The sequence below is a fragment of the Streptomyces sp. AM25 genome (assembly GCF_058146165.1).
The window spans coordinates 1-113,122 of sequence record NZ_JBKIWN010000019.1 but is presented as its reverse complement, the minus strand read 5'-3'; the positions used below and the strand labels follow the sequence as shown (position 1 = coordinate 113,122).

The following is a 113,122-nucleotide window of genomic DNA, read 5'->3' as shown; positions in this document are numbered from 1 at the left end:
CATGCCGTAGTCGTCGCCGATGCACTTGCGCGCCCCGGCGCCGAACCCCAGGAAGGCGCCGCGCGGCAGGGTGGCGGCCCGGTCGTCCAGCCAGCGGTCCGGGTCGAAGTCCAGGGGACGGGCGTACGCCCCGGTGCGGCGGTGCACGGTGGTGGGGGCGATGACGACCGTGGTGTCCGGGGGCAGCCGCCGCCCGGCCAGTTCGGTCTCCGCCGAGGTGACCCGGGTGAACAGCCAGCCGGGCGGATGGAGCCGGACCGTCTCGTGGACGACGCGTGCGGCGAAGGGGAGCCGGGCGATGTCGTCCCGGCGGGCGGGCCGCCCGCCGAGGACGGCGTCGGCCTCGGCCTGGAGCCTGCGTTCCTGCTCCGGGTGGCCGGAGAGCAGCTGGAGGGCCCAGGTGAGGGTGGCGGCGACGGTCTCGGTCCCGGCGGCCAGCACGGTCACGACCTGGTCGTGGATCTCGGCGTCGGTCAGTACGCCGCCGTCCTCGTCCCGGGAGGAGAAGAGCACGGACAGCAGGTCGCCCTGGCCGGCCCCGTCGCGCCGGTAGGCGGCGACGATCGCCTCGACGGTGTCGTGCAGGTGCCGCAGCGCCCGCCGGTGGCGCAGGTTGGAGGGGAGCGGCAGGCGGCGCACGGCCGGCGGCATGAACATCTGGCGGAAGAACCCGCTGAAGGCCGTCTCGAAGGACTGCCGGATCTCCTCGACCACGGCCTCGTCCACGTGCGCGGCGAAGAGGGTGCGGGTCACCGTGCGCAGCGCGAGGGCGTACAGCACGGGGTAGGCGTCGATGACCTCGCTGTCCCCCCAGGAGGCGGCGAGCGCGGCCGTCTCGTGCTCCATCACCGCCGCGTACGCCTTCAACTGGTCGTGGTGGAATGCCGGTTGCATGAGCCGCCGCTGCCTGCGGTGGTCCCGGTGCGGGCAGGTGGCCACGCCGTTGCCCGCCATGGCCCGGGCCCGGTCGTAGTAGGCGCCGCCCTTGTCGAAGGTGCGGTCGTCGGTCAGGACGTGCCGCAGGAGCTCGGGGTGGCAGGGCACGTAGGCCCGTTCCCGGCCGAGCCTGATCTCCACCAGGTCGCCGTGGGCCGGGAGGGAGGCGAGGAAGGCGGTGGGGTCGCGCAGCAGCGGCCACATGTGGCCGAGGCCGGGGAGCGCGCCGGGGGCGGTGCCGGTGGTGAAGGTGCTCATGACGCCTCCTGCTGTCGCGGGGTCACGGGGCTGCTTGCCGGTGCCGGTAACGTGCGCAGTGGGCCGACCAGTCGAGGTTCGCGCGCATCCAGGCCTTCATGCCGTCGGTGAACGCGGTCAGGGCCGTCAGATCCCGCCCGGTGAGCCCCGGCCAGCTGCTGCACATGCGCTGCAGTTCCCGCTCGTGCGCATGGAAGGCGTGGACGTCGGCGGCCACTTTGCCGTAGACGCGGTTCACCGCCTCCTGCACAGTGAGCCCGAACTGGCGCTGCAGCACGAGCACTCCGTTGACGCTCTCGCGGAGGTGCAGCTCCTTCTCCAGCGAGACCACGTCGTTCACCCACACCACGACGTCGGTGGCCCTGGTGAACATGCCGCGCAGCTGATCGGTCTCGTGCAGCAGCGGGGGTATCTCCCTTCCGGTGGCGAATTCGAGGAGGTCGAGGCAGGAGGTCACGGACCCGGAGGCGCGGCGCAGTTGGACGTATTCGCGGAGTGCGGGGGTGCGCCGGTGCCGCCGGTAGAGGGCCTCGTAGCGGAAGGCCGAGAGGAAGTGCATGGTGTGGGTGAGGAACCGCATGCGCCACCACCGGCTCTGGGTGCGGGCGATGCGCTGCCAGACGTGCGCCAGGTGCCGGACGAGCGGCGGTCCGTCGGGGACGGGGCCGGGCTCCGGGACGAGCGTGCCGAGCAGCCGCGAGGCGACGCCGGCGTCGGCCGTCCCGTCGGGGTCGTGGAGGTCGTCGACGAGGAAGAGCCAGGCGAACCAGCCGGCCAGGGGCGCCGCCCGGTCCTCGCGCAGTCCGGGGTAGGCGCGGACGATGAGTTCCCCGGCGCGCGTGGCCGACAGGCGGTCGCGCTCGGCGGGTCCGTCGGCCCACGCCATGACCGCGTCGTCGAGTTCGCGGATGCGGGCGGGGGCCGGGGCGCAGGCGGGCAGCCGGTAGAGGACGTGGCCTGCGGGAGGGAAGGTCTTCACGGGGAAGGCCGTCGTGGGGGAGGTCTTCATTCCGCCGTCTTCCCGGTGCGGGCACGGGCGGGCCGCAGGGCCGGGCCCAGGAGGACGGCGGGGGACGCCGTCAGATGCTGGACGTCGAGGAAGCGCCGGTACAGGTCCGGGTCGTCCGGGATGCGGCGCAGTAGCCGGTGCAGGATCCGGCGGGCGAGGGCGGCCGGGAGCGGGCTGCGGCCCGGCCGCCAGCCCAGGTCCAGGCTCGCCGCCATCAGCCAGGGCAGGGTGAGCGTCCGGCTCGCCCGCCGCTGGAAGCGGCGGCAGGCGCGGGGGAGCGCGGCGGTGTCGTCGAGCGTCCGGCCGAGGAGGACGGCCTGCTGCGCGGCGACGGTCATGCCGTGCCCGTAGAGCGGGTTGAGCGAGCAGAGCGCGTCGCCGAGCACGACCAGACCGGCGGGCCGGTGGCGCAGCCGGTCGTAGCGGTGCCACTCGCTGCCGAGCCCGGCGTAGCGGTAGGCGGGGCCGAGCGGTTCGGCGGTTCCGGTGATCTGGTGGACGTACGGGTTCGCGAGGGCGGCCGCGTAGGCGGCGAAGCCGTCGGGGTCGGTGGGGGCCGTCCGGCCGTCGGCCCCCAGCAGGCAGACGAGCCAGCGGCCGTCCTCGATGGCGACCACGGCCCCGCCGCGGTCGGTGCCGGGCGCGAGGGTGGCCTGCAGGGAGGCCTGCCAGGTGTGGTCGGCGGAGGTGTCGCGCTTGTAGAGGCGGGAGACGTACGACAACCTGCCGTCGACGCAGCGGACTTCGGGCGCGCCGAACCCGGCCTCGGTCAGCCAGTCGGGCAGCCGCGAGTGCCGCCCGGCGGCGATGACGACGAGGTCGGCGGGGAGCGTGCCGTGCCCCTCGGTCCGTACGCCGGCCACCTGTTCATGGCGGGCGTCGAGGGCGACTCCCGTGACCCGGGTGCCGTCGAGCAGGGTCACCGCCCGGTCCTCCAGCACGCGCCGGCGGATGCAGGCTTCGAGGAGCGGACGGCTGAAGGTCTGCAGGACGAGCCCGGTCGGCACCCGGGGCGACCAGCCCGTCGGATACAGCATCGGGAACCGGCCGAAGTCCGAGACGGGGGCGCCTCTGTCGGTCAACTCGTCCTGCAGGCCCGGGAAGAGGTCTTCGAGGATGTGCGCGCCGCGGGCCAGCAGCGCGTGGGGATGACGGCTCTGCGGGGTGCCTCTGCGCTGACCCGGATCCGGCCCCAGGGTGTCCTGCTCGACGATCGTCACTCCGGCACACCGTTCGGCCAGCACCCGGGCCGTGACGAGCCCCGCGTACCCGCCCCCGACAACCACCGCACGTACGTCCACGAGCCGCCCTTCCGCGCCGGTCCGCGCCGGTTCCGCTCAGTGCGTACCAGGGAACCGGCCCGGCGACGGCGCGTTCAACTGCCCCCGGGGGGCGCGCTGTTGGGCACGGGGCGTACGAAGAGCGTCAGGGAGCACAACAGGACGGCGACGGCCAGGCACGTCCAGCCGATCAGATGCGCCAGTGTCGCCGCCGCTCCGCCGGGGGAGAGGCGGAGCCCGAAGGCCGCGATCAGGCACAGCGGGAAGGAGGCCATGGCCGCGCCCCATCTCCTGTCGCGGGCCAGGGCCCAGGTGCCCCAGAGGCTCAGCAGGCCGAGGAGTCCGAAGACGAGGACGAGGACGACCGCGAGGACGAATCCGTAATAGACGGAGCCCACGGCCAGGCAGCCGAACAGGGATGTCGAGACGCACCCCGTGAGCGCTGCACGGCGCAGCCGGTTGTGCCGGGCAAGGATCCTGTTGCCCAGCCACCAGGAGAGTGCGGCCGGGAAGACACCGATCGTGGAGGCGAGGACCACCTGGCCGGCGGGCAGGCCGGACGGCAGGGTCACGGCGAGCGGGAAGAGCAGGGGCGGAAGTGCCGTCAGCAGCTCCGGTGGTGTGGGGCGTCGCGCCATGGTCTGCATTCTCCCTTCCGGACCGGGCGGAAAGCCCCGGCAGGGCCCGCTGTCGCGGTTCCTGCCGGGGCCGGGAATCACTCGGCGTGGCTCCCGTCGTCACAGAACATCGGGACGGTGGGGGTGCCGCCGGGAAGGCCGGACGGCATCGCCTTGAGGCTCCACGGATTTCCTCCGTTGCCCCGGAGCTCGGTTCCGCACGACCCGTAGCCGGTGTGGTGGTCGTCGCCGGGCGGCACGTTGGAGAACGACTTGAAGTCGCCGCGCTGTACGGGCCCGCTCGTCGGACGGCCGGTCTCGTCGACCATGTGACCGTCGAGATAGAGGTACAGGTTGGGCATGTAGCTCTGGTACACGATCCCCGTCGTCGGATTGTCGTCGATGTTCGCAGCGGCCGTGGACTTGACGGTTCCGCCCACGCAGAAGCCCATGCTGACCTCCTGCCAGATCGGGGGCGCCATGTTGAACAGCGAGCCCTGGGGCGTACCGGCGATGTCGATGTCCGGCTTGCGGAAGAACAGGCTGTAGATGTCGCCTGCCGTGTCCGCGACGTCGGCCGGGATCTTCCGCTGGTCGGCCAGGCTCTTCAGCTTGTTCATCCAGGCGCTGACGTCGGCGTCGGTGCTGGGCGCCTCGTCGAGCGGGCGGTAACCGATGCTGCCGCCGCTGATGTATTTCGTCGTCACGCACGTGCCGCTGGAGTCGATGCCGGTCGGCTTTTGGGCCGAACGGTAGGCCTGTCCGGGGGTGACGCCGGTCACCAGCGGGTTCTCCACGTGGGTCGTCTGTCCGGTGACGTTGCCGTCCTTGGCGTCGAACGACAGGTCGGGCAGGGTGACGCCGAGGGAGCCGTAGTCCTTGACCGTCGCCTGGATGAAGTTGCGGGCGAACGGGGCGATCTCGGTGTTGCCGGTCCGGCTCGAGTCCGTCACCTCCTCGGACCCCGGGATGATCCTGCCGTCCGGGCCGACGATGTACGACGTGTCGATGTGCGTCTTGATCTTGTAGGAGCGGTCGTCGTCGAAGGTGTGCTCGTCGATCGTCGCCGGCGGCGCGGGGATCGCGAATCCCAGCCAGTCGGCCTCGGAGGGGTGGTGGTTCGGATCCGTCCCGGCCGCCTCGACGTCGGCCTGCCATGACTTCGTCGTGGACGCGATGCCGGGGCCGACACAGAGGTCGTCGAACTCGCCGTCCGGGCAGACCTTGTAGTGGTCCAGGCCGATCATCCCGCCGTGGCCGTCGAAGCCCGAACCGCCGTCGATGCGCGAGTGCGCCCAGTCGTAGATGGTCTGACGCGTCCGCATAGGCGTCTTCATCAGCCAGGGGGTGTCGGTGTCCAGGTTCTGGTTGCTCTCGAAGATCGCCGCCGCGTCGAAGGTGTGGTGCTCGTACGTCCCCTCCACCGGCACGAACGCGAGCGCGTCGTAGGCCACGTCCAGTTCACCGGAGGTGGAGTCGCCGGTGACGTTGGAGAGGGAGACCTTGGCGTTGGAGCCCAGTTGGAAGTAGCCGATGGTCAGCCAGTCGTTGTTGGCCCTGGACTGGTCGACGACCCGCTCGCGGACCTTGCCGTCCTTGGTCGTGATCTCGTAGTGGGCGCTCTTCGTGGTGTGCGAGGGATAGGGGATGAACGCCTGCACCTTGTAGACGTGATCGCCCAGATGCGGCGTCCAGGTGCCGTTGGTCGTCAGGTAGTTGTCCCAGTCGTTGGGCTGACGGGCGTGGGAGAACCAGTAGTGGCCGCCGAAGCCGCCGCCGATCTGGTGGAGGTCCTCCTTGGCCTCGTAGCTGCCCTTGTCGTCCTTGCGGAACTCCCAGGAGAACGATCCGTTGCTGCTCCAGCCGCGGGACCCGCAGCGGTTCTGCGGCGCGTCGTCGGGCTCGTCGTCGACGAGCACGGTGCCGCCGGGCAGCGAAGCGGTGTCGCAGGGGCCGTTCTTCGGGTGGGCGTCACCCGGCTCGCCCCGCACGGTCTTGTACGTGAGGTACTCGTTGCCGCATTCCCTGACCGGCCCGTTGGGGGCCGTCGGCTTGGTGCCGCAGTTCTTCCACGTGACGTCGTGGTTGAACCAGTGCTGGTTGTAGCAGGCGACGGTGTGGCAGACCGGCGGGCTGAACGGGTTGCAGCCGTTGGTGTCGTCGCAGAACGTCGTGCCCGGCGGCTTGATCGCGTCGGTGCGCATCGAGGCGTTGGTCCACCAGGCCGCGGAGAACCCGTGTGTGTTGCCCTTGTTCATGTTGCCGTTGTCGTCGTACGAGTGCCCGGTGTCGATGGGGTAGGCGCCCCAGCCCATCACCTTCTCCTCGTAGGACCAGTTCTGCGGGTGGGCGGCGTCCGCGTAGTGGTTGTAGTCCAGGAACGCACCGCGGTCCACGGGGTACTTGGGGTTGGACGGGTTGTTGGCCCAGCCCAGCCCCCAGGCGTTCGGCAGATCCGGGTTGCTGCCACGGACGTTGAGGCCCCCGTTGTAGTCCCAGACGGCGGCGAACCAGTTCTCCGGTCGGGACGGATCGTCGTCGTTCAGCTTGATCTGGGTGCCGGCGGTGTGCAGTTCGTTCCACTTGTCCTGCAGGATCCGCACCGAGTAGGCGATGCCGGTCGCGTAGTCCAGGGCGACGGCCCGCTGCTGGTCCGGGGGCAGGAGCACCTCGTGCTCCTTGGGGTGCCCGGCGATGCGCATGCCGTCGGTGGCCTGGCCGATGCCGTAACCGCAGTCGGCCTTGTCCCAGTTGATCTTCCAGATGAGCTTGGGGTCATACCCCGTCTGTCCGGGGTAGATGGCGGTGCCGTAGAAGTTGCCGATCAGCGGATTGCCGTACTCGCCCGGCTCGGCGTGCGAGGTCGCCTGCCACAGGTTGGACTCCTGGGTCAGGATGCCCAGCATGACCTGGGCCGGAATCCGGCCGTTGGGGCCGGTGACGAGCCCGTGCGGCGGGAACATGCCCTGCGGCGACCAGGCCGGCAGGCCCGAGTGGTGCCAGTCCGCGGGCCGGCCGATGTGGTCGGAGGTGAGCAGCCCCCGCACGGCCATGTCGGCCGCCCACTCCACCTGGGCCGGCGTGGGCTGGAGGACCTGGGTGTGCACGTCGTTGCGCGGCACCGAGCAGTAACGGTCCTCGTCCACCGGGTCGGTGGACGGGTCGCCCGGGTCGGCGGCCTTGGCCCCGGACGCCGCGAGCGCCTTCTTGACGGTGCTCTTCCCGCCCGCGATGAACGGGAGCAGCGGCGAGGGCCTTCCGCCGGTGTCGGCCTGGGCCGGGGTCTGCCGGGTGGGGACGGTGAAGGCCACCGGCTTCTCGGTGCGGGTGGCCGTCGCCTTGATCTCGACGGGCTCGGCGGCCGAGGTCCTGGCCCGCTGCAGCGGTGAGGCCACCTTGTCCGCGAGGTGCTGCGGGGTGGCCTGGGAGACGGCCAGTTCACCGTTGGTCGACAGCTCCGCCTGGGCGGGTGCCTCGGTGATGCGGCGCATCGTCGCGGGCAGGTCGGCGTGCGCCGTGGTCCGGCCGGTCACGAAGACCTTTCCGCCCGCGCCCTGCGCCAGGCCGACCTGGCCCAGCTTGCCCTCGGCCAGGGACTTGACGGTGCGGCCCCGGAGCTGCCGGACGCCGACGGTGCCGCCCTTGGCGGGTTCCAGGAAGGCGACGTTGCCGTCGGCGTCCGGGCGCAGCCGCACGGCGGTGCCGTGCGTGGTGGCCACCACGTCGGCCTTCCCGGCCGGGCCGACCTTGATCAGGTGCGGCCCGGCGGCGGCTATGACGTCCTTGCCGACGGGGACGGCGGACGTCGCCTGCCCGTCGACCGTGCCCGTGGAGACGACCTTTCCGGCGGCGGCGTCGACGGTCTGGAGCCGGGTCTGCTCGCTCTTGCCGTCGGCGTCGGCCTGCGTGACCACTGCCGTCTCGCCGGCGCCGCAGCCGGGGTCGAAGTAGGCCAGGCTCGCGTTGAGCGGCAGCTTGGTCACCTTCCCCGACTGCAGGTCCACGACCGCGGTGAAGGCGCCCCGGTCGAAGAGGTCGCCGCGGTTGGTGAACGCCCTCGGGGCGTAGACCACCACGGCCCGCTCGCCCGAGCCGGTCACACAGGCGTTGCCGATCCACTGGTCGGTCTCCAGGCCCGGCTCCGACAGCGTGGCGACCGTCCGCCAGGTGTACCCGGCGGCGGCATCGGCGACCAGCACATGGAAGCCGGTCGCGTCCCCGGCCGTCGTCCAGGCACGGTCGGACGACTTCTTCCAGTTCTTGCCGAGGAGGTCGCCCCGTTTCGCGGGGGCGACGGTGTCGGGGGAGGCGGGCGGGGGCGTCGGGGCCGGGTCGGCTTGCGCTGGAGCGCCCTGCAACAGCCCGGCGAACGTGGCCAGGACTGCGGCAGCGACCACGGGGACCCGTGCTCTTCTGCGAGGTCTCAAGGGGTGATCTCCGATGAGTAGGTGATGGACGGTGGCCGCGCCCCGAAGGGGCGCGGGGAACTGCGCGAGCAACCAAGAGCGACCTGCACCCGAACGCCTACGTCCGGGAGTTGACCTCACGCGCTGTGCGCACAACCGCATCCAGGGCCTTCCGGCTGCCCGCCAGGGCGACCTGGTTCTCCTGCACATACCGCTGCTGCACCCGCACCTCCGCGTCGTGCCACACCTCGGCCACCTTGGTGGCGTCCCGGCACGCGAGATCGGCAAGCGCCGTCGAAATCTCCAGCGGAGACACCCCCTTGGGGTCCGGACGGAAGCGCGGGTCGTCGTTGGCGTCCATGGGCGCCGCGTACGTCAGGCTCTTCTCCCGCATGCAGGCGGACCACTTGCCGAACGCGTCCTTCACCCGGGGGTCGTTCTGCGACTCCCCGTACGACGTGTTGGTCAGCTTCTGCACGAGGGGCGAGACGCCGTGGGTCGCGCTGCCCAGGGTCCGGCGGGCCTCGCCGAAGCAGCCGCCGGGCGGCAGCTTGCGACCGGCCAGCGTGCCGTTCCTGACCTCCGGGCTCGCCTGGTCCAGCAGGCCGGTGGGCAGGTCCGTGCCGCCCAGGGCGACCTGGGTGTCGACGGACGGGGAGGGCCGGGCGGACTGGGCGCGCACGGCGGCGTCGTAGCGGGCCACTTGCGCGGCCTCGGGCTGGTAGCCGCGCCGCGCGGTGAGTCCGGGGTCGTGGATGCCGTAGCGCCAGTCGAGCAGGTTCTTGGGCCCGATCGGCGGCAGGTCGGGCTCCGGGCCCCACTCGATCCCGAGCCGCTTCATGCACTGCCGGACGAGCGTGGTCTCGGCGGTGGCGATGCTCTTGTCCTGTTCCCGGGTCGGCCGGTATGCGAGCAGCGGCAGGGTCCAGGTGGAGGGGTCGCCACCGGCACGCGTACCGGGGGAGGAGGGGGCGGCGGGCGAGACCGGTACGGCTGCCCTGCCCTGCGAACACCCTGCGAGTGCAAGGGCGAAGAGGGTCAGAGCGGCCGCTGTCCGGCGGGCGTTTCGGCGGACACTTCGCATGCGTATTACCAGCAGTGCTCGAAATTGACGGACCGGTTGTTGTTCCGGGTGTTGCCGGACAGGTTGCTGCCGCTACGGCTGGAAATGTGGTCCATGGGACCCCGATAACCGGCGCTGTAATAGACGTTGGCGCAGTAGCCGTCGTACCAGTTGTAGGCAGAAGCAGAGTTGTTGGCGACCTGCTGCCCGCCCCCGTCTCCGGTGTCGCCGCAGAAAGTGAGCGGCGGGGCGGTGTGGCCGACGCCGAAGTCGAGGGACTTGAGGTCGTAGACGGGGTGGCCGACGTTCACCCACGCACCCTTGAAATCGGCGTGGTAGAAGAAGCGGAAACGGAACTCGTCGGAACTCGGTGCGCACCGCTCCATCGACTGGATGCTGTCGGCATTGTTCGAGTCCACCGCGACGGACGGGTCTCCCTCGGCGTACGCGGGGTTCGCGAGGGAAAGCGCGGCTGCGGCCACGGCACCGGTGAGGGCGGCGGCGAAGCGCGCGCGGCGCTTGAGGGACATGGTGTTCACAAGGATTTCCTTTCGGCGGGTGGCACTTCGGGGCCGGAGGCCGTTCGCACGCTAATTCCGGTACCGGCGGTTACGGGCGTCCCGGGCGTCCCTGAGGCACCCCGGGACCGGCCGGGAGGGGCCGGGGCCGACCCACAGGCCCTCGGGCGGCGTTGACGGGGCCGCGGACGGGACGTCACCAGCAGGGGCGGAAGTTGACCGACCGGTTGTTGTTCCTGGTGCCGGTCAGGTTGGCGCCGCTGCGGCTGAAGATCGTGTCCTGGGCGCCCCGGTAGCCGTGGTTGTAGTACACGGTGCCGCAGAAGGCGTTGTACCAGTTGTAGGCGGAGGCGGCGGCGTTCGCGACGTCCTTGTCCGCCCCGTTGCCCGTGCCGTCGCAGAAGTGCAGGGCGGGGTAGGAGCCGTCGCCCTGGCCGATGGCCTTGAGGTCGTAAACGGGGTGGCCGACGTTCACCCACGCGCCCTTGAAGTCGGAGTTGTAGTAGAAGCGGAAGCGGAACTCCTCCGAATGCTCGGCGCACTTCTCCATCGACAGCACGGTGTCGTTGTTGTTCGAGGCCGACTCTCCCGTCGGATCGCCCTCGGCGTGGGCGGGCGCGGCGAAGGACAGTGCCGCGGCAGCGACGGCGCCGACTAGAGTGGATGCAATACGCATGCGGTGAGGGGCGGTTATGGGCATTTCCATGAGGACGGTTCCTTTCACGAGCGAAGGTCACCGCACGCTAAACCTGCCGTGAAAGGGATTTCGCATCCCATGCGCCCCCGGGGCATCCCTGGGACCTCCCGGGCCGCCCGTTGCATACTCGTCACGCTTCAGCAGGGCGAAGGCGAGAGGGCAAGGGGGGTGCGCCGCATGCGCGGTGCAGAACGGATCAAGGGCGGGAAACGGAGCACCGGCGAGGGCCCGGCTCCGCGGGACCGGCTCCTGGAGGAGATGCGGAGGATCAAGGCGGCGTCGAACCTCAGTTACGGGCGGCTCGCGGAGAGGACGAACTACAGCAGCTCGTCCTGGGAACGGTTCCTCAACGGCAAGCAGCTGCCGACCGAGGTCGCGGTCGAGCAGCTCGCCGCCGTCGCGGGGGAGGACCCCGCCGCCTTGCGGGCACTCTGGGAACGCGCCACGGCGGAGTCCGGCCCGTCCCCTTCCCCGGAGGGGCCGGAGCCCGCGAACCGGCTGCGCCCGCCGGGCCGTTGGCGGAATCGTCTGCTGACCCTGGGGTGCCTGGCCGTGGGCGCGGCGGCCGGCAGCGTCGCCACGCTGGTCCTCGCGGACGGTGCCGGCGGGCACGCCCCGACGGCGCCCGCCCCGGCCGCGGGCGCCGTCAAGGTGCGGTGCACGGGCGACCGGTGCCTGTCCCAGGAACCGCAGGCGATGGACTGCCACTGGGACGGCGAGACCGTCCGCCAGACATGGCTGCGCGGACTCCAGATCCAACTGCGCTACAGCGCGGCCTGCCACGCGGTCTGGGGACGCATCGAGAACGGGACCGCCGGCGACGGCGTGGAGATCAAGGACAAGCGTGGCCGGAACGAGGAGGCCCGGATCAGGGTGGGCACCGACACCTATACCCGGATGCTGGCCGTGGACTCCGACGCCCCGCCGGAGTCGGTGACCGTCTGCGGAATCATCCCCAGCGAACACCAGGAGGAGTGCTCGCCGGTGGCCACGCCCGCTCCGTGACCGGGCGTGCAACTGCGCGAGTGTATGGACTGTTGAACATTCCGGCAAGACGTGCGGAGTCGGAACTAGGGCAACTTGTCGGAGAATTACTCGGCTATTGAATGAAAGTTCGGAACGCCTCTAGGGTCCCGTCCACGGCCGGCCGATCAAGCGGACCGGCCCATCGGCAACAGGAGGAAGTTCCCATGGAAAACCTGTTTGACCTTGATGTGGAAGAAATCGTCGCTCCGTCCTTCGAGGAGACGGGCGCGGCGGACGCCCTCGGCTTCGTCACGCACGGCGGTCCGATCACCGGTCGCATCTGCAACCCGGAGACGGGCTGCATCTGTTAGTCGATGACCGAGGCGCCGGCGGGGCCCCGACCCCGTCGGCGCCTGATCGGACCGTGGGCGGAGGAAAGGGCGTTGACGGTGCACCAGGCAAGACCCGGCGACGGCAGGAGCCCGGCCCCCGCTCCCGCGGCATTCGGCTGCGCCGACCTCGTCCTGCTCCGCGCAGCGGTACGGCCGCCGGAGCCGCAAGCCGCCGGCCCGGCACCCACGGACCTCGTCGTCCTCGAACAGGCCGCCGCCGACGCCCTTTTGCGGGAGGCTGTCGCCCTCTCCAGCCCCTCCCTCTCGGCCGTCCTCGACACCGTCGCCGAGGGCCGGATCCCGCGGGCCAAGGAGGTGCGCCGCGCCGCCCGCGCGGTCACGCGCTACCGGCTGCGGATGAGCGGCCGCGCCACCCCCTTCGGCCTGCTCGCGGGCGTCGGCACTGCCGGCTTCGCCCCCGATCCCGCCGCCCGCTGGGGCACCGGTCACACCAAACACGTACGGGCGGACATGGGGTGGGTGTCCGGCGTCGTCGACCGCCTGGAGCGCGACCCCGCCGTCCTGGCCCGGCTCCGCGTCACCGCGAACGACCTGTGCACGGTCCGCGGCGACCGGCTCGTCCTCCCCTTCGTCCCCAGGGCGGAGCAGGGGCAGCCCCTCCAGGAAGTGACGGTGCGGCACACGGAGGCCGTGCGCCGCACGTTCGAACTCGCCGCAGCCCCGCTGGCCTGGACCGAGTTGCTGACGCTCCTGCGCGACGCCTACCCCGACGCGCCCGTCGCGGCGGTGGAGCGCATGCCCGCGGAACTCGTCCACCGCGGCATGCTGCTCACGGAGCTCCGCCCGCCGCTGGACGGAACCGATCCCCTCGACCACGTCCTCGGCCTGCTCGCCGGCCACGAGGACACGCTGCCCGCCGACAGCCGCCGCATCGTCGCCGAACTCGCCGCGGTCCGGCGCGACCTGACCGGCTACGCGGCCCTGCCCCCGGGACAGGGCCGGGCGGAGTTGACCGCCTTGACCGCGCGCATGCAGCAACTCCAGCCGGGCGAGCGCACGGTGCAGGTGGACCTCGCCCTGGACGTCGGCATATGCCTGCCCGAGTCCGTACGGGCCGAAGCGGAAAGCGCCGCCCGGACGCTGGCCGCGCTGGCCGCCGGCCGCCCCGGCCCCCACCCGATGCGCGCCTTCCACGCGGACTTCCTGGAGCGGTACGGCACGGACCGGGCCGTGCCCCTGCTCGAACTCCTCGACCCCGAACGGGGCCTGGGCCTTCCGGCCGGCTACGGGCCGGGGCCGGCGACCGGTCCCGCCCACGAGGAGGGAACGACCACGTCGCGCGACCGGCTGCTGCTCGCCCTCGCCCAGGAGACGACGATGGCGGGCGAGCGCGAACTCGTCCTGGACGACGAGCTGCTGACCGCCCTGAGCGCCACGGAAGCCGATGACGGGCCGCCCCCGTCCTTCGACCTCCTCGCCGAGCTGCTGGCCGACTCCGTCGACGCCATGGCGGCCGGCGACTTCCGCCTGGTCGTCGGCGGCGTGTCCGCGGTCGCCGGAGCGGTCGCCGGCCGCTTCGGGCACCTCCTGGGCGACGCCGCCAAGGGCATCGGCGACGTCGTACGCTCCGTCCCGACCCGCAACCCGGAGGCGATACGCGCCCAGTTGACCTTCCGGACCCGTACGGGCAAGGCCGCGAACGTCTCCACCGTCCCGCAGTGGCTCGACCACACCATCAGCGTCTCCGCGTTCACCGACCGGTCCGCACCGCACACCCTCGCCCTCGCCGACCTGGCCGTCGTCGCCGGTCCCCGGCGGCTCGCGCTCGTGTCGGCATCCCTGGGCCGCGAGGTCGTCCCCACCCTGCCCAGCATGCTCCTGCCGCGCGGCAACGCCCCCGACCTCGCCCGTTTCCTGGAGGAGATCGCCCGCAGCGGGGACGGCGCGTGGCCGGCCTGGGACTGGGGCGCCGCGGAGGCCCTGCCCTGCCTCCCGCGCGTCCGGCACGGCCGGACCGTCCTCGCCGCGGCCCGCTGGCGCCCCGCCGACCCCGCCCTGCACGCCCCCGCCACCGAACCGGGGGAATGGCGGCGCCGCTTCGCCCGCTGGCGCACGAGGGCGGGGGTGCCCCGGCACGTCGCCTCCGTGTTCGCCGACCATCGCATCCCCCTCGACCTGGACGACCCCGCACACCTGGAACTCCTGCGCAACGAATGGCAGCGCCGCCCGGGCGCGTACCTCCAGGAGCCGCCCGCCGGGGGCGCGTACGGCAACGGCTGGGCCGGGGGCCGGTCCACCGAGATCGCCTTCCCCCTCGTACGGACCACCGCCGGCACGGCCCCGCCCCCCGCCTTCGGCCCGGCCCGCGCGAGCACCGTGCACGGCCCCGGTTCGCGGTGGCTGTACGCCAAGCTGTACTGCTCGCCGGAGCGCCAGGACGCCCTGCTCGCACGGGAGGTGCCGGAGCTGCTGGAGCGGATGCCCGAGGGCGTCGACCGCTGGTTCTTCCTGCGCTACCGCGACCCCGCGCCGCACCTGCGGCTCCGCTTCCACGGTGCGGAGCTGCTGCCGCAGTTGGGGCAGTGGCACCGGGAGCTCCGGCGACAGGGCCTGTGCGGCCGCCTGGTCATCGACGGCTACGAGCCCGAATGGGAGCGCTACGGCGGGCCCGAGGCCATGGCCGCCGCGGAGGCGGCCTTCGAGGCGGACAGCCGTGCCTGCCTGGAACAGCTGGACCTCATTCGCGCCAGTACTTTGACCTTGGACCCGCGAGTCCTGGCGGCAGCAAACTATGTAGACGTCCTGCACCGTTTCCACGCCGAGTCGGGTGGCAGCAGAGGGGAGGCGGCTCTCCGACTCCTCGACGGCGAAGGCCCCGAGGGACACCGCGCCGCCCCCATGGCCCTCCGGCGCGAGGCCCGCCGGATCATCGCCCCGGACGGCGACTGGCACGAACTCGCCCGGCTGCCCGGCGGAGCGGAACTGCTGCGCATCTGGGACCGCCGCGGTCCCGCCGTCGCCGCCTACGGGGCGCGGCTGCGCGAGCTCGGCAACGCGGCGTGGGGCAGCGAGGCGACGACGGTCGCGGCGCTGCTGCACATGCACCACAACCGCCTGGCGGGCACGGTGCGCAAGGCCGAGGAGGAGTCGCTCGCCCTGGCGCGTACGGCCGTACGTGCCCACTTCGACCGGGAACGGGCACGATCGTGAACCCACAACAGCGTGCGGCAGCAGCCCTGAGCGCGGACATCGCCCAACGGCTGGCGGACCCCGACAAGGTGTGCCGACTCCTGCCGGAACCACCGGACTCCGCGCACGCCCTGACCCTGAGCGACGGCCTGCCGGGCATCGCCCTGCTCCACCTGGAGGCCGGTGATGCCGGCACCGCTCACCGCTGGCTGAGCGAGGCCGTGGCCTGCGCCCGCACCGCCTCGGGCGACGTGGCCCCGGGCCTCTACCGGGGCGTCCCCGCACTGTCGTTCGCCCTCACCCGGGCGGCCCTGATCGCCGGCCGGCCGCTGAAGGCCGCCGACCGGCTCGCCGACCAGGTCGGGACGTTCGCCCGCGCACTCGCGGCCTGGGAACGGGGGCGCCGCCCGCAGGATGGCGTGTGCGTGACGATCGGCACGTACGACGTCATCTCCGGCCTGACAGGCCTGGGCGCCCACCTCCTCGACGACCCCGACCGCAGCGCGGACGCGCTCGCCGAGGTCCTGACCACGCTCACCGGCCTGACCGAACCACTGCACATCGACGGCTGCGTCCTGCCCGGCTGGTGGACCGCCCAACTCCGCAACGGCCTCGCCCCGGCCACAGCGGAGACGGGGCACGCCAACGTGGGCCTGGCCCATGGGGTTCCCGGCCCGCTCGCCCTGCTGGCCCTGGCGCGGGAGGCGGGGGTGACCGTCGCCGGACAGGACGGGGCGATCCGGGCCATGGCCCAATGGCTCATGGACATCCGGCAGTTCACCGACGGCGAGGGCCCGTGGTGGCCCCGCACGATGGTGCTCGGCCCCGACGGCGACGTCGTCGCGAGGAACACGACGCCCGGCAGGCCGTCGTGGTGCTACGGGACGGCCGGCATCGCGCGGTCCCTGTACCTGGCGGGACGCGCATTGGACGTCCCCGAGTGGCGCGACACGGCCGTGACCGCCTTGCGCGCTGCGCTGACGGACGCCCGGCGCGCCCACGAGTCCAGTGCGCCCGGCCGTCTGGAGGACGCGGGCCTGTGCCACGGCTGGAGCGGCCTGCTCCAGGCCACGTGGCGCATGGCGACGGACACGGACGACCCGGCCCTGCGCGCGGCCCTGCCCTGGCTGGCCGACCGCATCCTGGAACTGGCGGCGCCGGACACCCCGTTCGGCCTCGTCCCGCCGGCCCCGCACGGCACCCTCACCAGCGACCCGGCGGGTTTCCTGACGGGTGCGGCGGGGGTGGCACTGGCCTTGCACACCTTTGCCACGGATGCGGCGCCGGGGACGGGGTGGGACCGGGGGTTGTTGTTGGCGTAGGTACGGGGCGGGGCCGGCGATGGGGACTACTCGGACTCCGCGCCTTCTTCGGGGAGGATGAACCCCCGAACCACCGCGGGCCGTCCACTCTTGCCTTGTGCCGCCTCGGCCTGAGCCGTACGCATCGCTCGCACGAGCGCCTCGTACCTGGGGTCGATCCACTCGGTCACGTCGTACCTCCCGTGCCCGGCAGCGTACGGCGTTCAGGCTTCGCCGGTCAGCTGCCCGGCTTCTTGGGGATGGGCTGGATGGCGCACTCGGGGAAGTTGACCTGAACGACTGCTGAGCCGGACACTGACCGTGTCCTCTGCACCGAGCCGCAGCGGATGACCGTCCCCGAACTCCATGACGATGTCGTCACGGCCGTCGGGTTGCCGTTCCGTCCGAATGGTCTTCACCCGCCGGGGGTGTCCGTTGAGGATGACGAGGTCCCCGTTTTCGACCATGTAGGCGAGCAAGAGCATCAATTACACCTTTCCCATGCCGTTGTCAGGACTGCCCAGACCGATTTGCCGACACCGCACCGCCGGCTCACACCCCAGCGGTCCGCCAAGACGTTCACCAGGAGGAGCCCGCGTCCTCCTTCGCCCTGCTGGCCGTGCGGATTCGGCCAGCGCTCGGAGTCGGCGTCGTCAACCGCGATCCGCACACTGTCGCCTTCGTGGCGGAAGCTGGTTTCGATCTCACGCCCCGGCGAGGTACGGGCATGCCTCACCGCGTTCGTGAGCAGTTCGGAAAGCACCAGGAGCGCTGCGTCTTCCAGGTGCAGCAGCTGCCAGGCCGCCAGGACCTTGCGAAGCTCGGCTCTCGCCTCGCCGACGCACCGGGGGTTGCGTGTCCAACGCCGCTTCACCTCCCGCTCGTTCGCCGCTCCCGACAAGGTCTCCATGCCGATCAGCATCGCGAGGAGCGGTTCGCCGGACGACATCAGCGTGAGGACCCACCGTGGGTAACATCCGTGGGTACGCCGCCCCGACGTGTTTCCGTCTCTCACCGGAGCGTTGTTCATGCCCAAGTACGAGCCTCCTGCGGGTCTCTCTCCGCATCTGCTCAACAGCCAGGAGATGATCGACGCCTGCAGGGCACGCGACTTCGGCACGATCTTCCGGCTGGCCAAGCGTGCCGGCGTCTATCCCGCGCTCATTGCCCGCCGCTGTGAGATGACGCCCAGCCGGGCTACCGAGATCCTCAAGGGACAACGCGAAGTCGAGAACCTTCGAGTCGTCGAGCGCATCGCCGACGGGCTGCGCATCCCGGGCCGCATGCTGGGACTGGCGCAGCGGGAGTGGGAGCCGGACGAGGGCGTTGCCCCCTCGGTACCGGCATCCCCGAGCGTGATGTCGCTGTCGGCAGACGCATCCCCCGACAGCCTCCGGGCGTCGTGGGCGGACGGCGAGCTCCCCGAGCCCGAGTTCGTCGTGGGCCTGATCGAGAGCCAGCTGCCCCAGCATTACGAAGGCGCCAACTACTTCGGCACTCCGTACAGCCTCCCTCCTGTCATTCGGCATGTGCAGACGATCTCCCGTCTGCTGGAGTCGTCGACAGGCTCACCGCGTCGAGCGCTGCTGAGTACAGGCAGCAGGGTGGCGGAATTCTTGGGCTGGTTGCATCAGGATCGCGGTGACTTCCGGTCCGCGGAGTACTGGTCGGACCGCTCGATGGAATGGGCTCAGGAAGTGGGCGACGGCCCCTTGCAGGCCTACATCCTCTTCCGCAAGAGCAATCAGGCGACTGCCCGTGCCAGCGGCAACAGGGCCGTTGGGCTCGCGCGGGCTGCACAGCGCATCCCTGCACTCGGGCCACGGCTCACCGCGCTGGCAGCGCAGCAGGAAGCCCAGGGACACGCACTGCTGCGCAACCCGAGGGCTGCCCTCGCCAAGTTCGACGAAGCTCGTTCGCTCGCCGCCGAGCCGGATACGGCGGTTGGCACAGTCGATATTTCGTATTGCACACCGACGTACATCGAGATCCAGCGAGCCAACTGCTGGATCGACCTCGGACAGCCTCATCGAGCTGTCGAACTCCTCCAGGCCCAATTGGCAGCTCTCGCGCCTGTCTACCGCAACGACCGCAGTGTCTACCTCGCCCGATTGGCCCGCGCCCACGTGCGTGCAGGGGACATCGAACCGGGCGCGGAAGCCGCGATGACAGCACTCGCGATCGTCGTGCACACGCGCTCGGCCCGCACCGTGGCGGAGCTTTCGTTGTTGGCGACGGCCGTCGAAAGCCGACGGTCCGTGCCCGTCGTCGCGACGTTCTTCGAAAGGTTCGATTCAGTCAGGGATCAACTGGCGGCGTGACGGGAGCGGAGTCGATGCGCAAAGCTGTGATCATGGATGATCTGATCACGCAAGCCACTTCCGGTGACGAGCGCGAGCGCGGCCCGGCCGTCGCGGTCCTTCCTGTCGGCAGCTTCGAGCAGCACGGCGATCACCTGCCACTGGTCACGGACACTGCCATCGCCTGCCTGATCGCCCGCCGTCTTGCCGACGACCACGGCCTGTTCCTGCTGCCACCCATCACGATCTCCTGCTCGCACGAGCACGCCCCGATGCACGGAACGGTGAGCATCGGTGCCGGAACCCTGTACGCGATGGTCCATGACATATGGCGCTCACTCGAAGCCTCCGGAGTTCCCGGGCTCCTTGTCGTCAACGGACATGGCGGCAACTACGTCTTGCAGAACGTCGTCCAGGAGATCAACGTCAGCGGCCCGCGCGTAGCCCTTTTCCCGGTCAGCCACGACCGTGCGAAGGCCCGCGAGGACGCAAAGTTGCAGAGCAGCGGAGCGGAGGACATGCACGGTGGTGAATTCGAAGTGTCGCTGCTGCTGCATGGCGCCCCGCACTTGGTGCGCGATGGAATCGACCAGGACGACCACTCGGCTCCCGTACGCCCGCACTTGCTGACTGTGGGCATGGCGGGCTACACGACCAACGGCGTCATCGGACGTCCGTCGCTCGCTACGGCAGCCAAGGGCAAGGCCCTTCTGGACAGCTTCTCGGATTCGGCGCGAGCCCATCTGGACGTACTTGCTGCAGGCCGATGACGTGGCAGGAAAATCCGGTGCTGCCCACGCGGCGGCATCCCGGCCTGGTGACCAAGCCTGACAAGACGTTGCGTACAGTCACAGATGTGATGAAGGGAAAGAACCGATGGCCCAAGCCCGACCCGGACAGCGGGGTCGAGGACGTGACGCTGCTCATCATGGAATGGCTCGGCGAACAGGGCGTCGCGCCCATGCTCCGGGTCGACGTCGAGCGCATGCGTGAGGGCCGGCGGGCGTGGACCTTCGTCGCGAGTGGTGGGCCGTTGCCCTGCACGATCCGGATCGACGGGGCCACGGCCGGTGCGTGCATGGACGCGGCAGTGCACGCCATGCGAGAGGCCGGGCTGGACGTCCCCTTCTGACGCGCCCCGACACATCCGCCCAAGGAATCCCCGCTCCCGCCCCCGCGTTGCACTGAACGTGACCACTCCCGCCCCTCCAGTCCCCGCCCCCATCCCCCTCTCCGTCCTCGACCGTTCGCACACCCGGCAGGGCCACCCGCCGGGCGAGGCACTCCGCGACACCGTGGAGTTCGCCCAGCGGGCCGAGGAGCTGGGGTACCGGCGCTTCTGGGTGGCCGAGCACCACAGCGTGCCGGGTGTGGCCGGGGCCGCGCCCACCGTGCTCGTGGCGGCCGTGGCCGCGGCGACGCGGCGGATCCGGGTCGGGACGGGCGGGGTGATGCTGCCCAATCACCGGCCACTGGTGGTCGCGGAGCAGTTCGGCGTGCTCGGGTCGCTGTTCCCCGGGCGCATCGACATGGGGCTCGGGCGGTCCGTGGGGTTCACGGACGGGATCCGGCGGGCGCTGGGCACGGAGAAGGAGGCGATGGCCGGTTTCGGTGCGCAACTGGCCGAGCTGGCCGAGTGGTTCACCGCAGGTGCGCGCGCGTACCCGCAGGTGCACGCCCACCTGGCCGAGGGGCTGCGCGTGCCGGCGTTCATCCTGGCCAACGACGCGGGCGCGGAGGTCGCGGCGGCGGCCGGAGCCGCGCTCGTCATCGGAGGCCTGAAGGGCGAGGACGGTATGCGCGCCGCGATCGCCCGGTACCGGGCGGCCTTCCGGCCGTCCCCCTGGTGGCAGGAGCCGTACGTCGTGGTCGCCGCGAACGTGGCCGTCGCCGCCACGGCCGACGAGGCGCGGCGGCTGCTGGTCCCGGAGGCGTGGGCGCTGGCCCGTTCCCGCACGCACGGAGTCTTCCCGCCGCTGCGGCCCGCCGAGGAGATCGAGGCGCTGTCGATGACGGACCGGGAGCGCGAGTACTACGAGGCCGGCCTGCGCGGGCACATCCACGGTACGGAGGAGCAGGTCGCGGCCGACCTGACGGCGCTGGTCGCACGCACGGATGCGGACGAGGTGCTGGTGACGACGGGCTCGTACGACCGGGCCGCGCTGCTGGACTCGTACGAGCGCTTGGCCCGGCTCACCGGGGCGGCAGGACGCGCGTGACGACGGATTCCACCAGCCGGTCCAGGTCGGCCTCGGGGATCATGTCGGGCAGCGTGAGGTGCTCCAGGAGCACGCCCGTCATGGCGAGGTAGAGGACGAGGAAGCTGTCCTCGTCCCCGGGGAGCCCGGCGTCGAAATGGAAGCGCGCGGACTCGTCGTAGGCGCCGCGTATGGCGCGGTCGAGCTCGACCCGGAGGGCGGGGCGGCGCGTGGCTTCGAGGCGGAGCTCCAGCATGGCCAGATAGCCGGTCCGCTCCGCGGACACGCGCTGCACCAGCCACCGCATGAGCTCGGTGACCAGCTCGCGCGAGGGCTCGGGCCGCATGGCCCGGTCGACCTGTACGGGGTCGGGGGACATCCGCACGTGGATGTGGCCGGCGGTCTGCGTCAGCAGATCGTCCCGGTCGGTGAAGTAGTTGGAGGCCGTGCCGACCGGCACACCGGCCTGGGCGTCGACGGCGCGGAAGGTGAGTCCGCGCGCGCCCTCGCGCGCGAGCACCTCTATGGCGGCGTCGATGAGGGCTGTCCTGCGCTCCGGATTCCTGGCCACGAGTGCCTCCTCGCCTTCTCGGACTCTCGGAAAAATCTGCTTGCTCAACCACTACAGATGAAGCACTATAGATGAAGTGGTTGGTTGTCGGGAGGCACTCGACGACGACCCAACGGGAGGGGACCGTTTTGCGCAAGCTCACCTACTTCGTCGCCTGCACGATCGACGGCTTCATCGGCGACCCGGGCGGCGACGCGTCGTCCATGTACAAGTACGCCACCGAGGAGTTCCTGGAGTACCTCAAGACGGAGTACCCGGAGACCGTCTCGGCCGAGGGCCGCAAGATTCTCGGCTTCGGCGACGTGGAGAACCGGCACTTCGACACGGTTGTCCAGGGCCGGGCCAGCTACCAGTTGGCGCTGGACGCCGGCATCACCAGCCCGTACGCGCAGATGCGCGAGTACGTCGCCTCGCGCTCCCTCACGGAATCGCCCGACCCGAACGTGGAGCTGATATCCGACGACCTGGTGGGCAGGATCCGCGAACTCAAGGCGGAGGAGAGCGGGTTGGGCGTCTGGCTCTGCGGGGGATCGCAGCTGGCGGGCGAGCTGCTGGACGAGGTCGACGAGCTGGTCATCAAGACGTACCCGCAGGTGTACGGATCCGGCATGCCGATGTTCGGCTCGGGCTTCGCGGTCACCGAGTTCACGCTGGGCTCGGTGCGGGTGTTCGAGAACGGTGTGGTGGTCAGGACGTACAGCCGCGTGCGGTGACGGGCCCCCGAGGGGTGCCCGTCACCGCCGTCCCCGCTCCGTTCAGCAGTGGCCGGTGCCGTAGCAGAAGGCCGCCCACTTCACGGCGCCGTCCGGCCCGTACACCACCAGGTTCCCGTCGGCCTGGAGCTTCACCGTCGACCCGGCCACGGGCGCGATGCCGCCCTCGCGGTTGTTGAGGTTGAGCGCCCAGTGCGCAGTGCCGCTGCCGTCGTAGACGACGAGGTTGCCGTCGCTCTGGAAGTCCAGGTGGGCCCCACTGATGTTGGCCTGGCCGCTCCACCAGTCCCTGCGCGGGCCGTTGAGGTGCAGCTGCCCGTTCTTCTGCAGCGTCAGAGTGGTGCCGCCCGCGGTGACGGACGAACCGGCGTTCATCGTGAAGCCGGGCTTGAGGACGACGTCGCCGTTCCCCTGCGAACCGCCGACGGCCCGGTAGATGTTGACCGCCTCGTCACGGAAGGAGGCGGCTGCCGCCTGGTTCAGGCGGGAGCCGGAGTACGAGCCGATGTCGTACAGGCCACCGCCGTTGCGGAAGGCATCGGCATCGTAGACGCCACCGCCGGACGCGCCGCCGGAAAGCTCGCTGTCGCCGTCGCAGGAGCTCTGCAGCAGGATCTGCGGAGGGTTGTCCGGTCCCCAGTGGGCGGGCTGCTCGCACACGTGGAGCTGGTTGACGTCGCCGGGGATCCCGGCAAAGGCGACGTTGGACGGCAGCGCCGCGTTGAAGGCGATGCCGGCGGACCCGACGACGTCCTGCACGTGCTTGCCGTTCTGGGGGTTGACGGCGATGAACGCGGTGTCGTCGCCCTGCTGGTCGTTCTCGGGAGTGATAGCGGCCCCGCGCCAGGTGAACCAGCCGTAAGGGGCGTGCTCGCCGCTCGCGTCGCTGTACCAGCCGGGAGCAAAGCGGTAGTTGGCGTTCGGGTCGATGTCGCCGTCGTCGGAGAGCGTCTTCATGCAGTGGCGGGCGGTGGCGAGGGTGTCGTGATTGTCGGACACGACGACGGTGGCGGTGCACAGGCCTATGTAGCCGGGGCCGCTGTCCCAGTTGAGGCGCCCGGTGAAGGAGCGGACGCTCTCGCGGAGGTCGGCGGCACCGCTGCGGAGGGCGCTCCGCCCCTTTGCGGCGGTGGCTGCGGCTGTCGGCGCGGTGCCGGCGATCTTGACGGACTTGCCGTCCTCGGCGGCATGTCTCTCCGATGAAGGTCTCTCCGAACTGGGCTTGCTCTCGGCCTTCTTGTCGAGGGTGGGAGCGTAGATCTTGTCGTGTGCGTGCTTCTCCCAGTACGAACGGATCTGCGCGTCGGACCGGGCGGCGGACACGTATCCGTCGTGACCGGGGGAGGGGCTGGGGGTGGGGGCCGGCGCCGCCAGGGCGGCCGTCGGCACCAGCAGGCTGCCGGCGACGGCGGCTGCCATGGCCGCGGCGCGGAGCGTGGGTCGTGTGAGGTGCTTGCTGTTCATCAGGCATCCGTCTCCGTGAGGGGCTGGGATGCCGGGATGGTGGCGGGTGCCGTTCAACAGACGGTCGACGCCGTGTCGTTCGCCAGGGCTGCGCCCCGGCCGCCATGCTGTGAGCCACCTTCGCCACCCCTGGTGACCTGCGGCGAAGATGCATTCGACGGCAGGGGAGCACGGGGCGGTCGCCAGGCGTTCGCAAGGGCGCGCCAGGATTCGCCATCCCCGTGACCTGCAGGAATCCGGGACAGCACGGGGGTCCGCGGCGTAGGCAGTTGCTACAGTGACGGGCGTCGCCGACCTGCGGATGACCGTACGTCGGGCAGGGGAACTCCGCGGGTTCCGTGGACTCTGCGAGGCCTGCGGACCGGCCGGCGAGGGCAGTCTCTCGCGCGGCGCACGAAAGACCCGGCTCCGTTGGCCCCCGGAGCCAGGTCCGTCACGCGCGAGGCATCGCGTGGGCCCGGCCGACTACCCGGCGGCCGGGCCCACTTGGCAAGCAGACCGACCGATCGTCCGAAACCACGTCAGCGGCACGCCGTCAGCGCACCAGCTGATCGCAACACCGCGCGATGGCGGCAACCACGTTCAGAAGTGCAGCCGAAAGCGTCATCCACTCGCGAAGCGGGTGCCGCCTTCGGTGTTTCCTTCTGCCCTTCGGCCTCACCATCAGCTCGGCTCCTCACTCTTGCGGTTCCCGGTACGTGTCCCGGGGCCCTGCACCGGACGGGCAGGGCGCCCTGTGAGAGGTAGGGCCGTTGCTGCCCGTAGCGTAGCCGCCACGGAGCGGTGAAGGCTCGACGTCAAGGAATTCCTTGCCATCGGGGGTGAGTTGGGGGATGATGCCGCGCTTCGCCGGGCGGCCTGCCCGCCCACCGCCGCCCTGGCGAAGGGCTCTTGATGGCCTCGGCCGCTGCTGGGATGATCACCCCACTTGCACCACGCGACCCATCGGCCACACTCCCAGGGAGAACCGTTGACCCCCCAATACGACGAGATTGCCGCGCACTACCGCGAGGTCGACCGTGTCGTGGGCCCCTATCGCGAAACCGTGGAGATCCCCTCGCTGTTGCACGCCATCGGCCGGCTGAACGGTGCCTCGGTCCTCGACCTCGGCTGTGGCGTGGGGCCGTTCACCCGCGTGTTACGCAGAGAGGGAGCAGTCGAGGTGCTCGGCGTGGACGCCTCGGCCGCGATGATCGAGCTCGCGCGACGTACGGAGCAGCAGGAGCGACTCGGCGTGCGCTACGAGGTGCACGACATCACCGACCTGCCGGTGCTGGGTGCCTTCGATGTCGTCACTGCGGCCCTCGTCCTGCATTACGCGGACAGCCGCAGCGTCCTGGAACGTATGTGCCGCAGCGCCTACGCCAACCTCGCGCCCCGGGGGCGCCTGCTCGCCATTGTGGGAAACCCCGGTCTGCAGCCGGAGGTATCGCAGCCCAACGGATTCGTCCTGCACCGCCCCGACCGGCTGCGCGACGGGGACCCGTACACCATCTCGATCCCCACCACGCCGCCGACTTCGCTGGACGTCCACTACTGGAGCTGCGCGGCGTACGAGGACGCCCTGAAGAACTGCGGCTTCACCGACGTGTCCTGGGAGCCGATGCGAGGGCTGCCGGCGGACACCGAACCGGTGGGCCTCCTGTTCAGTGCGCGGCGCCCGGGGGAGGGTGAGGACGACCGCCGGGCGGCGGTGGCGGCCGTGGGCGGGGCGCGGTCGGTGTAAGGGGGCTGCTGTCCCGGAGCGGAGCTTGCCCCTGCCCGATCCGCCGGAACGGTCCGGCGGATCGGGCAGGGTGCTGTCCGGGGGATCGGCACCTCATGGCGTCGGGTGGCGCGATGTGGCGCCGCCTGGCCTCACCTGGCGCCACCTGGTGTCATCCGGCATCAGCCCGCACTCCTCAAGTGCCTGGGTGTACATGGCGCCACGGCGGTTCAGGCCCCTCCTCACTCATGGCGCCATAAAGCTTGCATGTGGCGCCATTGTGATGCCATCATGCTCGTCATGGACCTCACGTCGTATGTCGACACCCTGCGCCGCGAGCTGGCGGTGGCCGCCGAAGCCGGCGGGGACGATGCCCGCGAGCTGGCCGAGCGGCTGACCGCTCCGCTGGAGTCGGCGACGCGTCTGACCATGCTCAACGTGCTCTCCGCCGCGATGGACGAGATCACCCGTGAACTCGCCCCCGGCTCGGTCGATGTACGGCTGCGCGGACTGGACCCCGACTTCGTCGTCACACCGCCGCTCGCCGACACCGGGCCCGCAGAAGCAGTGACCGTGCCCGTCGAGCCGCCCGCGGACGGCGAGGAGGGTGGCACCGCCCGCGTCAATCTGCGCCTGCCGGCCCACCTCAAGTCCCGCGTCGAGGACGCTGCGAACCGCGAGGGTCTGTCGGTCAACGCCTGGCTGGTACGCGCCGTATCGGCCGCAGCCGGGAGCGGTGCCCGCCCGCGTGCGACGCAGCCGGCCCGCACCGTCGGACAGAGCTTCACGGGCTGGGTGCGCTGACAGCACTCCGCCCGCACGACTTCACCCGCAACCCACACCACGTCCCCGACGCCGGGGGCGAGCATGAGACCCAAGAGGACGGGACCGCCATGCCTTCTTACGCCACCCCCGAACCGATCTCGGCCACCGCCTTCGTGTACGCAGGCTCCATCCGGTTCACCGCCGGTGACAGCCCCGAGACGGTCGTCGAGGCGCGGCCCCGCGACCCGAAGAAGGACCTGGACGTACGGGCGGCCGAGCAGACCGAGATCACGTACGCCGGCGGCGTCCTGACCATCAAGACGCCCAAGCAGCGCCACATCGTCGGCCGCTCCGGCGTCGTCGACGTGACGGTCGAACTGCCCACCGGCTCGCGCATCGACACCACCGGTGCCTGGGTCCAGGTCCTCGGCGAGGGCCGCCTCGGCGCCGTCCGCGTCAAGACCTCCTCCGGCGACGTCCGCCTCGACACCACCGGCCCGCTCCAGTTGACGGCGTCGCACGGTTCGATCAGCGTCGACCGGGCCGACGGCATGACCGAGATCACCACCAGCACCGGCAGCCTGCGCGTCGGCGCCATCAACGGGCCGGCCGTTCTGAAGAACTCGCACGGCACCACGACCGTCGGCATCGTGACCGGCGACTTGCGGGTGAGCAACGCCAACGGTGACATCGACATCGCGTGCGCCGAGGGCCCGGTCACCGCCACCACCGCCCACGGCACCCTGCGCGTCGCCGAAGTCGCCCGCGGCACCGTCCAGCTGGAGACCTCCTACGGCGCCATCGACATCGGCATCCGCGAAGGCACCGCCGCCTGGCTCGACGCCAAAGCCGACAACGGGCAGGTGCGCAACGCCCTCACCGCCTCCGACACCCCGGAGCAGACGGAGGAAACCGTCCAGGTCCGTGCCCGCACGCGCTACGGCAACATCGACATCCGCCGCGCCAAGCCCTGACCGCCGCCTCTCCGCAGGCCCCTCAAGTCCTCGAACCGCTGGACCCCATGCACGTCTCTGTCATGCTCACGCCAGTAAAGGAAATCCGATGAGTGAAACGGTTCCCACCCCGCACGGTCTTCCGATGGAGCGCAATGCGGGCCCCTTCGACCCGCCCCGCGAAATCACCCGGCTGCGCGAGACCCGCCCGGTCAGCCCCCTGGTCTTCCCCGACGGCCACGCGGGCTGGCTCGTCACCGGATACGAGGCGGTGCGCCAGCTCCTGGCCGACACCCGGTTCAGCTCCCGCCAGGACATCGGCATTCTCCACGTGCCGTACGAGACCCCCGGCATGCCCACTCCCACCGAACCGTCCCCGCAGATACCGGGCATGTTCGTCGCCATGGACCCGCCGGACCACACCCGGCTGCGGCGCAAGCTCATCGGCGCCTTCACCGTCAAACGCATGAAGCAGCTCGAAGAGCACATCGTCGAGATCGCCGAGCGGCAACTGGACGAGATGGCGCGCCTTGCCCAGCCGGTCGATCTCGTCAAGGAGTTCGCGCTGCCGGTGCCCTCACTGGTGATCTGCGAAATGCTCGGCGTCCCCTACGCGGACCGGGAGAACTTCCAGGTCAACTCCGCCAAGTTCCTGGTCAAGGAACAGTCGCTGGAGGAAAAGGTGGCCGCGTACGGTGCACTGACCACGTACCTGGCTGAACTGGTCACGCGCAAACGCGCCGAACCCGGCGAGGACATCCTGTCCGACCTGGCCCGCCAGGACGACCTCACCATCGAGGAACTGGTCGGCATCGCCTTCCTGCTGCTGCTTGCGGGCCACGAGACCACCGCCAACATGCTGGCACTGGGCACCTTCGCGCTCCTGGAGCACCCCGAGCAACTGGCCGAACTGCGCGCCGATCCCGAGCTGCTGCCCGATGCGGTCGAGGAACTCATGCGCTACCTGTCCGTCGGCGACATCTTCTATCGCTACGCCGCGGAGGACATCGAGCTCGGCGGTGAAACGATCACCAAGGGATCGACCGTCGTCGTCTCGCTGCTGGCCGCCAACCGCGACCCCCGGCGCTTCGACAACCCCGACACCCTGGACGTCCACCGCAACGCCCGCGGTCACTTGTCCTTCGGCCACGGCATCCACCAATGCCTCGGCCAGCAACTGGCCCGAATCGAGATGCGCGCCGGTTTCGCCGGCCTGGTGCGCCGCTTCCCGACCCTCGAACTCGCCGTTCCCGCCGACGAGGTGAAACTCAAGACGGACATGAACATCTACGGCGTCCACGAACTGCCGGTCACCTGGACGGAATCAGCCGAATAGAGACGGGATCGGCGGGGTAGAAGCGTCGGCCGGGCGCGTCACCTGCTGCGGCGCCTGCACGAGCGAAACAGGGGGAGCGGCCTCTTCTCGGACAGAGGCCGCTCCATCGGTGTGTTTGGTGCCGGGGCGGTCAGCCGCCCCACCGGCCTTCGCCCCCTCCCGCAGGGCCCGTTCGTTCCGCACGAGTACACCTCCCCGTCAGTTCCGTATGCCACGCTCACCGCGCCCTGCAGTTGAACACTTGGTGCCCGTCGCCGATCCCTTGCGTCATATCCCCGTCCGACTCCCCGCAGTGCCCCGACTCGATGTGTATACAGTCGCCATTCGGCCCCGTGGAATGCCAACTCCGTGCCCGGAGACGCCCGTTCAAGCTCCCGGAAACAGTTGACTTCGTTCGCCGGTATCACTCAGCATCGGGCGGCGCGTTGGCTGCGGCCCTGTCGCGCCGCTTCGCGGTCGGCGTGCTGCATGTCACACCCATGACGGAAGCTCGGCGATGAGACACTGTCGATCAATCGAACAACTGAACCAATCGGGGGTAGAACGTTGAAGGTGACGATTTCGCCGCGCTTCTCCGAAGTCGACGTACTCGGCCATGTCACCAACTCCGCAGTGCCGGTCTGGTTCGAGCATGGACGGTTGCCGATTTTCCGGCTGTTCAGCAAGGAACCGAACATGCGTGACCTCGCGCTCATTCTGCGCCGGTACGAGATCGATTTCACCCGGCAGATCTTCGCGTCGGACGACGTCGTCGTCGAGACGAAGGTCACGAAGATCGGGAACACCTCGATCACCATCGAGCAGACGGCCACGCAGAACGGCGCCGAAGTCGCCCACGGCACCTGCGTCATGGTCCATTTCGATTACGAACGGGAAGCCACCGCAAGCATCCCGGACCATCTGCGGGCCGAACTGACCGCGCTGTAGCACCAGTACCGATTTGCCTGCCGAGATCTGCCCAGATCTGCCCAGATTGGATGATTGCCATGAGTGTGCCGCGCGACCGGCTGGTCGGCCTCGATTCGCCCGAGTTCCTCGACAACTTCCGGCGTAATATCGACGAGTTCGACAGTGCCCGGCTGCCGCAGGAGCCGCTCTCCAAGGAGAGCCTGCAGAAGCTGGTCGACCTGGGCCTCTACCTGCCGGCCATCCCCCGCGAGTACGGCGGCCGGGAGAGCCACCGGGAGATGTGCGAGATCATCGAGATCATGTCCGAGCGCAATCTGCCGATGGGCATGTACACCATGATCGTGACCGTCCTCTTCCTCCGCAACGTGGCGTCCGGCGGTGACGACGTGCTGAAGAAGGAGGTCTTCGACGACTTCCTCCACAATCCCGTCATCGGCGGTCTCGCCTTCACCGAGCCGAGCAGCGGCTCGAACCTCGCGCGTATGCAGACCACTTACCACGACGACGGTGACGTGTACCGGGTCACCGGCATCAAACACTGGCAGGCGTTCAGCGAGCAGGCGGACTGGTGGATCGTCTGCGCCAAGCACCCGGAGCGCAAGGAGTTCGCCTACTTCGCGCACAAGCGGTCGGACGGCGGGTTCGTGACCACCGAGGTCTACGACAGCCTGGGGCTGAAGAACCTCGGATACGGACTGAACACCCTCGACCTGCGCGTGCCCCGCCACTACCGGCTCACCAAGACCCGGGAGAGCCTGGGCGACGCCGCCGAGATCCTGTGCGGGTCCCGGTTCAGCAAGGCCGCCATGGGCAGCGGATTCCTGCGTCGGCTGAGCACGGAGGCGCTGCGTCACGTCAGCACGAGGGCGATAGGCGACGGCACGCTGCACGACATCGACTACGTGCGGTACAAGGTCGACCGCATCCGGCAGAACTACGTCGTGTGCAATGCGCTGTACCGGCAGCTGATGCTGGCGGAGGATTACTACACGGACCTGGAGCACAGCATGTTCGCCTCGCTGGCGACCAAGGTGCTGGCCTCCGAGCTCATGCTGGAATCGGCCATCGACTACCAGCAGTTGTGCGGCGGCGAGGGATACCGCACGGACGCGCCGGACAACATCGCCGCCTACGCCCTCCTCGACGCCCGCGTCTACACCGTCTTCGACGGGACGAACGACCTGCTGTGCCAGCACCTGGCCAACCTCTTCCTGCGCGAGTTCCGGCAGTCCGGGCTCCGTTCGCCGCTCGAGTTCATCGGCCGGTTCGGCTACCTGGAGGACGCGTTCTTCCACATCACCGACATCAACCTCAGCCACCTCATCGACGCGCCGTCCCAGGACAAGACCGTGATTCTGGGCCGCATCCTGTCCCGGGTGTACGGAATCGGCATGCTGGAGAAGGCGTCCCGGTCGACTGCGCCCAACACGCGGCTCGCCGTGGACGAGGCCGATTTCCCGAAGGCCGTCGCGGTGCTGAAGAACGAGATCATCTCCCTGGTCAACGAATACGAGTTGGCGGGCCGGCTCGCCGGCGCTCAGCACCATGCCAAGGTCGGCGTGCGCTAGTGGCCGGCGGGAACAATATCGGGAACAAGAACCTCGGGAACAAGAACCTCAAGGTTTCGCTGATCGTGCTGGTGTTCGTCACCATCTACGGATCGGGATTCGTGGGCGGCCGGTACGGCCTGCCCTATGCGGAACCTCTCTACTATCTGGCGATCCGGTTCGGCGCGACCGCAGTCATCCTGTTCGCCCTCGTCATGTGCTTGCGGGTCAAGTGGCCGCGCTCCGGCTATGTCCACCTCGTCATCAGCGGCATCCTGCTGCAGGGCATCTTCTCCGTCGGCGTGTTCTACGCGCTCTACCACGGTATGACCCCCGCGGTCTCGGCACTGATCATCGCGCTGCAGCCCATTCTGGTATGGCTGATGGTCTCCGTCGTGACCGCGAGAAAGGTCCGGCTGCTGTCGGTACTGGCCCTGATCGGCGGAGTGGTCGGCGTCGCCATCACGGTCTACCGGGGCCTGGAGTCGTCGTCCGGGCTCACCCCGACCAATATCGCCTTCGGCTTCCTCGGCCTGCTGGGGCTGTCCACCGGGCAGTTCTACTTCCAGATGAAGAGCCCCGGCGCACACCCGCTTGTCAACGGATTCGTCCAGTCCGGCTCGTCGGCCGTCGTCATGCTCGTCGGCGCGCTGATCTTCGAAAAGGGCGTCATCCGGTGGACGCCGCAATTTCTGCTGTCCGAACTGTGGATGTCGGTCGGGGTGTCGATCGGTGCGCTCAGCCTGCTGTTCATCCTGATGCGTTCGGAGAGCGCGGACCGGGTCGCGTCGTACTTCTACGGCGTACCGATCGCCGCGGGTCTGATCGCCTGGCCCGTACTGGGCCAGCGCCCGACGGTGTCGGAGATCGTCGGGTTCACGGTCATCGTGATCTCGATCATCGTCTTCAACCGGAGCAGCAGGCCGGCCGCCGCGGAGCAGGCTTCCGCGGCGGTGCCGGCCGACAACTCCGTGCCGGCGGCGGACGGTTCCTGAACGGGTCCGGCCGGGCCCTCGCCCCGGAGGGGGCGGGGCCCGGTCGGGCGAAGCCGAGCGACGATTCAGGGCGCGCCTGGGTCGTCCCGTTCCTCCTTGTGGCGACGGGACGTCCGGCGGAGAACCGCCCGGCGCTGTGCCAGGCGGGCCGCCAACCCGATGACGAGGGCCGCCACCACGTCCGCCACCACCTCGCGCGAGCCGGACAACTGCCCGTGGAGCACGGTCGCGACGACGACCGACGAGACGACCGCGCACCAGAAGTACGGCGTCCCGTTCTCCTTCGTCTGCTGCGCACGCACCAAGGCGTCGTCGTCCACGACCGGCACACGGATCGACAATCCGAAACACCCCTGGCTAGCTGCTCGTTCGGAAAACACCGAAGGCCTGGATCGGCGAATGCCCCGGGCCTTGCCCGCAGAAACCCTTATCGGACGACGATAACTAGCCCTTCTGCCGGTCACCGACCATGGCCGAAGACGATCTGTCGCTGCGTGATCAACTACTGGCACGCTACATCCACATGACGATTGCTTATGTTTTCGGCGGAATGCACAACGAGGGGTCGTCCGCCGGCCCGATGTACGAGCAGTACACCGTTGCCCGCACCACGTACCGCCAGGTCGAGGAGTGGACCGGATACGACCCGGACCAGCTGCTGGGCCGCAGCGAGCCGCCGTTAGGCGCGCCCTCCCGCCGGGTGAAAGCCATTCAGCAGGCGGCGCAGGCGCTCGCCGTGTACGACGTGCTGACCGAGCACGGGGCGCGCCCCTCGGTGACGGGCGGGCTCAGCCTGGGGGCGCAGGTCGCCGCCTGCATCGCGGGGGCCGTGAGCCGCGAGGCCCTATTCACGCTGTTCGCGCGATCGTGGGACGAGCCGCTGAGACCCGGGGGAGAGGCCGCGAGCAGAGCGCAGGGCGTGGCCTTCGTCGGGATCCCGGTCGGGGAGAACCCGGACGGCGATGCCTACGCACCGGAACGGGTCGGCGGCTCGCACCGCGGGGTCGACCTCGGGCCCGTGGGTGACGGCACGATGAGATGCGTCATGTTCTCGGGATACCTGGACCAACTGGACCGGCTCGCCGAGTCGTTGCCGCCCGGACACCAGGTCGCCAAGATCTCACCGGAACTGCCCGCGACGCATTCGCCGATCCAGCAGCACATCAGCGATGCGATGGCGGCCGAGATCGCAGGTATGGATTTCGCCGATCCGAAGATCCCCGTCTGCTCCTGCCTGGAGACGCGCACGCTCACGACGGCCGACGACATTCGGGACCTCTTCCTGCGGATCACCACGACCGGCGTGAGCGTCCCGAAGATGCTCGACGGACTGATGACGCACGAGCCCGGGCTGGCCGTGGTGCTGGGCCCCTCGCAGTTCAACCGGTATCTGCGCTCGCGGGTGCCGGTGGCGCACGTCGAGAGGCCGGGGCAGATGGACGCCGTGCTGGAGGCGGTGGGCGCGGTGGCGGCGGCGTAGCGGCGGGGCAGCCCTGGCCGTTGACGACGCCATGGATTGGAGGGGGCGGGTGAGGGCTCACACAGCCGGCTTGATCGACAGGGCGTGCCGGAACACGTTCCGGGGGTCCCAATGAGCCTTCACCTGACGCAGCTTGGCGTAGTTGCCCTTGTAGTAGAGGGCGTGCCAGGGCACGTCCGACGTGTTCCAGGCCGGGTCTGCCAGGTCGGTGTCCGGGTAGTTGATGTACGAGCCGTCGCTGACGGCGTCGTCCGGGACCGGGACGCCGCCCGTGTCCGCGTAGACGTCGCGGTAGAGGGCGCGGACCCAGGCGAGGTTCGCGGCGTCCTCGGACGCGTCGGTCCAGATGGACTGGAAGACGGCCTTCATGACGGAGTCGCGCTGGGCGACGGCTGTGGCGTCCGGCCGTACCGCCCCGACCTGGCCGCCGTAGCCGACGATGAGCATGCCGCCGGGAATGTGTGCGGAGTCGGTCAGACGGCGGTGGACGGCGGCCAGTTGGCGGTCGGTGAAGGAGCGGCGGAGATAAGCCGCCTTGATCTTGTAGCGGCGGCTGAAGACGTTCCCCGGTTCACCGGTGCCGGGCCAGGTCAGGGCGTGGAGCCAGGGAATCGTGCGGCGGCTGTCGGAGGTGGGCTCGACTCCGGTGCCCGTGGTCACGGCGGAGACGAAGTCCGTGAGGAGGCGTTCCGCGTCGGGGAGGGCGGCCTCCATCTGCACGACCATGGAGAAGAAGCCGGTGCTGCGGTGCATGGGCAGGAGGATCGGGTAGAGACCGGTGTGCGGCGAGCCCGGCGCGCTGTGGTGCTCGAGCCAGGTGCCGAAGTTGCGCAGGATCGCGGTGAAGGCCTTTTCGGTCATCCGTTCGTCCCAGGCCCAGCTCACCACGCACTCCCGCATCTGCTGCGGCGCGGGCGGCAGCAGCAGGGACGGGTCCGTACCGGAGGTGCCCGGTGAACGGAGCCAGTAGCGGGTGACGATCCCGAAGTTGCCGCCGCCTCCGCCGGTATGGGCCCACCAGAGGTCGCGGTGGGGGTCGTCGGGCTCGCGGGTGGCGACGACGCGGGCGGTGCCGTCGCGGTCGACGACCACGACCTCGACGCCGTGGAGATGGTCGACCACGGAGCCGTAGCGGCGCGAGAGAGGCCCGTAGCCGCCGCCCGCGAAGTGGCCGCCCGCACCCACCTCCGGGCACCCGCCGGCCGGGATCGTCACGCCCCAGCCCTTGAACAGGGTGCGGTAGACGTGGCCGAGGGTGGCACCCGGCTGGACGGAGAAGGCGCGGTGCCGGGGGTCGTAACCGACCGCATCCATGGGCGAGAGGTCGAGCAGCATCCGCAGGGCCGGGTCGGCGGTGAAATTCTCGAAGCAGTGCCCGCCGCTGCGGGCAGCGATACGGCGCCCGGACCGGACGGCGTCCTGCACCGCGCGGACGACCTGCTCCGTCGAGCCGCAGACACGGATCTCGTCGGGGTGACCGGCGAAGCGGAAGTTGTTGCCGCGCAGGAGACTCTCGTAGCGGCGGTCGCCGGGCCGTACGGTCACCGGCCCGAGGGCCGGCGATGCCGAAGGATCCGGCTCCAGCGCCATGGCTCCTCCGGCGGACCCAGCCAGCCCGGCCGCCGCCCCACCGACCGCTACCGCACCGGCTCTCGCCAGGAGTTGGCGTCGGCCCAGCCCGTCGTCGTGGCTCACCTGTCGTGTCATCCGAGTCCGTCTCCCTCGCTCCGGCATTCGTGCGGCTCCCACACGCTAGAGCCGCACTCCGTCCGGCGGATCGTCCGAGAGGAGGGCGAACCGGTCTGATTTCCCTAGGGGTTGACGGGAGGGCGGCGTCCGGATGCCTGGGGACGGGCTCGAATGACCTTTCAACTTCCCTAGAAGAAGCCGAGCTTCTTCGCCGAGTACGAGACGAGGAGGTTCTTCGTCTGCTGATAGTGATCCAGCATCATCTTGTGCCCCTCCCTCCCGATCCCCGACTGCTTGTACCCGCCGAACGCGGCGTGAGCCGGATATGCGTGGAAGCAGTTGGTCCACACGCGCCCCGCCTGGATGGCGCGGCCTGCGCGGTAGGCCGTGGTGCCGTTGCGGGTCCAGACGCCGGCGCCGAGGCCGTAGAGGGTGTCGTTGGCGGTGGTGATCGCGTCGTCGAAGTCGGTGAAGGACGTGACGGCCACGACCGGGCCGAAGATCTCCTCCTGGAAGATGCGCATGCGGTTGGTGCCCTCGAAGATCGTGGGCTGGACGTAGTAGCCGCCCTTGAGTTCGCCGCCGAGGTCGGCGCGGGTGCCGCCGGTGAGGATGCGGGCGCCCTCCTGTTTGCCGATGTCGAGGTAGGAGAGGACCTTCTCCAGCTGGTCGTTGGAGGCCTGGGCGCCGATCATCGTGGCGGTGTCGAGGGGGTGGCCGGGGACGATGGCCTCGGTGCGGCTGATGGCCGCCTCCATGAACGAGGCGTAGTGGCCGCGCTGGATCAGGGCGCGGGAGGGGCAGGTGCACACCTCGCCCTGGTTGAGGGCGAACATGGTGAAGCCCTCGAGGGCCTTGTCGAGGAAGTCGTCGTCGGCGGCCGAGACGTCGTCGAAGAAGATGTTCGGGCTCTTGCCGCCGAGTTCGAGGGTGACGGGCTTCAGGTTCTCCGAGGCGTACTGCATGATCAGGCGGCCCGTCGTGGTCTCGCCGGTGAAGGCGATCTTGGCTACGCGCGGGCTGGAGGCCAGCGGTTTGCCCGCTTCCACGCCGAAGCCGTTGACGATGTTCACCACGCCGGGCGGCAGGAGGTCCGCGACCAGGTCCAGCCAGACGTGGATCGATGCGGGGGTCTGTTCCGCCGGCTTGAGGACCACCGCGTTGCCGGCCGCCAGGGCCGGGGCCAGTTTCCACGTCGCCATCAGGATCGGGAAGTTCCACGGGATGATCTGGGCCACCACGCCCAGCGGCTCGTGGAAGTGGTACGCGACCGTGTCCTCGTCCAGCTCGGACAGGGTGCCCTCCTGGGCCCGTATCGCGCCCGCGAAGTAGCGGAAGTGGTCGACGGCGAGCGGGATGTCGGCGGCGAGGGCCTCGCGGACGGGCTTGCCGTTCTCCCAGGACTCGGCTACCGCGAGCAGCTCCAGGTTCTGTTCCATGCGGTCGGCGATGCGGCTCAGCACCGCGGCCCGTTCGGCCGGGGAGGTGCGGGCCCAGCCGGGGGCCGCGGCGTGGGCGGCGTCCAGGGCGGCCTCGACGTCCTCCGCCGTGCCGCGGGCGATCTCGGTGAACGGCTGCCCGTTCACCGGGGTCGGGTTCTCGAAGTACCGTCCCTGCTTGGGCGGTACGTACGCGCCGCCGATCCAGTGGTCGTAGCGCGAGCGGTACGAGACGATCGCGTCAGGGGAGCCGGGGCTCGCATAGCGGGTCATGGGACGCCCTCCGGTTGGCGGTTGCCGGTCGACTGTGCGCCCAGGACGCTAGCGCCGGACAGGTTGCGCGAACGTTGCCCGCAGCAGGCGCGCCCGTACCGCGACCGAGCGGCGGTGCGCCGCGCTCTCCGGGAGCGCGGCCAGCAGCCGCTCCCACACCTCCAGGTCGTCCTCGCCCCAGGGGCTGTCCGCCCACGACTGCAGCGCGCCCGCGTCCCCGCTGCCCAGGACCGCGCGCCGCAGCCGGTCCTCCAGCAGGCGGCGCAGCCTGCTCACGCCCGGCGCCTCGGACAGGGGGAGGAGCGGGCCGTCGTAGTGGTCGAGTGCCGTGCGGAGGTCGCCGGTTGCGAGATGACGTTCCACGCGGGACGCGTCCGTTTCCACCGGGGCGGACAGGCGGTACGGGCGCGAGCCCAGCAGCGGGCCCACCAGGCGCCGCAGCCGGGAGAGTTCGGCGCGCAGCGTCACCGGCGGCACCGCGCGTTCGCAGCCGTAGAGTCCGGCCGCCAGGCCGTCACCGGTGAGGCCCTCGGGGTGGGCCGCCAGCAGCACCAGGATCTCGCTGTGCCGGCGGCCCAGCCGTAACCGGCGGCCCGCCCCGGCCAGTAGCGCCTCGTCCCTGCCGAGCGCCGACAGCGACCAGCCGCCGGCCGCGCCGCCGCGGTCGGCGGCCAGCTGGGCCTCGGCCGCGCGGGCCGTCGCGCGGACCAGGGCCAGGCAGTGCGGGGCGGCGAGCCGGTCGCCGCCGGTGATGTCGACGGCGCCCAGCAGCCGTCCGGTGTGCGGGTCGTGGACGGGCGCGGCGGCGCACGTCCACGGCTGCACCAGCCGGTTGTAGTGCTCGGCGGCGACGATCTGCACCGCGTGGCCCAGGGCGAGGGCGGTGCCCGGCGCGTTGGTGCCGGCGTGCCGCTCGTCCCAGCGGGCGCCCGCGACGAAGTTCATGCGCTCGGCCCGGCCGCGCAGCCCGGGGTGGCCCTCGACCCACAGCATGCGGCCCGCCGCGTCGCAGACCGCCAGCAGGTGCGTCCCGTCGTCGGCCAGGGAGCCGAGCAGCTCGCGGAAGAGCGGCATCGCCCGGGCCAGGGGATGCGCCCGGCGGTAGCCCTCCAGCTCGGGGCCGGACAGTTCGACGGGGGCCAGGAATTCGGGAGCCGGCAGGGCGGCCGCCGAGCGCCGCCAGGACGCGGCCACCAACTCCGCATGGGTGCTGGCCACGAGGAACCTCCTCGAAGGTCGTGGTGCGGGACCGGTGCGGGACGGGGCCGTACGGGGTACACCCGGGACAGGCAGGGGATTGCAGTGAGCACGTCACACGAGACCACGCGCGACGGCACTGCACCACTCCGCGCGGCCCTGCCCACTCGTACCCCCCGACCCCGCTCCGGAACTCCCCGGACCCCAGGAACGGATAGAAGCATGTCCTCCAACACGTCCTCCACCATGTTCTCCAAGGTGCTCGCCGACATAGCCGAACGGACCCTCGCCGCCTACGTCACCACGTTCCTCGGCCTGCTCATCGCCGACGGATCGAACCTCGTCAGCGTCTCCGCCATCAAGGCCGCCGCCATCGCCGCGATTCCCGCCGCCCTCTCCGTGATCAAGGGGGCGATCGGGAGCCGGTTCGGGGACAAGGACAGTGCGGCCTGGCTGCCGCGACGGTTCCAGCGGGGCGCGGTGTAGCGGCGAAGCGGAATCCCTTCCTTCACACGGGGTGTGTGCGTTTCGCCCGCGCACACCCCCTCGCACACGTTCCCGGCGCGGCCCGCCGCGCGGAAGACTCTCCCTTGCGAGTCCCACTTGGCGCGACGGGACCGGGCCCCGGTCCATCCCCCCGAGCCGGTGGCCCGCCGCCCCGTACCGCCGGGCGGACGGTACGGGGCGGGGCCATGCACCCGGGTGCAGTACGCACCCCGCCGTCGCTCCGCCCGGAGCGGGTGCAACGATGTGCGGGTCATGAAAAGTGGGCAGCAGGCGGGACAAGTGCCGCGAGCGTTGCGAGCCGCCGTGTTCGCAGCGGTCTGCGTGCTGCTCGCCGCCCTGGGCCACGCCGTCATGTCCGGGACCACGGTCCCGTGGTGGGCCGTCGCCGTCGCACTGACCGGAACGGGCAGCTGTGCCTGGTTCCTGGCGGGGCGCGAACGCGGGCCGCTGCTCATCACGCTCGCCACGGTGGGCGCGCAGACTGGTCTGCACTCCTTCTTCACCGTTGCGCAGAGCGTCGCGCAGAGGCCGGCGACGGGCCCGTCCATGCCCGCTCCGGTCACGGAGCACCTCACCTGCGGCGGCCTTCCCCCGGCGCCCATGCCCATGGATCACATGGGCATGAGCCACATGGGCATGGACCACATGTCCATGGGCGCCGGCCACGGCGCCCTCGGCATGTGGTCCGCGCACGTCCTGGTCGCCGTCGTCTGCGGCATCTGGCTCTCCGGCGGCGAGCAGGCCGCCTTCCGCCTCGGCCGCACCATCGGCGCACGGCTGTGCGCCCCGCTGCTCCTCCTCTTCCAGGACGTACCGGCCCGCTCCGGCCCGCCGCGCATCCGCGCCGACCGGTCGCGTGCCGCACAGCGGCTGCGCCGGCTGCTGTACGCCCATGTCATCGCCACGCGTGGTCCGCCGGCCGCCCGTGTCGCCTTCTGCTGACCGCTGACGGCGACCCACCCGGCCGAACACGTCACCGGGCTGCCCGCTCCACACCACCGGGCGCCCGGAATCCAGGAAGGACCCGGGGCGATGACCCCTGCCCGAACAACCCTGTCAGCCGATGTCCACCCGTCAGCCGATGTCCAGCCGCCTGGCCAGCACCTTGAGCCGCAGCGCCCGTTCGCCCCAGCGGCGGCACTCGGCGCACCCGCGCAGGTGCGCGTCGAGCGCCGCGCCGGTCGTTCCCGGCGGCAGCTCCTCGCGGTCGATGCGGGCGGATATGGCGGTACGGGCCTCACTGCAGTGCACCCGGCCATCGTCGCAGGAGGCCGCCGTGCGTGACGACGAGACGGTGACCGCCTGGGCGCTCGCCGCCCGCAGCGGCGACGCCGATTCCGTGGAGCGCTTCATCCGCGCGACGCAGAGCGACGTGCGGCGGTACGTGGCCCGGCTGAGCAACGATCCGCAGGGCGCGGACGACCTCGTGCAGGAGACGTACCTGCGGGCCCTGCGCTCGCTGGCCCGTTTCGAGGGCCGCTCCTCCGCCCGCACCTGGCTGCTGTCCATCGCCCGCCGCACGGTCGTGGACCGGCTGCGCTTCCAGGCGGCGCGGCCGCGGCTGTCCGACACCGACGACTGGCTGTCGGCCGCCGAGCGGGTGCAGTCCGCCGGGCTGCCGGGCTTCGACGAGGGCGTGGCCCTCTCGCAGCTGCTCGACCGGCTGCCCTACGAGCGCCGTGAGGCGTTCGTCCTGACCCAGCTGCTCGGACTGCCGTACGCCGAGGCCGCGGTGGTCGCGGGCTGCCCGGTCGGCACCGTGCGCTCCCGCGTCGCGCGGGCCCGCGAGTCGCTGATCGGCCAGCTGGAGACGGCCGAACGCGATGTGCCGGTGCGCGTACCGGCCATGGCGGGGTAGGCGGCGACGCGTACGAAGGGGGCCACGGGCGCTGTCGCCCGTGGCCCCCTTGCGCAGGTGCCGGGTCAGTTTCCCGGCCGGACGACCACCGCCTCGGCCCGCACCTCGCCGCTCTCGCGAAAGCGCAGGACGAACGGGAGGCGGTCGCCGACGCGCAGGCTCGGCGGCCCGGACACCATCACGTCCAGCTCGTGCGGGGACATCTCCAGTGTGCCGTTCGCCGGGACCGTCGCGGAGCGCACCATCTGCATCGTTCCGGCGCCGTTCTTCACGACCGTGCGGCTGAGCATCGCGCCGCGGGCCGAGGGGACGTCGATGCCGACGAGCTCGTCGTCGATGTCCCCGGCGTTGCGCAGCCGGAAGAAGGCCGCGGTGTCGTCCGTGCCGAACGGGACCAGGACGCGCGCGTCCTCGACCGTCACCGAGGTCGGGCGGCCCGCTGCGCCGGAGGCCGTCCAGGCGGTCAGCCCGCCGAGGGCGACCGCGCACGCGGCGACGGGCACGAGGGCCGCGCGGGCGGTGCGGATGAGCGAGTCCTTGATCACCATCACGAGTCCTTCACCATGGGACGCCGGGACCGTCCCGAACGGGCCGGCACCGGCTGCCACGTGCGCAGCCGCAGGCTGTTGCCGACCACCAGCAGGGAGCTGACCGACATCGCGGCCGCGGCGACCATCGGGCTCAGCAGGCCGACCGCGGCGAGCGGCACGGTCACCAGGTTGTAGCCGAACGCCCAGGCCAGGTTGGCCCGTACGGTCACCGAGGTGCGGCGGGCCAGGCGCACCGCGTCCGCCAGGACGCCCATGTCCTCGCGGACGAGGGTGACGTCGGCGGCGCCGATGGCCGCGTCCGTGCCGCCGCCCATCGCGATGCCGAGGTCGGCGCCCGCGAGGGCGGCGGTGTCGTTGACGCCGTCGCCGATGACCGCGACCCGGTGGCCCTTCGCGCGCAGCGCGTGCACGAGTTCGGCCTTGTCCTCGGGGGTGGCCCGCGCGTGGACCTCCGTGATGCCGAGCTCGGCCGCGACGGCGCGGGCCGCGGCCTCGCTGTCGCCCGTGGCCAGCACGGGGCGCAGGCCGAGCCGCTTGAGGTGGTCGACGGCGCGGTAGCTGCCGGCCCGTACGGTGTCGCCGAGGGCGATGACGGCTTCGGCGGTGCCGTTCACTGTGACGACGACGGCCGTGTGGCCGTCCTGTTCGGCGGTGCGGAGCGCTGCCGCGAGGCGTTCGGGTAGTTGCTGCCGTTGTGATTCCGCCGGACCCTTGGCGTCGGGGGAATTCACCGGGGCTTCGCCCCGGCCCCCGTCTCCGGCCTCGATGGTCTCCGGCCTCCTCACCTCCACCCGCCTCCCCTCCACCGTCGCGCTCACGCCCACGCCCGCCGTCGCCGTGAAGTCCGTTGCCCGCGGCAGCCCCTCGGCCCCCGCGTGCGCGTGGATCGCTCGCCCCACCGGGTGCTCCGACCCCGACTCGGCCGCCGCCGCGAGGCGTACCGCCTCCTCGGTGCCGAGGCCGTCGGGGCGGGGGGTCACCGTCGTCACGGTCATCGAGCCCGTCGTCAGCGTGCCCGTCTTGTCCAGGACGACCGTGTCCACGCGCCGCAGGCCCTCCAGGGCCTGCGGGCCGCGGACCAGGATGCCCAGGCCCGCGCCGCGGCCGGTCGCCGCCAGCAGGGCGGTGGGGGTGGCCAGGCCCAGGGCGCACGGGCAGGCGACCACCAGGACCGCGACCGCCGCGGTGACCGCCGCCTGCGGGGACGCGCCCGCGCCGAGCCAGAAGCCGAGGACGGTGACGGCGACGGCGAGGACCGCCGGGACGAAGACGCCCGCGACCGCGTCCGCCAGCCGCTGCACCTTCGCCTTGCCGGCCTGCGCGTCCTCCACCAGCCGGGCGATCCGGGCCAGTTGGGTGTCCGCGCCGACCGCTTCGGCCCGTACCTCCAGCAGCCCGCCGGAGTTGACCGCACCGCCCACCACGGACGCGCCCGGAGCGGCCTCCACGGGGACGCTCTCGCCCGTGACGAGGGACAGGTCCAGCGCCGAACTGCCCGCGACGACCGTGCCGTCGGTCGCCACGCGCTCCCCGGGCCGTACGACGAAGAGGTCGCCGACCCGCAACTCGGCGATCGGGACGCGGCGTTCGGTGCCGTCCGCCGCCCGGACGGTCACGTCCTTGGCGGCGAGGGAGGCCAGTGCCCGCAGCGCCGAGCCCGTGCTGCGGCGGGCCCTGGCCTCCAGCAGCCGGCCGGTCAGGACGAACAGCGGGACGCCGACCACCGCCTCCAGGTACACGTCCGCCGTACCGCCCGCCATCGAGGGCACCAGCGTGAACGGCATCCGCATGTCCGGGTTCCCGGCGCCGCCGAGGAACAGGGCGTACGCCGACCAGGAGTACGAGGCCAGCACGCCCAGCGAGACCAGCGTGTCCATCGTCGCGGCCGAGTGCCGCAGCCCGCGCAGCGCCCGCTCGTGGAACGGCCACGCGCCCCACGCCGCGACCGGCGTCGCCAGCGCGAAGCACAGCCACTGCCAGTTGCGGAACTGCAGCGCGGGAACCATGGACAGCACGAGCACCGGCACGGACAGCAGGGCCGTGAGCAGCAGCCGGGTGAGGGCCGTGGCACCGGGCCCGTCGTCGTCGGGTGCGACGGGCCGCTCGGGTTCGGGCAGCGCGGCCGTGAAGCCCGCGCCCTCCACCACCGCCATCAGCTCGGCCGGCGTCACCGACGCAGGGTGGCTGACGCGGGCGCGGCTCGTGGCCAGGTTGACGGTGGCGCTCACGCCGTCCAGGCGGCCGAGCTTCTTCTCGACGCGGGCCACGCACGCGGCGCAGGTCATGCCGCCGACGATCAGCTCGGTCTCGGTGGCCGCGGACGTTGTCGCGGTGCTGGTCATCAGTGGCCCATCCCCGGCATGCCGTCCATGCCCCCGCCGCCGCTGCCGCCGGATCCGGAACCCGGGCCGCCGCCGGTGCGGTGCATGCCGGGGGAGACGGGCCCGGCCGCGGAGCCGGCGGCGTACGCGACGCCGAAGAGCGCGGTCAGGAGCAGGGCGAAGCCGATCAGTGCTGCGTACGGACTGAGGGGGTGACGTGCGGTCATCGAGGCATCGTGGCACGGCCCGGCGCGCGATCCGGGCCTTGCGCCCGTTGCACGGCACGTGAGGATTGTCCCTTTCGCGGCCGGGAACCAACGGCCCCGCCCGGCCGACTACCTGGAGATCGGAGGGCGTTCCGGAAGCCGCCCGGGAACCTCCTGCAACCCTCCGGGAACTCGAACCCCCGTCCGTACGACTTCTCAGGGGTCCACGACTTCCTGAGGAGACCCCCGCCGTGCCGCCGTCCGAACCCGTGCACCTTTCCGGTTCCGCGTACAAGCGCGATCCCTACCCGCTGTACGCGCGGCTGCGCGAGGAGGGGCCGATCCACCGGGTGCTGTTCCCCAGCGGCGTCACCGCCTGGCTGGTCACCGGCCACGCAGCCGCCCAGAGCACCCTCGCCGATCCCCGGCTCGGCAAGAACCACGCGCGCGGCAACGACCGGTGGCGCGCCCGCGCCTCGATCATGCCCGAGCCGCAGCACTCCCAGCTCCAGGTGCACCTCCTGCACCAGGACCCGCCGAAGCACACCGCCATGCGCCGGCTGATCACCGACGCCTTCGCGCCGCGCCGCGTCGAGGAACTGCGGCCGCGCTTCCAGGAGATGGCGGATGCGCTCGTGGACGCGATGCCGGCCGGTGCCGACGCCGTCGACCTGGTGCAGTGCTTCGCCGCCCGGTACCCCTTCCAGGTCCTCGCCGAGACCATCGGGCTGCCCCCGCACCTCGCCGCCCGGTTCCGCCGCGAATGGGGCGGCGTCGTCGCGCCCGTCGGCCCGGAGGACCCCCGGCGCCCCGCCTACGAGGAGCTGCTGCGCGGGCTCCAGGGCTATATCGCCGACGTGGTGGCCGACCGGCGCGAACACCCCGGCGACGGCCTGCTCGGCCGGCTGGTCGCCGCGCGCGACGCGGGCGAACTGTCGCAGGAGGAGCTGGACTCCATGATCTTCCAGCTGCTGGTGGCCGGGCAGGAGCCCGTCACCAACCAGATCACCACCGCGCTCGTGTCGCTGTTCCGCCACCCGGAGGCCATGGAACGGCTGCGCGCCGAGCCGGAGCTGATGTCGGCCGCCGTCGAGGAACTGATGCGTCTGGACAGCGCGTTCGAGCTCACCACCTGGCGCTTCCTCGCCGAGGACGCCGAACTGCACGGCACGCGGGTGCCCGCCGGGGACTCGGTGATCGTCTCCCTCTGCGCCGCCAACCGCGACCCCGAACGCTTCCCCGACCCCGACACGCTCGACCTCGACCGGCAGCAGGGGCCGCACCTCGGCTTCGGGCACGGCATCCACTTCTGCCCCGGCGCGGCCCTCGCCCGCATCGAACTCCAGGTCGCCCTCGGCACCTTGATCCGGCGGCTGCCGGGGATGCGGCTCGCCGTTCCGGAGGAGAAGCTGTCCTGGATCCCGGCCGTCCTCGGCCGGGGCACCGCCGCGCTGCCCGTGACCTTCGGGGGCGTGTGCCCCCGCTCGCGTGGGTGACCCCGGCATGACCTCCGTCGAGGCCGCGATTCTCGGCCTGCTCCTGCCGTACCACCGGACCGCCGGCCCGGCGTCCTCCGATCCGCAGGACCACCCGGAACAGCTCGATCAGATACGCGCGTTCACCGAACGCGGCGAGCCCGTGCTGTTCACCCTCCCCGGCTTCCCGTGCAAGTCCCCCAACCCCGAGAAGGTCCTCGGCCGCCTTCCGGACGAGGGCGAGCGGCTCTCGCTCACCTTCCTGGACGGGCTCTGCGCACGGATCGGCGAGCTCTACGCGCCCGGGGCGCGGATGGTCGTCTGCTCGGACGGGCACATCTTCGCGGACCAGATCAAGGTGTCCGACGCGGACATCGACGCCTACGGGGACGAACTGCGCGCCCTGATCCGGCGGGAGGGGCTGCAGCACCTGGAGACCTTCGACCTCCGGCAGGTCCACGGGGACCTGCCGCACGAGGAGAAGCGCCGCCTGGTGACGGAGGCGTACGCGCCCTCGCTGGACGAACTGCGGGCGCAGACGCGGACGGACGAGGAGACCGCGCGGCTGTACCGCGGCATCACGCGCTTCCTGGTCGAGGACACGCCCGCGGGATACGCGGGCAGCCGGTCCGCGCTGCAGCGCGAGTGCAGGGCGCGGGCGTACGAGGTGATCGCCCGGAGCCGGGCGTGGGGCGATCTGATCGCCGACCACTTTCCGCGGTCGGTGCGGCTGTCGATCCATCCGCAGCCGATGGGGGCGGGGAAGTTCGGGATCCGGTTGCTGGAGTGCGCCGATGTGTGGGCCACTCCGTGGCATTCGACGGTGGTGCTCGGGCCTGCGGCCCGGCTGATGCGGCGGGTCGATGCCGAGGAGGCCGGCCGGCTGGTGTGGCGGGACGGGCGGCCCAGCCATTACGTGGTGGGGTAGGAGGGCGGGGGCCCCGGCCCCCCTCACACCCCCGCCGCCACCGCCGCCCGGTGGTCGAACGCGATCAACGGATCCCCCGTCAACGGGTGTTCCACCACCGCCGCCCGCACCCCGAACACCTCCGCCAGGAGTTCCGCCGTCAGGACGTCCCGCGGCGTCCCCGACGCCACCACCGCGCCCCCGTGCAGCACGTGCAGCCGGTCGCACACCGACGCCGCCGCGTTGAGGTCGTGCAGGGCGAGCAGCGTCGTGCGGCGCTGCTCCCGGAGCAGGGTCAGGAGCTCCACCTGGTGGCGCACGTCCAGGTGGTTCGTCGGCTCGTCCAGGACCAGGACCTGCGGGTCCTGGGCCAGGGCCCGGGCCAGCAGGACGCGTTGGCGTTCGCCGCCGGACAGGGCCGAGAAGCGGCGGCGGCCGGCGCCGCTCATGCCGACCCGGGCCAGGGCGGTCGCCACCGTGTCGGTGTCGGTGCGGTCCTCGCCGGAGAAGGCGCGCTTGTAGGGGATGCGGCCCATGGCCACGACCTCGTGGACCGACAGTTCGAAGTCGGTTCCGCGCTCCTGCGGCAGCGCCGCCACCCGGCGGGCGGACTCGACGGCCGTCAGGGTGCGTACGTCCGTGCCGCCCACCAGCACCCGGCCGGCCTGCGGGCGCAGATGGCGGTAGACGGTGCGCAGGACCGTCGACTTGCCGCTGCCGTTGGGGCCGATGAGGCCGGCGATCTCGCCCTCCTCGGCGACGATGTGCACACCCGAGACCACCGTCCGGCCGGACAGGGCCACTTCCAGGTCTTCGACGGAGATCCTCATGCCGCTCAGCCCCGTTCCAGGCGTCGGTCCAGCAGATACAGCAGCGTCGGCGCGCCGATCAGCGCGGTGACCACGCCCACCGGCAGCTCCTGGTCGGGCAGGGCGGTCCGGGCGATCAGGTCGACGACCGTCAGCAGGACGGCGCCGAAGAGGGCCGAGACCGGGAGCAGCCGGCGGTGGTCGCCGCCCACCACCATCCGGCAGGCGTGCGGGACCATCAGTCCCACGAAGCCGATCGCCCCGGAGACCGAGACGAGCACGCCCGTCAGCACGCTTGTCACGACGAAGAGTTCGCGGCGCAGCCGGGTGACGTCCACGCCGAGGCTGGCCGCCGTCTCGTCGCCCATCAGCAGGGCGTTGAGCGCCCGGGCGCGGGCCAGCAGGGCGGCAAGTCCCAGCAGGACGGCCGCCGTCGGGGCGGCGAGCGTCGCCCACTGGGCCCCGCCGAGGGAGCCCATCAGCCAGAACAGCACGCCGTGCGTCTGCTGTTCGTCGCCGGCCTGGAGCACCAGGTAGTGGGTGAAACCGGACAGGAACTGCCCGATCCCCACCCCTGCGAGCACCAGCCGCAGCGGCCGGAAGCCGCCTCCGCGCCGGGCGAACGCCCACACCAGCGCGAAGGAGGCGAGCGCCCCGGCGAACGCGGCCGAGGACAGGCCCAGTCCGAGCGCGCCGCCCGCGCCCGCCCCCAGCACGATCGCCGAGACGGCGCCCAGCGACGCGCCGCTGGAGATGCCCAACAGGTACGGGTCCGCGAGCGGGTTGCGGACCAGGGCCTGGACGGCCGTGCCGACCAGGCCGAGGCCCGCGCCCACCACGGCCGCCAGCAGGGCGCGCGGCACCCGCAGCCGCCACACGATGAGGTCCTGCGTGCCCGGCGCCGGGGCCTGCCCGGTCAGGCCGCGCTCCACGGCCGACCACACCTCGCCGGGCGGTACCCGGGTGGAGCCCAGGCACACCGAGGCGGTCAGCGCCGCCAGCAGGACGGCGCCGAGCGCGACGCCGACCCAGCCGGCCCGTACCCCCGCCCCCCGCTCGCGCCCCTCCGCGGCGGCCGGGGCCACGGCCGCCAACTACTTGACCTTTTCCGGGTACAGGGTGTGCGCGATCTCCTGGACGGTGTCCGCGCTGCGCACCCCGCCGATGGTGGTGCGCTCGGACCCGATGCGCAGGAAGTGCCCCTCCTGCACGGCCTTGAGGCCCTTGGTGGCCGGGAAGGACTTCAGGAACTCGGCGGCCTCGTCGAAGGCCTTCTTGTTGGCCCCCTCGCTGCCGCGGTTGCGCACGGCCAGCTGGATCCAGTCGGGGTTCTTGGCGACGACGTCCTCCCAGCCGACGGGCTTGAAGTCGCCGTCGCAGCCGTCGAAGACGTTGCGGGCGCCGGCCTGGGTGATCACGGCGTTGGCGACCTGCCGGTTGCAGACGGCCATCGGCTGCTTGGTGCCGGCGTCGTAGTCGAAGAGGAAGTACGTGGGCCGCTTGTCCTGCGGGACGTCCTTGAGCGCGTCCTGCACCGCGCCGGTCTTCTTCCGCATGGACGCGACCAGTTCGGCGGCGCGCGCCGAGGTGCCGGTGACCTTGCCGAGCTCCTCGATGTCGGACTCGACGCCCGACAGGTCGGTGCGCGGGGACTTGTTCATGGCCGCGCACGCCGAGGACTTCAGGAAGACGTGCTTGATGCCCGCTGCCTTGAACTCGTCGGCGGTCGGGGCGTTGCCCATCTTCCCCATGTTCTTCATGGAGGAGAAGGAGTCGAGGTAGAGGTCCGCGCCCGAACCCAGCAGCTTCTCCTTGGGTATGACGGTCTTGCCGAGCACCGGGACCTTCGCCGCCTGCCCCTCGTACTGATGCGGCATGGCGCCGTTGCCGGGCGGGAAGCCCGTACCGACGGCCTTGTCGCCCGCGCCCAGCCACATCAGCAGTTCCAGGCCGGAGGCGTTGCTGGTGACGATGCGCTTCGGCGCTTCGTCGAACGTGGTCTCCGCACCCATGCAGTCGGTCACGCTCACCGGGAATCCGGCTGCGGCGGACGCGCCCGCGTCGTCCTTCTTCTCCGACGTGCCGCCGCCACCGCCGCAGGCCGTCGCCGACAGGGCCACCGCGGCCACCAGACCGCTCCACGCACGAGCGCGCATCAGAAAACTCTCCAGGGTTCGACAGGTTCGACAGGTTCCACGTACACACGGGCCCGCCGGAGCGGGCCCGGATCAGGTAGTCGGACGGAACGCCCGGCCGGTTCCCGGGCGTCGTGAAGAAATGCGGCATACGCTGGGCGGCATGGCGGAGCAGCTGAAGGAGATGCCCACCGACTGGCAGCGTGCCCTCGCGATCGTCGCGCACCCCGACGACCTCGAGTACGGGGCCTCCGCCGCCGTCGCCACCTGGACCGACGCCGGGCGTTCGTGCGCCTACGTGCTGGCCTCCTCCGGCGAGGCCGGCATCGACACCCTCGCCCCCGCCGAGGCCGCCCCGCTGCGCGAGCGCGAACAGCGGGCGAGCGCCGCGGCGGTCGGGGTGCGGAGCGTGGAGTTCCTCGGCCACCCCGACGGGGTCATCGAGTACGGCACCGCGCTGCGCCGGGACTTCGCCGCCGCCGTCCGGCGCCACCGCCCCGACCTCGTCCTCACCCTCAACCACCACGACACCTGGGGCGGCACTTCCTGGAACACCCCCGACCACCGCAACGTCGGCCGGGCCGCACTGGACGCCGTCGCCGACGCCGGCAACCGGTGGATCTTCCCCGGCCTCGCCGAGCAGGGCCTCCAGCCGTGGAACGGGGTGCGCTACGTGGCCGTGGCGGGCTCCCCGCAGCCGACCCACGCGGTCGACGCGAGCGCGGGGCTGGAGCGCGCCGTGCAGTCCCTGCTCTGCCACCGCACCTACATCGAGGCGCTGACCGAGGACGAACCGGAGGGCTACTGCCGGTCCTTCCTGGAGAGCGGCATGGCCCGCGCCGCCGAGCGGTTCGGCGGCCGCCCCGCCGTGGCGTTCGAACTGTTCACGCTCTGACCTCCGCCGAAGCGCGTTCCATCACCAGCACGGCCACGTCGTCCTGCAGCCGCCCGCCGGTGTGCGCGACGAGGTCGGCGCGCAGCCGGGCCAGGAGTTCGGCGGTCGGCAGGGCGGCCCAGGCGCCGAGCCGCTCGGTGAGCGGGTAGAAGGCGCCGTCCGGCGCCCGCGCCTCGGTCACCCCGTCGGTGCAGGCCAGCAGCCGGGCCGTCGGCGGCAGCGTCACGCGCTGGGCCGTGCGGGGCGCCGTCACCAGGTGCCCGAGCCCCAGCGGCAGGCCCGGGTCCACGGGCTCCAGTTCGCGCACGCCGCCGTCCGGGCCGAGGAGGAACGGGGCCAGGTGCCCGCAGTCGACGAGCACCAGGTGGATCCGGTCGTCCGCCCCGGCCGGGGCGGGCTCCTCCGCGCCGAGGACCAGGGCCGTCACGAACTCCTCCGACGCCCGCATCCGCACCTCCTCCGGCCGGATGCGGGCGTCCGGCTGCGACCTCGCCTGGTACTCGGCCGACCGGTGGTAGCGCTGGAGCCCCTGCTCCATCGCCTTCACGCCGCTGACCAGGTCCTGCCGGTGGTACGCCGCCTCCCGGAAGGCGGTGAGCACCGCGGCCCCCGCGCCCAGGGTGCCCAGCCCCTTGCCGCGGACGTCGCCGATGAGCACCCGGGTGCCGTACGGGGTGTCGACGACCTCGTAGATGTCGCCCCCGATCAGCGCCTCCCGCTGCGAGGACACGTAGAAGCCGTCCACCAGCACGCCGTGCGTGCGCAGCGGAAGCGGCCGCAGCAGGGCCCGTTGGGCTGCCTCGCCGGTGGCCCGCACGCGGTCCAGCAGCGCCTCCTCGTCCCGCCGCAGCCGGGACACGGCGACGGCCGCGCCGACCATGAGGACGTTGCCGAGGACCGCCCCGATGCGGTCGACCAGGGTCACCTCGGGCGGCAGCAGCACCCCGTGGAGGGTCACCATCAGGACGAAGTCGACTGCCCCCACGAACAGCGTCTGGGGGTACGTGCACAGCACCGCCGCCAGCACCGGTGCCAGGGCTGCGTAGACGTCCAGCCGCAGGGCCGCACGGGTCGCCAGGTCCAGCCAGACGACGGCGGTGAGATAGGCCAGGACCAGCGCGAAGGGCAGGCTGCGCGACAGCGAGCGCACCGGGGCAGACCTCCGCGGAACAGGGACGGGCCGACCCGCCCAGCCTTCCACGGGCGGTCCGCCCCGGCCACCGGTCAGATCTTGCGGTAGGCGCGGGCGTCGCCGGCCGCCGCGAGGACGGCGGCGAGGTCGCCGCCCGCCGACGCGGTGACCACGGCCGCCACCGCGCCCTCGACGAAGGGGGCGTCCGCGATGCGCACGCCCGCGGCCGCGATCCCGCTCTCGGCCAGCAGGGCCTTGACGGTGAGGACCGCGCTGCCCATGTCGCACACCGCCACCACGCCCGCGCCCTCGTCGGCGGTGCGCACCGCCTGCCGGACCAGCTCGGCGCTGGTGCCGACGGAGCCGTCGGGCAGCCCGCCGGCCGTCGCCACCGGGGCCGGGTCGCCCGTGCCCACCAGGGCCCGGGCGAGGGCGGCCGTCGCGGCGGCCACGTCACGGCTGTGCGAGACGAGGACGGTGCCGACGCGCCCGGCGGGCGGCTGCTCCGCTTCCCCGGGCTGCTGTTCCTCGGCGACGGGGACCTCCGCCGCGCACAGCTCCGGGTCCGTGGCCTCGTACAGCGAGGTGAGCAGCAGGGCTGAGGAGGCGGCGCCCGGGTCCAGGTGACCGATGCTGCGCTCGCCCAGGTAGCTGGCGCGTCCGCGCCGTGCCTGCAGGGGGACGGTCGCCTCGGCGCCGTCGCGGGCCGCCCGGGCGGCGGCGTCGAGGGCGGCCGTGGTGCCGGCGCCCCGGTCCAGCGCCCCGGTGTAGGCGTCGACGGCCGGCTGCAGGGCGTCGACCATGGTCTTGTCGCCGGGCGCGGAGTCCCCGAGCCGCCGCACGCTGGCCACGGCCGCGGTCAGCGCCCGGCCGAGGGCCTCCGGTGCGACGACGGGGTCCTCGCCGAGGACCTTGCCCATGCGGCGCAGCACCGTTCCGTAGAGCGGTCCGGAGGCGCCGCCGACGGTGTTGGTGAGGTGCACACCGGCCGCGGTGAGCAGGGCCCCGGGGGTGGCCGGCGGTTCGGCGGCGAGGGCCTGGAGGGCGGAGGTGAAGCCGCGCTTGAGGTTGACGCCGTGGTCGGCGTCGCCGATGGCGGCGTCGAGCTCGGTGAGGCGGGTGGATTCGGCGGTGATGACGCGGGTGGCGCGGTCGAGGAACCGGCGGAAGAAGGCCAGGTCGAGCGTGACGGTCATGGGGGTCAGGGTAGGGGGTCGGTTTTCCGCGGGCTTCGCCCCCGGACCCCTCACGCCCTCAGCCGCAGCCCGTCCGCCACGATCACGTCCGCCGTCACCAGCGCCTGCTCCGCCACCACCCGCGTCATGAAGACGAACGGCGGGATCACCGGCGGCACCGGCAGCCCGTCCGGGGAGAACGTCACGCACAGCACGCCCTCCAGGCAGCCGCTGAAGCGCGTGAGGTAGAGCGTCACATGGCCGGTGAGGTCCAGTTTCCCGGCGGTCAGGGCGAATTCGGGGCTTTCCTTGTCCCGTGTGGTCATGCGGTAGTCGGTCAGCGAGGCGGCGCCCATCGTCAGGACCATGGCCGTCACCGGGCCGTCCGCCGTGGGAACTTGCTCGATGCCGGCGAAGGCGAAGCCGTGCGGCGCGAAGCGTGATGTGGTGACGGACGCCGGTACCGCGGCCGCCCGGACGGCGGCCCGCGGTGCGGCCTCGGCGCGGCCCGTGCCGGTCGGGAACAGCGCGGCCACGAGCACGACGGGCAGCAGGATCGCCAGGGCCCTGGGCGCGCCCTCCGGCGGAGCCGCCGGCGTCCAGCCGAAGCCCATCGCGCTGCCCGCGATGCCCAGCAGCATGCCGACCAGGAAGCCGCCGAGGTTCGTCGCGGCGAACGAAAGCACCGACAGGATCAGCGCGTTGACGCTGACGTAGTGCCGGGCCGACGGCAGCCACCACAGGAACTGGCCCGCGGCGATCAGCGCCAGCCCGATCCCGATCGCGGCCAGGCCGCCCAGCCCCAGGCTCACCAGCACGGTCAGCGGCGACAGCGGAACCACCAGCAGTTCCGTCCCGCCGAGCATCAGCAGCAGCCCGGCCCAGAAGGGCCGGGTCCGCCGCCAGGACCGGAACGCGGCGCGGGCGTCCGGCCTCAGAAGCACTGCTTGCCGTCCAGGCCGACCGAGAGCCGCAGGCCCTTGAGGCGGAAGTTGCCGCCGGTCGCCGACCAGGCGTGCGAGCGCACCCCGGCCACGGTGATGTCCCCGGCCTGCAGGCCGAACTTCCCCGGTTCGCCCTTGACGTCCCGCACTTGGTCGAGGGTCGAGGCGTCGCGGCCGATCTGCGCGGTCCCGAAGCGGGCGTCGCCGACGAGGTCCTCGCCGTCGATGACGAGGCTGCTCGCCGTCACCTCCCCGGCGTCGCCGCCCGCGCTGAGCCGGAAGGTGACCTTGCCCAGCGGAGTGTCCACGGACGCCGACTGGCAGATGTCGCTCAGCGTCGCGTCCCCGATGCCCAGCAGGGCGACCGGGTGTCCCTTGCCGTCCACGGCCCGGTCCGTCTGGACGTACGAGGCCAGGCCCTTGCTCGTCAGCTTCCCGGAGGAGACCTGGAAGTTGGTGCCCGAGACCGCGAACGAGGCGGCGAGGGCGCCCTGCGCCATCACCACGCCCATCGCCGCCACCGCGGCCAGGGCGGGGACGGCGGCAACGGCGGTCTTCTTCCAGGCCGTTCGGCCCTCGGGCAGACGTCGGTCGGATCCGCTCACTGCTTCCTCCCGCAGGGAGTGAGTGGTGGGGCTCTCTGAGATACTGCGGACGTCCGGTGCTCGGGAGACTAGGGCCGAATTTGAATAATAGTCAACAGCGCGGTACGGGCCGTTCCCGTTCGCGGCGTGCCGAACTCATCGCCATCGGGCGGAAGTTGTTCGCCGACACGTCCTACGACGCCCTGTCGATGGACGACATCGCCCGGCACGCGGGCGTCGCCAAGGGCCTGATCTACTACTACTTCAAGAACAAGCGCGGCTACTACCTGGCGATCATCGAGGACTCGGTCGCCGAGCTCGTGGTGCGGGCGGCGTCCACCCGCGACCTGCCGCCCGCCGAGCGCGTGCAGCGCACGGTGGACGGGTACCTGCGCTACGCCCAGCACCACCAGGCGGCCTACCGGGCGATCGTCACGGGCGGCGTCGGCTTCGACGCCGAGGTGCTCGCGCTGCGCGAGGGCGTCCGCGAGCAGCTGGTGCTCGCCATCGCCCGCGGCGCCTGGGGGCGCAGCGACGTCCCCCTCGTCGCCCGCACCGCGCTGATCGGCTGGCTCGCCGGCGTCGAGGGCGTCACCCTGGACTGGCTGAACCACCAGGGGCTGCCGCGCGACGTGGTGTGCTCGCTGCTGGTGCGGGGGCTGGGGGACACGCTGCGGATGATCGAGGACTACGCGCCGGAGTGCCCGGCGCCGGCCCGGAGCGGACCGTGAGGGCGCCGGGGGTGCCGGTGCGCCGGGTCAGGTGATGGACCGGACCAGTTCGCCGTCCGACGTGTCGCCGCTCAGCTCCCAGAAGAACGTGCCGCCCAGGCCCTGTTGGTCCTTGTAGGCCATCTTCCCCGCGATCGTCGACGGGGTGTCGTAGCTCCACCAGTCGCTGCCGCAGGAGGCGTAGGCGGTGCCGGCGACCGTGCCGTTGGCCGGGCACTTGGTCTTGAGGACCTTGTAGTCCTCGATGCCCTGCTCGTAGGTGCCCGCGGCGGGGCCCGTCGCCGTGCCGCCCGGAGCTGACTGTGTGACTCCGGTCCAGCCGCGGCCGTAGAAGCCGATGCCGAGCAGGAGCTTGTTCGCGGGCACGCCCAGGGACTTGAGCTTCTGGATGGCGGCGTCGCTGTGGAAGCCGGGCTTGGGTATGCCGTCGTAGGAGGTCAGCGGCGAGTGCGGGGCCGTGGGGCCCTTGGCGTCCCAGGCGCCGAAGTAGTCGTACGTCATGGGGTTGTACCAGTCGACGTAGCGGGCGGCCCCCGCGTAGTCCGCGGCCTCCAGCTTGCCGCCCGGCGAGCCGTCCGCGGTGATGGCCGCGGTCACCAGGCTGCTGCCGCCGAACCGGGCGCGCAGCGCGGCCATCAGGTTGCGGAAGGCGTCGCTCCCGCCGGCGTCACAGGTCAGGCCGCAGGCGTTGGGGTACTCCCAGTCGATGTCGATGCCGTCGAACACCCCGGCCCAGCGCGGGTCGTTGACGAGGTTGTAACAGGAGTCGGCGAAGGCCGCCGGGTCCTTGGCGGCGTCGGCGAAGCCGCCGGACCAGGTCCAGCCGCCGAAGGACCACAGCACCTTCAGGCCCGGGTGCAGCTGCTTGAGCTTGCGCAGCTGGTTGAAGCTGCCGCGCAGCGCGCCGGCGTCCCAGGTGTCGGCCTTGCCGTCGACGCTGCCCGCCGCGTCGTAGGCCTTGTCGTAGTCGGCGTAGGCGTCGCCGATGGCGCACTTGCCGCCCGTGACGTTGCCGAAGGCGTAGTTGATGTGGGTCAGCTTGCTCGCGGAGCCGGACGTCTCGATGTTCTTGACGTGGTAATTGCGGCCGTAGACGCCCCAGTCGGTGAAGTAGCCGACGACCTTGTGCCCGGCGCCCGTGTCGCCGGAACCGGAGTCGTCGGCACCGGCCGGGGCTGCGGTGAGGGCGGTGACGAGCAGGGCCGCGACGGCGGTCATGGCGGCCGCGGGTCCGTACGGTCGGTGCATGGGTTCTCCTCGGTGGGTGGGGAGATCAAGCGTTGGGGAACCGTAGAAGGACTAGACCAGTTGGGTCAATGGTTCGGACCAAGTCGGATGAAAACGAGGGAGACCCCTGAGGAAACTTCGTCACGATCCGTCAACCAGTGACGCAGAGCCCCTGATCGGGCATACTCCGAATCGCCACAGCCGCAGGTCACGCCTAGTCCGAGACCCGGCCACGTGATCGTCGACTGGGCACCCACGGTGACGGCGCCACCACCCTTGCGCGCCGGTCGCCGCAGCGCCCTGACAGGGAGGAGAGCGCCCCCATGACCGACCACGGCCCACAGCCGGTGGAGCGTCAGCTGCCCACCGAGGAGGCCCGCGATCTGATCGCCCTCGTGCGCGAGCTCGTCCAGCGGGAGATCAGGCCCCGCGCCGCCGAGGAGGAGGATGCCGGGCAGTTCCCCCGCGAGGTCTTCCGGCTGCTCTCCGGCTCGGGACTGCTCGCCCTGCCGTACGCCGAGGAGTTCGGCGGCGGCGCCCAGCCGTACGAGGTCTACCTGCAGGTCCTGGAGGAACTCGCGGGCGCCCGGCTCACCGTGGGCCTCGGCGTCAGCGTGCACACGCTCGCCTGCCACGCCCTCGCCGGGTACGGCACCAAGGAGCAGCAGGCGGAGCACCTGCCCGCCATGCTGGGCGGCGGACTGCTCGGCGCGTACTGCCTCTCCGAGCCGTCCTCCGGCTCGGACGCGGCCTCCCTGCGCACCCGCGCCACCCGCGACGGCGACACCTGGACCCTCGAGGGCACCAAGGCGTGGATCACCCACGGCGGCATCGCGGACTTCTACACCGTCCTCGCCCGCACAGGCGGTGAAGGCGCCCACGGCATCACGGCGTTCCTCGTGCCGGGCGACGCCCCCGGCCTCACCGCGGCGGCGCCCGAGCGCAAGATGGGGATGAAGGGCTCACCCACGGCGCAGCTGCACTTCGACGGGGTGCGGATCCCCGACGCACGCCGCATCGGCGACGAGGGCCAGGGCTTCGCCATCGCCCTCTCCGCGCTCGACTCCGGGCGGCTGGGCATCGCCGCCTGCGCCATCGGCGTGGCCCAGGCGGCCCTGGACGAGGCCCTGGCCTTCGTCGAGGAGCGCCGGCAGTTCGGGCGGCCGCTCGCCGACTTCCAGGGCCTGCGCTTCATACTCGCCGACATGGCCACGCAGATCGAGGCGGGCCGCGCCCTCTATCTGGCCGCGGCGCGACTGCGGGACCAGGGGCTGCCGTTCTCCAAACAGGCCGCCATGGCGAAGCTGTTCTGCACCGACGCCGGGATGCAGGTCACCACGGATGCGGTGCAGTTGATGGGCGGTTACGGGTACACCGCGGACTTTCCGGCGGAGCGGTACATGCGGGAGGCCAAGGTTCTGCAGATCGTCGAGGGCACCAATCAGATTCAGCGGATGGTGGTTGCGCGGCATCTGGCCGGGCCGGAGTCGCGGTAGTTGCGCGCCCCGTGACGCGCCCGCAGCCGAGGTCCCCGGGGCTTCGCCCCGGAACCCTGGGGCAGTGCGTCAACTGCAGGCCGACGATGGCCGGCCCGCAGTTCCCCGCGCCCCTTACGGGGCGCGGGAGTTGGGGTGCGGGAGTCGGCCTAGTGCACCCGTACCGGCCTGGAGCCCGGGCCGCCGATGTGGGAGAAGGGCTGGGTGCGCCAGTCCAGACTCTCCGGGAGCGTCAGCAGGAGCGCGGTGTCGAGGCCCTGGGCCTCCGCCACGTCGTCCGCCGGGGCGGCCCCGTCCGCGCTGCTGCCCGAGCCCGGGCAGACCGTGAGCCCGAACGGGTTCCACGGGGACGGGCACAGGGCGTGCTCGGGAAGCGCCTCCTCGTCGGCGAGCAGCGCGATCGGCCGGGCGCAGGCCGGGCAGACCACCCGGAACATCTCGGTGATCTCGTAGCCCTCGTACAGGCCGCCGTCGCTCTCGTGATCGGTGCGTTCCAGGCTGGGCATAGTCTTTCTCCCCCTCAGCTGTCCGGCCGGACCCCGTCTCGGCCACAGCAAGCACTTCCCTCGCGGTGAGGGCGGTAATCGCTCCGGCCGGGAGGACACGGGTGCATGCCTGTGGCGTTCATCACATACTTTGTGCGCCAGAGGTGCAGTCGACTGTGCCGGGCGCGCGCGGACCCAGTAGGTTGATCCGCGTGGAGGAGTTGGACAGAGAGATCGTGGAACTGCTCGTCAAGGACGGGCGGATGAGTTACACCGACCTGGGCAAGGCCACCGGCCTGTCCACTTCGGCGGTGCACCAGCGCGTACGGCGCCTCGAACAGCGCGGCGTGATCCGCGGCTATGCGGCCGTGGTCGACCCCGAGGCGGTCGGGCTGCCGCTCACCGCGTTCATCTCGGTGAAACCCTTCGACCCCAGCGCTCCCGACGACATCGCGGACCGGCTGGCCGAGATCCCCGAGATCGAGGCCTGCCACAGCGTGGCCGGGGACGAGAACTACATCCTCAAGGTGCGGGTGGCGACCCCGCTGGAACTGGAGCACCTGCTGGCCCGCATCCGGTCGCTGGCCGGCGTCTCCACGCGGACGACCATCGTCCTGTCGACTCCTTACGAGGCACGGCCGCCGCGGGTCGGATAGCAGGCCCGGGGCAGAATGACCCCCATGAGCCAGCCCACTGAACCGCTCCGTACCGTCCTGCTGCGCAACGGCACCGTGCACAGCCCTGCCGACCCGTTCGCGACGGCGATGGTGGTGGAGCACGGGAGCGTGGCCTGGGTCGGTTCCGAAGGGGCCGCCGACTCCTTCGCCGACGGGGTGGACGAGGTCGTCGACCTCGACGGCGCGCTTGTCACGCCCGCGTTCACCGATGCGCACGTGCACACCACCGCCACCGGCCTCGCGCTCACCGGTCTCGACCTCACCGGCGCCCGCACCCTCGGCGAGGCCCTCGACCGGGTACGGGCGCACGCCGCTGCGCGCCCCGCGGACCGGGTGCTGCTCGGGCACGGGTGGGACGCCAGCCGCTGGCCCGAGCAGCGGCCCCCGTCCCGGCGGGAGCTCGACGAGGCGACCGGCGGGCGTCCCCTCTATCTGACCCGCGCCGACGTCCACTCCGCCGTCGTCACCACGGCCCTGCTCGATCTCGTCCCGCAGGTCGCCGCCGGCGACGGCGCACCGCTCACCGGTGACGACCACCACGCCGTGCGCGCCGCCGCGCTCGGCAGCATCGGTGCCGCACAGCGCACCGAGCTGCAGCGCGCCGCGCTGGCCCACGCGGCCTCGCTCGGCATCGGCTCCGTCCACGAGTGCGCCGGGCCGCAGATCTCCAGCGCCGATGACCTCACCGGGCTGCTGCGGCTGGCGGCCGAGGAGCCCGGCCCGCGGGTCACCGGCTACTGGGCCGAGGCCCTCGCCTCCGCCGCGGACGCGGAGCGGATCCGGGAGCTCGGCGCGGCCGGCGCCGCCGGCGACCTTTTCGTCGACGGCTCGCTCGGCTCGCACACCGCCTGCCTGCACGCGCCCTACGCCGACGCCCCCGCCCCCGGCCACACCGGCACCGCGCACCTGGACGCCGCGGCCGTCGCCGCGCACGTCGCCGCCTGCACCGAGGCCGGCATCCAGGCGGGTTTCCACGCCATCGGCGACGCCGCGCTCACCGCCGTCGTCGAGGGCGTGCGGGCCGCCGCCGAGAAGGTCGGCCTCGCCGCCGTCCGCGCCGCCCGGCACCGCGTCGAGCACGCCGAGATGCTCACCCCCGAACACATCGCCGCCTTCGCCGAGTTCGCCCTCACCGCCTCCGTGCAGCCGGCCTTCGACGCCGCGTGGGGCGGCGAGGACGGCATGTACGCGCAGCGCCTGGGCCGCGAGCGGGCCCGCACGCTCAACCCGTACGCCGCGCTGCTGCGCGCCGGGGTGCCCCTGGCGCTCGGCTCCGACAGCCCCGTCACCCCGCTCGACCCGTGGGGCACCGTCCGGGCCGCCGCCTTCCACCGCACCCCCGGGCACCGCGTCTCGGTCCGGGCGGCCTTCACGGCGCACACCCGCGGCGGCTGGCGGGCGATCGGCCGCGACGACGCGGGCGTGCTGGTGCCGGGCGCGCCCGCCGACTATGCGGTGTGGGAGACGGGCGAGCTGCTGGTGCAGGTCCCGGACACCCGGGTGGCCAACTGGTCCACCGACCCGCGCTCGGGCACGCCCGGCCTGCCGGACCTCACTCCGGGCGCCCCGCTGCCCGGGTGTCTGCGCACGGTCGTCGGCGGCCGGACCGTCCACCGGGCCTCCGCGCGCCCGAACGAGTGACGCAGAGATCATCACGTACCGCCGAACGACGTGCCGTCGGCCTGTCGCGCCGACGGCCCATCTGCCGTACTGACCTGCTGATTTGAGGTAGCCACGCAGGTCGCGAGGGTGTTGACACGGTGCGGGCGGCGGCCGGTAGGTTCTGCCGAGTCCACCACAGGACGTCCGGTCCGGCAGATCTCCGCGCAGTCGTCGACCGTCCGCTGGGCCATGGGGCGGGATGCCGGTCAGGCAGCCCGCCACTGGGAGCCAGGTCCAGCGTGCGGGGGCGAGGGATGGTTCCGCCCGTCCGGCAGGTGCGACCCGGGTGGGGCCCGGACGTTCAGTAGACAACGGCTCTCGGCCGCCGCAGCCAGCGGGTGCCCGGGCCGGCCCGAAGGACGCCGGGCCCCCATTCAGCGGCTTCGGGTACGGTCGGCTTCTGCACCCCGAAGCTGTCAGGAAGGCGCGACCGTGCCCCCGGGCCCCGAAATCTCTCCCGAAGCCGCGGTGACCGACGCCGCACCGGCACCGGACACGGCGGCCCCGGCACGCCCCCGCCGTGCCGTGCGCCTGGCCCGGCTCGTCCGCCGCGAGGTCCCCCGCACGGCCCTCGCGGCCGCCGCCGGACTGGCCCTGGCCGTGGCCTTCCCGCCGTACGACGTGTGGCCGCTGTCCGTCGTCGCCGTCGCGGCGCTCGCCCTGCTCACCCGGGGGCGCACGGCCCGCCAGGGGGCGTGGACGGGCTTCGCCTTCGCCTTCCCCTTCTTCTTCTGCCTGCTGCGCTGGCTGCACGTCGTCGGCTACGACGCCGTGACGGGCCTGTCGCTGGTCGAGGCGCTCTTCGTCGCCGCGCTCGGCGCCGGGCTCGCGCTGACCTCGCGGCTGCCCGCCTGGCCGCTGTGGGGCGCCTGCCTGTGGATCGCGCAGGAGTGGGCCCGGGACCGGGTGCCGTTCGGCGGCTTCCCCTGGGGCCGGCTCGCCTTCGCCAACACCGGTTCGCCCTTCACGCCCCTGGCGGCGCTCGGCGGGGCGCCCCTGGTGACCTTCGCGGTCGCCCTCGCGGGCGGGCTGCTGGCGTACGCCGCGGCGGCGCTCTGGCGGGCGCGCGGCGCGGGGCGGCGGCTGCGGGCCCTGCTGCCCGCCGTGGAGGCCGCCGCCCTGGCGGTGGCCGTCGGCGTCGCGGGGTACGCCGTGCCGGTGCCCACGAAGGCCGACGACACGGTGAACGTCGCCATCGTGCAGGGCAACGTGGAGAAGCCCGGCATGGACTTCCTCGGCCGCCCGCTGATGGTCCTCGACAACCACGTCTCCGCCACGCTGCGGCTGGCCGACGACATCAGGGCCGGGAAGGTGAAGAAGCCCGACCTGGTCATCTGGCCGGAGAACTCCTCGGACCTGGACCCCTTCCAGTACCAGGAGGCGTACGACCGCATCGACTCGGCCGTACGGGCGGTCGGCGTGCCCGTCCTCGTCGGCGCCCTCGTCGACCACCCGGGCAAACCGGGCTACATCGACAACAAGGGCATCGTCTGGGACCCGCAGACCGGCCCCGGGGCCTCGTACGCCAAGCAGCACCCGGTGCCGTTCGGCGAGTACGTGCCGTTCCGGGCCGAGCTCAGCAAGGTCATCACCCGGCTCCAGCGGGTGCCCCGCGACTTCTACCCCGGCGACCACACGGGCGTGATGCAGGTCGGCCCGGCCCGGCTCGGGGACGTCATCTGCTTCGAGGTCGCCTACGACGAGATCGTGCACGACACCGTCACGGCCGGCGCCCGGGCGCTCGTCGTCCAGACCAACAACGCCACCTACGGCCGCACCGGCCAGCCCGAGCAGCAGCTGGCGATGTCCCGGCTGCGGGCCGTCGAGCACGGCCGGGCCGTGGTGACCGCCGCGACCAGCGGCATCAGCGCCGTCGTGTCCCCCGACGGCCGAGTGCTGCAGCGCAGCAGGGAGTTCACGCAGGACGTGATCAGCGCGCGCATCCCGCTGCGCGACGGCACGACCGTCGCGGACCGCGTGGGTGCGGCCCCCGAATGGGCGCTCGCTATGGTGGGCCTTCTGTCCTGCGCGGCCGCGGTCCTGATCGGCCGGCGAGGACGACCGGAACAGAAGGGGCAAGAGTGAACGACGGTGGTCAGCGGCGATACGGTCCGCTCGGCACGACCTTGGTGATCATCCCGACCTACAACGAGGCGGAGAACATCAAGCCCATCGTCGCCCGGGTGCGGTCGGCCGTACCGGAGGCGCACGTCCTCGTCGCCGACGACAACAGCCCGGACGGCACGGGGAAGATAGCCGACGAGCTGGCGGCCGACGACGACCACGTCAAGGTGCTGCACCGCAAGGGCAAGGAGGGGCTCGGCGCCGCCTACCTGGCGGGCTTCCGCTGGGGCCTGGAGCACGGCTACGGCGTGCTGGTGGAGATGGACGCCGACGGCTCGCACCAGCCGGAGGAGCTGCCCCGGCTGCTCACCGCCCTCAAGGGCGCGGACCTGGTGCTCGGCTCGCGCTGGGTGCCGGGCGGCCGGGTCGTCAACTGGCCCAGGTCCCGCGAGTTCCTCTCCCGCGGCGGCTCCACCTACTCGCGACTGCTCCTGGACGTGCCGCTGCGCGACGTCACCGGCGGCTACCGCGCCTTCCGCCGCGAGACGCTGGAGGGCCTCGGCATGGAGGAGGTGGCCTCCCAGGGCTACTGCTTCCAGGTCGACCTGGCCTGGCGTGCGGTCAAGGCCGGCTTCCACGTGGTGGAGGTGCCCATCACCTTCGTCGAACGGGAGCTGGGGGACAGCAAGATGAGCCGCGACATCGTCGCGGAGGCCCTGTGGCGGGTGACGTCCTGGGGCATCGGCTCCCGGGCCGCCAAGGTCGGAAAGGCGCTGGGCCGGGGCTGACCGGCAACAGCAGAAGGAGGGGCGGGCACCGCGACGGTGCCCGCCCCTCGGCGTTGCCGGACCGGCAGGCCGAAACCCGGTGCCGGGCGGTGCGTCGGGCCCCGTCGCGTTTCGGCCAATGAACTGCGGGAACCCGCCGGAGTGCGCCATTCCCCGCGGGAGCACCGGTGACAGCCGCTGCGTCGGGCTGACACATTGGGTCAAGTGTCAACCAGTATCAGCCGATGAACGGGAGACGACCGTTGACCACCTCGCCCAGCAACCCGCTCTACACGTCGACGTTCTCCAGCGCACCGACCGGTGACCCCGCTGCCGTCCTGATCGACCTCATGCTCGGCCACATCTACTCCGGCGCGCTGCGCACCGTCGTCGAGCTCGGCGTCGCCGACTGCCTGGCCGACGGCCCGCTCACGCCCGAGGAGATCGCCGGACGCACCGGCACCCACGCGCCGTCCCTGCGGCGGGTGTTGCGGCTGCTCGCCAGCCGCGGGGTGTTCGGCGAGGACGAGAAGGGGGCCTTCGGGCTCACCCCCGCCGCGGAGTTGCTGCGCGTCGACGCGCCCGTCTCCCAGCACGACGGCACGCTGCTGCTCACCAACGAGCTCTTCCGGCGCTCGGTCGCCGGGATGCCGGAGGCCGTGCGCACCGGGGTGCCGGCCTTCGAAGCGGCCTACGGAATGCCGCTGTTCGCCTACCTGGCCACGCAGCCGGAGCTGCAGAAGCTCTTCGACCGCGGCATGTCCTCCTTCTCCGGTCCGCTGGACGACATCGTGACCGCGGCCTACGGGTTCCCCGCCGAGGGCACCGTCATCGACGTCGGCGGCGGCCGCGGCGGGCTGCTGCGGGCCGTGCTGCAGCACAACCCCGGTCTGTCCGGCGTGCTGTTCGACCAGGAGCAGACGGTCCGCGAGCACATCCTCGACGTGCCCGAACTCGCGGGCCGCTGGCGCACCGAGCCCGGCGACTTCTTCGCGAAGCTGCCCGGGGGCGGTGACGTCTACCTGCTGAAGAACATCCTCCACGACTGGAGCGACGAGGACTCCGTCCGCATCCTGCGCGGCCTGCGCGAAGTGATGCGGCCCGGCGGCCGGCTGCTGGTGGTGGAGGCGGTGCTCCCCGCCGGGAACGAGCCGCACTACGGCAAGGCGGCGGACATCATCATGCTGTCGACGCTGTGGGGCAAGGAGCGCACCGAGTCCGAATTCGCGGCGCTCCTGCGGGAGTCGGGGTTCGGGCTGGTGCGCGTCGTCCCGACTGCCTCCTGGCAGTCGATCGTGGAGGCGGAGGCGGTCTGACGGGGCCTGGTCCGTCGGGCGCGGCCTTGCCATCCCGCGGCAACCCCGTTACGGGCAAAGGGCGTTCTGGGCCTCGCCCAGAACGTCCAGCACCTCGCGGGCGGCAGCCCGCACCGCCGTGGCGCCGACCGCCCGCTGTGGTTCGAACGCGGCGCGGACCGTTTCCCCGAGCAACTCCCCCTGACGCTCCGGCGGCAGCGTCCCGGCCGTGAAGAAGAACCCGATCAGCACGGAGTCGATCGCGTACACCTGCTCCTCCAGCCGCTCCGCAGGCACCAGCAGCCCGTGCCGGCTCTGCGCGCGGACGATGTCCGCGAGCGTCGTGCGGATCCGCAACTCCTCTGCCAGCGGCACCCCGGTCGGTGCGGTGGTGAGCAGCGCGCCCAGCACCTCGTCGTCCCCGGCGTGGATCGCCCGCACGATCGGCTGCCGGAGCCGCTGCAGGTACACGTACTGCAGCAGCCGGTGCGGGAGGACGCCCGCCGGGTCCTCCTCGATCCGGGCGGCCACGTCGGCGAGCATCGCCGCGAACTCGCGCCGCAGGAGCGTCGTGAAGAGCTCCTCCTTGGTCTTCCAGTGCAGGTACAGGGTGCCCTTGCCGACCTGGGCCCGGCGGGCCACGTCGTCGACGGTGACCCGCTTGTAGCCCCAGCGCAGCAGCAGCTCGCGGGCCGCCCCCAGAATGCGCTCGGCGCGCTCGTCGTCCATGGGTCCGGGATGCTAGCCGAAAACCGCCGCACCGGACCTGTATGACTGAATTTCAAACTTGGTCACGCAGTATTGCGCGGTGTTACGGTCGCCGATATGACGCCACAGACGCCCCCCTCGTCCCTCTCGTCTCACACTTCACGCCGTCCCCGTGCCCTGATCGTCGGCTCCGGCATCTCCGGCCTCACCACGGCCCTCGCCCTGCACCGGGCGGGCTGGGACGCGCTGATCGTCGAACGCGCACCGAAGCGTCGCACCGGCGGCTACTTCGTCCGCTTCAACGGACCGGGCTACCGGGCGGCCGAACGCCTGGGCATCGCCGGGCAGTTACCCGACCGGCGCCATCCCCGCGGGCGCGTGCTCGAGGTGGACCACCGGGGCCGCCTCTCCCGCGGGCTGTCCTTCCCGGAGTCCATGGGCGGCACCCCCCTGCTCCTCCTGCTCCGCAGCGACCTGGAGCGGGTGCTGTACGAGCAGGTGCACGGCCGCGTGGAGATCCGCTACGGTGCGAGCCCGGTGCGCATCACCCAGGACCGGGACCGGGTGACGGCCGTGTTCGGCGACGGCACCGAGGAGAGCGCCGACCTCCTCGTCGGGGCCGACGGCATCCATTCCACCGTCCGTTCCCTGGCGTTCGGGCCCGAGGATCTCTACCGCAAGGACTTCGGCCACGTCGTCGCGGCCTGTGTGATGGACCGGGCCGTCCCGGGGCTGAAGGACGGCGACTGCATGATCGCCACCGATGCCGGCCGCGCCGCCTGGATCACCAGTTACGTGGACCACCCGCCGGTGGCCTTCTTCGTCTACCGCACCCCCTGGCCCGCCGCCGAGGTCCGCAAGCCGCCCGCCGACGCGCTGCGCGCCGCTTTCGCCGGGTTCGGCGGGCGCATCGTGCCGCCGATGCTGGCGGCGATGGACGGCGCGGAGTCCACCGCCTTCGACCAGGTCGGCCAGATCCACATCAACCGCTGGAGCCAGGGGCGGGTGGTGCTGGTCGGCGACTCCGCGTGGTGCATGACGCTCCACTCGGGCCAGGGCTCCGGCATGGGCATCGCGGGCGGCGAGCTGCTCGCCCGCAAGCTGGCCGAGCACCCCGGGGACATCGCCGTCGCCCTCGGCGCGTGGGAGCAGGAGCTGCGCCCGGAGATCGCGAAGCACCAGAAGACGGCGCTGTACATGCAGCACTACTTCATGCCGGCCAACACCGTCGGCAAACTGGCCCGCGACGCCTTCGTCAGGGTCGCCTCCAGCCCCGGCACCCGGGCGGTGGGCCGGCTCCTGGGCGGTCTGCTGCGGCCGCAGGGTGCGGCGGCTCCGTTCCGCCGCGGCCCAGGCACACTTGAGGCATGACGTTCGGAGCACAGCAGCAGTCCGCCGGCACCCCAGCAGGCCGTCCGCCCCGGCGCGGCGGGGCTCGCAGGTTCGTCCCGCTGGGGGTGGCCGCCTGGGCGGTCCTGGAGATCTGGCTGCTGACGCTCGTGGCCGGGGCGGCGGGCGGGGTCACCGTCGCCGCCCTGCTGGCCGCGGGCGTGGTGGCGGGTGCGTACGTGATCAAGCGCGCGGGGCGGCGCGCCTGGCAGCGGCTGGCCCGCTCGATGCAGCAGCCCCAGGAGCCGTCTCCCGCGGGCCGGGACGAGGAGGGCGGCGGGAACGCCCTGACGATGCTGGGCGGGCTGCTGCTGATGGTGCCGGGCCTGATCTCCGACGCGGCGGGGCTGCTGTGCCTCTTCCCGCCGACCCGCAACCTGCTCCGCAAGAGCTTCGAGCGCCGGCTGAACCGCACCCCGGCGCCGGGTTCGCTCGGCGACGCCTTCCGGCAGGCGCGCATGCACCAGCCGGACGGCAAGGTCGTCCAGGGCGAGGTCATCCGGGACGACGAGCCCCCGGCGCCGCGTTACGACGACCCCCAGCTGCCGCGCTGACCGGAGACGGACAAGGGCCCGGGCCGCTGCGAACGCAGCGGCCCGGGCCCTCGGTTCGGGTCTGTACCCGCCGCCGTCAGGCGGACTTGCGGGTGTCCCGCGGATGCACCGCGATGTTCATGGCGCCGGAGCGCAGGACCGCCAGCCGCTCGGCCAGCACCTCCTCGAGCTCCTCGCGGGTGCGTCGCTCCATGAGCATGTCCCAGTGCGTACGTGCGGGCTTGCCCTTCTTCTCCTCGGGACCGTCCCCGTCCACCAGGAGTGCCACGGCGCCGCACGCCTTGCACTCCCACTCCGGCGGAATCTCCGCCTCCACCGAGAACGGCATCTCGAATCGATGGCCGTTCGGGCATGCGTACTCCACCGCCTGGCGCGGGGCCAGATCGATGCCGCGGTCGGTCTCGTAGCTGGTAACCACAAGTCGCGTGCCGCGGAGAGCTCGCTCACTCATGAATCGTGCCTCCCGGGCTTGTCGCCCACAGGACAGGTGTCGCTGTCGTCGTCATCCGGTCAACGTCCGGTCGGCGGTGAAGATTCCCCGTTGAGGGACATGCGTCGCCCGTCGTGCCGCCCCTTTTGTACCCACCACCGCCCGGTTTGTCACATCAGGCACCAGATGTCACCCTGTGATTCTGGTGCTTCAACGCGCAGTAACGGTCCGTCCGGTGGATCAAAGGCGTACACTACCGGTTCGCATTTCCGGCTCCTGCACCAGGGCCCCTGTTCCGGACGCCATGGGCTCGCTGCGCACCGCCGGGCGCGGGGTGAACGCCCGCAGGAAGAACTGCGAGAGCGGTCCGATTCCGGCCGCGAACAGCACCGTGCCCACGCCGACCGTGCCGCCGAGCACGTACCCCGCCGCCAGCACCACGATCTCGATGCAGGTGCGCACCAGCCGCACCGAACGACCCGTCCTGCGGTGCAGCCCGGTCATCAGCCCGTCGCGCGGGCCCGGGCCGAAACGGGGTGCGATGTAGAGACCGGTCGCCAGCGCGCACAGGACGACCGAGAACAGCAGCAGCGGCACCCGCACCCACAGCGACCCGGGCGCGGGCACCAGGCTCAGCGTGGCGTCCATGACCAGGCCGATCAGCAGCACGTTGGAGACCGTGCCCAGCCCCGGCCGCTGCCGCAGCGGGATCCACAGCAGCAGCACGGCGACCCCGACGAGGATCGTGGCCGTGCCGACCGTCAGGCCCGAGTGCCGGGCGATCCCCTGGTTGAGCACGTCCCACGGCGCCAGCCCCAGCCCCGCCCGCAGCTGCAGCGCACAGCTGATCCCGTACAGCACGAGCCCGCCGTACAGCTGGACGACACGGCGGGCGAGGTGCGACCCCCCTGATGCGGACACGGAGTCCTCCTTGACAGTGGTGCAAGTGGCCTGAGACGTGACAGTCTGTGGACTGGGTCAAGACAAGATCCATGGCCAATCCCGGAAAGGTGGACCGGAAAGATGAGTCAGTGGACTTCTTCGGTGGGAGCGCCGCAGTTGGCGCGCCTCCTCGGTTCGCAGCACTCCCGCAACGGCACCGTGACCCCGCTGGGCGGCCGCCGCGCGCCCGCCTACCGGTCCCTCGCGGACGGCATCCGGCTGCTGGTCTTCGAGGGCCGCGTGCCCGTCGCCGCCCGGCTGCCCGCCGAGCGGGAGCTGGCCGCCGCCCTCTCCGTCAGCCGCACCACCGTCGCCGCCGCCTACGAGGCCCTGCGCGGCGAGGGGTTCCTGGAGTCCCGGCGCGGCGCGGGCAGCTGGACCGCCGTGCCCGCGGGGAACCCGCTGCCCACCCGGGGCCTGGACCCGCTGCCGCCGGAGGCCGCCGGCTCGGTGATCGACCTGGGCTGCGCCGCCCTCACCGCCCCCGAGCCCTGGCTGACCCGCGCCTTCCAGGGCGCCCTCGGCGAACTCCCGCCCTACGCCCACACGCACGGCGACTACCCGGCGGGCCTGCCCGCGCTGCGCCAGGCCCTGGCCGACCGCTACACCGCCCGCGGGATCCCCACCATGCCCGAGCAGATCATGGTCACCACCGGGGCCATGGGCGCCGTCGCCGCCATCTGCAGGCTGCTGGCCGGGCGCGGCGAGCGGGTCGCCGTCGAGTCGCCCTCCTACGCCAACGTCCTCCAGCTGATGCGCGAGGCCGGCGCCCGGCTGGTACCCGTGGCCATGGCCGACCGGCTCGCCGGCTGGGACCTGGCGGCCTGGCGCCAGGTGCTGCGGGACGCCGCCCCGCGCATGGCCTACGTCATCGCCGACTTCCACAACCCCACCGGCGCCCTCGCCCCCGAGGAGCAGCGCCGCGAGCTCGTCGAGGCGGCGCGGGCCGCGGGCACCGTGCTGATCGCCGACGAGACCATGTCGGACCTGGTGCTCGACGAGGACGTGGAACTGCCGCGCCCGGTCTGCGCCTTCGACCCCGCCGGCAGCTCCGTCATCACCGTCGGCTCGGCCAGCAAGTCCTTCTGGGCCGGCCTGCGCATCGGCTGGGTGCGGGCCGCGCCCGACGTCATCCGCAGCCTCGTCGCCGCCCGCGCCTGGGCCGACCTGGCCACCCCCGTGCTCGACCAGCTCGCCGTCACCTGGCTGCTCAACACCGAGGGCTGGGAGGAGTCCATCGCCATACGGCGCTCCACCACCCGCGAGAACCGCGACGCGCTCGTCGCGGCGCTCGAGCGGCACCTGCCCGACTGGGAGTACACCGTCCCGCACGGCGGCCTGACCCTGTGGGCGCGCACCGGCGGGCTCTCCGGCTCGCGGATCGCCGAGGCGGGGGAGCGGCTCGGGGTGCGCGTGCCCTCCGGGCCGCGGTTCGGGGTCGACGGGGCCTTCGAGGGCTACGTGCGCCTGCCGTTCACCGTCAACGGCGCGGTCGCGGAGGAGGCGGCCACCCGGCTGGCCGAGGCCGCGCACCTGGTGGCCAGCGGCGCGACCGCGGCGGCCGAGACGCCGCGGACCTACGTGGCCTGATCCGCCGGCTCGGCCTGCTCCGCCGGGTGCGCCGCGAACAGCGGCTCCGGCAGCAGGCCGAGCACCGCCTGCCGCTCGGCCTCGCCGGCGTCCTCGTCGTACGGGTCCGGCGTGGCCGGCACCTGCAGGCGGTGCACGGGACCGGCGCCCAGCCGCGCGTAACCCCGGCCCGGCGGCACGTCGTTGACGGTCGTGGAGTGCGCGGAAGTGCCGAGCGCCGCGAGCACCTGCTCGGGGGTGACCGCGCCGAGCAGCACCCGGGCGAGGGCCTGGGCGCGCACCTGGGCGTCCAGCAGCCCCTCGGCGTCGAGCTGTTCGCCGATCGCGACGGTCACGTTCGCGACCCGGCCGTTGAACAGCGGCACCTGCAGCAGCGTCTGCGGGTCGGGGCGCCCCTGGGCGGCGGCGAGGCGGCTCAGCGCCGCGGGCCGGTCGACGACGATCCACAGCGGGCGGCGGGCGTCCTCCGGCACCGGACGCCCCTGCTGCCGTGCCGAGTTGACGGCCATGAGCCGCCGCTCCGTCTCGTGCCCCGCCCACTCCAGCACGGCGAGGGCCCCGGTGAGCGAGGACTCCACGGCCAGCACCCCGTGGCGCCCGGCGAGCGCCGCGTACTCCCCGGTGCCGCCGCCGTCCAGGATCACCGCGTCGCCGTGCGGGAGCGCCTGGAGCAGGACCGAGCGCAGCAGGGTGGTGACGCCCGCACCCGGCCGGCCCAGCGCCAGCAGGTGCGGTTCGGCGGAGCGCGGGCCCGTGCGCCACACCACGGGCGAGGCGTCGTACAGCTCGTCGCCGTCGGCCACCGGCAGGGTGCGCTGGACCGCCGCGGGGTCGGTGAGGCCCAGCACGGTCTCCCCGGGGGCGGTCACGAAGCGCTGGGCGCGGACGCCCGTGGGCAGCGGGGGCAGCACGGTGAGGCACAGCCGGTTGGCGGACTCGTCCCAGTCGAAGCCGTACTCCCGGTCCCGTCCGGCCTTGAGGTGCAGCAGCTGCTCGATCCGGGTGCGGGACGCGTTCTCGCCGTCGGTGAACCAGCCCGGGTAGCGCAGCTGCAGCGCGGCCAGCCGCCCCCGGTCGTCGAAGACGTACTCGTCGAACGCCTTCCGCCAGCTGCCCCCGTGCTCGTACAGCGGCCTCGGGTCCTGCGGGTCGGACAGGTACGGCACCAGGGCCTCGTACAGCGCCTGCAGCCGTGCCGTCTCCGCCGGCTCGGGCTCCTGCGTCCGCTGCGTCCGCCGGGCGCGGCCGGTCCAGGCGCCGGCCGCCAGCAGCGAGACCGTGGCCAACGGCGGCCCGTAGGGCACCAGCGCCACGATGGCCAGGCAGGAGGCCACCAGGAGCACCGCCGAGCCGCGCCGCTCCCGTGGGGTCCGCGCCCACCGCCGCCGCCCGGAGACGGCCAGCGCCTGCAGACCGCGGGTGATGACGATCAGCGGGTGGAAGACGTCCCGGGCGCTCTCGGCGACCGTCTGTACGAACTCCCGGCCCTGCGGCAGCCGGGGGCCCCGGTGCACGGTGCGCGGAAGTCCTCGCCGGCCCACGTCGGTCTCCTGACGGGCGCCGCTAGAACTTGATCCCGCCCAGCAGACTCGCCAGGCTGGCACCGCCGGCCTTGATGCTCGGGGCGATTCCAGTACTGGCGAGGTAGAAGCCGAACAGGGAGCAGATGATCAGGTGCGAAGCCTTGAGCCCGTCCTTGCGGAAGAACAGGAACACCACGACACCGAGCAGGACGACGCCGGAGATGGAGAGGATCATGGTTATCTCCTGGGTGCTGGGGGACGGTCACCATGAGCTCCTCCAGCTTCACAGAATGTGTCAGCACGGCAACCGTTGGTAACCCGAGCGGAGGACCGCACATCATGACCGGACCGACCCCCGAGTCGACCGAACCCGCCCACGACCCCGAGGTGCTCCAGCTCGCGGCCAAGGTCTTCGACCTGGCCCGGCACGGTGACACCGCCACCCTCGCCGCCTACGTGGACGCAGGCGTGCCGGTCAACCTCACCAACGACCGCGGTGATTCGCTCGTCATGCTGGCCGCGTACCACGGGCACGCGGACGCGGTGACCGCGCTCCTGGAGCGCGGTGCGGATCCGGACAAGGCGAACGACCGGGGGCAGACGCCCTTGGCCGGCGCCGTTTTCAAGGGGGAGGAGGAGGTTGTGCGCATTCTGATGGCGCACGGTGCCGATCCGTCGGCCGGGTCGCCTTCCGCTGTGGAGGCGGCGCAGGTTTTCGGCAAGCAGGAGCTCTTGGAGCTGTTCCGCGGCGGTCGGTGAGCTGCGGGTTGTTTTTGGCTGGTCGCGCCCACGCGGCGGAGCCGCAAATCGAAACAGCCCCGCGCCCCTTCGGGGCGCGAAGCCCCCGCGGGCGCGGATCACGGGCCGGGGCGGATCCTCGCCCTGCCCGCGCCGTCGCTGATGCGGATCAGGATCGCCACCATCAGCCAGTTGGCCACCAGTGATGAGCCGCTCTTCGCCAGGAAGGGCAGGGCCTTGCCCGTCAGGGGGATCAGGCCCATCACGCCGCCCGCCACCACGAAGACCTGCAGGGCCAGTGCGCCCGCGAGACCGACCGCCAGCAGCTTGCCGAACGGGTCGCGCGAGCGCAGGGCCACGCTCAGGCCGCGCTGGGCCATCAGCGCGTACAGCGTGAGCACCACCATCACCCCGGCCAGGCCGAGCTCCTCGCCCACCGTGGTGAGGATGAAGTCGCTGCGGCCCGCGAAGCCGATCAGCTCCGGGTGGCCCTGGCCCAGGCCGGTGCCCGTGACGCCGCCGCTGCCGAAGCCGAACAGCGCGTTCGCCAGCTGGGTGGAGACCGTGCTGCCCGGCTTGTACGCGTCGAAGGGGTGCTGCCACGCCAGGATGCGGCCCTTGACGTGCGGCTCCATCGAGCCCACGACCACCGCGCCGACCGAGGCCATCAGCACGCCGACGATCACCCAGCTGCCGCGCTCGGTGGCCGCGTAGAGCATCACCACGAACAGGCCGAAGAAGATCAGCGAGGTGCCCAGGTCCCGTTCGATGATCAGGACGAACAGGCTCAGCAGCCACACGGCCAGGATGGGGCCCAGCTGGCGGCCCGGGGGCAGCCGGACGCCGAGGACCTTCCGGCCGGTGAGCGCCAGGGCGTCGCGGTGGATGACCAGATAGCCGGCGAAGAAGACCGCGATCATGGTCTTGACGAACTCGCCGGGCTGGAAGGACAGCGGGCCCAGGAAGATCCAGCGCTTGGCGCCGTAGGTGTCGCCGGGGAAGAAGGCCGGCGCCATCAGCAGCACCAGGGCGACGGCCATCATCAGGTAGATGTAGCGCTGCAGCCAGCGGTGGTCCTTCAGCAGCACCAGCACGGCGACGCAGACCGCCACCCCTATGACCGTCCACATCAGCTGGCCGGAGGCGGTCGGGGCGGAGTTGTACCGTTCCTTGTAGGAGTAGTCCAGCCGGTAGAGCAGCACCAGCCCGAGCCCGGACAGCAGCACGGCCAGCGGCAGGATCAGCGGGTCCGCGTACGGCGCCCAGCGGCGCACCGCCAGGTGCGGCACCAGGGCCAGGCACACCATGCTGGCCGCGAATCCGGCGAGCCCGCCGGGGACGCTGCCGGTGGTCGACAGGCCCGTGTACGCGTAGCCGCCGACGCAGATCACGACGCCGAAGACGAGCATGACCGCCTCGTGGCGGCGCCACTTGGCCGAGGCCGCGCGTGCCTCGGCGGGCACGCCGCTCCCGCCGTCGCTCTCGACTCGTACGGTTTCCACGGTCACACCGTCCATGATCCTCGGGGTCGGCTGAAGAAATCCTGAGGTTCCTGAAGCCGTCTTCAGGAACCGGGGTCCGGAGGCAGCGGGAAACGGGCCACCAGCCGGGCGCCGGGAGCGCCCGCGGCCGCCTCCAGCTCCCCGCCGTGCGCCCGCGCGATGCCGCGGGCGATGGCGAGGCCCAGGCCGCTGCCCCCGCGCTCCCGGTCGCGCGCGGCGTCCAGCCGCACGAAGCGCTCGAAGACCCGCTCCCGCTCCGCCGCCGGGATGCCGGCACCGTCGTCGGCCACCTCCAGCACCGCCTCCCGCGCCCGCTCGTCCAGGGACGCGCGCACGGTCACCCGGGACGCGGCGTGCCGCAGCGCATTGTCGACGAGGTTGGCCAGCATGCGCTCCAGCTGCCCCGGGCGTCCGCGCATCGGCACGGGCACGTCGGCGGTGACGGTCAAGGGTACGCGGGGTGCCGGCCGGCGGGCCGCCTCCTCCGCGGCCAGCAGCGCCAGATCCACCGGTTCGCCCGGGCCCGGCGCCCGCGCGTCGAGCCCGGCCAGGAGCAGCAGGTCGGCGGCGATCGTCTGCAGCCGCACGGTGTCCGCCAGGGCCGCCTGCACCGACTCGGCGGACGGGCCACCGGGCGTGGCGAGTGCCACTTCCAGCTGCGAGTGCACCGCCGCCACCGGGTTGCGCAGCTCGTGCGAGGCGTCGGCGACGAACTGCCGCTGCCGGCCGACCGCCTGCTCCAGCCGGTCCAGGGTGGCGTTGACGGTACGGGCCAGCAGCGCCACCTCGTCGCCGCCCGCCGGCTCCGGCACCCTGCGGTCCAGCTCACGGGCGCTGACCGCGGCCAGTTCGGTGCGGATGGCCGTCACCGGGCGCAGGGCCAGGCTCGTCACGGCCCAGGCGATGGCCGCCGCGAGGGCGATCAGCGGCGGGGCCCCGGCGACCAGGCCCACGGCGATGGTGTGCGCGGCGTCGTCCACGTCGCTGAGCACGGTCAGGGCGTAGACGTACCGCTCCCCGCCCGGCGGGGTCGCGCGGACCACCACGACGGCGCCGCGCTGCCCGCCCACGGCCGGGGTGCAGCACAGCACGCGGTCGGCGCTGTCCGCGCCGGCGGCCGGGCGGATCGGCGCGACGGCGCGGGCCAGCGGGTCGGCGGAGGGGCGGCTGGTGGCGACGACCCTGCCCTGCGGGTCGAGCACGAGGACCACGTCGACCCCGGAGCGGGGCGCGGGCAGCAGGGCGGGCAGTTCGCCGGAGTCGGCCAGGGAGGCGATCTCGCGGGCGGCCAGCTCGGTGCGGCTGTTGGCGTTGTCCAGCAGGTTGGTCCGCAGGACCGTGTAGAGCCAGGCGCCGCCCGCGGCCAGCAGCAGCGTCATGGCGAGCGCGGCCGCGGCGGCCGCCCGGCCGCGGACCGTGCGGGGGAGGAGGCGGGCCACGGGCTCAGCCGCCGTCGGGCGACAGCCGGTAGCCCGTGCCGTGGACGGTCAGGATGGAGCGGCGTCCGAAGGGGGCGTCGATCTTCCGGCGCAACGAGGAGACGTAGACCTCGACGATGTTCGGGTCGGTCTCGGCGGGGGAGTCCCACACCTCGTCGAGGATGTCCCGCTTGGCCACGGCCCGGCCGGCGTTCTCCAGCAGGCAGCGCAGCACGGACAGTTCACGGGCGGTCAGCTCGACGTCCGTCCCGCCGCGCCGGCAGCGCCGCGCGGCGGGGTCCAGCACCAGGTCCCCGGCGCGCAGTTCGCCGTGGGCGCCGGTGCCGCGGCGGCGGCCCAGGGCGCGCAGCCGGGCCAGCAGCACCACGAAGGAGAACGGCTTGGTCAGATAGTCGTCGGCCCCCGCGTCGAGCCCGGCCGCCTCGTCGTACTCGCCGTCCTTCGCGGTGAGCATCAGCACCGGCGTCCACTGGTCGAGCCGCCGCAGCCGGGCGCAGATCTCGTAGCCGTCCAGGCCCGGCAGCATCACGTCCAGCACGATCACGTCGTACGCGCCGGAGAGTGCGGCCTCCAGCCCGCGCCGGCCGTCGTGGACGGCCTCCACCCAGTGCCCTTCGGAGGTCAGCCCACGGCGGAGCGAATCGGCGAGCCCCGTCTCGTCCTCGACTATCAGTATGCGCACGTCCCCCAGCCTCACATATCCGGCATGGCGCCCTTCCGGCGTGGGTGCTGCGTGACGATGCGTGACGTCGCGCACACTCGGTGGTGGCGGCCGTAACCGGCCGACATCGCGTCGAGTTGACGCGGCGGAACACGCGCATCGGAACACGCAGGACGGAGCAGTGGTCTCAGCCATGAGCAAACGCCAGAAGGGTCGTCGGCACCGCCGGGTCAACCGCACCCCGCGCCCGGTCGGCGCGTCCCGCCCGTACGCCCCGCGGCCGGAGGCCCGGCCCGAGCCCCCGCGGGTGCTCCCCGGCCTCGGCCGCCACGAGGCCCGCACCTGGGACGGCCTGCAGGCCTGCGGGGACGGGGGAGCCTCCGTCGGCGAACTGTGCGCGTCCGTGGGCTACCAGACGCGCACGATCGTCAAGCACGTGCAGGGCCTGGCCGGTCACGGCCTGGCGGAGCTGCGCGGCGACCGCTGGTACGCCACGGCCGGGGCGCAGCCGGCCGGCCGCTGAGGAGCGCCGGGCCGGGGGGAATTCCGCACGCCCCCGGCCCGGGGCCCGCCTCGGGACCGGTTCACAGCAGCCGCCAGGGCGCGAACGCACTGCGCGCGCCCTCCAGGGCGGGGGCCAGCTCCGGGTGGTGGCGCAGCAGGACGTCGCCCAGCGAGGTGCGGTCGATCCACTCCAGGCCCTCGGCCGTGTAGATCTCCGGCCGGTAGCAGGCGGTGAAGAAGCGGTCGCTCTTCAGCCGCCGCGCCGTCATCAGCGCGAGCATCCGGAACGCCGTGTCGCTGAACGCGAAGCCCCGCGGCCGGGGTTCCGCGTACAGGCCGACCATGGTGTCGACCCGCTCCAGCCGGCCGCCGTAGACCTCGCGCAGCTCGCCGGCCAGGGCCGCGTCCCCGCCCGTGAGCTCGTCGAAGCTGCGCACCGGCGGCCGGTGCAGCGCCGCGCGGAGGGCGGTGTAGCGGGGGACGCCGCGCTCGCGGTCGCGCAGCACGTCGACCGTGCCGAGGTCGATGCGCTCCCCGGAGACGCGCACCAGCTCCCGCAGGCAGTCGGGGTGGTTGTGCAGGACGACGTCGCCCGCGTGCATGGTGCCGAAGGAGTAGAGCAGGTCGGCCGTGCCCCAGCGGTCGACGGCCTTGCGGGTGGCCAGCGCCTGGAGCGGTTCGAAGTCCGTGCGCTCGACGAGGTCGCCCGTCAGGTGCGAGCGGATCTCGTACTCGTCCCGGATCATCGGGTGCATCCGGTGGGCGGCGACGGACTCCTCCGTCACCGCGAACGGGGCCGTGTGGTGCCGGGTGGGCGAGCCGGGGATGCCGAACAGCGTCTCGCCCCGGCCGAAGCGCCGCACCCGGCGGCGCAGCCGGGCGGGGAGCACCCCGTACCAGTCGAGGTGCATCGCGGCCCGGGTCACCGGCCGGTCGACGACGGCCGGCATCCACTCCACCGTGTGGATCTTGGCCATGACGGCGGTGACGACCAGCCGCGCCGTCTGGAAGAGGCGCTCGTCGTCCCAGGTGGGGCGGGCGGAGGCGATCCGGTCGCAGACCGCGTTGTGCTCCTTGGCGAAGAGCGTGTGCAGCAGGGACAGGCCGACCCAGTAGTCCTCGGCGAAGCCCGTGCGGTCGATGCCGGACAGGCCCGCCCGCTCCTCGTCCGGCAGCCTGCCGTCCACGAGGGCGAGCTTGCCGCCCTCGCCGGTGCGCAGCGCCCGGCACTGCTCCTCGCTCGACCCGTAGATCTGCGAGCCGTCCCACCAGTGGGTCACCGTGTTCGCGTAGGCGGGCGGCAGGGCCGCGCCGGCGGGGCCCGCCGGGTCGGGCAGGGTGCGGCGCAGCAGCATGGGGCACTGCGGCCAGTCGTCGTCGGCGGCGAGGGGGACGTCCAGCGGCGGGGCGGAGGGGTGGCCGCCGTGGTGGAACCAGCCGTGCTGCTGGAACTGGATCCAGGCCGCGGCCAGCAGGTTGAGCATCGGGGCCGGGCGGAAGCCGGCGGTGCGGGCCAGGAGCCGTCTGCTCACCTCGCGCGGGCTCGGCGAGAACAGGCCGTCGTCCTCGGGCTCGGGGAAGGCCTGCGGCAGTGCGCAGTTGCGGTCGAAGCGGGTGCCCGCGCGGCCCATGGCGGCGTCGGAGGGGCAGGAGCCCGACCCGTCGTAGCCGCGGTGGGGCAGCAGTTCGCGGGCCGGCTCCGGGGGCCGCGTGCCGCCGTGGGCGTCGTACAGGCTGTGGGCGCGCAGCAGTTGCCGTCGGCGGCGCAGCTCCAGGAGGGCCAGGGGGAGGGGCAGGGCGTGCCATTCGCGGCGCGGGCGGGGTGCCGGGGTCATCGGTCGCTCTCCAGGACGGGCGGGGGGACGGTGCGGGCCGGGGCCCGGTGGGCGCGGTAGCCGATCCGCAGCCGGGTGGTGTCGAAGGTGTGCGGCAGCGGCTGCCGGTGCGTCAACCGCACGCCCGCGACGGCCAGTTCGCCGTCGCGCAGGAACTCCGCGACGAAGCCGGTGGCCAGCAGCAGCCCCAGCTCCATGCCGCTGCACCGGGCCTCGCCGCGGCTGAAGGGGCTGACGGCCCAGTCCCGTTCGGCCGTGCCGTCCATCCACTTCTCGGGCGCGAACCGGTGCGCGTAGTCGAGCCGTTCGCTGTCGCGGGCGTGGAAGGCGGCGGGCACCAGGACGTTCATCCCGCCCGGCGCGACCGCCGCCCGCCAGCGGGTCTCGGCCGTGGTGCGGCGCAGCAGGCTGGGCACGGGCGCCCACAGCCGGGCCGCGTCCTGGATGCAGGCGCGCACGTACGGCATGGCCTGGAAGCCGGCCACCGTGCGCAGGCCGTGCCGCCGGTCGGCGTCGGCGACCTCGGCCGCGGCGCGCGTGTGGTGCTGCGGGTGCGTGGCGAGCAGCGCCAGCGTCTGCACGACGGCGCTGTGCACCACGGCCAGGGCCATGAACCACTGGGTGAGCTGGCTCTCGGGTGCGGTCTCGGGGCCGCGGGGTGCGCTGCGGAACAGCCCGGTCAGGCTGCGCGGGTCGGCGTCGCACAGGTAGCGGGACTGGCGCCGCATCATCGCCCGCCGGGTCCTGCGGGCCCGGCCCGTCCGCCAGCGCCGGGCGCCCATCCAGTTGGCCTCGGCGAGCAGTTCGCCCAGGAGGCGGGAGAACTCCGCGTCGTCGGCGGCGGCTTCGCCGAGGAAGCAGCGGCGCCCGATCCGCTCGAAGCGCTCGCGCACCACGTCGGCCGTCAGCCCGGCCTCCGCCTCCGGTCCCAGCAGGGCGCGGGCCTCCTCGCCGACGACCCGCAGGAAGTGGCCCGCCAGCCGGTGCACGTCGCAACCGGCGTCCAGCACCGCGTCGTTGAAGGCGCGGCGGGCCGTGCGCTGCCGGCCGTGCGAGGCGACCAGGGCATCGGGCTGCACGGCCGCGAAGCCGCTCACCTTCTCCCAGGTGTCCACCGCGTAGACCTCCACCGGCCCGGAGAGCACCTGCCGGGCGTCCTCGGCGTCCAGCACGAGCAGGGTGGGGCCGCAGGTGCCGTGCACCAGGACCGGCCCGCGGCCGTGTCTGCGGCGCAGCCCGCGCATGGCCTCCAGCCGGCGCCGCCCCGGGTCGAGCCGGGCCACCAGCCGGGCCATCCGGGGGCGGCAGCGGAAGACGCCCCCGAGGTAGTCGGGGAGGAAGTACACGAGGGCCAGCCGCAGATTCTCGCCGGCCGAGGCGACGGGCAGCCCGTCCTCCCGGCCCGCGCCGCCGCGGGCGTCGTTCGCCGTGCTCATGCGGCGCTCCTCCCGAGGTGCGGCAGCTGGATGCGCGGCGGGCCGTCGGGCCCGGAGTCCCGGGCGGGCGGGGCGAGTTCGGCGGGGCGGGACGGCAACGGCTCGTCGGCGGTTGCGCGTACGGACGTCATGCCTCGTACCTCTTGGTGTGGGGGGCCGGTCGGGAGAGGGGAGCATTGCCACTTCCCGCCGGGCGAAGCCACGGCAGCCGAAGATCACCTGAGTATTCATCCGCGCGGGTGAACAGCCCCTGGCGGGCGCGGCGTTGCGGAACCGGGGGCTCTACCTTCGCCGCATGCCTGACATGGATGAGATGATCCGACGTATCCGCCGGGACATGAACGTGCAACTCCGCAAGCGGGCGGACCGGGCGCTCGAGGACGGGGCCGGATGGCCCGAGACCGGGGACGGCGCCCCGGCGGGCGGCGCGGATCCGGAGCGGGAGCCGCACGGCGGGCGCCCCCCGGCGCCCACCGCCTGACCCGGATGCGCGGGCCCCGCCGTCCGGGGCTGTGGACGGCGGGGCATTCTGCGGGGAAGGGGTCTGGGGTATGAGGGGACGGTCAGCGCCGCTGCCTGGTGCTGCCCAGGCCCGCCAGGGCCAGGGCCGTCAGGCATGCCACGGCTCCGACGATGACGTTGCTGACGACGGCACGGGTGGCGAAGGCGTGGCCCGCCACCACGAAGGGGGCGACGATCGCCCACACGCCGATGGCCAGCGCGGCCCAGCTCATGGAGTGCGTGCGCTCGTACGCGGGGCCGATGCCTACCAGACAGGCAAAGGCGACACCGGTGATCAGGTTGGTGATGGTGAGGGTGGTGGAGGCGTTGAAGCCCATAATCCACGGTGAAGCGGCCAGATAGACGCCACAGAGAACGGCCAGGGCCTCGACGGCCTGGGCGGCGGGGGTTCCCGTCGTCTCCTCGGAGTGGGCGCGGAGCGCCATGATGTCCGGGTGCTGGTCGATCCGGGGCGACGCAGGAGCGGTCACGTCGGCCACCTTCTTTCGAAGTCAATACGGACCTGCTTGCATTTTAACCCAATTCCCCCTGAATTCACCTGAATGGGGGCATGGAATCCGGGTGGGACCGGGCCAACGCTCATGGGACGTTCGCCGGGCGGAAAGATCCACGTGGTCCGCACCACGCGCGCAGGGCCGACAACAGCCGTATGCGGGTCGCCATCGTCACCGAATCGTTTCCGCCCGACGTCAACGGGGTCGCCCACTGCGCCTGGCAGACCGCCCGGCACCTGCGGCGCCGCGGGCACGAACCGCTCGTCGTGACCCCGGCCGGCCCCGCCGCCCCCGGGAACGGCGACGGGGACGCGGACGGCGCGCCCTGCCCGGTCGTCCGGGTGCCCTCGCTGCCGCTGCCCGGCTATCCGCAGGTCCGGGTCGCCCTGCCGGGCCGCCGCCTGGCCGGCGTGCTGGCCGAGCACCGCCCCGACGTCGTCCACCTCGCGAGCCCCTTCGTGCTCGGGGCGCGCGGCATGGCCGCCGCCGCCCGGCTCGGCGTGCCGGCCGTCGCCGTCTACCAGACCGACCTCGGCGGCTACGCCCGCACCTACCTGGGCACCGGCGAAGGCGTCGCCTGGCGCCGCATCAGGGCCGTGCACCGCGCCGCCGACCGCACCCTCGCCCCGTCCACCGCCGCCGCCCGCGACCTGATCGGCCACGGCGTCCCGCGGGTCTGGCTGTGGCCGCGCGGGGTGGACTCCGAGCGCTTCCACCCCGCGCACCGCGACCTGGAGCTGCGGCGCGCCCTCGCCCCCGGCGGGGAGCTGATCGTCGGCTACGTCGGCCGCCTCGCGCCCGAGAAGCGGGTGGAGTTGCTCGCCCCGGTCTGCGCGCTGCCCGGCGTGCGCGTGGTCGTCGTGGGGGACGGCCCGCATGCGGCCCGGCTGCGGGCCGCCCTGCCCGGGGCACGCTTCCTCGGCACCCGCACCGGCCGCGAACTCGCCCGCATCTTCGCCTCGCTCGACGTCTTCGTGCACCCCGGCCCGCAGGAGACGTTCTGCCAGACCGTCCAGGAGGCGCAGGCCAGCGGCGTCCCCGTGGTCGCCCCCGCGGCCGGCGGCCCCCTGGACCTGGTCGAGCACCTGCGCACCGGACTCCTGGTCCGCCCGCACGACGCGGAGGCGCTGCGCGAGGCGGTCCTCGCCCTGGAGTCCGGGCGCCGCCGCCGTGCGGAGTACGGGCTCGCCGGCCGCCGCTCGGTGCTGGGCCGCACCTGGACGGTGGTGGGGGACCTGCTGGTGCGGCACTACGCCGACGTGCTGGCCGAACGGGCCGGCCGCCCGGCGGTGGAGCGGGCGGGCTGACCGGCCGCCACAATGGCCGCATGACAGGACGCTGGGAGTTCTGGATCGACCGCGGCGGCACCTTCACGGACGTGGTGGCCCGGCGCCCCGACGGCCGGCTCGTCACCCGCAAACTGCTCTCCCACGACCCCGCCCGCCACTGTGACGCGGCCGTCGCCGGCATCCGGCAGACCCTGGGCCTGGGCCCGGACGACCCCGTCCCCGCCGACCGGATCGCGGTCGTCAAGATGGGCACCACCGTCGCCACCAACGCCCTGCTGGAGCGCAAGGGCACCCCGACCGTACTGGTCGTCACCGAGGGCTTCCGCGACGCGCTGCGCATCGCCTACCAGAACCGCCCGCGCCTGTTCGACCGCCGCATCGTGCTGCCCGAGGCGCTCTACGGCCGGGTCGTGGAGATCCCCGAACGGGTCGGCGCGCACGGCGAGGTGATCCGCCCGCTCGACCCGGACGCCGCCGCCGACGCCCTGCGCGCCGCCCGCCGCGACGGCTACGCGAGCGCCGCCGTCGTCCTGATGCACGGCTACCGGCACACCGCGCACGAGCAGCAGGTCGCCGCGGCGGCCCGCGCGGCCGGCTTCTCCCAGGTGAGCTGTTCGCACGAGGTCAGCCCGCTGATGAAGCTCGTACCGCGCGGGGACACCACCGTCGTCGACGCCTACCTCTCGCCGATCCTGCGCCGCTACGTCGACGACGTGGCCCGCGAACTGCCCGGCGTCCGGCTGATGTTCATGCAGTCGAACGGAGGGCTGCGCGAGGCGCTGCACTTCCGCGGCAAGGACGCCGTGCTGTCCGGCCCCGCGGGCGGCGTGGTCGGCATGGCCCGCACCTCCGGCGAGGCCGGGTACGACCGGGTGATCGGCTTCGACATGGGCGGCACGTCGACCGATGTCGCGCACTACGCGGGCGAGTTCGAGCGGGCCTTCGGCACCGAGGTCGCCGGGGTGCGCATGCGCGCGCCCATGATGAACATCCACACCGTCGCCGCCGGCGGCGGATCGCTGCTGCACTTCGACGGGCGGCGCTACCGCGTCGGCCCGGACTCCGCAGGCGCCGACCCCGGCCCCGCCTGCTACCGCCGCGGCGGCCCGCTCACCCTCACCGACGCCAACGTGATGCTCGGCCGCATCCAGCCCGGCCGCTTCCCGGCCGTCTTCGGCCCGCACGGCGACCAGCCGATCGACGCCGACGTCGTCCGTACGCACTTCGCGGAGCTGGCCCGGGAGATCACCGACGCGACCGGCGACCGGCGCGGGCCCGAGGAGGTCGCGGCGGGCTTCCTCGACATCGCCGTGCTCAACATGGCCAACGCCGTCAAGAAGATCTCCGTGCAGCGCGGCCGCGACATCACCCGCTACGCGCTCACCGGCTTCGGCGGCGCGGGCGGCCAGCACGCCTGCGCCGTCGCCGACGCGCTAGGCATCGCCACCGTGATCGTGCCGCCCCTCGCGGGCGTGCTCTCCGCCTACGGCATCGGCGTCGCCGACGCCACCGCCCTGCGCGAACAGGCCCTGGAGACCGAACTGGACGAGCAGTCGATGCCGCAGGTGCACGAGGCCTGCGACCGGCTCGCGCAGCGCACCCGCGCCGAACTCCTCGCGGACGGCGTACCGGAGGACACCGTCACCACCACCGCCCGCGTGCACCTGCGCTACGCGGGCACCGACTCCGCCCTTCCCGTGGCCCTGGACTCCGCCGCCGCGATGAGCGCGGAGTTCGTCCGGGCCCACCGTGCCCGCTACGCCTTCACCATGGACAAACCACTGGTCGTCGAGGCCGTCTCGGTCGAGGCGGCCGGTGCATCCGGCGGGGCCTCCGGCCGGACGGCCGCCCCTCCGGAGGCAGCGGAGGGGGAACAGGAGGAGACCGTCCGGATGTTCACCGGCGGCACCTGGCAGGAGGCCCGGCTCCGGCAGCGCACCGCCCTGCGTCCCGGAGACGTCCTCACCGGCCCCGCGATCGTCACGGAGGCCGACGCCACCACCGTCGTCGACCCCGGCTGGCGGGCCGCGGCGGGCGAACAGGGCCACCTGCTGCTCACCCGAGTCCGCCCCCGGCCCCGCGCGGCCGCCGTCGGCACGGACGTGGACCCGGTGATGCTGGAGGTCTTCAACAGCCTCTTCATGGCCATCGCCGAACAGATGGGCCTGCGCCTGGAGAACACCGCGCACTCCGTCAACATCAAGGAGCGGCTGGACTTCTCCTGCGCCCTCTTCGACGCCGACGGCAGCCTGATCGCCAACGCCCCGCACATCCCCGTCCACCTCGGCTCGATGGGGGAGTCCATCAAGGAGGTGCTGCGCCGCAACGGCGATGCACTGCGGCCGGGGGACGCGTACGCCGTCAACGACCCGTACCACGGCGGCACACACCTGCCGGACATCACCGTCGTCACGCCCGTCTTCGACACTGTGACATCAGCGGCTGGCGCCGCGGGCGGCCATCAACTGCTGTTCCTCGTCGCCTCGCGCGGCCACCACGCCGAGATCGGCGGCATCACCCCCGGCTCCATGCCCGCCTTCAGCCGCACGGTCCACGAAGAAGGCGTCCTCTTCGACAACTGGCTCCTCGTCCGCGACGGCCGGCTGCGCGAGCAGGAGACGCGCGAACTGCTCGCCTCGGGGCCGTACCCCTCGCGCGCCCCCGAGGTCAACCTCGCCGACCTGCGCGCCCAGATCGCCGCCAACGAGAAGGGCATCCACGAACTGCGCCGCATGACCGAGGAGTTCGGGCAGGACGTCGTCCGGGCCTACATGGGGCACGTCCAGGACAACGCCGAGGAGTCCGTGCGCCGCATCGTCGCCGGGCTGCACGACGGATCGCACCGCTACGAGACCGACAGCGGCGCGGTCGTCCAGGTCGCCGTCCGCGTGGACCGGGCCGCCCGCAGCGCCGTCATCGACTTCGAGGGCACCTCGCCCCAGCAGCCCGGGAACGCCAACGCGCCCAGCTCCGTGGTCAAGGCGGCCGTGCTGTACGTCTTCCGCACGCTGGTCGCCGAGGACATCCCGCTCAACAGCGGCTGCCTGAAGCCCCTCGACATCCGCATCCCCGAAGGATCCATGCTGGCCCCGGTCTTCCCGGCGGCCACCGTCGCCGGGAACGTCGAGACCTCGCAGGCCGTCACCGGCGCGCTCTACGCGGCCCTCGGCGTCCAGGCCGAGGGCTCCGGCACCATGAACAACGTCACCTTCGGCAACGAGCGCACCCAGTACTACGAGACCGTGGCCAGCGGCTCGGGCGCGGGGGACGGGTTCGACGGGGCCGACGCCGTGCAGACCCACATGACCAACTCGCGCCTGACCGACCCCGAGGTCCTCGAATGGCGTTACCCCGTGCGCGTGGAGAGCTTCGCGGTGCGCCGGGGCAGCGGCGGGCGCGGCCGGTGGACGGGCGGATGCGGCGTGGTGCGCCGCATCCGCTTCCTGGAGCCCATGACGGCCGCCCTGCTCACCGGGCACCGCCGGGTGCCCCCGTACGGAATGGCCGGCGGGGAGCCCGGCGCCCTCGGCGTCAACCTCGTCGAGCGCGCCGACGGCTCCGTCGAGCGGCTGGCCGGCTGCGCCGTGGTGGAGGCCGGCGCGGGCGACGTGCTGGAGGTGCGCACACCCGGAGGAGGCGGCTACGGCACCCCGCCCGCCTGAAGTGCCCGGCGGAGCCGCGGACTTCGCAGGACGAAGCGGACCGGCGTGCCGGGCACGGCCTGCGCCGCGGCGGCCAGGAAGGCCTCGGGCACGACGCCCACCACGGGATAGCCGCCCGTGGTCGGGTGGTCGGCGAGGAAGACCACGGGACGGCCGTCGGTCGGCACCTGGACCGCGCCCAGGACCATGCCCTCGCTGGGCAGTTCCCCGTCCCGCGCCCGCTCCAGGGACGGGCCCTCCGTGCGCAGGCCGATCCGGTTGCCCGCGGACGAGACCCGGAAGGCGCCGGCCGCGAGGGTCCGCAGCGCCCCGGCCGTGAACCAGTCGTCGCGCGGCCCGAGCACCACGGGCAGCACCAACTCCCGCACGGGGCCGGGGTGCGGCACCGCGTCGGCGCCCGGCGGCGGGCCGTACGGGGCGCCGAGCGGCAGCACGGCGCCGTCGGCCAGCGGGGCGGGGCCCAGGCCGGAGAGCACGTCCGTCGAGCGGCTGTCCAGGACGGGCGGGACGGTCAGCCCGCCGGAGAAGGCCAGATAGCTCCGCACACCGTGGACGGCCGGGCCCGCCTCCAGCACCGCCCCGGCCGGGACGCGAACGGCCGCGCCCCACGCGGCGGGACGCCCGTCCACGGTCACCGCGCACGGCGCGCCCGTCACCGCCGCCGTCACCGCCCGGCGGGTGCGGACGGCGCAGCCGGTCAGCGTCGTCTCCAGGGTCGCGGCCTCGCCGGGGTTGCCGACGAGGCGGTTCGCCAGCCGGTGGGCGGGCTGGTCGAGGGCGCCGGAGCGGGGCACCCCCAGGTGGGCGTGGCCGGTGCGGCCCAGGTCCTGCACGGTGGTCAGCGCTCCGGCGCGGACGACCGCGACTGCCCGTTCCGTCATGCGCGGCCCTCCGGTACGAAGCGGACCCGGGTGCCGGGGGAGAACAGTGCGGCCGGGGTGCGCGCCACGTCCCACAGCGTGACGTCGGTGGTGCCGATGAGCTGCCATCCGCCGGGCGAGGAGCGCGGGTACACGCTCGTGTACCGCCCGGCGAGGGCCACCGAGCCGGCGGGCACTTTCGTGCGGGGCGTGGCCCGGCGCGGCACGTGGTAGCGGTCGGGCAGGCCGGTGAGATAGCCGAACCCCGGGGCGAACCCGCAGAAGGCGACGCGGAATTCGGTCCCCGCGTGGAGGGCGGCCGCCTCGCGCGGCGTGACGCCCCAACGCCCGGCGACCTCGGCCAGGTCGGGGCCGTCGTAGCGGACCGGGACCTCGACGGCCCGCTGCGCTCCGCGGGCCGGCGGGGGTATCACCCAGGAGGCCAGCTCCACGGCGAACGCCCCGGGTTCGGCCAGGCCGTCGACCAGCACGGTGCGGTCGGCCGGCACGATCTCCCGCACCGCGGGCAGTGCGCCGGCCGCGGCCCTGCGCAGCAGCTCGGCGTGGAGCGCCTCGGCCTCCTCGCTGCTGCCGAGTTCGACCAGCAGCCCGTGGTCCCCGGCGGGCAGGGCCCTCATGCGAAGGCCTTCAGCCGGACGCCCGCGGCCTCCAGTTCGTCCCGCACCCGGCGGGCGAGGGCGGCGGCCCCGGGGGTGTCGCCGTGCACGCACAGCGAACGGACGTGGACGGGCACCCGCTCGCCGCCGATCGCGGTCACCGCGCGGTCGCGGGCGAAGGCGAGCGAGCGCTGCACGACGGTGTCGGGGTCGGTGACCACGGCGCCCGGCTCGTGGCGGGGGACGAGCGTGCCGGCCGCGGTGTACGCGCGGTCGGCGAAGGCCTCGGCGACGACGGGCAGTCCGGCCCGCTGCGCGGCCTCGTGCAGCCGGGAGCCGGGCAGCCCGAGCACGGGCAGCGCCTCGCCCGCGAGCCGTATGCCCTCGACCACGGCCGCGGCCTGTTCCGCGTCGTGCACGCTGCGGTTGTAGAGCGCGCCGTGCGGTTTGACGTACGCGACCCGCGCGCCGGCGGCTCGCGCGAAGATCTCCAACGCACCGATCTGGTAGGCGATCTCGTCGGCCAGCTCGCGGGGCGGCACGTCCATCGCCCGGCGCCCGAAGCCCGCCAGGTCGCGGTAGGAGACCTGGGCGCCGATGCCGACACCGCGCTCGGCCGCCGTCCCGCACACCCGGCGCATGGTCGAGGGGTCGCCGCCGTGGAACCCGCAGGCCACGTTGGCGCTGGTGACCACGGACAGCAGGGCGTCGTCGTCGGTGAGGCTCCAGCGGCCGAAGCCTTCGCCGAGGTCGGCGTTGAGGTCGAGGACGACGGTCTCCGTCGCCTCTGCGGTCCCGGGGGTCATCGGCGGTCCTCCTTCATGGCGCCCAGGATCAGCTCCCGGGCGTCGTCCAGATAGGCGGTCAGTCCGGCTTCGGCGTGGGCGTGTTCGCCGCTCTCCAGCAGTTTGGCGAGGGCGCGGTTGCGGGCCACGAAGGGTTCGTGGAAGCGGCGCGGGGAGGGCATCTCGTGGAAGGCCAGGCGCAGTTCGGCCAGCAGCCGGTCCATGGCGGAGTCGATGCGCGGGCTCTGCGCCAGCGCGGCGAGCGCGCGGTGGAAGTGCAGGTCCGCCGTGGCCACGTGCTGCCACTCACCCGCGGCGGCGGCGCGCTCGGCCTCGGTCACCGTGGCGGAGAGGGCCTCGTGCAGCTGCCGGGGGGCGTGCGCCGCGGCCCGTACGCCCGCGGTCTCCAGGGCGGCGCGCATCCGGTAGATGTCGGTGACGTCCGCGGGTTCCAGCACCCGTACGAAGACACCGCGGTTGAGCAGGTGGACGACCAGGCTGTCGTGGATGAGCAAGCGGAAGGCCTCGCGCAGGGTGTTGCGCGAGACCTCGTGCTCCCTGCCGAGGGCCTCCTCCGACAGCCGGTGCCCGGGCGGCAGTTCGCCGCTCTCGATCCGGGCACGCAGTGCTGCGGCGACACGCTGTGCGGTGGACAGGGCCATTGCCTCTCCCACGGGTCTCGGCGGAGTGGCTGCTTCAGCTGTTCCTGACGCTCCAGCTGTCTCAGCCTTCGACGGTTTCAGCATTGCCTGTTGAGGATTGTTCAACAATATCCTAGCCTCCTCGCCAACCGCCTCACCTCGTCGAGTGAGGTCCGAGAATGCGGAAGGCAGGACGCATGCTCGTACTCCTGGGCGTCCTCGTGGTCGTGGCCGGATTCGCCACGAGGCGCAACCCCTTGCTGGTGGTGGGTGTTGCGGGCATCGCCACCGGACTGCTCGGCGGACTGTCGCCCCGGGAGGTGCTCGCCGCCTTCGGCACCGGGTTCGCCTCCAGCCGTTCGGTGACGATCTTCGCCATCACCCTCCCGGTCATCGGCCTCCTGGAACGGCACGGACTCCGGGAACAGGCACGCCACTTGATATCCCGCTTCGGCGGCCTCACCGCGGGCCGCTTCCTCGCCCTCTACCTCCTCCTGCGCCAGCTCACCGCAGCCCTCGGGCTCAACAGCGTCTTCGGCCACGCCCAGACGGTACGCCCGCTCGCCGCGCCGATGGCCGAAGGCGCGGCCGAACGCCGCCACGGCCAACTCTCCGGCGCGATGCGGGAGAAGGTGCGCTCCTACGCCGCGAGCGCCGACAACGTCGGGCTCTTCTTCGGCGAGGACGTCTTCCTCGCCGTCGGTTCGATCCTGCTCATCACCGGCTTCGTCAACACCACCTACCACACGCACCTGGAACCGCTGGACCTCGCGATGTGGGCCGTCCCGACCGCCCTGTGCGCCCTGTTCGTGCACGGCTGGCGGCTGCTGCGCCTGGACCGCACGCTGGAGCACGCGCGCGTGGCGGGGACGGCCGCGAAGGAGGCGGACAAGTGATCAAGGCGGAGTGGTTCTTCTGGCTCGTCGGCGGCGTCCTCCTGGCCATGGCCGCCCAGATGCTCACCGACCGCACCAACCCCAGGCGCTACGGCACGGCCGCCTTCTGGGGCCTGCTCGGCGCAGGCTTCGTCTACAGCACCTGGGTCGCGCACAAGACCGCGCCCGCCGAGCCGCTCGGCGTCGCCGTCCTCGTCATGATCTGCCTCGCCGGCTTCGGCTTCACCGGCCGCGGCACGGCCCGTACGGCCACGGACGCACAGCGGGCCGCCGGCGCGGCGCGCTTCGGCAGCCGGCTCTTCGTGCCCGCACTGACCATCCCCGCCGTCGCCCTGGTCTGCGCGGTGGGCGTCAAACGGCTGCACGCGGGCGGCGAACCGGTGCTGGAGAAGGGCAGCGAGACCATCCTGGGGCTGGGCATCGGCGCAGTCGTCGCCCTCGCCGTCGCCATGGTGATGCTGCGCGAGAAGCGGGTGTCGGTGCCCCTGCACGCGGGCCGCTCCATACTGGAGTCGGCCGGCTGGGCCCTGCTGCTGCCGCAGCTGCTCGCCACGCTCGGCACCATCTTCTCCCTCGCCGGCGTCGGCGACCAGGTCCGCCGGATCACCACCGCGGTGCTGCCCGACGGCTCGGTCTTCCTGGCGGTCGTCGTCTACTGCGCGGGGATGTTCCTCCTGACCGTCATCATGGGCAACGGCTTCGCGGCCTTCCCGGTGATGACGGCCGCGGTCGGCTGGCCGGTCCTCGTCCAGCAGGCCCACGGCAGCGCCCCCGGCGTCATGGCCGTCGGCATGCTGGCCGGCTTCTGCGGCACGCTCGTGACGCCGATGGCGGCCAACTACAACGTGGTTCCGGCCGCACTGCTGGAGCTCACGGACCAGTACGGGCCCATCAAGGCGCAGCTGCCCACGGCGTTTATCCTGCTTGCTTGCAATATCGGCATCATGTCCGTCTTTGCCGTCTGACCGCTGATCCGACGGTGCCGTTTCGTCCGTTGTCAGGGTGAGCGCCTACGCTGTGCGACGTGACTTCTCCAGCCCCGGCGGCCGTTCCGCCCCAGCTCAACGGGCCATCGCTCCCCCGAGCTCTCGGCTCCGCTCGAGCAGGGGGTACCCCCATCGCCCCGGGTCCGGCCGCCGACGAGGGCCTGGCCCGCAGGCTGCGCGCGCTCGCGTGCACGGCGCCGCTGCACGACCTGGACGCCCGCAAGGCCAACCTCGCGGGCGAGTACGGCGGCTACGCCATGGCGGAGGTGGCGCTCTCCGCCATCGACCTCGTCACGCTCAACATGGACTTCGACACCGGCGCGGACCACGAGCAGATAGTGGCCCGCCTGCTGCCGCGCGTCGCGGCCCAGGCCCCCGGGCGCCCGCACGCCGAGCACGAGCGCGTGAGCCGCTGGGTCCTGGAGAACCTCATCAACGTCGGCAGCGTCGACCGCGGCTTCCGCGCCGTCTACGGCACGTTCGGCGCGGACGGCGTCTACATCCGGCGGGACTACGACTTCAAGCTCATCGAGGAAGTGCCGGGCCCCGGCGGCACGGTCTTCCTGCGCACCACCGACGAGGCCGTCAACGTCCTCGTCGGCGCCCTCGACACGGACGTCACCAGCGCCCAGATCGCCGCCGAGGTGAAGCTGGAGGTCCTCATCAGCCGGGGCCGCCTCGCCGACGCCCAGCTCGCCGCCGAGCAGGCCCGCTACCGGACCGTGCAGTACGCGGAGACCCTCCGCAAGACGCTCGACGCCACCCGGCGCAACGTCCGCGCGGTCGACTGGCTGAAGACCGTCCCCGACATGATCGCCGAAGCGCTCGAACACGTCGCCGACCGCTACCGGCACGAGAACGCGATCCTCACCAACATCCGCAAGGCGCGCGACGAAGCGGAAGAGCCGGAGAACAAGCGCCGCGCCGCCGAGCTCGTCGACATCGTCAAGGACTGCATCCGCCGGCACACCCAGCTGCAGTCCCGGCTCCTGGAGGCCGGGCCGCTGTTCCGCGCCGAGCAGGACCGGCAGGCGTTCGCCACGCCCGCCGCGCAGGCCGGGCTGGACCTGTACGGCCAGCTCGTCGCGCCCGTCCTGCCGCTGCCCGTGGAGCAGGCGACGCGCGTCACCGACGCCTTCTTCGCGCGCGGCACGGGCCTGCGCACCCCGGCCGCGGTACGCCTCACCGACCTCGTGGACGTGCTCCTGACGCCGCCGCTGGAGCGCGAGCACCTCGGCGCGGAGATGCCCGAGCCGGATCTGATCGCCACCCCCGACGACAGCCGCTTCAGCGAGGAGCAGCTGGCCTCCGCCATGGAGCTGCTCGACCTCCCGGCCGACGCCCCCCGCCGCCTCTCGGGCCTCCTGGCCGAGGCCCGCCGCCGCGACCCCGAACTCCCGTACCTGGTGGCCCTCCTGGCCGTCCACGCCGCGAGCCCCGCGGTCGGCACGGCGTACCGCCAGGGCGAACAGCAACTGCTGTTCGCCGTCGACGACGGCACGACCCTGGACGACCCGGAATTCGGCGGCGCCGACCTCGTCGTCGGCAAGGCGCTGCTGGACGCGGCCGGAATGGCGGCGGACAGGACGGATGCGGCATGAGGCCACTCGGAACCCCCGCCGCAACGGCGAACACCCACGACGAAGCAGTCCGGCGGTGCCGGACCGGCCTGCGGCCGGCGGGCCTCCGGCGGGCAGTCGCCGATGTGCCGGGCCGGCACGATTCCCCCGCCGCAATGGTGAGCAACCTCGATGACGCGGCCCGGCGGTGCCGAACCGGCCGCGGGGCGGCAGCCCCTCGACGGGCAGTCGCCGCCGTGCCCGGTCGGCACCTTTCCCTCGCCGCAACGGCGAACACCCACGACGAAGCAGTCCGGCGGTGCCGGACCGGCCGTCACCCGCGGAACCCCCGGCAGGAGCAGCAACCGTGACCGAGTACGACGACGTCGACGCCCCGGCGCAGCCGGACGCTGCCGAGCCGGAGCGCGTGGGCACCCCGCACGTCACCCCCGCCGATGCCGCCGACGCCGCCCGCCTGGTGGCGTACGGGCTGCAGCCCAAGCTGCAGCCCGCCCGTGACGCGGAGTACGCCGAACTCCTCCGCCGCCACCGCGAGGACCCCGCCTTCGCCCGCCTCGCCGACGCCGTGGCCGCAGGCCTGGGGCTCGTCGTGCTGGAGGTCTCCACCCGCGCCGGCATGGCCGTCACCGCCGCCGAGGACTCCGTCTTCGCCGTCCGCATGGGCGACTACGCCCGCCGCGCCACCGTCGACTCCGGCGACCGCTTCCTGCACGGCGTGGCCCACCTCGCCGTGGCCGCCATGGCCTTCCCCCGCCCCGAAGACCTCGCGGACGACGGCTACATCGGCCGCGTCACCGTCAACGGCGTGGACGCCTTCGTCCGCCAGGCCTGCCGCCGCCTGGAGGAACGGGCCGCCGAGCACGGCGAGAACACCGACCCCAGCACCGACGCCCCGGGCCTGGAGGCCGCCTGGCGGGTCTACGCGCGGCGCAGCGCGACCGGCGCCACCAAGGACGCCCGCCGCCTGGCCGGTTCCACCACCGGCATCATCGCCAAGGCCGTCACCTTCCTCGTCGACTCCGGCTTCCTCCAGCGCACCGGCGACGAGTCCGGCGGCACCTACCGCACCACCGCCCGCTACCAGCTCCAGGTGCGCGACATGGCGGGCAGCGCGGCCATGGCCGAACTGCTGGAGCTGGGCATCGTGCCCGTCGCCGACGGCAGCGCCACGCTCCTGCCGCCGGACGAGGCCGACGCCCTCGACCTGGTCGCCGACGCCGGCCTGCCTTTCTTTGAAAACCAGCACAGCCACTCCGCCTGAACCGTCCACGCATCCAACGAGAGTCCGCCGCCATGTACGAGCTGTCCCGGGTCCGCCTCTACTCCATCGGGCCCGCCGGTGCGCGCTACGCCGACACCGTGCTGGACCTGCGCGGGGTCGGGGCCCCGGTGCCGAACCCCGCGCCCGCGCAGGCGGAGTTCTTCGAGGAGGAGCCCGTCGGCCCGCCGCGCCGCCCGGCGCCCGCGGGCGTGCTCTTCCTGGAGAACGGCGGAGGCAAGTCCGTCCTGCTCAAGCTGATCTTCTCGGTCATGCTGCCGGGCCACCGCAACACCCTGGGCGGCGCCAGCTCCGGTGTGCTGCGCAAGTTCCTGCTCGCCGACGACTGCGGCCACGTCGCCCTGGAGTGGCAGCACGTGCTCACCGGCGAGAGCATCGTCGTCGGCAAGGTCAGCGAGTGGCGCGGGCGCCAGGTCTCCAACGACCCGCGCAAGTTCGCCGAGGCCTGGTACTCCTTCCGCCCGGGCCCCGGGCTCAGCCTCGACTCGCTGCCGGTCGCCGAGTCCACCGCCATGCGCCCGCGCGAGGACGGCGCCTCGGGCGCCCGCGGCCGCCGCCGCACGATGAAGGGCTTCCGCGACGCCCTCACCGAGGCCGGCAAGGCCTACCCGCACCTGGACGTGGTGTGGGAGGAGATCCACGAGCGCTGGAACGAGCACCTCGGCGAGCTCGGCCTGGACCCCGAACTCTTCCGCTACCAGCGGGAGATGAACGCCGACGAGGGCGAGGCCGCCGGCCTCTTCGCCGTCAAGAACGACTCCGACTTCACCGACCTGCTGCTGCGCGCCGTCACCGACACCCGCGACACCGACGGCCTCGCTGACCTCGTGCACGGCTTCGCGCACAAGCTCGGCCGCCGGGCCGAGCTCACCGCCGAGCGGGACTTCACGGCCGGTTCGCTGGACATGCTCGCGCGCATCGCCGAGGCCGGCGCCCGGCGCGACCAGGCCCGCGGCGTGCACGCCGGGGCCGAGCGCCGCACCCGCACCCTCGCCCGCCGCCTCTCCGCGCGCGGGACCCGGGAGCGCGGCCGCGCCGCCGAGCTGGCCGAGCAGGTCGCCGCCGCCGGGCACGCGGTCACGGACGCCGAGGCGGAGCGCGGCCGCAGCGCGCTGATCGCGTCCGAACTCGCCTACCGGCACGCCTCGCTGGCCCTGGCCGCGGCCGAGAAGTCCGCCGCCGCCCAACGCCGCGAGCTCAACGACGCCCGTACCCTGCACTCCGCCTGGCAGGCCGCAGAAACGGTGCTGCGCCACCGCGCCGCCGCCGACCGCTCGGCCCGCGTGGCCGCCGCCATCCACGAGGCGGAGAAGGACGCCGCCCCCGCCCTGGCCGCCCGCTCCCGCGCCGCGGCCGACCTCGTGCGCGCCCTCAACGCCGCCGCCGAGCGGGGCGAGGCGCTCGCCAACGAGCAGGAGGAACGGTCCGCCGCCCTCCAGCAGGCCGGCGAGGCCGCCCACCGGGACGCCACCGCCGCCGCCACCGACGCCCAGCGCGCCCGCAGCGAGGCGGGCCACCTGCGCCAGCGCCTCGCCGAGGTCGAGCAGGAGGCGGAGGAGGCGGTGCGCGCCGGCTGGATCGACGCCTCGGGCCCCGACGCCGACCCCGCCCGCGCCGCGCTCGCCGCGAGCGACGCCGAGAAGCCGGCCGTCGCCGCGTACGAGGCCGCGCGCGAGGCGGCCCGCGAGGCCACCGAGCGCGCGAAGGAGTCGGCCGCCGCCGAGAGCCGCGCCGAACTGGCCGCGGCACGTGGGGCGGACGCCGCCACGGCTGCTGAATCGGCGTACGAGGCGGAGCGCCGTGCCGCGGAGTCCCTCGGCGCGGAACAGCGCCTGACCGAACTGCTGGGCCTGCCCGGGCCGGCGGCGTCCGGCCAGGTGCCGGGACAGCGCACTGTTGACGACGACGGCACGCCCACCGCTCCGCGCCCCGGCGCCCTCACCGCCGAGGAGCTGGACCGCAACGCCGACGCCCTCCACGAACTCCTGGAAGAGAACGTCGCCTCCGCCGAGCGGCAGCTGTTCGACCTGCGCACGGCCGCCGCCGACGACTCCCGGATCCTCGGCGCGCTCGGCGACGGCGGCCTGCTGCCGCCCGGCCCGGACGTGCTGGCCACCGTCGAGTACCTGGGCGAGCACGGCATCCCCGCGCTGCCCGGCTGGCGTTACCTCGCGCAGGCCGTCGACCCGGCGGACCACGCCGCGGTGCTGGCCGCGCGCCCCGAGCTCGTCGACGGTGTCGTCATCACCGACGCCGACTCGCACACCCGCGCCCGCGAAGTCCTCGCCGAGGCCTCGCTGTTGCCCCGCTCCACGGTGGCCGTCGGCACGGCCGCCGCCCTGCTGGCCCCTGCGCCGGAGCCGTCCGCGCAGGAGACGGGCGTCTTTCTGGTCCCGCCGAACCCGGCCATGCACGACGAGCGCGCCGCGGACGAGGAGCGGCACGCGCTGCGCGAACGCGCCACCGCCCGCGACGAGGAGATCCGCACCGTGGCGGCCCGGCTGGCCGGCGACCGCACGCTCGCGGCGCGCCTCGCCTCGTGGCGCGCCGGCTGCCCGGCCGGCCGCCTCGCCGAACTGTCCGCGGAGGCCGGGCGGGTCCGTACGGCCGCGGACGCCGCACAGCAGGAGCTGGCGGCGCTGCGCGAGGTCCGCGCCGAGGCGGAGGAGACCGCCGCCGAGGCGGCCGTCGTCCGCGACGAGCGGCAGGAGACCGCCCAGCGTGCCCGCCGGGTCGCCGACGCGCTCGCGGGCCTCGCCCACCGGCTGCGCGAACGCGCCGCCTGGCAGGCCAAGTTGCGCGACCTCGCCGAGGAGGGCGCCGAGGCCGAGGAGCGCGCGGAGGAGTGCGTCGACCGCGCCCGCGCCGCCGACGAGGAGCGCCGCGCCGCCCAGCGCGCCGCCGACGACGCCCGCCGCACCGCCCGCGCACTGCGCGCCGAGCGCGCCGAGATCGCCGGCGCCCCGGACGACATCGCCGAGGACGACGAGGCCCCGGCCGCCTCGCTGCCCGCGCTGCGCGAGGCCTACCGCGCCGCCTCCCAGGTGTACGAGAAGGTCGGCGTCGGCGCCGACCTGCGCGCCGAACAGGCCCGCGCGGAAAGCGACGAGAGCGCCGCCCGCGCCGAACTCGACCGCCTCACCAACAAGGTGCGCACCCGCGCCGCCCAGCTCCTGGAGGGCACCGACGGCGCCGACGGCCCGTCCCGTCAGGCCGCCGCAGCCCGCGCCGAGGAACTCGTGCAGACGCTGGAGACCCGCGCGTCCGCGGCCAGCGAGCAGCTCGGCCGGCTGCGCGGCGAGACCGAGCGCCTCGCCCCGGAGGACGGCGAGGCGCACACCGAGCTCCCCGAGGACCGGGTGCCCGCCGACGCGGCCCAGGCCAAGGAGCTGCTGCGCACCGCCACCGCCGAACTGACCGCCCGCACCGACGCGTTGGAGAGCGCCCGCACCGCGCACGCGGGCCTGCTGCGCGCCCACCGGGTCGCGGAGGACGCCGTCGGCGGCTTCGACGACACCGCCGCCCTCCTGCGCGACCTGCTGCGCGACACCACCGGGGACGAGGACACCGGCGAACCCGAGCCGTACTCCGGCACGTTGGAGGAGGCCCGGCAGGCCGCCGCCGAGGCGCGCCGCTCCCTGCGCGGCTGCGCGGGCGACCTCTCGGCCGCCGAGTCCGCGGTCCGCGAGGCGAGCGACGTGCTCGTCCGGCACGCCAACTCCACGCGCTACGAGCAGGTGCGCACCCCCGCCCGCCAGCAGATCCGCGAACTGCCCGCCGCCGCCCTGCCGGAGCACGCCGCCGCCTGGGCCGAGGCGTTCGCGCCCCGGCTGCGGGTGCTGACGGACGAGCTGGAGCAGCTGGAGCGCAACCGCGACAGCATCGTCGACCGGCTGCGCGGCCTGGTGGAGTCCTCGCTGGCCACCCTGCGTTCGGCGCAGCGGCTGTCCCGGCTCCCGGAGGGCCTGGGGGAGTGGTCGGGGCAGGAGTTCCTGCGCATCCGCTTCGACGACCCCGACCAGTCCACGCTCACCGAGCGCCTCGGCGAGGTCATCGACGAGGCCACCCGGTCCGCCGTCAAGAAGAACTCAGACCTGCGCCGCGACGGCATGTCGCTGCTGCTGCGCGGCGTGCGGGCGGCGCTGCTGCCGCGCGGCGTCGCGGTGGAGATCCTCAAGCCGGACGCGGTGCTGCGCGCCGAGCGGGTGCCGGTGGGGCAGATGGGAGACGTCTTCTCCGGCGGCCAGCTGCTGACCGCGGCCATCGCGCTGTACTGCACGATGGCGGCACTGCGCAGCAACGACCGCGGCCGCGACAAGCAGCGGCACGCGGGCACGCTGTTCCTGGACAACCCCATCGGCCGCGCCAACGCCACCTACCTGCTGGAGCTCCAGCGGGCCGTCGCCGACGCCCTCGGCGTGCAGCTGCTGTACACCACCGGCCTCTTCGACACCACGGCCCTGGCGGAGTTCCCGCTGGTGATCCGGTTGCGCAACGACGCGGACCTGAGGGCGGGCCTGAAGTACATCAGCGTCGAGGAGCACCTGCGCCCGGGCCTGCCGCAGCAGGACCCGGACGCGGAGCCGGTGCACGGCGAGATCACGGCGACCCGCATGTTCCGCCGCCCGGCGGAGGTCTAGCGCCCCGAAGGGGCCCCGTAGGGGCCCTGTAAGGGGCGCGGGGAACTGCGCGACCAGCCACAACGCGCCCGCAGATGACCTGCGGCACGGCTGGTCGCGCCCACGCGGCGGAGCCGCATGTTCAGCAGAGCTCCGTGCCCTTTCACAGGGCGCTCCGCGCCCCCCGTATGCCGCGCGCAGCGCGCGCACTGCTGCTCGGCACGGAGATCACCCCGTGCCGCTGCCGCCACACCTGCCGCGTCACCCACACGTCCAGCACGCTCCACGTCGCCAGCACGGTGCTCACCACCGCGCTCAGCAGGGCCGGGAACGCCAGCCACGAACCGGCCAGTGCGAACAGCACGGTGACCACCGTCAGATCCACCGTCACGGCGGCGATCAGGGCCGCGCGCACCGCGGCCGTACGGATGGGATCCGGCATTCTCGGCCGCCTGGCCGGCTCCTCCACCCACAAGGGCCTGCGGCCCGGCGCCGCGCCGGCGCCCGCATCACGGTTCCGCTGCAAGGCCGTTCACCTCCCCCGGTCGGAACTCTTCCTCTCCCTTTGTACAGAGAGCGGCCGTGAGTGCCCGAAGGTTCCCGTGATGAGGGGAAAACCGGCCGCGTCACACGTCCTTGGTCCGTACTGGTCTTCGGGTCCGCTACCTCGCAGTAGTAGGCTCACGCCGCATTGTTGTCGGAACACCACCCCCGTGCACCGGGGTTGACGTAGGGGAGGCCATGCGCTTTCGCGGGAAGTCGATCCGCCGGAAGATCGTGGCGCTGCTGCTGGTGCCGCTGCTGTCCCTGACGGCGCTGTGGGCCTTCGCCACGGTGATCACCGGTCAGGAGGCCGTCCAGCTGTTCTCCTTCGCCGACGTGATGCGCAAGGCGGGCTTCCCCGCCGAGGATGTGATCCTCGCCCTGGAGAAGGAGCGCCGCCAGACCCTCGTCTACCTGGCCGACCCCCGCCGCTCCGGTGCCCTGACCGAGCTCGACGCCCGGCAGCGCGCCACCGACAAGGCCGTCGCGGACTACCGCTCCGGCGTCGGCCGCGGCGTGCGCGACGCCATGGACTCCGGCACGAAGGATCGTTTCCGCGCCATCGAGACGAGCCTCGACAGCATCGAGGGCCTGCGCCGCAGGGTCGAGGACAGCACCCTCACCCGCTACGCCGCCTTCCAGGCCTACAACGAACTCGTCGATCCCTACTACGACTTCCTCGGCAGCCTCAGCGCCGTCCAGGACGCCGACATGGAGCGGCAGAGCCGCGCCCTGGCCGGCCTCGTCCGCGCCCGCGAGTCGGTCTCCCGCGAGGACGCCCTGCTCTCCGGCGCGTTCATCGCGGGCAGCATGGACCTGCAGGACCTGCGCGCGTTCTCCGACCGCACCGCCGAGCGCAAGATCCTCTACTCCACGAGCCTGCCCGCCCTGCCCGCCGCCGACCGCACCCTCCTGGACGCCTACTGGCGGGGCCCGCACGCCAGGGCGCTGCGCGCCGCCGAGGACGCCGTCGTCCTCGGCGGCCCCGGCCGCACCGACCAGGCCGTCGCGCAGCGGCAGTGGCAGGCCACCGTCGGCCCCGTCCTCGACGACCTCGCCGCCCTCGGCAAGCAGGCCAGCGACCGCTACGCGGGCCGCGTCCAGCCCGTCGCCGTCGGCGTCCTCATCAAGGCCGCCGTCGCCGGCGTCCTGGGCCTCGCCGCCCTCGTCTGCTCGCTCGTCATCTCCATCCGCATCGGCCGCGGCCTCGTCCGGGACCTGCGCCGGCTGCGCAAGGAGGCCCACGAGGTCTCCGGCGTGCGGCTGCCCAGCGTGATGCGCCGCCTCGCCGCGGGCGAGACCGTCGACGTCGAGACCGAGGCCCCGCGCCTGGAGTACGGCTCCGACGAACTCGGGCAGGTGGGCCAGGCCCTGAACACCCTGCAGCGCGCCGCCGTCGAAGCCGCCGTCAAACAGGCCGACATGCGCCGCGGCGTCTCCGACGTCTTCGTCAACCTCGCCCGCCGCAGCCAGGTCCTGCTGCACCGTCAGCTCACCCTCCTCGACACCATGGAGCGCCGCACCGAGGACACCGACGAGCTGGCGGACCTCTTCCGCCTCGACCACCTCACCACTCGCATGCGCCGGCACGCCGAGGGCCTGGTCATCCTCTCCGGCGCCGCGCCCGCCCGGCAGTGGCGCAAGCCCGTCCGGCTGATGGACGTCGTCCGGGCCGCCGTCGCCGAGGTCGAGGCCTACGAGCGCATCGACGTCCGCCGCCTGCCGCGGCTCGCCGTCGACGGCCCGGCCGTCGGCGACCTCACCCACCTCGTCGCCGAACTCCTGGAGAACGCCACGGTCTTCTCCCCGCCGCACACCGCGGTGCAGGTCCTCGGCGAGCGGGTCTCCAACGGCTTCACCCTGGAGATCCACGACCGCGGCCTGGGCATGACGGCCGACGCCATGCTGGAGGCCAACCTCAAGCTCGCCGAGACCCCCGAGTTCGAGCTCTCCGACACCGACCGCCTCGGCCTGTTCGTCGTCAGCCGGCTCGCCCAGCGCCAGGGCGTCCGGGTCTCCCTGCAGACCTCCCCCTACGGCGGCACCACGGCCGTGGTGTTCATCCCCTCGGCACTGCTCACCGAGGCCCCGCGCGGCCGTGGTGCAGGAGCGGACGAGGACACCGGAGGGCAGCCGCTGCCCGGCCGCCGCCCCCGTCCGGTGCGCGAGCGCCTCGGCGCCCCGGACGGCACCGGCGAACCCGGCCCGCTGGACGCCCTGTTCGGAAACATTCCGGACGAGCCCGGCAAAGAGGAGCACGAGCAGGCCCCCGACGGCCCGCTCCCGCTGCCGCGCCGCCGGGCCCCCGTCCTGGTCTCCGACCACGGCCGCAGGATCACCGAACGCACCGCCGGACGCCCGCCCGCCCAGGACCCGGGCACCGGCCCCGACGAGGACCGTACGCCCACCGGGGGCCTGCCCCGGCGCGTGCGCCAGGCCAGCCTCGCCCCGCAGTTGAAGGACGACCGGACCGGGGCGCACGCCCGGCCCGCCCCGGACCCGGCCGGTCCGGACGCCGCCCGCGACGCCGACGAGGTACGGGCCCGGATGGCCGCCCTCCAGCGCGGCTGGCAGCGCGGCCGTGACCAGCACGACATGGCGAACCCGCCAGGAACGACAGCACCAGGAACGACGATTGAGGGGGACGGTCGATGACCGCACCGAAGGAAGCCCTGCGCAACGACCTGACCGGCGAGGACGGCGAGCTCAACTGGCTCCTCGACGACCTGGTCGAGCGCGTCGCCAGCATCCGCAAGGCACTCGTCCTGTCCGGCGACGGACTGCCGACCGGCACGTCCGGGGAACTCACCCGCGAGGACGGCGAGCACCTGGCCGCCGTCGCCTCCGGCTTCCACAGCCTCGCCAAGGGCGTGGGCCGGCACTTCGACGCCGGACAGGTCCGGCAGACCGTCGTCGAGCTGGAGGAGGCGTTCCTGTTCGTCAGCGCCGCGGGCCACGGCAGCTGTCTGGCGGTGCTCGCCGACGCGGACTCCGACATCGGCCAGGTCGCCTACGAGATGACCCTGCTCGTCAAGCGCGTGGGCACGCACCTGGCCACCGCTCCGCGCACCGGCGCCGCCGCCGGCGCGTGACGGCGGGCATGGACCGGGACCCCGAGCAGCCGGCGCGCTGGTTCGACGACGCGGCGGGCCCCGTGGTCCGCCCGTACGCCATGACCCGCGGCCGCACCCGCAGTGCGGCCGAGGACCGGCTCGACCTGATCGCCCTGGTGATCGCCGAGGAGTCCCTGGCCGGCCACCCGGGCGGCGCCCACGCCCTGACGGACCAGACGCTGTCCCCGGAACACCTCGACATCGCCGAACTGGCCCGCCGGACACCGCAGTCCATCGCCGAACTGGCCGCGGAGCTGGACCTGCCGGTGGGCGTCGTCCGGGTGCTGGTGGGCGACCTGATCGACGCGGGGCACGTCCGCGTCACCCGTCCCGTGCCCCCGGCGGAACTGCCCGACGAGGGCATCCTGCGGGACGTCATCGACGGCCTGCGGGCGTTGTGAACCACTCTCCGCAGGCCCCGGCGCCGGGGCCTGCGGAACAATCGGAGGAGAACCCATGGTGTTCGGCCGCACCGACCGCACCCGCCGGCGGCCCGCCGCCCCGGTGACCACCCTCAAGCTGCTGGTGGCCGGGGGCTTCGGCGTCGGCAAGACCACCCTGGTCGGCTCGGTGAGCGAGATCCGCCCGCTGCGCACGGAGGAACTGCTGACCGAGGCGGGCCGGCCGGTGGACGACATCGCGGGCGTGGAGGGCAAGACGACCACCACCGTCGCCATGGACTTCGGGCGCATCACCCTCCGCGAGGACCTGGTGCTCTACCTCTTCGGCACGCCCGGCCAGGACCGCTTCTGGTTCCTGTGGGACGAACTGGCCCAGGGCGCGCTGGGTGCCGTCGTCCTCGCCGACACCCGCCGCCTGGAGGACTGCTTCGCCGCCGTGGACTACTTCGAGCGCCGTCGCATCCCCTTCACCCTCGCCGTCAACCTCTTCGACGGCGCCGCCCGTTACCCGGAGGAGGCCGTACGCGACGCACTCGACCTCGACCCGGAGGTCCCGGTCGTGATGTGCGACGCGAGGGAGCGGGAGTCGGCGAAGGAGGTCCTGGTCTCGGTGGTCGAGCAAGCCTTGGTGCCCCGAAGGGGCGCGGGGAACCGTGCGGCCGGCCACGAACGGCCCGCAGCCGAGGAACCGCCCCCTCAGCGAACCGCCTAACACCAGCCGAAGGTGCGCTCAACCGCCTTGCGCCATTGGCGATACTCCCGCTCACGCGCCTCGGTCGCCATCCGCGGCAGCCACATCGCCTCCTGCCGCCACTGCGCCCGCAGTTCGTCCAGGTCCCGCCACACACCGGTGGCCAGCCCGGCCGCGTAGGCCGCGCCCAGGCACGTCGTCTCGGTGATCACCGGCCGGATCACCGGCACCCCCAGCACGTCCGCCTGGTGCTGCATCAGCAGCCCGTTGACGGTCATCCCGCCGTCCACCTTCAGCGCCGTGATGGGCACCCCGGAGTCCTGCAGCATCGCGTCCACGACCTCGCGCGTCTGCCAGCTCGTCGCCTCCAGCACGGCCCGCGCCAGGTGCGCCCGGGTGACGTAGGCCGTCAGACCGGTGATCACTCCGCGGGCGTCCGGGCGCCAATAGGGCGCGTACAGGCCGGAGAAGGCCGGCACGATGTAGGCGCCGCCGTTGTCGGGCACGCTCGCGGCCAGCGTCTCGATCTCGTCGGCGGAGCGGATCATGCCCAACTGGTCGCGCAGCCACTGCACCAGCGCGCCCGTGACGGCGATCGCCCCCTCCAGGCAGTAGACCGGCGCCTCGCCGCCCAGCCGGTAGCCCACCGTCGTCAGCAGGCCGCTCTTGGACGGCACCGGCCGGGAGCCGGTGTTCAGCAGCAGGAAACTGCCCGTGCCGTAGGTGTTCTTGGCCTCGCCCACCCGGTAGCAGGTCTGCCCGAACACCGCCGCCTGCTGGTCGCCCAGCGCGGACGCCACCGGCACCCCGGCGAGCCGGCCCACGGCCCTGCCGTAGACCTCGGCGGAGGAACGTATCTCCGGCAGCACCGCTTCGGGGATCCGCATCGCCTCCAGGATCGCGGGATCCCACTGGAGGGTCTCCAGGTCCATCAGCAGCGTGCGCGAGGCGTTGGTGACGTCGGTGACGTGCACCCCGCCCTCCGTGCCGCCCGTCAGGTTCCAGATCAGCCAGGAGTCGACGGTGCCGAAGGCGATCTCGCCGTTCTCCGCCCGCCGGCGCAGCCCCGGCACCCGGTCGAGCAGCCAGGCGACCTTCGGCCCCGAGAAGTAACTGGTCAACGGCAGCCCGGTGGACCGGCGGAACCGGTCCTGGCCCTCGGTGCCGCCCAGGCTGCGGCAGAGCTCGGAGGTGCGGGTGTCCTGCCAGACGATGGCGTTGTGCACCGGTTTGCCGGTGGCGCGGTCCCACAGGACCGTCGTCTCGCGCTGGTTGGTGATGCCCAGCGCGCTCAGCTCGTCGGCCCGCAGCCCCGCGGCGGCCAGCGCCCCGGCCACCACGGCCTGGACCTTCGCCCAGATCTCCGCCGCGTCGTGCTCCACCCAGCCGGGCTGCGGGAGGATCTGGCGGTGTTCCCGCCGGTCTTCGGCGACCACCGCACCCCCGCTGTCGAAGACGATGCAGCGGCTGGAAGTGGTGCCCTGGTCGATCGCGGCTACGTACGGGCCCGTCATGACGCCTCCCGGAGAGCGGCGCGGCAATGGCACCGCGCAGTGTTCTGCGGGCCCGGTGGAGCGTCAAGGCCAGTCGCGTCAGCGGACGGGGAAGTCGAAGTACGTGTTGGGGAACGGCTCCTTCCGCAGCGTGTAGTGCCACCATTCCTCGGCGAGGTTGACGAAACCCGTCCGTTCCATGGCGGACTTCAGCAGCAGCCGGTTCGCCCGCTGCCGGCCCGTGATGCGCGGGTCGAGGGTGTGGGCGAGCGTGTCGAAGCAGTCGAAACCGGTGCCCGTGTCGACGGAGTTGTCGGGGAAGCGCTGCGCCTTCGGCGCGTAGCAGGGCACGAGCGGCTCACCGGGCACGTAGGGGCGCGTGGGGCGTGCCGGGCGGCGCACGACGGTCAGGTCCATCGTGCTGCCGCGGCTGTGCCCGGACTTCGCCGCGATGTAACCGTCCTCGAACAGCCGGGACTTGTCCACGCGCGGATAGAACTCGCCCTTCATCCGCACGTCGTCCAGGTCCTTCGCCCACGCCACGAAGTCGTTCACCGCACGCTGCGGCCGGTAGCAGTCGTAGACCTTGAGCGTGTACCCCTTCGGCCACAGCGCGCGCTGCACCCGGTGCAGGGCCTCGGCGGCCGGCCGGGTGAGGATGCAGCGGGGCCGCAGATAGCCGTCCACGCGGTGGCCGGTGAAGTTGTGCACCGTGGCGTAGCGGATCTCCTGGACGATCGTGGGGTCGACGTCGGCGAGGGCGACAAACCCCTTGGGCAGGCGCCCGGTCGGCGCCGCCTGTGCCGTGGCCGGCAGGGAGGTGACGGCGAGGAGCGCGGCAACGGCCGCTACGAATGCCCGGAATGAGACAGAAAAGATCGGTATCCTCGGCATGCCCTATGGCATATCAGGCCCGGCCGGACTGGGGGAAGGACCGGGCATCCCCCGCAGCCGCACCGGATACCCCGGTTCCTGCTCCCCCTCCCGGGTCACCGCCACCGTCCCGTCCCGCCACCGCGTCGTGAAGCGCACCGTCACGGGCGTCTCCCCGTCGGTGATCAGCACCCCGCCGCCCGTACGCCCCGGGGCCGGCGGCCACACCTCCAGCTCCACCTGCCCCGCATCGCCGGAGGCCACCGGCAGCACCGAACCCGCCCGCACCAGCACCGGGATGCGCGACAGCGGAGCGTCCAGCAGCACCTGCCCCGGCCCCTCGTGCGCCCGGCCCGTCGCCGCGTCGTACCACCGCCCCCGCGGCAGCCGCACCGCCCGCCGGTCCGCATCCGGCTCCAGCACCGGTGCCACCAGCAGCGAATCACCCAGCAGGAACGCGTCCTCGCAGTCGCGCAGCGCCCGGTCCTCGGGCGAGCGCCACCACACCGGGCGCACGTACGGCGCCCCCGTGCGGTGCGCCAGATGCGCCAGCGTCACGAAGTACGGCAGCAGCCGCATCCGCTCCCGCAGCGCCGCCCGCGCGTGCTCCAGCACCTCCGGCCCGAACTCCCACGGCTCCCGGCGCCCGGCCGTGATCGCCGAGTGCGTGCGGAACAGCGGCAGGTACGCGCCCAGTTGGAACCAGCGCAGGTACAGCTCCGGCGACGGCGCCCCGGTGAACCCGCCGACGTCCGGCCCCGAGTACGGCACCCCGCACAGTCCCAGGCCGAGCACCAGCGCCAGCGACGCCCGCAGCCCCGGCCAGCCCGTCGCCACGTCGCCCGACCACGTGCCGCCGTAGCGCTGCATCCCCGCCCAGCCCGAGCGCGAGAAGAGGAACGGGCGCTCCCGCGGCCGCAGCCGGCACAGCCCCTCGTAGCCCGCCCGCGCCATGGACAGCCCGTACACGTTGTGCGCCTCGCGGTGGTCGCCGCCCCGGCCCTCCAGCGCGTGCCGGGCCGACCGCGGCAGGGACGGATCGCCGAACGGGGCGAACGAGACGGGCTCGTTCATGTCGTGCCAGAACCCCGCGAAGCCCTGCGCCAGGCGCTCCGTGTACAGCCCGCCCCACCAGGAGCGCACCTGCGGATCGGTGAAGTCCGGGAAGACCGACTCGCCCGGCCACACCTCGCCGCGCACCTCCCGCCCCTGCGCGTCCTTCACGAAGGCGCCGGCCGCCGCCCCCTCGTCGTACACCGCCAGCCCCGGCTCGGCCTTCACCGCCGGGTCCACGATGGACACCAGCCGCACGCCCTGCTCCCGCAGGTCCGCCGCCAGCCCCGGCAGGTCCGGGAACCGCTCGCGGTCCACGGTGAAGACCCGGTGGCCCCGGTAGTGGTCGATGTCCAAGTGCACGGCCGACAGCGGGAGATCGCGCTCCCGGTACCCGGCCGCCACCCGCCGCACCTCGCGCTCGCTGCCGAACCCCCAGCGCGCGTGCTGCGGCCCCAGCGCCCACGCGGGCGGCAGCGCCGGCGCGCCCGTCAGCGCCGCCCACCCGTGCAGCACCCGCGCCGGGGTGCCCACCAGCACCCACGAACGCACCGGACCCCCGTCCATCCGCACCTCGCAGCGCCCCGGCCGGTCGTGCCCGGAGCCCGCCCCCTCCTCGCCCTCCCACAGCGTGACCCTGCCGTCCCAGGAGTTGTCCTGGAACACCAGGTGCGTGCCCGCGTCCGCGACCACCAGCTGCACCGGCATCGTGATGTACAGCGGATCGTCCCCGGGCCCGAACGCGCCGCCCGGATCGGTGTTCCACAGCCGGTACGCGCCGTCCCGCAGCCGCGGCCCGGCCGACCGGCCGCCCAGCCCGAAGAACCGCGCGTCCGCCGCCACCTCGGACCGCTGCACCCAGCGCGCCGCCCCCGCCCCTCCGACATCCCCGGCGGCCACCGGCTCCCACCAGCGCGGCGGCAGGTCCCGGCGCAGCACCACCCCGCCCGGCGTGCGCACCTCCACCGCACCGCGCCGCGAGACCGCCACCAGCACCCGCTCGGAGACCACCCGCCAGCCGCCGTCCGTGTCCGGCTCCAGCACCGCCCGCTCGTCCGCCTCCGGGCACGCACCGGCCAGCGCGTACGACGGCTCCGGCACGGCCCCGTCCCAGCCGCAGAACACCGCACCCCCCGCCGCCACCCGCACCCGCAGCGACGACCGGGCGAACCGCACCACCCCGCCGCCCGGCTCCGGACCGGCGCCCAGCGCCTCGCCGGGCACCCGCGCCCGTTCCCCGCCCGGCCGCGGCAGCGCCGCCGCGTCCGCCTGCCGGTGCCGCCACGCCGCGCGCAGGGACCGCAGCCCCTGCGCCGAACCGACCGCCCTCACCGTCCGTACCAGGTCACGACCGTCCATGGCGCTCACCCTGCCACCGCGGCCGCCGGGACCGTGCTCCGTTCAACTGCCGTTCACCCCCTCCGGACCCGGTGTCCGACGCGTGCGCGAACGGACACCCCTGGTGCCCGAGTCGATCACATGGCATCGTCCTGGACAGCCGCGTCGCGCGCATACCCCGCCCGTGTGCGCGCAGACGCCCACGACGCGTACAGCCGGGAGCAGCCAGATGACCACCGCACCGCAGCAGTCCGCCGACAGTCCCGAGCCCCTGTGGCACCCCGGCGAGGACCGCATCGCCCGTGCCCAGGTCACCCGCTTCCACGCCTGGGCCGCGCGCGAGCACGGCGCGCCCGCCCCCGTCCCCGGCGACGCCGTCGCGAGCTACGCGGCCCTGCACCGCTGGTCGGTGGAGGAACTCGAACGCTTCTGGCAGGCCCTGGCGGAGTGGTGCGGCGTGCGCTTCTCCACGCCCTACGAGCGCGTCCTCGTCGACCGCGGCATGCCCGGGGCCGTCTGGTTCCCCGGCGCCACCCTCAACTACGCCGAACACGCCCTGCGCACGGCCGAGGCCCCGGCCCGCGCCGGTGAGCCCGCCCTGCTGCACGTGGACGAGACTCACGAGCCGCAGCCCGTCACCTGGGCCGAACTCCGCCGCCAGGTCGGCTCCCTGGCCGCCGAGCTGCGCCGGCTGGGCGTCCGGCCCGGCGACCGGGTCAGCGGCTACCTGCCCAACATCCCGCACGCCGTCGTCGCCCTGCTCGCCACCGCGGCCGTCGGCGGCGTATGGACCTCCTGCGCACCGGACTTCGGCGCCCGCAGCGTCCTGGACCGCTTCCAGCAGGTCGAGCCCGTCGTCCTGTTCACCGTCGACGGCTACCACTACGGCGGCAAGCGGCACGAGCGCACCGACGTCGTCGCCGAACTGCGCGCCGAACTCCCCACCCTGCGCGCCGTCGTGCACATCCCGCTGCTCGGCACCGCCGCCCCCGAGGGCGCACTGGAATGGGACGACCTCACCGCCGCCGACACCGAGCCGGTCTTCGAGCAGCTCCCCTTCGACCACCCGCTGTGGGTGCTGTACTCCTCCGGCACCACCGGCCTGCCCAAGGCCATCGTCCAGTCCCAGGGCGGCATTCTGCTCGAACACCTCAAACAGCTCGCCCTGCACTGCGACCTGGGCCCCGGCGACCGCTTCTTCTGGTACACCTCCACCGGCTGGATGATGTGGAACTTCCTCGTCTCCGGCCTCCTCACCGGCACCACCGTCGTCCTCTACGACGGCAGCCCCGGCCACCCCGACACCGCCGCCCAGTGGCGCATCGCCGAACGCACCGGCACCACCCTCTTCGGCACCTCCGCCGCCTACGTGATGGCCTGCCGCAAGGCCGGTATCCGCCCCGGGCACGACCTCGACCTCTCCCGCGTCGCCTGCGTCGCCACCACCGGCTCGCCGCTGCCGCCCGACGGGTTCCGCTGGATCCACGACGAGGTCTCCCCGGACACGTGGATCGCCTCGGTCAGCGGCGGCACCGACGTGTGCAGCTGCTTCGCGGGCGCGGTGCCGACCCTGCCCGTGTACATCGGCGAACTCCAGGCCCCCTGCCTGGGCACCGACCTCCAGGCATGGAACGCGCAGGGCAAGCCCGTCGTCGACGAGGTCGGCGAACTCGTCGTGACCGCCCCGCTGCCCTCCATGCCCGTCCGCTTCTGGAACGACCCCGACGGCAGCCGCTACCGCGACAGCTACTTCGAGATGTTCCCCGGCGTCTGGCGCCACGGCGACTGGATCACCCTCACCTCGCGCGGCACCGTCGTCATCCACGGCCGCTCCGACTCCACCCTCAACCGGCAGGGCGTCCGGATGGGGTCCGCCGACATCTACGAGGCCGTCGAACGCCTCCCCGAGATCCGCGAGTCCCTCGTCATCGGCGTCGAACTGCCCGACGGCGGCTACTGGATGCCCCTCTTCGTCCACCTCGCCCCCGGCGCACGGCTGGACGACGCCCTCCTCGACCGCATCAAGCGCACCATCCGCGAACAGCTCTCCCCACGCCACGTCCCCGACGAGGTCATCCAGGTGCCCGCGATCCCGCACACCCTCACCGGCAAGCGCATCGAAGTACCGGTCAAGCGGCTGCTGCAGGGGACACCGCTGGAGAAGGCGGTCAATCCGGGCTCCGTCGACAACGTCGGACTGCTCGACTTCTACGAGCAGTTGGCGCGCGAACGCCGCGGCTGAGCCCGTTGTCAGTGCCCCCGGTTACGGTGAGTGAGCAATCATCACTCGCGCTCAGGGGGAACGAGGACATGGCACACCAGGGCAAGGACACCCGACGACGGCTGCTGAACAGGGAAATCACCGGCACAGTGGCCGTCCTGGCCGATGAACGCGACTTCGCCGCCATGAGGCGGTACCGAAGCTTCCCGTTCTTCGACGACCACGATGCGTATCTATGGCAGATGGAAAGGCTGCTGCGCACCCGCACCGCCCGGGGCACGCACACCAGCGTCGCCCTCTTCGACCCCGCCGGGTACGAGGAGTTCTGCGCGGAGGAGCGCCTCGACCCGGACAGTCCCGCCAGCCGCAACCGCTACACGGCCGAGGTCGCGGCGGCGGGCACCACGGTCGTCTACGCGGGCCAGCCCATCCGCCGCCTGCTGCCCCGCCTCGTCGACGAGACGGTGCAGCAGGCCACTTGGGAGCACGCCTCCGATCTCCTCGCCGGCACCGGCGGCTGCACCTCCTGCGGCGAGGACGTCGGCCAGGCCGCCTTCGCCCGGGCCACCCGGGCCCTGCGCCGGATCGTCGAGGAGACCGGACGGGGCAGACACCACCTCGTGTGCACCGTCCCCGGCCCGGGCCGGGTCCCGCTCGTCGGCGTGCTCCACGTCGACGCCCACGCGGACGGCACCGTCGAGCTGGGCGAAGCGGACGCCCTGGTCTTCTGCACCGTCGTGGCGGCCGGCCTGACCGGGGAGCGCCCGGGCGCGATCGTCCTGCGCACCGCCGGGGGAGAGGCGGAGACGGTCCGTGGCTGGGGCCTGGTGGACGGCGGCCTGAGGCCGCTGACCGAGGGCGAGGTCTTCGCCGCCTACTGCACCGACATCGTCACGGGCGAGCCCGTACCGCCGGAGCACGGAGTCGTGTACGCGGAAGCACCGGAGATCGACCTGGAATGACGGGAAGGGGTGCCCCACCGGACCGGTGGGGCACCCCTTCCTCACTCACGACCGGCTCACTCGCCGGACAGCACCGCCTGCGCGGCGAGCCGCGCCTCTTCGGCCGTGTCCGTGGCACGCGCCGCCGCAGCCGCACGCTCGCACTGCGCCAGCGTGTGCTTGGACAGCGCGGCACGCACGTACGGAATCGACGCAGCGCCCATGGACAGGCTCGTCACGCCCAGCCCCGTCAGCACGCACGCCAGCAGCGGGTCCGAGGCGGCCTCGCCGCACACGCCGCAGCTCTTGCCCTCGGCCTTGGCCGCCTCCGCCGACACCGCGATCAGGTCGAGCAGCGCCGGCTGCCACGGGTCCTGCAGCCGGGAGACGGCACCGACCTGACGGTCCGCCGCGAAGGTGTACTGCGCAAGGTCATTGGTCCCCAGCGAAAGGAACTCGACCTCCTGCAGGATCGAACGCGCCCGCAGTGCGGCGGACGGAATCTCCACCATCGCACCGAACTTGGCCTGCAGACCGGCCTCCCGGCACGCGTCCGCGAACGCCTTGACGTCCGTGCGGTCGGCCACCATCGGAGCCATGACCTCGAGGTACACCGGCAGCCCCTCGGCGGCCTTGGCCAGCGCGGTCAGCTGCGTGCGCAGCACATCCGGGTGGTCCAGCAGCGTCCGCAGACCCCGCACGCCCAGCGCCGGGTTCGGCTCGTCGGCCGGCGTCAGGAAGTCCAGCGGCTTGTCCGCGCCCGCGTCCAGCACGCGCACGACCACGCGGCCCTCGGGGAACGCCTCCAGCACCTTGCGGTACGCCTCGACCTGCTTGGCCTCGGACGGCGCCTGCTTGCTGTCGTCCAGGAAGAGGAACTCGGTACGGAACAGACCGACGCCCTCGGCACCCGCCTCGACCGCGGCCGGCACGTCGGCGGGACCGCCGACGTTCGCCAGCAGCGGCACCTTGTGGCCGTCCGAGGTCGCACCCGGACCGGACGACGCGGCCAGCGCGGCCTTGCGCGCCTCCGCCGCCTTCGTCAGCTCGGCGCGCTTCTCCGGGCTCGGGTCGACGAAGATGTCGCCCGTGCTGCCGTCCACCGCGACGACCGTGCCCTCGGCCAGCTCGCCCGCGCCCGGCAGCGCCACCACGGCCGGAACGCCGAGCGCCCGCGCCAGGATGGCGCTGTGGCTGGTCGGCCCGCCCTCCTCGGTCACGAAGCCGAGCACCAGCGTCGGGTCGAGCAGCGCCGTGTCGGCCGGGGCCAGGTCGCGCGCGATGAGCACGTAGGGCTCGTCGCTGTCCGGCACACCCGGCATCGGCACGCCCAGCAGGCGCGCGACGATGCGGTTGCGCACGTCGTCCAGGTCGGCCACCCGGCCGGCCAGGTACTCGCCCGCGCCGGCCAGCAGCGCACGGTAGGCGGCAAAGGCGTCGTACACCGCACGCTCGGCGGTGCTGCCGACCGCGATGCGCCGTTCGACGTCGGCCATCAGCTCGGGGTCCTGCGCCATCATGGCCTGGGCCTCCAGCACGTGCTGGGCCTCGCCACCGGCCAGGTTGCCGCGTGCAATGAGGTCGGCGGCCACAGCCTCCACGGCCTGGCGCGCGCGCCCCTGCTCGCGCTCCGCCTCCTCGGCCGGGATCTGCTTGGCCGGCGGCTCCAGAACCGCCGTGCCCATGTGCCGCACTTCGCCGATCGCCACACCGTGGCTCACGCCGACGCCTCGCAGCGTTGTCTCCATTACACCGTCTCCGGTTGATGCGGCGGACCGGCCGCCGCAGTGGATGTTGTACGTGCCGTCCGTATCTACGCAGATGTACGCGCGTGCGCGCGTGTCACGTGTACGGACGGGATCGGCCTACTGCCAGCTGAAAAGCTGGTCACCGGCCTTGACGTCGCCGTCCTCGCGCACCTCGCCGAGCGAGTCGGCGGTGGCCTCGAGCGCGACGATCGGGCAGACCGGCGACTTGCCGGCCTCTTCGACCGCGGCCGGGTTCCAGCGGATGACGGCCTGTCCGCGCGTCACGGTGTCGCCCTTGTTGACGAGCAGCTCGAAGCCCTCGCCGTTGAGCTGGACGGTGTCGATGCCGAGGTGCGTCAGCACCCCGTGGCCCTCCGCGTCGACGACGACGAACGCGTGGGGGTGCAGCGAGACGATGACACCGTCGACGGGAGAAAAGGCCTCGCCCGGCTCACGGACCGGGTCGACGGCGGTACCGGGGCCCACCATCGCGCCGGAGAACACCGGGTCGGGCACTGCCGCGAGTCCGATGGCACGTCCGGCGATAGGGGACGTCACGGTGGTCATGGGAAGCCTCCCAGGGATGGAGAATCATCACGCGCCGTCACTACCTGTCCTGGACGGCGCACTGACTCAGCAGCCTAAGTCATAGGAACTGAGGGTTCCGCACGAGCGAGCACCCCCTGCGTCCGCCCGCCGCCCATCGCGGTCCGTAATCGATTTGCCTCGCCCCAGCGGGAGCTGTACTGTCGGATCCCTGCCCACGACCGGGGCCCGCAGACAACTGCCGGGCGAGGCGCGGGCGGCACTCCATCGGACATGATCCATTCCGGATCTGCTGCTGTGTGCCTGCATGTCTTTTTTGGATATGCGGAAAACGGCGGTGGTGAAGGGGCCGGAAAAGTCCTGATAGAGTGTGAATCACCGAAGGGAAGCGCCCGGAGGAAAGCCCGAGAGGGTGAGTACGAAGGAAGCGTCCGTTCCTTGAGAACTCAACAGCGTGCCAAAAGTCAACGCCAGACTATAAAACAACCCCGTCCCGCTTCGGTGGGATGAGGTTCCTTTGAAATAACACAGCGAGGATGCTGTGGACGCGCCGGGCTTATTCCGCCCGGTGGCGTTCCGCTCAACGCGAGTGTTGAACCCGCAGTTTTTCATTAAACGCAGTCGGGTAAGCATTCACGGAGAGTTTGATC

The 113,122-nt window shown here is 72.8% G+C and carries 100 protein-coding genes and 1 pseudogene (1 of these 101 cut by a window edge); 49 read left to right on the top strand and 52 right to left on the bottom strand.

Translation table 11 applies throughout. From position 1 onward, the window contains the following. The 8 genes from ACLHRZ_RS25505 to ACLHRZ_RS25470 form a co-directional block, all read right to left on the bottom strand. Positions 1-1,194, bottom strand: the 5' portion of a protein-coding gene (locus tag ACLHRZ_RS25505; protein WP_490420845.1) for a cytochrome P450. It extends 153 nt beyond the left edge of the window; the window shows 1,194 of its 1,347 coding nt (coding positions 1-1,194); its start codon is at positions 1,192-1,194; the stop codon falls past the left edge of the window. Between the two features lie 22 nt (positions 1,195-1,216). Continuing rightward, positions 1,217-2,203 (bottom strand): terpene synthase family protein, encoded by a 987-nt coding sequence (locus tag ACLHRZ_RS25500; RefSeq protein ID WP_490420844.1) that lies wholly within the window; start codon positions 2,201-2,203, stop codon positions 1,217-1,219. Further along, a complete protein-coding gene (locus ACLHRZ_RS25495; RefSeq protein WP_490420843.1) occupies positions 2,200-3,504 on the bottom strand; it encodes an FAD-dependent oxidoreductase in 1,305 nt (434 codons plus the stop codon). Before ACLHRZ_RS25495 ends, ACLHRZ_RS25500 begins: the two co-directional genes overlap by 4 nt. A gap of 74 nt (positions 3,505-3,578) precedes the next feature. Then, positions 3,579-4,121, bottom strand: coding sequence for a hypothetical protein (locus ACLHRZ_RS25490; protein WP_490420842.1), 543 nt, complete (start codon positions 4,119-4,121; stop codon positions 3,579-3,581). Positions 4,122-4,198: 77 nt separating this feature from the next. Further along, positions 4,199-8,497, bottom strand: a complete 4,299-nt coding sequence (locus ACLHRZ_RS25485) for a golvesin C-terminal-like domain-containing protein (RefSeq protein WP_490420841.1) — start codon at positions 8,495-8,497, stop codon at positions 4,199-4,201. Between the two features lie 127 nt (positions 8,498-8,624). Continuing rightward, positions 8,625-9,590, bottom strand: a complete 966-nt coding sequence (locus tag ACLHRZ_RS25480) for a hypothetical protein (protein ID WP_490420840.1) — start codon at positions 9,588-9,590, stop codon at positions 8,625-8,627. 5 nt (positions 9,591-9,595) lie between these two features. Next, positions 9,596-10,108 (bottom strand): hypothetical protein, encoded by a 513-nt coding sequence (locus ACLHRZ_RS25475; protein WP_490420839.1) that lies wholly within the window; start codon positions 10,106-10,108, stop codon positions 9,596-9,598. Between the two features lie 175 nt (positions 10,109-10,283). Beyond that, a complete protein-coding gene (locus ACLHRZ_RS25470) occupies positions 10,284-10,763 on the bottom strand; it encodes a hypothetical protein (RefSeq protein WP_490420838.1) in 480 nt (159 codons plus the stop codon). 198 nt (positions 10,764-10,961) lie between these two features. Here ACLHRZ_RS25470 and ACLHRZ_RS25465 point away from each other — a divergent pair, with 198 nt between their 5' ends. The 4 genes from ACLHRZ_RS25465 (at position 10,962) to ACLHRZ_RS25450 (ending at position 16,614) form a co-directional block, all read left to right on the top strand. Beyond that, a complete protein-coding gene (locus tag ACLHRZ_RS25465) occupies positions 10,962-11,789 on the top strand; it encodes a helix-turn-helix domain-containing protein (RefSeq protein WP_490420837.1) in 828 nt (275 codons plus the stop codon). A 185-nt stretch (positions 11,790-11,974) separates the two neighbouring features. Next, positions 11,975-12,121, top strand: coding sequence for a hypothetical protein (locus ACLHRZ_RS25460; RefSeq protein ID WP_490420836.1), 147 nt, complete (start codon positions 11,975-11,977; stop codon positions 12,119-12,121). A 78-nt stretch (positions 12,122-12,199) separates the two neighbouring features. Beyond that, positions 12,200-15,313 carry a lantibiotic dehydratase gene (locus ACLHRZ_RS25455; RefSeq protein ID WP_490420880.1) on the top strand — a complete coding sequence of 1,038 codons (3,114 nt, stop codon included), beginning with the start codon at positions 12,200-12,202 and terminating at the stop codon, positions 15,311-15,313. Next, positions 15,310-16,614: a lanthionine synthetase C family protein gene (locus ACLHRZ_RS25450; protein WP_490420835.1), complete on the top strand. Its 1,305-nt coding sequence runs from the start codon at positions 15,310-15,312 to the stop codon at positions 16,612-16,614. The genes ACLHRZ_RS25455 and ACLHRZ_RS25450 overlap by 4 nt, the downstream gene beginning before the upstream one ends. A gap of 203 nt (positions 16,615-16,817) precedes the next feature. On the opposite strand, the gene ACLHRZ_RS25445 is transcribed toward ACLHRZ_RS25450, so the two are convergent. Next, positions 16,818-17,078 (bottom strand): hypothetical protein, encoded by a 261-nt coding sequence (locus ACLHRZ_RS25445; protein WP_490420834.1) that lies wholly within the window; start codon positions 17,076-17,078, stop codon positions 16,818-16,820. Continuing rightward, the gene (locus ACLHRZ_RS25440; protein WP_490420833.1) at positions 17,078-17,542 is read right to left on the bottom strand and encodes an ATP-binding protein; all 465 of its coding nucleotides are present in this window, start codon (positions 17,540-17,542) and stop codon (positions 17,078-17,080) included. The genes ACLHRZ_RS25445 and ACLHRZ_RS25440 overlap by 1 nt, the downstream gene beginning before the upstream one ends. Positions 17,543-17,621: 79 nt before the next feature. Here ACLHRZ_RS25440 and ACLHRZ_RS25435 point away from each other — a divergent pair, with 79 nt between their 5' ends. From ACLHRZ_RS25435 to ACLHRZ_RS25420, 4 genes are all read left to right on the top strand, one after another. Next, positions 17,622-18,914, top strand: a complete 1,293-nt coding sequence (locus tag ACLHRZ_RS25435) for an NsdA family TPR-like regulatory protein (RefSeq protein WP_490420832.1) — start codon at positions 17,622-17,624, stop codon at positions 18,912-18,914. Between the two features lie 32 nt (positions 18,915-18,946). Continuing rightward, positions 18,947-19,663: a creatininase family protein gene (locus ACLHRZ_RS25430; RefSeq protein WP_490420831.1), complete on the top strand. Its 717-nt coding sequence runs from the start codon at positions 18,947-18,949 to the stop codon at positions 19,661-19,663. 89 nt (positions 19,664-19,752) lie between these two features. Then, complete coding sequence (locus tag ACLHRZ_RS25425; protein ID WP_490420830.1) at positions 19,753-20,025, top strand: hypothetical protein; 273 nt, start codon at positions 19,753-19,755, stop codon at positions 20,023-20,025. A 58-nt stretch (positions 20,026-20,083) separates the two neighbouring features. After that, complete coding sequence (locus ACLHRZ_RS25420; RefSeq protein WP_490420829.1) at positions 20,084-21,112, top strand: MsnO8 family LLM class oxidoreductase; 1,029 nt, start codon at positions 20,084-20,086, stop codon at positions 21,110-21,112. Here the strand turns inward: ACLHRZ_RS25420 and ACLHRZ_RS25415 are convergent. Beyond that, positions 21,087-21,662, bottom strand: a complete 576-nt coding sequence (locus ACLHRZ_RS25415; protein ID WP_490420828.1) for a TetR/AcrR family transcriptional regulator — start codon at positions 21,660-21,662, stop codon at positions 21,087-21,089. The genes ACLHRZ_RS25420 and ACLHRZ_RS25415 overlap by 26 nt on opposite strands. A gap of 128 nt (positions 21,663-21,790) precedes the next feature. On the opposite strand from ACLHRZ_RS25415, the gene ACLHRZ_RS25410 reads away from it, so the two are divergent. Beyond that, positions 21,791-22,375 carry a dihydrofolate reductase family protein gene (locus ACLHRZ_RS25410; protein WP_490420827.1) on the top strand — a complete coding sequence of 195 codons (585 nt, stop codon included), beginning with the start codon at positions 21,791-21,793 and terminating at the stop codon, positions 22,373-22,375. A gap of 42 nt (positions 22,376-22,417) precedes the next feature. Here the strand turns inward: ACLHRZ_RS25410 and ACLHRZ_RS25405 are convergent, their stop codons facing one another. Further along, positions 22,418-23,839 carry a hypothetical protein gene (locus tag ACLHRZ_RS25405; protein WP_490420826.1) on the bottom strand — a complete coding sequence of 474 codons (1,422 nt, stop codon included), beginning with the start codon at positions 23,837-23,839 and terminating at the stop codon, positions 22,418-22,420. A 970-nt stretch (positions 23,840-24,809) separates the two neighbouring features. Here ACLHRZ_RS25405 and ACLHRZ_RS25400 point away from each other — a divergent pair. The 7 genes from ACLHRZ_RS25400 to ACLHRZ_RS25370 all read left to right on the top strand — a co-directional run bounded on the left by ACLHRZ_RS25400 (position 24,810) and on the right by ACLHRZ_RS25370 (position 32,049). Next, on the top strand, positions 24,810-25,565 hold the full coding sequence (locus ACLHRZ_RS25400; protein ID WP_490420825.1) for a class I SAM-dependent methyltransferase: 756 nt from the start codon (positions 24,810-24,812) through the stop codon (positions 25,563-25,565). Between the two features lie 279 nt (positions 25,566-25,844). Continuing rightward, positions 25,845-26,348 carry a hypothetical protein gene (locus tag ACLHRZ_RS25395; RefSeq protein ID WP_490420824.1) on the top strand — a complete coding sequence of 168 codons (504 nt, stop codon included), beginning with the start codon at positions 25,845-25,847 and terminating at the stop codon, positions 26,346-26,348. Positions 26,349-26,437: 89 nt separating this feature from the next. Continuing rightward, positions 26,438-27,283 (top strand): DUF4097 family beta strand repeat-containing protein, encoded by an 846-nt coding sequence (locus ACLHRZ_RS25390; protein ID WP_490420823.1) that lies wholly within the window; start codon positions 26,438-26,440, stop codon positions 27,281-27,283. An 88-nt stretch (positions 27,284-27,371) separates the two neighbouring features. After that, positions 27,372-28,598, top strand: a complete 1,227-nt coding sequence (locus tag ACLHRZ_RS25385; protein WP_490420822.1) for a cytochrome P450 — start codon at positions 27,372-27,374, stop codon at positions 28,596-28,598. A 552-nt stretch (positions 28,599-29,150) separates the two neighbouring features. Further along, on the top strand, positions 29,151-29,525 hold the full coding sequence (locus ACLHRZ_RS25380) for an acyl-CoA thioesterase (RefSeq protein ID WP_490420821.1): 375 nt from the start codon (positions 29,151-29,153) through the stop codon (positions 29,523-29,525). A gap of 59 nt (positions 29,526-29,584) precedes the next feature. Next, positions 29,585-31,075: an acyl-CoA dehydrogenase family protein gene (locus ACLHRZ_RS25375; RefSeq protein ID WP_490420820.1), complete on the top strand. Its 1,491-nt coding sequence runs from the start codon at positions 29,585-29,587 to the stop codon at positions 31,073-31,075. Next, on the top strand, positions 31,075-32,049 hold the full coding sequence (locus ACLHRZ_RS25370) for a DMT family transporter (RefSeq protein WP_490420819.1): 975 nt from the start codon (positions 31,075-31,077) through the stop codon (positions 32,047-32,049). The genes ACLHRZ_RS25375 and ACLHRZ_RS25370 overlap by 1 nt, the downstream gene beginning before the upstream one ends. A gap of 65 nt (positions 32,050-32,114) precedes the next feature. Here ACLHRZ_RS25370 and ACLHRZ_RS25365 read toward each other — a convergent pair whose 3' ends face one another. Then, positions 32,115-32,390, bottom strand: a complete 276-nt coding sequence (locus ACLHRZ_RS25365; RefSeq protein WP_490420818.1) for a hypothetical protein — start codon at positions 32,388-32,390, stop codon at positions 32,115-32,117. A 182-nt stretch (positions 32,391-32,572) separates the two neighbouring features. Here ACLHRZ_RS25365 and ACLHRZ_RS25360 point away from each other — a divergent pair, with 182 nt between their 5' ends. Beyond that, positions 32,573-33,529 (top strand): hypothetical protein, encoded by a 957-nt coding sequence (locus tag ACLHRZ_RS25360; RefSeq protein WP_490420817.1) that lies wholly within the window; start codon positions 32,573-32,575, stop codon positions 33,527-33,529. Positions 33,530-33,586: 57 nt separating this feature from the next. Here the strand turns inward: ACLHRZ_RS25360 and ACLHRZ_RS25355 are convergent, their stop codons facing one another. The 3 genes from ACLHRZ_RS25355 to ACLHRZ_RS25345 all read right to left on the bottom strand — a co-directional run bounded on the left by ACLHRZ_RS25355 (position 33,587) and on the right by ACLHRZ_RS25345 (position 38,223). Further along, positions 33,587-35,236 carry an FAD-binding oxidoreductase gene (locus tag ACLHRZ_RS25355; RefSeq protein WP_490420816.1) on the bottom strand — a complete coding sequence of 550 codons (1,650 nt, stop codon included), beginning with the start codon at positions 35,234-35,236 and terminating at the stop codon, positions 33,587-33,589. A gap of 170 nt (positions 35,237-35,406) precedes the next feature. Further along, a complete protein-coding gene (gene exaC, locus ACLHRZ_RS25350; RefSeq protein WP_490420815.1) occupies positions 35,407-36,930 on the bottom strand; it encodes an acetaldehyde dehydrogenase ExaC in 1,524 nt (507 codons plus the stop codon). A gap of 48 nt (positions 36,931-36,978) precedes the next feature. Next, positions 36,979-38,223 (bottom strand): GAF domain-containing protein, encoded by a 1,245-nt coding sequence (locus tag ACLHRZ_RS25345; RefSeq protein WP_490420879.1) that lies wholly within the window; start codon positions 38,221-38,223, stop codon positions 36,979-36,981. Positions 38,224-38,349: 126 nt separating this feature from the next. Here ACLHRZ_RS25345 and ACLHRZ_RS25340 point away from each other — a divergent pair, with 126 nt between their 5' ends. Beyond that, the gene (locus ACLHRZ_RS25340; RefSeq protein ID WP_490420814.1) at positions 38,350-38,613 is read left to right on the top strand and encodes a holin; all 264 of its coding nucleotides are present in this window, start codon (positions 38,350-38,352) and stop codon (positions 38,611-38,613) included. Positions 38,614-38,937: 324 nt separating this feature from the next. After that, positions 38,938-39,576, top strand: a complete 639-nt coding sequence (locus ACLHRZ_RS25335; protein WP_490420813.1) for a hypothetical protein — start codon at positions 38,938-38,940, stop codon at positions 39,574-39,576. Between the two features lie 132 nt (positions 39,577-39,708). Here ACLHRZ_RS25335 and ACLHRZ_RS25330 read toward each other — a convergent pair whose 3' ends face one another. Then, positions 39,709-39,885: a zf-HC2 domain-containing protein gene (locus ACLHRZ_RS25330; RefSeq protein ID WP_490420812.1), complete on the bottom strand. Its 177-nt coding sequence runs from the start codon at positions 39,883-39,885 to the stop codon at positions 39,709-39,711. Between the two features lie 25 nt (positions 39,886-39,910). Between ACLHRZ_RS25330 and ACLHRZ_RS25325 the strand changes: the two genes are divergently transcribed. Beyond that, complete coding sequence (locus ACLHRZ_RS25325; protein WP_490420811.1) at positions 39,911-40,492, top strand: sigma-70 family RNA polymerase sigma factor; 582 nt, start codon at positions 39,911-39,913, stop codon at positions 40,490-40,492. Positions 40,493-40,557: 65 nt separating this feature from the next. Here the strand turns inward: ACLHRZ_RS25325 and ACLHRZ_RS25320 are convergent, their stop codons facing one another. From ACLHRZ_RS25320 to ACLHRZ_RS25310, 3 genes are read right to left on the bottom strand one after another with little or no spacing between them, the layout of a single operon-like run. Next, positions 40,558-41,040 (bottom strand): copper chaperone PCu(A)C, encoded by a 483-nt coding sequence (locus ACLHRZ_RS25320; protein ID WP_490420810.1) that lies wholly within the window; start codon positions 41,038-41,040, stop codon positions 40,558-40,560. Beyond that, positions 41,040-43,385 carry a heavy metal translocating P-type ATPase gene (locus tag ACLHRZ_RS25315; protein WP_490420809.1) on the bottom strand — a complete coding sequence of 782 codons (2,346 nt, stop codon included), beginning with the start codon at positions 43,383-43,385 and terminating at the stop codon, positions 41,040-41,042. Before ACLHRZ_RS25315 ends, ACLHRZ_RS25320 begins: the two co-directional genes overlap by 1 nt. Continuing rightward, positions 43,385-43,591: a hypothetical protein gene (locus ACLHRZ_RS25310; protein WP_490420808.1), complete on the bottom strand. Its 207-nt coding sequence runs from the start codon at positions 43,589-43,591 to the stop codon at positions 43,385-43,387. The genes ACLHRZ_RS25315 and ACLHRZ_RS25310 overlap by 1 nt, the downstream gene beginning before the upstream one ends. Before the next feature lie 230 nt (positions 43,592-43,821). Between ACLHRZ_RS25310 and ACLHRZ_RS25305 the strand changes: the two genes are divergently transcribed. Together ACLHRZ_RS25305 and ACLHRZ_RS25300 are read left to right on the top strand one after the other, a co-directional pair. Then, entirely contained in the window at positions 43,822-45,066 is a 1,245-nt protein-coding gene (locus ACLHRZ_RS25305) for a cytochrome P450 family protein (protein ID WP_490420807.1), read from the top strand. Positions 45,067-45,073: 7 nt separating this feature from the next. Beyond that, a complete protein-coding gene (locus ACLHRZ_RS25300; RefSeq protein ID WP_490420806.1) occupies positions 45,074-45,973 on the top strand; it encodes an L-tyrosine/L-tryptophan isonitrile synthase family protein in 900 nt (299 codons plus the stop codon). Positions 45,974-45,996: 23 nt separating this feature from the next. On the opposite strand, the gene ACLHRZ_RS25295 is transcribed toward ACLHRZ_RS25300, so the two are convergent. From ACLHRZ_RS25295 to ACLHRZ_RS25285, 3 genes are read right to left on the bottom strand one after another with little or no spacing between them, the layout of a single operon-like run. Further along, the gene (locus tag ACLHRZ_RS25295; protein ID WP_490420805.1) at positions 45,997-46,782 is read right to left on the bottom strand and encodes an ABC transporter ATP-binding protein; all 786 of its coding nucleotides are present in this window, start codon (positions 46,780-46,782) and stop codon (positions 45,997-45,999) included. A 5-nt stretch (positions 46,783-46,787) separates the two neighbouring features. Continuing rightward, entirely contained in the window at positions 46,788-47,855 is a 1,068-nt protein-coding gene (locus tag ACLHRZ_RS25290) for a FecCD family ABC transporter permease (protein ID WP_490420804.1), read from the bottom strand. After that, positions 47,856-48,917, bottom strand: coding sequence for an ABC transporter substrate-binding protein (locus ACLHRZ_RS25285; RefSeq protein ID WP_490420803.1), 1,062 nt, complete (start codon positions 48,915-48,917; stop codon positions 47,856-47,858). It abuts the gene before it with no gap. Positions 48,918-49,059: 142 nt separating this feature from the next. Here ACLHRZ_RS25285 and ACLHRZ_RS25280 point away from each other — a divergent pair, with 142 nt between their 5' ends. Next, positions 49,060-49,791: a PIG-L deacetylase family protein gene (locus ACLHRZ_RS25280; protein ID WP_490420802.1), complete on the top strand. Its 732-nt coding sequence runs from the start codon at positions 49,060-49,062 to the stop codon at positions 49,789-49,791. Here the strand turns inward: ACLHRZ_RS25280 and ACLHRZ_RS25275 are convergent. The 5 genes and pseudogenes from ACLHRZ_RS25275 to ACLHRZ_RS25255 form a co-directional block, all read right to left on the bottom strand. Next, positions 49,781-50,941 carry a PP2C family protein-serine/threonine phosphatase gene (locus ACLHRZ_RS25275; protein ID WP_490420801.1) on the bottom strand — a complete coding sequence of 387 codons (1,161 nt, stop codon included), beginning with the start codon at positions 50,939-50,941 and terminating at the stop codon, positions 49,781-49,783. The two genes, ACLHRZ_RS25280 and ACLHRZ_RS25275, sit on opposite strands and share 11 nt — an antisense overlap. Positions 50,942-51,015: 74 nt before the next feature. Continuing rightward, positions 51,016-51,480 (bottom strand): PTS-dependent dihydroxyacetone kinase phosphotransferase subunit DhaM, encoded by a 465-nt coding sequence (locus ACLHRZ_RS25270; RefSeq protein WP_490420878.1) that lies wholly within the window; start codon positions 51,478-51,480, stop codon positions 51,016-51,018. Positions 51,481-51,495: 15 nt separating this feature from the next. Further along, positions 51,496-52,119 (bottom strand): annotated as a pseudogene (dhaL, locus tag ACLHRZ_RS25265) (dihydroxyacetone kinase subunit DhaL); the annotation flags it as partial. Positions 52,120-52,169: 50 nt separating this feature from the next. Beyond that, the gene (locus tag ACLHRZ_RS25260; RefSeq protein WP_490420800.1) at positions 52,170-53,042 is read right to left on the bottom strand and encodes a DUF6114 domain-containing protein; all 873 of its coding nucleotides are present in this window, start codon (positions 53,040-53,042) and stop codon (positions 52,170-52,172) included. Next, positions 53,033-53,647 (bottom strand): DUF6230 family protein, encoded by a 615-nt coding sequence (locus ACLHRZ_RS25255; protein WP_490420799.1) that lies wholly within the window; start codon positions 53,645-53,647, stop codon positions 53,033-53,035. The genes ACLHRZ_RS25260 and ACLHRZ_RS25255 overlap by 10 nt, the downstream gene beginning before the upstream one ends. Before the next feature lie 80 nt (positions 53,648-53,727). On the opposite strand from ACLHRZ_RS25255, the gene ACLHRZ_RS25250 reads away from it, so the two are divergent. Beyond that, a complete protein-coding gene (locus tag ACLHRZ_RS25250) occupies positions 53,728-54,357 on the top strand; it encodes a TetR/AcrR family transcriptional regulator (protein WP_490420798.1) in 630 nt (209 codons plus the stop codon). 27 nt (positions 54,358-54,384) lie between these two features. Here ACLHRZ_RS25250 and ACLHRZ_RS25245 read toward each other — a convergent pair whose 3' ends face one another. Then, positions 54,385-55,605, bottom strand: a complete 1,221-nt coding sequence (locus ACLHRZ_RS25245) for a glycoside hydrolase family 18 protein (protein ID WP_490420797.1) — start codon at positions 55,603-55,605, stop codon at positions 54,385-54,387. A gap of 302 nt (positions 55,606-55,907) precedes the next feature. Between ACLHRZ_RS25245 and ACLHRZ_RS25240 the strand changes: the two genes are divergently transcribed. Further along, positions 55,908-57,080 (top strand): acyl-CoA dehydrogenase family protein, encoded by a 1,173-nt coding sequence (locus ACLHRZ_RS25240; protein ID WP_490420796.1) that lies wholly within the window; start codon positions 55,908-55,910, stop codon positions 57,078-57,080. Between the two features lie 149 nt (positions 57,081-57,229). Here the strand turns inward: ACLHRZ_RS25240 and ACLHRZ_RS25235 are convergent, their stop codons facing one another. Next, positions 57,230-57,586 (bottom strand): hypothetical protein, encoded by a 357-nt coding sequence (locus ACLHRZ_RS25235; protein ID WP_490420795.1) that lies wholly within the window; start codon positions 57,584-57,586, stop codon positions 57,230-57,232. 191 nt (positions 57,587-57,777) lie between these two features. Here ACLHRZ_RS25235 and ACLHRZ_RS25230 point away from each other — a divergent pair, with 191 nt between their 5' ends. The 5 genes from ACLHRZ_RS25230 (at position 57,778) to ACLHRZ_RS25210 (ending at position 64,051) form a co-directional block, all read left to right on the top strand. Next, entirely contained in the window at positions 57,778-58,221 is a 444-nt protein-coding gene (locus ACLHRZ_RS25230; protein WP_030365423.1) for an Lrp/AsnC family transcriptional regulator, read from the top strand. A gap of 24 nt (positions 58,222-58,245) precedes the next feature. Further along, on the top strand, positions 58,246-59,883 hold the full coding sequence (locus ACLHRZ_RS25225; RefSeq protein WP_490420794.1) for an amidohydrolase: 1,638 nt from the start codon (positions 58,246-58,248) through the stop codon (positions 59,881-59,883). Between the two features lie 453 nt (positions 59,884-60,336). Next, complete coding sequence (lnt, locus tag ACLHRZ_RS25220; protein WP_490420793.1) at positions 60,337-61,989, top strand: apolipoprotein N-acyltransferase; 1,653 nt, start codon at positions 60,337-60,339, stop codon at positions 61,987-61,989. After that, positions 61,986-62,756 carry a polyprenol monophosphomannose synthase gene (locus tag ACLHRZ_RS25215; RefSeq protein WP_490420792.1) on the top strand — a complete coding sequence of 257 codons (771 nt, stop codon included), beginning with the start codon at positions 61,986-61,988 and terminating at the stop codon, positions 62,754-62,756. The genes lnt and ACLHRZ_RS25215 overlap by 4 nt, the downstream gene beginning before the upstream one ends. Before the next feature lie 224 nt (positions 62,757-62,980). After that, on the top strand, positions 62,981-64,051 hold the full coding sequence (locus ACLHRZ_RS25210) for a methyltransferase (protein WP_490420791.1): 1,071 nt from the start codon (positions 62,981-62,983) through the stop codon (positions 64,049-64,051). A gap of 48 nt (positions 64,052-64,099) precedes the next feature. On the opposite strand, the gene ACLHRZ_RS25205 is transcribed toward ACLHRZ_RS25210, so the two are convergent. Then, the gene (locus tag ACLHRZ_RS25205; protein WP_490420790.1) at positions 64,100-64,759 is read right to left on the bottom strand and encodes a TetR/AcrR family transcriptional regulator; all 660 of its coding nucleotides are present in this window, start codon (positions 64,757-64,759) and stop codon (positions 64,100-64,102) included. Positions 64,760-64,855: 96 nt separating this feature from the next. Here ACLHRZ_RS25205 and ACLHRZ_RS25200 point away from each other — a divergent pair, with 96 nt between their 5' ends. Both ACLHRZ_RS25200 and fxsA read left to right on the top strand, forming a co-directional pair. Next, positions 64,856-66,109, top strand: a complete 1,254-nt coding sequence (locus ACLHRZ_RS25200; protein WP_490420789.1) for an FAD-dependent monooxygenase — start codon at positions 64,856-64,858, stop codon at positions 66,107-66,109. Beyond that, the gene (gene fxsA, locus ACLHRZ_RS25195) at positions 66,106-66,681 is read left to right on the top strand and encodes an FxsA family membrane protein (protein ID WP_490420788.1); all 576 of its coding nucleotides are present in this window, start codon (positions 66,106-66,108) and stop codon (positions 66,679-66,681) included. The genes ACLHRZ_RS25200 and fxsA overlap by 4 nt, the downstream gene beginning before the upstream one ends. A 76-nt stretch (positions 66,682-66,757) precedes the next feature. On the opposite strand, the gene ACLHRZ_RS25190 is transcribed toward fxsA, so the two are convergent. After that, positions 66,758-67,132: an RNA polymerase-binding protein RbpA gene (locus tag ACLHRZ_RS25190; protein WP_004948858.1), complete on the bottom strand. Its 375-nt coding sequence runs from the start codon at positions 67,130-67,132 to the stop codon at positions 66,758-66,760. Positions 67,133-67,351: 219 nt separating this feature from the next. Further along, complete coding sequence (gene yczE, locus ACLHRZ_RS25185) at positions 67,352-68,032, bottom strand: membrane protein YczE (protein ID WP_490420787.1); 681 nt, start codon at positions 68,030-68,032, stop codon at positions 67,352-67,354. Between the two features lie 102 nt (positions 68,033-68,134). Between yczE and ACLHRZ_RS25180 the strand changes: the two genes are divergently transcribed. Further along, entirely contained in the window at positions 68,135-69,643 is a 1,509-nt protein-coding gene (locus ACLHRZ_RS25180; RefSeq protein ID WP_490420786.1) for an SCO1417 family PLP biosynthesis transcription factor, read from the top strand. Here ACLHRZ_RS25180 and ACLHRZ_RS25175 read toward each other — a convergent pair. Together ACLHRZ_RS25175 and ACLHRZ_RS25170 are read right to left on the bottom strand one after the other, a co-directional pair. Continuing rightward, positions 69,631-71,184, bottom strand: coding sequence for a hypothetical protein (locus ACLHRZ_RS25175; protein WP_490420785.1), 1,554 nt, complete (start codon positions 71,182-71,184; stop codon positions 69,631-69,633). The two genes, ACLHRZ_RS25180 and ACLHRZ_RS25175, sit on opposite strands and share 13 nt — an antisense overlap. 22 nt (positions 71,185-71,206) lie before the next feature. After that, positions 71,207-71,401, bottom strand: coding sequence for a hypothetical protein (locus ACLHRZ_RS25170; protein WP_490420784.1), 195 nt, complete (start codon positions 71,399-71,401; stop codon positions 71,207-71,209). A 104-nt stretch (positions 71,402-71,505) separates the two neighbouring features. On the opposite strand from ACLHRZ_RS25170, the gene ACLHRZ_RS25165 reads away from it, so the two are divergent. Continuing rightward, entirely contained in the window at positions 71,506-71,925 is a 420-nt protein-coding gene (locus ACLHRZ_RS25165) for an ankyrin repeat domain-containing protein (protein WP_490420783.1), read from the top strand. 98 nt (positions 71,926-72,023) lie between these two features. Here the strand turns inward: ACLHRZ_RS25165 and ACLHRZ_RS25160 are convergent, their stop codons facing one another. Genes ACLHRZ_RS25160 through ACLHRZ_RS25150 form a run of 3 tightly spaced genes read right to left on the bottom strand, consistent with a single transcriptional unit; the run spans position 72,024 to position 75,527 of the window. After that, entirely contained in the window at positions 72,024-73,421 is a 1,398-nt protein-coding gene (locus ACLHRZ_RS25160) for an FtsW/RodA/SpoVE family cell cycle protein (protein ID WP_490420782.1), read from the bottom strand. Between the two features lie 47 nt (positions 73,422-73,468). Then, positions 73,469-74,845 carry a sensor histidine kinase gene (locus tag ACLHRZ_RS25155; RefSeq protein WP_490420781.1) on the bottom strand — a complete coding sequence of 459 codons (1,377 nt, stop codon included), beginning with the start codon at positions 74,843-74,845 and terminating at the stop codon, positions 73,469-73,471. A 4-nt stretch (positions 74,846-74,849) separates the two neighbouring features. Further along, positions 74,850-75,527, bottom strand: coding sequence for a response regulator transcription factor (locus ACLHRZ_RS25150; RefSeq protein ID WP_490420780.1), 678 nt, complete (start codon positions 75,525-75,527; stop codon positions 74,850-74,852). Between the two features lie 172 nt (positions 75,528-75,699). Here ACLHRZ_RS25150 and ACLHRZ_RS25145 point away from each other — a divergent pair, with 172 nt between their 5' ends. Next, positions 75,700-76,029, top strand: coding sequence for a hypothetical protein (locus tag ACLHRZ_RS25145; protein WP_490420779.1), 330 nt, complete (start codon positions 75,700-75,702; stop codon positions 76,027-76,029). A gap of 61 nt (positions 76,030-76,090) precedes the next feature. On the opposite strand, the gene ACLHRZ_RS25140 is transcribed toward ACLHRZ_RS25145, so the two are convergent. Genes ACLHRZ_RS25140 through ACLHRZ_RS25130 form a run of 3 tightly spaced genes read right to left on the bottom strand, consistent with a single transcriptional unit; the run spans position 76,091 to position 79,412 of the window. Continuing rightward, entirely contained in the window at positions 76,091-77,845 is a 1,755-nt protein-coding gene (locus tag ACLHRZ_RS25140; protein ID WP_490420778.1) for a peroxidase family protein, read from the bottom strand. Beyond that, positions 77,842-79,281, bottom strand: coding sequence for a cytochrome P450 (locus tag ACLHRZ_RS25135; RefSeq protein WP_490420777.1), 1,440 nt, complete (start codon positions 79,279-79,281; stop codon positions 77,842-77,844). Before ACLHRZ_RS25135 ends, ACLHRZ_RS25140 begins: the two co-directional genes overlap by 4 nt. Next, the gene (locus tag ACLHRZ_RS25130; RefSeq protein ID WP_490420776.1) at positions 79,278-79,412 is read right to left on the bottom strand and encodes a hypothetical protein; all 135 of its coding nucleotides are present in this window, start codon (positions 79,410-79,412) and stop codon (positions 79,278-79,280) included. The genes ACLHRZ_RS25135 and ACLHRZ_RS25130 overlap by 4 nt, the downstream gene beginning before the upstream one ends. Before the next feature lie 164 nt (positions 79,413-79,576). Here ACLHRZ_RS25130 and ACLHRZ_RS25125 point away from each other — a divergent pair, with 164 nt between their 5' ends. After that, a complete protein-coding gene (locus tag ACLHRZ_RS25125) occupies positions 79,577-79,762 on the top strand; it encodes a hypothetical protein (protein WP_490420775.1) in 186 nt (61 codons plus the stop codon). A gap of 82 nt (positions 79,763-79,844) precedes the next feature. Here the strand turns inward: ACLHRZ_RS25125 and ACLHRZ_RS25120 are convergent, their stop codons facing one another. After that, positions 79,845-80,273 (bottom strand): SPW repeat protein, encoded by a 429-nt coding sequence (locus ACLHRZ_RS25120; RefSeq protein WP_490420774.1) that lies wholly within the window; start codon positions 80,271-80,273, stop codon positions 79,845-79,847. Positions 80,274-80,452: 179 nt separating this feature from the next. On the opposite strand from ACLHRZ_RS25120, the gene ACLHRZ_RS25115 reads away from it, so the two are divergent. Both ACLHRZ_RS25115 and ACLHRZ_RS25110 read left to right on the top strand, forming a co-directional pair. Continuing rightward, positions 80,453-81,604, top strand: a complete 1,152-nt coding sequence (locus ACLHRZ_RS25115) for a glycosyltransferase family 4 protein (RefSeq protein WP_490420773.1) — start codon at positions 80,453-80,455, stop codon at positions 81,602-81,604. Between the two features lie 20 nt (positions 81,605-81,624). Further along, entirely contained in the window at positions 81,625-85,248 is a 3,624-nt protein-coding gene (locus ACLHRZ_RS25110) for a hydantoinase B/oxoprolinase family protein (protein WP_490420772.1), read from the top strand. Here the strand turns inward: ACLHRZ_RS25110 and ACLHRZ_RS25105 are convergent. The 4 genes from ACLHRZ_RS25105 to ACLHRZ_RS25090 are packed head-to-tail and all read right to left on the bottom strand — an operon-like array spanning position 85,227 to position 88,172. Continuing rightward, positions 85,227-86,129 (bottom strand): 5-oxoprolinase subunit C family protein, encoded by a 903-nt coding sequence (locus ACLHRZ_RS25105; protein WP_490420771.1) that lies wholly within the window; start codon positions 86,127-86,129, stop codon positions 85,227-85,229. The genes ACLHRZ_RS25110 and ACLHRZ_RS25105 overlap by 22 nt on opposite strands. Further along, positions 86,126-86,746 (bottom strand): 5-oxoprolinase subunit B family protein, encoded by a 621-nt coding sequence (locus ACLHRZ_RS25100; protein WP_490420770.1) that lies wholly within the window; start codon positions 86,744-86,746, stop codon positions 86,126-86,128. The genes ACLHRZ_RS25105 and ACLHRZ_RS25100 overlap by 4 nt, the downstream gene beginning before the upstream one ends. Next, the gene (locus ACLHRZ_RS25095; RefSeq protein ID WP_490420769.1) at positions 86,743-87,531 is read right to left on the bottom strand and encodes a LamB/YcsF family protein; all 789 of its coding nucleotides are present in this window, start codon (positions 87,529-87,531) and stop codon (positions 86,743-86,745) included. The genes ACLHRZ_RS25100 and ACLHRZ_RS25095 overlap by 4 nt, the downstream gene beginning before the upstream one ends. Next, entirely contained in the window at positions 87,528-88,172 is a 645-nt protein-coding gene (locus ACLHRZ_RS25090; protein ID WP_490420768.1) for a GntR family transcriptional regulator, read from the bottom strand. The genes ACLHRZ_RS25095 and ACLHRZ_RS25090 overlap by 4 nt, the downstream gene beginning before the upstream one ends. A 176-nt stretch (positions 88,173-88,348) precedes the next feature. Between ACLHRZ_RS25090 and ACLHRZ_RS25085 the strand changes: the two genes are divergently transcribed. The 5 genes from ACLHRZ_RS25085 (at position 88,349) to ACLHRZ_RS25065 (ending at position 97,532) form a co-directional block, all read left to right on the top strand. Continuing rightward, positions 88,349-89,047, top strand: coding sequence for a DUF969 domain-containing protein (locus ACLHRZ_RS25085; RefSeq protein ID WP_490420767.1), 699 nt, complete (start codon positions 88,349-88,351; stop codon positions 89,045-89,047). Continuing rightward, on the top strand, positions 89,044-90,012 hold the full coding sequence (locus ACLHRZ_RS25080; RefSeq protein WP_490420766.1) for a DUF979 domain-containing protein: 969 nt from the start codon (positions 89,044-89,046) through the stop codon (positions 90,010-90,012). Before ACLHRZ_RS25085 ends, ACLHRZ_RS25080 begins: the two co-directional genes overlap by 4 nt. 59 nt (positions 90,013-90,071) lie before the next feature. Continuing rightward, a complete protein-coding gene (locus ACLHRZ_RS25075; protein WP_490420765.1) occupies positions 90,072-91,634 on the top strand; it encodes a hypothetical protein in 1,563 nt (520 codons plus the stop codon). 325 nt (positions 91,635-91,959) lie between these two features. Beyond that, positions 91,960-92,874 (top strand): hypothetical protein, encoded by a 915-nt coding sequence (locus ACLHRZ_RS25070; RefSeq protein ID WP_490420764.1) that lies wholly within the window; start codon positions 91,960-91,962, stop codon positions 92,872-92,874. A gap of 32 nt (positions 92,875-92,906) precedes the next feature. Next, entirely contained in the window at positions 92,907-97,532 is a 4,626-nt protein-coding gene (locus tag ACLHRZ_RS25065; RefSeq protein ID WP_490420763.1) for a hypothetical protein, read from the top strand. 142 nt (positions 97,533-97,674) lie between these two features. On the opposite strand, the gene ACLHRZ_RS25060 is transcribed toward ACLHRZ_RS25065, so the two are convergent. After that, on the bottom strand, positions 97,675-97,953 hold the full coding sequence (locus tag ACLHRZ_RS25060) for a hypothetical protein (RefSeq protein WP_490420762.1): 279 nt from the start codon (positions 97,951-97,953) through the stop codon (positions 97,675-97,677). 299 nt (positions 97,954-98,252) lie between these two features. Between ACLHRZ_RS25060 and ACLHRZ_RS25055 the strand changes: the two genes are divergently transcribed. Genes ACLHRZ_RS25055 through ACLHRZ_RS25040 form a run of 4 tightly spaced genes read left to right on the top strand, consistent with a single transcriptional unit; the run spans position 98,253 to position 102,280 of the window. Beyond that, complete coding sequence (locus ACLHRZ_RS25055; protein WP_490420761.1) at positions 98,253-100,709, top strand: sensor histidine kinase; 2,457 nt, start codon at positions 98,253-98,255, stop codon at positions 100,707-100,709. After that, a complete protein-coding gene (locus ACLHRZ_RS25050) occupies positions 100,706-101,146 on the top strand; it encodes a roadblock/LC7 domain-containing protein (RefSeq protein ID WP_490420760.1) in 441 nt (146 codons plus the stop codon). Before ACLHRZ_RS25055 ends, ACLHRZ_RS25050 begins: the two co-directional genes overlap by 4 nt. Before the next feature lie 8 nt (positions 101,147-101,154). Then, positions 101,155-101,568 carry a DUF742 domain-containing protein gene (locus tag ACLHRZ_RS25045; RefSeq protein ID WP_490420759.1) on the top strand — a complete coding sequence of 138 codons (414 nt, stop codon included), beginning with the start codon at positions 101,155-101,157 and terminating at the stop codon, positions 101,566-101,568. Positions 101,569-101,623: 55 nt separating this feature from the next. Beyond that, positions 101,624-102,280, top strand: coding sequence for a GTP-binding protein (locus ACLHRZ_RS25040; RefSeq protein WP_490420758.1), 657 nt, complete (start codon positions 101,624-101,626; stop codon positions 102,278-102,280). Here ACLHRZ_RS25040 and glpK read toward each other — a convergent pair. The 3 genes from glpK to ACLHRZ_RS25025 form a co-directional block, all read right to left on the bottom strand. Beyond that, positions 102,277-103,773, bottom strand: coding sequence for a glycerol kinase GlpK (gene glpK / locus ACLHRZ_RS25035; protein WP_490420757.1), 1,497 nt, complete (start codon positions 103,771-103,773; stop codon positions 102,277-102,279). The two genes, ACLHRZ_RS25040 and glpK, sit on opposite strands and share 4 nt — an antisense overlap. Before the next feature lie 78 nt (positions 103,774-103,851). Beyond that, positions 103,852-104,646 carry a M15 family metallopeptidase gene (locus ACLHRZ_RS25030; RefSeq protein WP_490420756.1) on the bottom strand — a complete coding sequence of 265 codons (795 nt, stop codon included), beginning with the start codon at positions 104,644-104,646 and terminating at the stop codon, positions 103,852-103,854. A gap of 3 nt (positions 104,647-104,649) precedes the next feature. Beyond that, the gene (locus ACLHRZ_RS25025; RefSeq protein WP_490420755.1) at positions 104,650-107,037 is read right to left on the bottom strand and encodes a glycoside hydrolase family 31 protein; all 2,388 of its coding nucleotides are present in this window, start codon (positions 107,035-107,037) and stop codon (positions 104,650-104,652) included. 208 nt (positions 107,038-107,245) lie between these two features. Here ACLHRZ_RS25025 and ACLHRZ_RS25020 point away from each other — a divergent pair, with 208 nt between their 5' ends. Then, positions 107,246-109,258, top strand: a complete 2,013-nt coding sequence (locus tag ACLHRZ_RS25020; protein ID WP_490420754.1) for an acetoacetate--CoA ligase — start codon at positions 107,246-107,248, stop codon at positions 109,256-109,258. Between the two features lie 68 nt (positions 109,259-109,326). Continuing rightward, positions 109,327-110,199, top strand: a complete 873-nt coding sequence (locus tag ACLHRZ_RS25015) for a DUF8829 domain-containing protein (RefSeq protein WP_490420753.1) — start codon at positions 109,327-109,329, stop codon at positions 110,197-110,199. 56 nt (positions 110,200-110,255) lie between these two features. Here ACLHRZ_RS25015 and ptsP read toward each other — a convergent pair whose 3' ends face one another. Continuing rightward, the gene (gene ptsP / locus ACLHRZ_RS25010; protein ID WP_490420752.1) at positions 110,256-111,926 is read right to left on the bottom strand and encodes a phosphoenolpyruvate--protein phosphotransferase; all 1,671 of its coding nucleotides are present in this window, start codon (positions 111,924-111,926) and stop codon (positions 110,256-110,258) included. A gap of 117 nt (positions 111,927-112,043) precedes the next feature. Further along, positions 112,044-112,493 (bottom strand): PTS sugar transporter subunit IIA, encoded by a 450-nt coding sequence (locus ACLHRZ_RS25005; protein WP_490420751.1) that lies wholly within the window; start codon positions 112,491-112,493, stop codon positions 112,044-112,046. Positions 112,494-113,122 lie beyond the last annotated feature (629 nt).

Excerpts from the sequence above, each read along its gene's own strand:
- ACLHRZ_RS25435 (WP_490420832.1), top strand. The coding sequence starts at position 17,622 with ATGCCCAAGTACGAGCCTCCTGCGGGTCTCTCTCCGCATCTGCTCAAC.
- ACLHRZ_RS25235 (WP_490420795.1), bottom strand. The coding sequence starts at position 57,586 with ATGCCCAGCCTGGAACGCACCGATCACGAGAGCGACGGCGGCCTGTAC.
- exaC (WP_490420815.1), bottom strand. The coding sequence starts at position 36,930 with ATGACCCGCTATGCGAGCCCCGGCTCCCCTGACGCGATCGTCTCGTAC.
- ACLHRZ_RS25390 (WP_490420823.1), top strand. The coding sequence starts at position 26,438 with ATGCCTTCTTACGCCACCCCCGAACCGATCTCGGCCACCGCCTTCGTG.
- ACLHRZ_RS25110 (WP_490420772.1), top strand. The coding sequence starts at position 81,625 with ATGACAGGACGCTGGGAGTTCTGGATCGACCGCGGCGGCACCTTCACG.
- ACLHRZ_RS25405 (WP_490420826.1), bottom strand. The coding sequence starts at position 23,839 with ATGAACAGCAAGCACCTCACACGACCCACGCTCCGCGCCGCGGCCATG.
- ptsP (WP_490420752.1), bottom strand. The coding sequence starts at position 111,926 with ATGGAGACAACGCTGCGAGGCGTCGGCGTGAGCCACGGTGTGGCGATC.
- ACLHRZ_RS25200 (WP_490420789.1), top strand. The coding sequence starts at position 64,856 with ATGACGCCACAGACGCCCCCCTCGTCCCTCTCGTCTCACACTTCACGC.
- ACLHRZ_RS25245 (WP_490420797.1), bottom strand. The coding sequence starts at position 55,605 with ATGCACCGACCGTACGGACCCGCGGCCGCCATGACCGCCGTCGCGGCC.
- ACLHRZ_RS25180 (WP_490420786.1), top strand. The coding sequence starts at position 68,135 with ATGAGTCAGTGGACTTCTTCGGTGGGAGCGCCGCAGTTGGCGCGCCTC.
- ACLHRZ_RS25460 (WP_490420836.1), top strand. The coding sequence starts at position 11,975 with ATGGAAAACCTGTTTGACCTTGATGTGGAAGAAATCGTCGCTCCGTCC.
- ACLHRZ_RS25490 (WP_490420842.1), bottom strand. The coding sequence starts at position 4,121 with ATGGCGCGACGCCCCACACCACCGGAGCTGCTGACGGCACTTCCGCCC.
- ACLHRZ_RS25135 (WP_490420777.1), bottom strand. The coding sequence starts at position 79,281 with ATGAGCACGGCGAACGACGCCCGCGGCGGCGCGGGCCGGGAGGACGGG.
- ACLHRZ_RS25205 (WP_490420790.1), bottom strand. The coding sequence starts at position 64,759 with ATGGACGACGAGCGCGCCGAGCGCATTCTGGGGGCGGCCCGCGAGCTG.
- ACLHRZ_RS25340 (WP_490420814.1), top strand. The coding sequence starts at position 38,350 with ATGTCCTCCAACACGTCCTCCACCATGTTCTCCAAGGTGCTCGCCGAC.
- ACLHRZ_RS25300 (WP_490420806.1), top strand. The coding sequence starts at position 45,074 with ATGACCTCCGTCGAGGCCGCGATTCTCGGCCTGCTCCTGCCGTACCAC.
- ACLHRZ_RS25315 (WP_490420809.1), bottom strand. The coding sequence starts at position 43,385 with ATGACCAGCACCGCGACAACGTCCGCGGCCACCGAGACCGAGCTGATC.
- ACLHRZ_RS25005 (WP_490420751.1), bottom strand. The coding sequence starts at position 112,493 with ATGACCACCGTGACGTCCCCTATCGCCGGACGTGCCATCGGACTCGCG.
- ACLHRZ_RS25100 (WP_490420770.1), bottom strand. The coding sequence starts at position 86,746 with ATGAGGGCCCTGCCCGCCGGGGACCACGGGCTGCTGGTCGAACTCGGC.
- ACLHRZ_RS25395 (WP_490420824.1), top strand. The coding sequence starts at position 25,845 with ATGGACCTCACGTCGTATGTCGACACCCTGCGCCGCGAGCTGGCGGTG.
- ACLHRZ_RS25310 (WP_490420808.1), bottom strand. The coding sequence starts at position 43,591 with ATGACCGCACGTCACCCCCTCAGTCCGTACGCAGCACTGATCGGCTTC.
- ACLHRZ_RS25040 (WP_490420758.1), top strand. The coding sequence starts at position 101,624 with ATGGTGTTCGGCCGCACCGACCGCACCCGCCGGCGGCCCGCCGCCCCG.
- ACLHRZ_RS25190 (WP_004948858.1), bottom strand. The coding sequence starts at position 67,132 with ATGAGTGAGCGAGCTCTCCGCGGCACGCGACTTGTGGTTACCAGCTAC.
- ACLHRZ_RS25160 (WP_490420782.1), bottom strand. The coding sequence starts at position 73,421 with ATGGACGGTGTGACCGTGGAAACCGTACGAGTCGAGAGCGACGGCGGG.
- ACLHRZ_RS25095 (WP_490420769.1), bottom strand. The coding sequence starts at position 87,531 with ATGACCCCCGGGACCGCAGAGGCGACGGAGACCGTCGTCCTCGACCTC.
- ACLHRZ_RS25280 (WP_490420802.1), top strand. The coding sequence starts at position 49,060 with ATGGCGGAGCAGCTGAAGGAGATGCCCACCGACTGGCAGCGTGCCCTC.
- ACLHRZ_RS25375 (WP_490420820.1), top strand. The coding sequence starts at position 29,585 with ATGAGTGTGCCGCGCGACCGGCTGGTCGGCCTCGATTCGCCCGAGTTC.
- ACLHRZ_RS25140 (WP_490420778.1), bottom strand. The coding sequence starts at position 77,845 with ATGACCCCGGCACCCCGCCCGCGCCGCGAATGGCACGCCCTGCCCCTC.
- ACLHRZ_RS25085 (WP_490420767.1), top strand. The coding sequence starts at position 88,349 with ATGCTCGTACTCCTGGGCGTCCTCGTGGTCGTGGCCGGATTCGCCACG.
- ACLHRZ_RS25115 (WP_490420773.1), top strand. The coding sequence starts at position 80,453 with ATGCGGGTCGCCATCGTCACCGAATCGTTTCCGCCCGACGTCAACGGG.
- ACLHRZ_RS25285 (WP_490420803.1), bottom strand. The coding sequence starts at position 48,917 with ATGCGCGCTCGTGCGTGGAGCGGTCTGGTGGCCGCGGTGGCCCTGTCG.
- ACLHRZ_RS25025 (WP_490420755.1), bottom strand. The coding sequence starts at position 107,037 with ATGGACGGTCGTGACCTGGTACGGACGGTGAGGGCGGTCGGTTCGGCG.
- ACLHRZ_RS25170 (WP_490420784.1), bottom strand. The coding sequence starts at position 71,401 with ATGATCCTCTCCATCTCCGGCGTCGTCCTGCTCGGTGTCGTGGTGTTC.
- ACLHRZ_RS25105 (WP_490420771.1), bottom strand. The coding sequence starts at position 86,129 with ATGACGGAACGGGCAGTCGCGGTCGTCCGCGCCGGAGCGCTGACCACC.
- ACLHRZ_RS25385 (WP_490420822.1), top strand. The coding sequence starts at position 27,372 with ATGAGTGAAACGGTTCCCACCCCGCACGGTCTTCCGATGGAGCGCAAT.
- ACLHRZ_RS25465 (WP_490420837.1), top strand. The coding sequence starts at position 10,962 with ATGCGCGGTGCAGAACGGATCAAGGGCGGGAAACGGAGCACCGGCGAG.
- ACLHRZ_RS25425 (WP_490420830.1), top strand. The coding sequence starts at position 19,753 with ATGAAGGGAAAGAACCGATGGCCCAAGCCCGACCCGGACAGCGGGGTC.
- ACLHRZ_RS25125 (WP_490420775.1), top strand. The coding sequence starts at position 79,577 with ATGCCTGACATGGATGAGATGATCCGACGTATCCGCCGGGACATGAAC.
- ACLHRZ_RS25320 (WP_490420810.1), bottom strand. The coding sequence starts at position 41,040 with ATGGTGATCAAGGACTCGCTCATCCGCACCGCCCGCGCGGCCCTCGTG.
- ACLHRZ_RS25240 (WP_490420796.1), top strand. The coding sequence starts at position 55,908 with ATGACCGACCACGGCCCACAGCCGGTGGAGCGTCAGCTGCCCACCGAG.
- ACLHRZ_RS25065 (WP_490420763.1), top strand. The coding sequence starts at position 92,907 with ATGTACGAGCTGTCCCGGGTCCGCCTCTACTCCATCGGGCCCGCCGGT.
- fxsA (WP_490420788.1), top strand. The coding sequence starts at position 66,106 with ATGACGTTCGGAGCACAGCAGCAGTCCGCCGGCACCCCAGCAGGCCGT.
- ACLHRZ_RS25060 (WP_490420762.1), bottom strand. The coding sequence starts at position 97,953 with ATGCCGGATCCCATCCGTACGGCCGCGGTGCGCGCGGCCCTGATCGCC.
- ACLHRZ_RS25440 (WP_490420833.1), bottom strand. The coding sequence starts at position 17,542 with ATGTCGTCCGGCGAACCGCTCCTCGCGATGCTGATCGGCATGGAGACC.
- ACLHRZ_RS25210 (WP_490420791.1), top strand. The coding sequence starts at position 62,981 with ATGAACGGGAGACGACCGTTGACCACCTCGCCCAGCAACCCGCTCTAC.
- ACLHRZ_RS25500 (WP_490420844.1), bottom strand. The coding sequence starts at position 2,203 with ATGAAGACCTCCCCCACGACGGCCTTCCCCGTGAAGACCTTCCCTCCC.
- ACLHRZ_RS25055 (WP_490420761.1), top strand. The coding sequence starts at position 98,253 with ATGCGCTTTCGCGGGAAGTCGATCCGCCGGAAGATCGTGGCGCTGCTG.
- ACLHRZ_RS25360 (WP_490420817.1), top strand. The coding sequence starts at position 32,573 with ATGACGATTGCTTATGTTTTCGGCGGAATGCACAACGAGGGGTCGTCC.
- ACLHRZ_RS25165 (WP_490420783.1), top strand. The coding sequence starts at position 71,506 with ATGACCGGACCGACCCCCGAGTCGACCGAACCCGCCCACGACCCCGAG.
- ACLHRZ_RS25470 (WP_490420838.1), bottom strand. The coding sequence starts at position 10,763 with ATGCGTATTGCATCCACTCTAGTCGGCGCCGTCGCTGCCGCGGCACTG.
- ACLHRZ_RS25295 (WP_490420805.1), bottom strand. The coding sequence starts at position 46,782 with ATGAGGATCTCCGTCGAAGACCTGGAAGTGGCCCTGTCCGGCCGGACG.
- ACLHRZ_RS25090 (WP_490420768.1), bottom strand. The coding sequence starts at position 88,172 with ATGGCCCTGTCCACCGCACAGCGTGTCGCCGCAGCACTGCGTGCCCGG.
- ACLHRZ_RS25015 (WP_490420753.1), top strand. The coding sequence starts at position 109,327 with ATGGCACACCAGGGCAAGGACACCCGACGACGGCTGCTGAACAGGGAA.
- ACLHRZ_RS25045 (WP_490420759.1), top strand. The coding sequence starts at position 101,155 with ATGGACCGGGACCCCGAGCAGCCGGCGCGCTGGTTCGACGACGCGGCG.
- ACLHRZ_RS25225 (WP_490420794.1), top strand. The coding sequence starts at position 58,246 with ATGAGCCAGCCCACTGAACCGCTCCGTACCGTCCTGCTGCGCAACGGC.
- ACLHRZ_RS25050 (WP_490420760.1), top strand. The coding sequence starts at position 100,706 with ATGACCGCACCGAAGGAAGCCCTGCGCAACGACCTGACCGGCGAGGAC.
- ACLHRZ_RS25355 (WP_490420816.1), bottom strand. The coding sequence starts at position 35,236 with ATGACACGACAGGTGAGCCACGACGACGGGCTGGGCCGACGCCAACTC.
- ACLHRZ_RS25480 (WP_490420840.1), bottom strand. The coding sequence starts at position 9,590 with ATGCGAAGTGTCCGCCGAAACGCCCGCCGGACAGCGGCCGCTCTGACC.
- ACLHRZ_RS25445 (WP_490420834.1), bottom strand. The coding sequence starts at position 17,078 with ATGCTCTTGCTCGCCTACATGGTCGAAAACGGGGACCTCGTCATCCTC.
- ACLHRZ_RS25145 (WP_490420779.1), top strand. The coding sequence starts at position 75,700 with ATGAGCAAACGCCAGAAGGGTCGTCGGCACCGCCGGGTCAACCGCACC.
- ACLHRZ_RS25130 (WP_490420776.1), bottom strand. The coding sequence starts at position 79,412 with ATGACGTCCGTACGCGCAACCGCCGACGAGCCGTTGCCGTCCCGCCCC.
- ACLHRZ_RS25020 (WP_490420754.1), top strand. The coding sequence starts at position 107,246 with ATGACCACCGCACCGCAGCAGTCCGCCGACAGTCCCGAGCCCCTGTGG.
- ACLHRZ_RS25430 (WP_490420831.1), top strand. The coding sequence starts at position 18,947 with ATGGATGATCTGATCACGCAAGCCACTTCCGGTGACGAGCGCGAGCGC.
- glpK (WP_490420757.1), bottom strand. The coding sequence starts at position 103,773 with ATGACGGGCCCGTACGTAGCCGCGATCGACCAGGGCACCACTTCCAGC.
- ACLHRZ_RS25030 (WP_490420756.1), bottom strand. The coding sequence starts at position 104,646 with ATGCCGAGGATACCGATCTTTTCTGTCTCATTCCGGGCATTCGTAGCG.